107 protein-coding genes, 4 tRNA genes and 1 pseudogene (1 of these 112 running past the window's edge) are annotated in these 114,154 nt (G+C 68.1%); 61 read left to right on the top strand and 51 right to left on the bottom strand.

Annotation, left to right across the window (positions count from 1 at the left end):
* Positions 1-24: 24 nt before the first annotated feature.
* Positions 25-666, bottom strand: coding sequence for a TetR/AcrR family transcriptional regulator (locus tag ACNUDN_RS26370; RefSeq protein WP_431960938.1), 642 nt, complete (start codon positions 664-666; stop codon positions 25-27).
* Positions 667-742: 76 nt separating this feature from the next.
* Here ACNUDN_RS26370 and ACNUDN_RS26365 point away from each other — a divergent pair, with 76 nt between their 5' ends.
* Entirely contained in the window at positions 743-2,218 is a 1,476-nt protein-coding gene (locus tag ACNUDN_RS26365; RefSeq protein ID WP_419124636.1) for a flavin-containing monooxygenase, read from the top strand.
* Here the strand turns inward: ACNUDN_RS26365 and rraA are convergent, their stop codons facing one another.
* From rraA to ACNUDN_RS26330, 7 genes are all read right to left on the bottom strand, one after another.
* A complete protein-coding gene (gene rraA, locus ACNUDN_RS26360) occupies positions 2,219-2,701 on the bottom strand; it encodes a ribonuclease E activity regulator RraA (protein ID WP_419124635.1) in 483 nt (160 codons plus the stop codon).
* A 12-nt stretch (positions 2,702-2,713) separates the two neighbouring features.
* Positions 2,714-3,475 carry a MerR family transcriptional regulator gene (locus ACNUDN_RS26355; protein ID WP_419124634.1) on the bottom strand — a complete coding sequence of 254 codons (762 nt, stop codon included), beginning with the start codon at positions 3,473-3,475 and terminating at the stop codon, positions 2,714-2,716.
* A gap of 47 nt (positions 3,476-3,522) precedes the next feature.
* Positions 3,523-4,029, bottom strand: coding sequence for a hypothetical protein (locus ACNUDN_RS26350; protein ID WP_419124633.1), 507 nt, complete (start codon positions 4,027-4,029; stop codon positions 3,523-3,525).
* Between the two features lie 64 nt (positions 4,030-4,093).
* A complete protein-coding gene (locus tag ACNUDN_RS26345; protein WP_419124632.1) occupies positions 4,094-5,017 on the bottom strand; it encodes a CopD family protein in 924 nt (307 codons plus the stop codon).
* Entirely contained in the window at positions 5,014-5,571 is a 558-nt protein-coding gene (locus tag ACNUDN_RS26340) for a copper resistance CopC family protein (RefSeq protein ID WP_419124631.1), read from the bottom strand. The genes ACNUDN_RS26345 and ACNUDN_RS26340 overlap by 4 nt, the downstream gene beginning before the upstream one ends.
* A gap of 38 nt (positions 5,572-5,609) precedes the next feature.
* Entirely contained in the window at positions 5,610-6,122 is a 513-nt protein-coding gene (locus ACNUDN_RS26335; RefSeq protein ID WP_419124630.1) for a hypothetical protein, read from the bottom strand.
* Positions 6,123-6,126: 4 nt separating this feature from the next.
* Positions 6,127-6,783, bottom strand: a complete 657-nt coding sequence (locus ACNUDN_RS26330; protein WP_419124629.1) for a DUF6474 family protein — start codon at positions 6,781-6,783, stop codon at positions 6,127-6,129.
* Positions 6,784-6,992: 209 nt separating this feature from the next.
* Here ACNUDN_RS26330 and ACNUDN_RS26325 point away from each other — a divergent pair, with 209 nt between their 5' ends.
* The 3 genes from ACNUDN_RS26325 (at position 6,993) to ACNUDN_RS26315 (ending at position 9,726) form a co-directional block, all read left to right on the top strand.
* On the top strand, positions 6,993-7,949 hold the full coding sequence (locus tag ACNUDN_RS26325) for a hypothetical protein (protein WP_419124628.1): 957 nt from the start codon (positions 6,993-6,995) through the stop codon (positions 7,947-7,949).
* Positions 7,950-8,011: 62 nt separating this feature from the next.
* On the top strand, positions 8,012-8,503 hold the full coding sequence (locus tag ACNUDN_RS26320; protein WP_419124627.1) for an ImmA/IrrE family metallo-endopeptidase: 492 nt from the start codon (positions 8,012-8,014) through the stop codon (positions 8,501-8,503).
* On the top strand, positions 8,500-9,726 hold the full coding sequence (locus ACNUDN_RS26315; protein ID WP_419124626.1) for a hypothetical protein: 1,227 nt from the start codon (positions 8,500-8,502) through the stop codon (positions 9,724-9,726). Before ACNUDN_RS26320 ends, ACNUDN_RS26315 begins: the two co-directional genes overlap by 4 nt.
* 33 nt (positions 9,727-9,759) lie before the next feature.
* On the opposite strand, the gene ACNUDN_RS26310 is transcribed toward ACNUDN_RS26315, so the two are convergent.
* From ACNUDN_RS26310 to sodN, 3 genes are all read right to left on the bottom strand, one after another.
* The gene (locus ACNUDN_RS26310; protein WP_419124625.1) at positions 9,760-10,158 is read right to left on the bottom strand and encodes a transcriptional regulator; all 399 of its coding nucleotides are present in this window, start codon (positions 10,156-10,158) and stop codon (positions 9,760-9,762) included.
* Positions 10,159-10,660: 502 nt separating this feature from the next.
* Positions 10,661-11,194, bottom strand: a complete 534-nt coding sequence (locus tag ACNUDN_RS26305; protein ID WP_419124624.1) for a peptidase — start codon at positions 11,192-11,194, stop codon at positions 10,661-10,663.
* 225 nt (positions 11,195-11,419) lie between these two features.
* Positions 11,420-11,854, bottom strand: coding sequence for a superoxide dismutase, Ni (gene sodN, locus ACNUDN_RS26300; RefSeq protein ID WP_419124623.1), 435 nt, complete (start codon positions 11,852-11,854; stop codon positions 11,420-11,422).
* A 22-nt stretch (positions 11,855-11,876) separates the two neighbouring features.
* Between sodN and ACNUDN_RS26295 the strand changes: the two genes are divergently transcribed.
* Entirely contained in the window at positions 11,877-12,263 is a 387-nt protein-coding gene (locus tag ACNUDN_RS26295; protein ID WP_419124622.1) for a S26 family signal peptidase, read from the top strand.
* A 24-nt stretch (positions 12,264-12,287) separates the two neighbouring features.
* Here ACNUDN_RS26295 and ACNUDN_RS26290 read toward each other — a convergent pair whose 3' ends face one another.
* On the bottom strand, positions 12,288-12,446 hold the full coding sequence (locus ACNUDN_RS26290; RefSeq protein ID WP_419124621.1) for a hypothetical protein: 159 nt from the start codon (positions 12,444-12,446) through the stop codon (positions 12,288-12,290).
* 392 nt (positions 12,447-12,838) lie between these two features.
* Here ACNUDN_RS26290 and ACNUDN_RS26285 point away from each other — a divergent pair, with 392 nt between their 5' ends.
* The 3 genes from ACNUDN_RS26285 to ACNUDN_RS26275 are packed head-to-tail and all read left to right on the top strand — an operon-like array spanning position 12,839 to position 15,026.
* Positions 12,839-13,180 (top strand): rhodanese-like domain-containing protein, encoded by a 342-nt coding sequence (locus ACNUDN_RS26285; RefSeq protein ID WP_419124620.1) that lies wholly within the window; start codon positions 12,839-12,841, stop codon positions 13,178-13,180.
* 14 nt (positions 13,181-13,194) lie between these two features.
* On the top strand, positions 13,195-14,199 hold the full coding sequence (locus ACNUDN_RS26280; protein ID WP_419124619.1) for a DUF4328 domain-containing protein: 1,005 nt from the start codon (positions 13,195-13,197) through the stop codon (positions 14,197-14,199).
* 5 nt (positions 14,200-14,204) lie between these two features.
* Positions 14,205-15,026, top strand: coding sequence for a glycerophosphodiester phosphodiesterase (locus tag ACNUDN_RS26275; protein WP_419124618.1), 822 nt, complete (start codon positions 14,205-14,207; stop codon positions 15,024-15,026).
* A 22-nt stretch (positions 15,027-15,048) separates the two neighbouring features.
* Here ACNUDN_RS26275 and ACNUDN_RS26270 read toward each other — a convergent pair whose 3' ends face one another.
* The 4 genes from ACNUDN_RS26270 to ACNUDN_RS26255 all read right to left on the bottom strand — a co-directional run bounded on the left by ACNUDN_RS26270 (position 15,049) and on the right by ACNUDN_RS26255 (position 18,730).
* Entirely contained in the window at positions 15,049-15,603 is a 555-nt protein-coding gene (locus ACNUDN_RS26270) for a ferritin (RefSeq protein WP_419124617.1), read from the bottom strand.
* A gap of 127 nt (positions 15,604-15,730) precedes the next feature.
* Positions 15,731-17,062: an LCP family protein gene (locus ACNUDN_RS26265; protein ID WP_419124616.1), complete on the bottom strand. Its 1,332-nt coding sequence runs from the start codon at positions 17,060-17,062 to the stop codon at positions 15,731-15,733.
* A gap of 45 nt (positions 17,063-17,107) precedes the next feature.
* Positions 17,108-17,875: a CPBP family intramembrane glutamic endopeptidase gene (locus ACNUDN_RS26260; protein WP_419124615.1), complete on the bottom strand. Its 768-nt coding sequence runs from the start codon at positions 17,873-17,875 to the stop codon at positions 17,108-17,110.
* Between the two features lie 33 nt (positions 17,876-17,908).
* Positions 17,909-18,730 (bottom strand): DUF2470 domain-containing protein, encoded by an 822-nt coding sequence (locus ACNUDN_RS26255; RefSeq protein ID WP_419124614.1) that lies wholly within the window; start codon positions 18,728-18,730, stop codon positions 17,909-17,911.
* Positions 18,731-18,840: 110 nt separating this feature from the next.
* Between ACNUDN_RS26255 and pheA the strand changes: the two genes are divergently transcribed.
* Together pheA and ACNUDN_RS26245 are read left to right on the top strand one after the other, a co-directional pair.
* The gene (gene pheA / locus ACNUDN_RS26250; protein WP_419124613.1) at positions 18,841-19,779 is read left to right on the top strand and encodes a prephenate dehydratase; all 939 of its coding nucleotides are present in this window, start codon (positions 18,841-18,843) and stop codon (positions 19,777-19,779) included.
* The gene (locus tag ACNUDN_RS26245; RefSeq protein WP_431960928.1) at positions 19,776-20,477 is read left to right on the top strand and encodes a histidine phosphatase family protein; all 702 of its coding nucleotides are present in this window, start codon (positions 19,776-19,778) and stop codon (positions 20,475-20,477) included. The genes pheA and ACNUDN_RS26245 overlap by 4 nt, the downstream gene beginning before the upstream one ends.
* On the opposite strand, the gene ACNUDN_RS26240 is transcribed toward ACNUDN_RS26245, so the two are convergent.
* From ACNUDN_RS26240 to ACNUDN_RS26230, 3 genes are all read right to left on the bottom strand, one after another.
* Complete coding sequence (locus ACNUDN_RS26240) at positions 20,457-20,657, bottom strand: hypothetical protein (protein WP_419124611.1); 201 nt, start codon at positions 20,655-20,657, stop codon at positions 20,457-20,459. The two genes, ACNUDN_RS26245 and ACNUDN_RS26240, sit on opposite strands and share 21 nt — an antisense overlap.
* Positions 20,658-20,721: 64 nt before the next feature.
* Entirely contained in the window at positions 20,722-21,072 is a 351-nt protein-coding gene (locus ACNUDN_RS26235) for a metallopeptidase family protein (RefSeq protein WP_419124610.1), read from the bottom strand.
* Between the two features lie 4 nt (positions 21,073-21,076).
* Positions 21,077-22,477, bottom strand: coding sequence for a septum formation family protein (locus ACNUDN_RS26230; protein WP_419124609.1), 1,401 nt, complete (start codon positions 22,475-22,477; stop codon positions 21,077-21,079).
* Positions 22,478-22,601: 124 nt separating this feature from the next.
* On the opposite strand from ACNUDN_RS26230, the gene serS reads away from it, so the two are divergent.
* Positions 22,602-23,861, top strand: coding sequence for a serine--tRNA ligase (gene serS, locus ACNUDN_RS26225; RefSeq protein WP_419124608.1), 1,260 nt, complete (start codon positions 22,602-22,604; stop codon positions 23,859-23,861).
* On the opposite strand, the gene ACNUDN_RS26220 is transcribed toward serS, so the two are convergent.
* Entirely contained in the window at positions 23,858-24,196 is a 339-nt protein-coding gene (locus ACNUDN_RS26220) for a hypothetical protein (protein WP_419125323.1), read from the bottom strand. The two genes, serS and ACNUDN_RS26220, sit on opposite strands and share 4 nt — an antisense overlap.
* A gap of 5 nt (positions 24,197-24,201) precedes the next feature.
* Positions 24,202-25,764 carry a Rieske 2Fe-2S domain-containing protein gene (locus ACNUDN_RS26215; protein WP_419124607.1) on the bottom strand — a complete coding sequence of 521 codons (1,563 nt, stop codon included), beginning with the start codon at positions 25,762-25,764 and terminating at the stop codon, positions 24,202-24,204.
* 126 nt (positions 25,765-25,890) lie between these two features.
* Between ACNUDN_RS26215 and ACNUDN_RS26210 the strand changes: the two genes are divergently transcribed.
* From ACNUDN_RS26210 to ACNUDN_RS26195, 4 genes are all read left to right on the top strand, one after another.
* Positions 25,891-26,679, top strand: coding sequence for a lysophospholipid acyltransferase family protein (locus ACNUDN_RS26210; protein WP_419124606.1), 789 nt, complete (start codon positions 25,891-25,893; stop codon positions 26,677-26,679).
* 5 nt (positions 26,680-26,684) lie between these two features.
* A complete protein-coding gene (locus ACNUDN_RS26205; protein WP_419124605.1) occupies positions 26,685-27,431 on the top strand; it encodes a lysophospholipid acyltransferase family protein in 747 nt (248 codons plus the stop codon).
* The gene (locus ACNUDN_RS26200) at positions 27,428-28,240 is read left to right on the top strand and encodes an HAD family hydrolase (RefSeq protein ID WP_419124604.1); all 813 of its coding nucleotides are present in this window, start codon (positions 27,428-27,430) and stop codon (positions 28,238-28,240) included. The genes ACNUDN_RS26205 and ACNUDN_RS26200 overlap by 4 nt, the downstream gene beginning before the upstream one ends.
* A gap of 75 nt (positions 28,241-28,315) precedes the next feature.
* Positions 28,316-31,036, top strand: coding sequence for a helix-turn-helix transcriptional regulator (locus ACNUDN_RS26195; RefSeq protein WP_498450169.1), 2,721 nt, complete (start codon positions 28,316-28,318; stop codon positions 31,034-31,036).
* Here the strand turns inward: ACNUDN_RS26195 and ACNUDN_RS26190 are convergent.
* Positions 31,033-32,652, bottom strand: a complete 1,620-nt coding sequence (locus ACNUDN_RS26190; RefSeq protein WP_419124603.1) for an N-acetylmuramoyl-L-alanine amidase — start codon at positions 32,650-32,652, stop codon at positions 31,033-31,035. The two genes, ACNUDN_RS26195 and ACNUDN_RS26190, sit on opposite strands and share 4 nt — an antisense overlap.
* A 127-nt stretch (positions 32,653-32,779) precedes the next feature.
* On the bottom strand, positions 32,780-33,742 hold the full coding sequence (locus tag ACNUDN_RS26185) for a hypothetical protein (protein ID WP_419124602.1): 963 nt from the start codon (positions 33,740-33,742) through the stop codon (positions 32,780-32,782).
* A 162-nt stretch (positions 33,743-33,904) separates the two neighbouring features.
* On the opposite strand from ACNUDN_RS26185, the gene glf reads away from it, so the two are divergent.
* From glf to ACNUDN_RS26110, 15 genes are all read left to right on the top strand, one after another.
* Entirely contained in the window at positions 33,905-35,146 is a 1,242-nt protein-coding gene (gene glf / locus ACNUDN_RS26180; protein WP_419124601.1) for a UDP-galactopyranose mutase, read from the top strand.
* A gap of 12 nt (positions 35,147-35,158) precedes the next feature.
* Positions 35,159-37,096, top strand: coding sequence for a glycosyltransferase (locus ACNUDN_RS26175; protein ID WP_419124600.1), 1,938 nt, complete (start codon positions 35,159-35,161; stop codon positions 37,094-37,096).
* A complete protein-coding gene (locus ACNUDN_RS26170; RefSeq protein ID WP_419124599.1) occupies positions 37,089-37,628 on the top strand; it encodes a phosphatase PAP2 family protein in 540 nt (179 codons plus the stop codon). The genes ACNUDN_RS26175 and ACNUDN_RS26170 overlap by 8 nt, the downstream gene beginning before the upstream one ends.
* Positions 37,625-38,572 (top strand): decaprenyl-phosphate phosphoribosyltransferase, encoded by a 948-nt coding sequence (locus ACNUDN_RS26165; protein WP_419124598.1) that lies wholly within the window; start codon positions 37,625-37,627, stop codon positions 38,570-38,572. The genes ACNUDN_RS26170 and ACNUDN_RS26165 overlap by 4 nt, the downstream gene beginning before the upstream one ends.
* On the top strand, positions 38,550-40,520 hold the full coding sequence (gene aftB / locus ACNUDN_RS26160) for a terminal beta-(1->2)-arabinofuranosyltransferase (protein ID WP_419124597.1): 1,971 nt from the start codon (positions 38,550-38,552) through the stop codon (positions 40,518-40,520). Before ACNUDN_RS26165 ends, aftB begins: the two co-directional genes overlap by 23 nt.
* A gap of 243 nt (positions 40,521-40,763) precedes the next feature.
* Positions 40,764-41,825, top strand: a complete 1,062-nt coding sequence (locus ACNUDN_RS26155; protein WP_419124596.1) for an esterase family protein — start codon at positions 40,764-40,766, stop codon at positions 41,823-41,825.
* 156 nt (positions 41,826-41,981) lie between these two features.
* Positions 41,982-42,887 carry an esterase family protein gene (locus tag ACNUDN_RS26150; protein ID WP_419124595.1) on the top strand — a complete coding sequence of 302 codons (906 nt, stop codon included), beginning with the start codon at positions 41,982-41,984 and terminating at the stop codon, positions 42,885-42,887.
* Between the two features lie 68 nt (positions 42,888-42,955).
* Positions 42,956-43,411: a DUF732 domain-containing protein gene (locus ACNUDN_RS26145; protein ID WP_431961197.1), complete on the top strand. Its 456-nt coding sequence runs from the start codon at positions 42,956-42,958 to the stop codon at positions 43,409-43,411.
* A 64-nt stretch (positions 43,412-43,475) separates the two neighbouring features.
* Entirely contained in the window at positions 43,476-44,483 is a 1,008-nt protein-coding gene (gene culp6 / locus ACNUDN_RS26140; RefSeq protein WP_419124593.1) for a carboxylesterase Culp6, read from the top strand.
* A gap of 175 nt (positions 44,484-44,658) precedes the next feature.
* Complete coding sequence (gene fadD32, locus ACNUDN_RS26135) at positions 44,659-46,548, top strand: long-chain-fatty-acid--AMP ligase FadD32 (protein WP_419124592.1); 1,890 nt, start codon at positions 44,659-44,661, stop codon at positions 46,546-46,548.
* A 55-nt stretch (positions 46,549-46,603) separates the two neighbouring features.
* Positions 46,604-52,249: a polyketide synthase Pks13 gene (pks13, locus tag ACNUDN_RS26130; protein WP_431960920.1), complete on the top strand. Its 5,646-nt coding sequence runs from the start codon at positions 46,604-46,606 to the stop codon at positions 52,247-52,249.
* Complete coding sequence (locus tag ACNUDN_RS26125) at positions 52,246-53,796, top strand: acyl-CoA carboxylase subunit beta (RefSeq protein ID WP_419124590.1); 1,551 nt, start codon at positions 52,246-52,248, stop codon at positions 53,794-53,796. The genes pks13 and ACNUDN_RS26125 overlap by 4 nt, the downstream gene beginning before the upstream one ends.
* Positions 53,797-53,839: 43 nt before the next feature.
* The gene (locus ACNUDN_RS26120; RefSeq protein ID WP_419125321.1) at positions 53,840-54,742 is read left to right on the top strand and encodes a DUF4331 family protein; all 903 of its coding nucleotides are present in this window, start codon (positions 53,840-53,842) and stop codon (positions 54,740-54,742) included.
* The gene (locus ACNUDN_RS26115; RefSeq protein WP_419124589.1) at positions 54,726-55,109 is read left to right on the top strand and encodes a hypothetical protein; all 384 of its coding nucleotides are present in this window, start codon (positions 54,726-54,728) and stop codon (positions 55,107-55,109) included. Before ACNUDN_RS26120 ends, ACNUDN_RS26115 begins: the two co-directional genes overlap by 17 nt.
* A gap of 33 nt (positions 55,110-55,142) precedes the next feature.
* The gene (locus ACNUDN_RS26110; RefSeq protein WP_419124588.1) at positions 55,143-56,561 is read left to right on the top strand and encodes a serine/threonine-protein kinase; all 1,419 of its coding nucleotides are present in this window, start codon (positions 55,143-55,145) and stop codon (positions 56,559-56,561) included.
* A 3-nt stretch (positions 56,562-56,564) separates the two neighbouring features.
* On the opposite strand, the gene ACNUDN_RS26105 is transcribed toward ACNUDN_RS26110, so the two are convergent.
* From ACNUDN_RS26105 to ACNUDN_RS26060, 10 genes are all read right to left on the bottom strand, one after another.
* A complete protein-coding gene (locus ACNUDN_RS26105) occupies positions 56,565-57,692 on the bottom strand; it encodes a transporter substrate-binding domain-containing protein (protein ID WP_419124587.1) in 1,128 nt (375 codons plus the stop codon).
* An 83-nt stretch (positions 57,693-57,775) separates the two neighbouring features.
* Positions 57,776-58,687, bottom strand: coding sequence for an MBL fold metallo-hydrolase (locus ACNUDN_RS26100; protein ID WP_419124586.1), 912 nt, complete (start codon positions 58,685-58,687; stop codon positions 57,776-57,778).
* Entirely contained in the window at positions 58,684-61,914 is a 3,231-nt protein-coding gene (locus tag ACNUDN_RS26095; protein WP_431960917.1) for an arabinosyltransferase domain-containing protein, read from the bottom strand. The genes ACNUDN_RS26100 and ACNUDN_RS26095 overlap by 4 nt, the downstream gene beginning before the upstream one ends.
* A gap of 92 nt (positions 61,915-62,006) precedes the next feature.
* On the bottom strand, positions 62,007-65,204 hold the full coding sequence (locus ACNUDN_RS26090; protein WP_419125319.1) for an arabinosyltransferase domain-containing protein: 3,198 nt from the start codon (positions 65,202-65,204) through the stop codon (positions 62,007-62,009).
* Between the two features lie 116 nt (positions 65,205-65,320).
* Complete coding sequence (locus ACNUDN_RS26085; RefSeq protein WP_419124585.1) at positions 65,321-68,560, bottom strand: arabinosyltransferase domain-containing protein; 3,240 nt, start codon at positions 68,558-68,560, stop codon at positions 65,321-65,323.
* Between the two features lie 4 nt (positions 68,561-68,564).
* Complete coding sequence (locus tag ACNUDN_RS26080) at positions 68,565-70,421, bottom strand: galactan 5-O-arabinofuranosyltransferase (RefSeq protein WP_419125318.1); 1,857 nt, start codon at positions 70,419-70,421, stop codon at positions 68,565-68,567.
* Positions 70,422-70,503: 82 nt separating this feature from the next.
* Entirely contained in the window at positions 70,504-71,298 is a 795-nt protein-coding gene (dprE2, locus tag ACNUDN_RS26075; protein ID WP_419124584.1) for a decaprenylphospho-beta-D-erythro-pentofuranosid-2-ulose 2-reductase, read from the bottom strand.
* The gene (gene dprE1 / locus ACNUDN_RS26070; protein WP_419124583.1) at positions 71,299-72,681 is read right to left on the bottom strand and encodes a decaprenylphosphoryl-beta-D-ribose oxidase; all 1,383 of its coding nucleotides are present in this window, start codon (positions 72,679-72,681) and stop codon (positions 71,299-71,301) included. It lies immediately after the preceding gene.
* Positions 72,682-72,742: 61 nt separating this feature from the next.
* On the bottom strand, positions 72,743-73,144 hold the full coding sequence (locus tag ACNUDN_RS26065; protein WP_419125317.1) for a GtrA family protein: 402 nt from the start codon (positions 73,142-73,144) through the stop codon (positions 72,743-72,745).
* A 177-nt stretch (positions 73,145-73,321) separates the two neighbouring features.
* Positions 73,322-73,612: a CDGP domain-containing protein gene (locus tag ACNUDN_RS26060; protein ID WP_419124582.1), complete on the bottom strand. Its 291-nt coding sequence runs from the start codon at positions 73,610-73,612 to the stop codon at positions 73,322-73,324.
* 428 nt (positions 73,613-74,040) lie between these two features.
* On the opposite strand from ACNUDN_RS26060, the gene ACNUDN_RS26055 reads away from it, so the two are divergent.
* Entirely contained in the window at positions 74,041-74,352 is a 312-nt protein-coding gene (locus ACNUDN_RS26055) for a hypothetical protein (protein WP_419121673.1), read from the top strand.
* A gap of 117 nt (positions 74,353-74,469) precedes the next feature.
* On the opposite strand, the gene pdxR is transcribed toward ACNUDN_RS26055, so the two are convergent.
* Complete coding sequence (gene pdxR / locus ACNUDN_RS26050; protein ID WP_419124581.1) at positions 74,470-75,894, bottom strand: MocR-like pyridoxine biosynthesis transcription factor PdxR; 1,425 nt, start codon at positions 75,892-75,894, stop codon at positions 74,470-74,472.
* A 49-nt stretch (positions 75,895-75,943) separates the two neighbouring features.
* On the opposite strand from pdxR, the gene ACNUDN_RS26045 reads away from it, so the two are divergent.
* Complete coding sequence (locus ACNUDN_RS26045) at positions 75,944-76,405, top strand: carboxymuconolactone decarboxylase family protein (RefSeq protein ID WP_419124580.1); 462 nt, start codon at positions 75,944-75,946, stop codon at positions 76,403-76,405.
* A 76-nt stretch (positions 76,406-76,481) separates the two neighbouring features.
* On the top strand, positions 76,482-76,928 hold the full coding sequence (locus tag ACNUDN_RS26040) for a pyridoxamine 5'-phosphate oxidase family protein (protein ID WP_419124579.1): 447 nt from the start codon (positions 76,482-76,484) through the stop codon (positions 76,926-76,928).
* A gap of 6 nt (positions 76,929-76,934) precedes the next feature.
* On the opposite strand, the gene wzm is transcribed toward ACNUDN_RS26040, so the two are convergent.
* The 4 genes from wzm to ACNUDN_RS26020 are packed head-to-tail and all read right to left on the bottom strand — an operon-like array spanning position 76,935 to position 80,059.
* Entirely contained in the window at positions 76,935-77,765 is an 831-nt protein-coding gene (gene wzm / locus ACNUDN_RS26035; protein WP_419124578.1) for a galactan export ABC transporter permease subunit Wzm/RfbD, read from the bottom strand.
* A complete protein-coding gene (gene glfT1, locus ACNUDN_RS26030; RefSeq protein ID WP_419124577.1) occupies positions 77,762-78,703 on the bottom strand; it encodes a galactofuranosyltransferase GlfT1 in 942 nt (313 codons plus the stop codon). The genes wzm and glfT1 overlap by 4 nt, the downstream gene beginning before the upstream one ends.
* Positions 78,700-79,524 carry a galactan export ABC transporter ATP-binding subunit Wzt/RfbE gene (gene wzt / locus ACNUDN_RS26025; protein WP_419124576.1) on the bottom strand — a complete coding sequence of 275 codons (825 nt, stop codon included), beginning with the start codon at positions 79,522-79,524 and terminating at the stop codon, positions 78,700-78,702. Before wzt ends, glfT1 begins: the two co-directional genes overlap by 4 nt.
* Positions 79,525-79,531: 7 nt before the next feature.
* Positions 79,532-80,059 (bottom strand): bacterial proteasome activator family protein, encoded by a 528-nt coding sequence (locus ACNUDN_RS26020; RefSeq protein ID WP_419124575.1) that lies wholly within the window; start codon positions 80,057-80,059, stop codon positions 79,532-79,534.
* A 379-nt stretch (positions 80,060-80,438) separates the two neighbouring features.
* Here ACNUDN_RS26020 and ACNUDN_RS26015 point away from each other — a divergent pair, with 379 nt between their 5' ends.
* On the top strand, positions 80,439-81,635 hold the full coding sequence (locus ACNUDN_RS26015; protein ID WP_419124574.1) for a cysteine desulfurase-like protein: 1,197 nt from the start codon (positions 80,439-80,441) through the stop codon (positions 81,633-81,635).
* Positions 81,636-81,641: 6 nt separating this feature from the next.
* Here ACNUDN_RS26015 and ACNUDN_RS26010 read toward each other — a convergent pair whose 3' ends face one another.
* Positions 81,642-82,616, bottom strand: a complete 975-nt coding sequence (locus ACNUDN_RS26010; RefSeq protein WP_419124573.1) for an NAD(P)H-quinone oxidoreductase — start codon at positions 82,614-82,616, stop codon at positions 81,642-81,644.
* Positions 82,617-82,693: 77 nt separating this feature from the next.
* On the opposite strand from ACNUDN_RS26010, the gene ACNUDN_RS26005 reads away from it, so the two are divergent.
* From ACNUDN_RS26005 to ACNUDN_RS25995, 3 genes and pseudogenes are all read left to right on the top strand, one after another.
* Positions 82,694-83,206, top strand: coding sequence for a MarR family winged helix-turn-helix transcriptional regulator (locus ACNUDN_RS26005; protein ID WP_419124572.1), 513 nt, complete (start codon positions 82,694-82,696; stop codon positions 83,204-83,206).
* A 10-nt stretch (positions 83,207-83,216) separates the two neighbouring features.
* A tRNA-Ser gene (locus ACNUDN_RS26000) sits at positions 83,217-83,306 on the top strand.
* Positions 83,307-83,405: 99 nt separating this feature from the next.
* Positions 83,406-84,704, top strand: a pseudogene (locus ACNUDN_RS25995) (MFS transporter).
* Here ACNUDN_RS25995 and ACNUDN_RS25990 read toward each other — a convergent pair.
* The 4 genes from ACNUDN_RS25990 to hisC are packed head-to-tail and all read right to left on the bottom strand — an operon-like array spanning position 84,691 to position 87,541.
* The gene (locus tag ACNUDN_RS25990) at positions 84,691-85,539 is read right to left on the bottom strand and encodes a crotonase/enoyl-CoA hydratase family protein (protein WP_419124571.1); all 849 of its coding nucleotides are present in this window, start codon (positions 85,537-85,539) and stop codon (positions 84,691-84,693) included. The pseudogene ACNUDN_RS25995 and the gene ACNUDN_RS25990 sit on opposite strands and share 14 nt — an antisense overlap.
* Positions 85,540-85,550: 11 nt before the next feature.
* Positions 85,551-85,997 (bottom strand): hypothetical protein, encoded by a 447-nt coding sequence (locus tag ACNUDN_RS25985; protein ID WP_419124570.1) that lies wholly within the window; start codon positions 85,995-85,997, stop codon positions 85,551-85,553.
* A gap of 18 nt (positions 85,998-86,015) precedes the next feature.
* Positions 86,016-86,489, bottom strand: a complete 474-nt coding sequence (locus ACNUDN_RS25980; RefSeq protein ID WP_419124569.1) for a DUF4334 domain-containing protein — start codon at positions 86,487-86,489, stop codon at positions 86,016-86,018.
* Complete coding sequence (hisC, locus tag ACNUDN_RS25975; protein WP_419124568.1) at positions 86,486-87,541, bottom strand: histidinol-phosphate transaminase; 1,056 nt, start codon at positions 87,539-87,541, stop codon at positions 86,486-86,488. Before hisC ends, ACNUDN_RS25980 begins: the two co-directional genes overlap by 4 nt.
* Positions 87,542-87,625: 84 nt before the next feature.
* Here hisC and ACNUDN_RS25970 point away from each other — a divergent pair.
* The 7 genes from ACNUDN_RS25970 to ACNUDN_RS25940 all read left to right on the top strand — a co-directional run bounded on the left by ACNUDN_RS25970 (position 87,626) and on the right by ACNUDN_RS25940 (position 92,921).
* Positions 87,626-87,714, top strand: a tRNA-Ser gene (locus ACNUDN_RS25970).
* Between the two features lie 47 nt (positions 87,715-87,761).
* Positions 87,762-87,834, top strand: a tRNA-Arg gene (locus ACNUDN_RS25965).
* A 76-nt stretch (positions 87,835-87,910) separates the two neighbouring features.
* Positions 87,911-89,653: an aa3-type cytochrome oxidase subunit I gene (gene ctaD / locus ACNUDN_RS25960; protein WP_419124567.1), complete on the top strand. Its 1,743-nt coding sequence runs from the start codon at positions 87,911-87,913 to the stop codon at positions 89,651-89,653.
* 341 nt (positions 89,654-89,994) lie between these two features.
* Positions 89,995-90,321 (top strand): WXG100 family type VII secretion target, encoded by a 327-nt coding sequence (locus ACNUDN_RS25955; protein WP_419124566.1) that lies wholly within the window; start codon positions 89,995-89,997, stop codon positions 90,319-90,321.
* 7 nt (positions 90,322-90,328) lie between these two features.
* The gene (locus ACNUDN_RS25950) at positions 90,329-90,619 is read left to right on the top strand and encodes a WXG100 family type VII secretion target (RefSeq protein ID WP_419124565.1); all 291 of its coding nucleotides are present in this window, start codon (positions 90,329-90,331) and stop codon (positions 90,617-90,619) included.
* 23 nt (positions 90,620-90,642) lie between these two features.
* The gene (locus ACNUDN_RS25945) at positions 90,643-92,394 is read left to right on the top strand and encodes a helical membrane plugin domain-containing protein (RefSeq protein ID WP_419124564.1); all 1,752 of its coding nucleotides are present in this window, start codon (positions 90,643-90,645) and stop codon (positions 92,392-92,394) included.
* A gap of 23 nt (positions 92,395-92,417) precedes the next feature.
* Positions 92,418-92,921: a metallophosphoesterase family protein gene (locus ACNUDN_RS25940; RefSeq protein WP_419124563.1), complete on the top strand. Its 504-nt coding sequence runs from the start codon at positions 92,418-92,420 to the stop codon at positions 92,919-92,921.
* Between the two features lie 35 nt (positions 92,922-92,956).
* Here the strand turns inward: ACNUDN_RS25940 and ACNUDN_RS25935 are convergent, their stop codons facing one another.
* On the bottom strand, positions 92,957-93,295 hold the full coding sequence (locus ACNUDN_RS25935) for a winged helix-turn-helix transcriptional regulator (protein ID WP_419124562.1): 339 nt from the start codon (positions 93,293-93,295) through the stop codon (positions 92,957-92,959).
* Positions 93,296-93,397: 102 nt separating this feature from the next.
* Between ACNUDN_RS25935 and ACNUDN_RS25930 the strand changes: the two genes are divergently transcribed.
* Complete coding sequence (locus tag ACNUDN_RS25930) at positions 93,398-94,279, top strand: NAD(P)-dependent oxidoreductase (RefSeq protein ID WP_419124561.1); 882 nt, start codon at positions 93,398-93,400, stop codon at positions 94,277-94,279.
* Positions 94,276-95,133: an NAD(P)-dependent oxidoreductase gene (locus tag ACNUDN_RS25925; protein WP_419124560.1), complete on the top strand. Its 858-nt coding sequence runs from the start codon at positions 94,276-94,278 to the stop codon at positions 95,131-95,133. Before ACNUDN_RS25930 ends, ACNUDN_RS25925 begins: the two co-directional genes overlap by 4 nt.
* Here the strand turns inward: ACNUDN_RS25925 and ACNUDN_RS25920 are convergent.
* Positions 95,102-95,668 (bottom strand): cupin domain-containing protein, encoded by a 567-nt coding sequence (locus tag ACNUDN_RS25920; RefSeq protein WP_419124559.1) that lies wholly within the window; start codon positions 95,666-95,668, stop codon positions 95,102-95,104. The genes ACNUDN_RS25925 and ACNUDN_RS25920 overlap by 32 nt on opposite strands.
* Before the next feature lie 50 nt (positions 95,669-95,718).
* Between ACNUDN_RS25920 and ACNUDN_RS25915 the strand changes: the two genes are divergently transcribed.
* Entirely contained in the window at positions 95,719-97,626 is a 1,908-nt protein-coding gene (locus tag ACNUDN_RS25915; RefSeq protein WP_419124558.1) for an alkyl/aryl-sulfatase, read from the top strand.
* 26 nt (positions 97,627-97,652) lie between these two features.
* On the opposite strand, the gene ACNUDN_RS25910 is transcribed toward ACNUDN_RS25915, so the two are convergent.
* Complete coding sequence (locus ACNUDN_RS25910) at positions 97,653-98,471, bottom strand: SDR family NAD(P)-dependent oxidoreductase (RefSeq protein WP_419124557.1); 819 nt, start codon at positions 98,469-98,471, stop codon at positions 97,653-97,655.
* Between ACNUDN_RS25910 and ACNUDN_RS25905 the strand changes: the two genes are divergently transcribed.
* The 3 genes from ACNUDN_RS25905 (at position 98,448) to ACNUDN_RS25895 (ending at position 101,007) form a co-directional block, all read left to right on the top strand.
* Positions 98,448-99,056, top strand: coding sequence for a histidine phosphatase family protein (locus ACNUDN_RS25905; protein WP_419124556.1), 609 nt, complete (start codon positions 98,448-98,450; stop codon positions 99,054-99,056). The two genes, ACNUDN_RS25910 and ACNUDN_RS25905, sit on opposite strands and share 24 nt — an antisense overlap.
* An 18-nt stretch (positions 99,057-99,074) precedes the next feature.
* Positions 99,075-100,094, top strand: coding sequence for a phosphotransferase family protein (locus ACNUDN_RS25900; RefSeq protein ID WP_419124555.1), 1,020 nt, complete (start codon positions 99,075-99,077; stop codon positions 100,092-100,094).
* A 97-nt stretch (positions 100,095-100,191) separates the two neighbouring features.
* Positions 100,192-101,007: a transglutaminase-like domain-containing protein gene (locus tag ACNUDN_RS25895; protein WP_419125316.1), complete on the top strand. Its 816-nt coding sequence runs from the start codon at positions 100,192-100,194 to the stop codon at positions 101,005-101,007.
* Positions 101,008-101,011: 4 nt separating this feature from the next.
* Here the strand turns inward: ACNUDN_RS25895 and ACNUDN_RS25890 are convergent, their stop codons facing one another.
* A complete protein-coding gene (locus ACNUDN_RS25890) occupies positions 101,012-101,362 on the bottom strand; it encodes a LapA family protein (protein ID WP_419124554.1) in 351 nt (116 codons plus the stop codon).
* 138 nt (positions 101,363-101,500) lie between these two features.
* On the opposite strand from ACNUDN_RS25890, the gene ACNUDN_RS25885 reads away from it, so the two are divergent.
* From ACNUDN_RS25885 to ACNUDN_RS25865, 5 genes are read left to right on the top strand one after another with little or no spacing between them, the layout of a single operon-like run.
* A complete protein-coding gene (locus ACNUDN_RS25885) occupies positions 101,501-102,421 on the top strand; it encodes an ABC transporter substrate-binding protein (RefSeq protein WP_419125315.1) in 921 nt (306 codons plus the stop codon).
* A 7-nt stretch (positions 102,422-102,428) separates the two neighbouring features.
* The gene (locus ACNUDN_RS25880) at positions 102,429-103,541 is read left to right on the top strand and encodes an ABC transporter ATP-binding protein (protein ID WP_419124553.1); all 1,113 of its coding nucleotides are present in this window, start codon (positions 102,429-102,431) and stop codon (positions 103,539-103,541) included.
* Positions 103,542-103,545: 4 nt separating this feature from the next.
* Positions 103,546-104,226 carry an ABC transporter permease gene (locus tag ACNUDN_RS25875; RefSeq protein WP_419124552.1) on the top strand — a complete coding sequence of 227 codons (681 nt, stop codon included), beginning with the start codon at positions 103,546-103,548 and terminating at the stop codon, positions 104,224-104,226.
* Positions 104,223-105,017 carry an ABC transporter permease gene (locus tag ACNUDN_RS25870; protein ID WP_419124551.1) on the top strand — a complete coding sequence of 265 codons (795 nt, stop codon included), beginning with the start codon at positions 104,223-104,225 and terminating at the stop codon, positions 105,015-105,017. Before ACNUDN_RS25875 ends, ACNUDN_RS25870 begins: the two co-directional genes overlap by 4 nt.
* Positions 105,014-105,637, top strand: coding sequence for a putative glycolipid-binding domain-containing protein (locus tag ACNUDN_RS25865; RefSeq protein ID WP_419124550.1), 624 nt, complete (start codon positions 105,014-105,016; stop codon positions 105,635-105,637). Before ACNUDN_RS25870 ends, ACNUDN_RS25865 begins: the two co-directional genes overlap by 4 nt.
* Here the strand turns inward: ACNUDN_RS25865 and ACNUDN_RS25860 are convergent.
* Complete coding sequence (locus ACNUDN_RS25860; protein WP_419125314.1) at positions 105,600-106,544, bottom strand: prephenate dehydrogenase; 945 nt, start codon at positions 106,542-106,544, stop codon at positions 105,600-105,602. The genes ACNUDN_RS25865 and ACNUDN_RS25860 overlap by 38 nt on opposite strands.
* Positions 106,545-106,664: 120 nt before the next feature.
* Here ACNUDN_RS25860 and ACNUDN_RS25855 point away from each other — a divergent pair, with 120 nt between their 5' ends.
* From ACNUDN_RS25855 to ACNUDN_RS25845, 3 genes are all read left to right on the top strand, one after another.
* Positions 106,665-107,189 (top strand): tRNA adenosine deaminase-associated protein, encoded by a 525-nt coding sequence (locus ACNUDN_RS25855; RefSeq protein ID WP_419124549.1) that lies wholly within the window; start codon positions 106,665-106,667, stop codon positions 107,187-107,189.
* The gene (locus ACNUDN_RS25850) at positions 107,186-107,635 is read left to right on the top strand and encodes a nucleoside deaminase (protein WP_419124548.1); all 450 of its coding nucleotides are present in this window, start codon (positions 107,186-107,188) and stop codon (positions 107,633-107,635) included. Before ACNUDN_RS25855 ends, ACNUDN_RS25850 begins: the two co-directional genes overlap by 4 nt.
* Positions 107,636-107,762: 127 nt before the next feature.
* Positions 107,763-107,853: transfer RNA gene (locus tag ACNUDN_RS25845), tRNA-Ser, on the top strand.
* 56 nt (positions 107,854-107,909) lie between these two features.
* Here ACNUDN_RS25845 and ACNUDN_RS25840 read toward each other — a convergent pair.
* Positions 107,910-108,083 (bottom strand): CsbD family protein, encoded by a 174-nt coding sequence (locus tag ACNUDN_RS25840; RefSeq protein WP_419124547.1) that lies wholly within the window; start codon positions 108,081-108,083, stop codon positions 107,910-107,912.
* Positions 108,084-108,283: 200 nt separating this feature from the next.
* Between ACNUDN_RS25840 and ACNUDN_RS25835 the strand changes: the two genes are divergently transcribed.
* A complete protein-coding gene (locus ACNUDN_RS25835; protein WP_431960900.1) occupies positions 108,284-109,594 on the top strand; it encodes an acetyl-CoA hydrolase/transferase family protein in 1,311 nt (436 codons plus the stop codon).
* 6 nt (positions 109,595-109,600) lie between these two features.
* Here ACNUDN_RS25835 and ACNUDN_RS25830 read toward each other — a convergent pair whose 3' ends face one another.
* A complete protein-coding gene (locus tag ACNUDN_RS25830) occupies positions 109,601-110,686 on the bottom strand; it encodes a zinc-dependent dehydrogenase (protein WP_419124545.1) in 1,086 nt (361 codons plus the stop codon).
* A 198-nt stretch (positions 110,687-110,884) separates the two neighbouring features.
* Here ACNUDN_RS25830 and ACNUDN_RS25825 point away from each other — a divergent pair, with 198 nt between their 5' ends.
* Both ACNUDN_RS25825 and ACNUDN_RS25820 read left to right on the top strand, forming a co-directional pair.
* The gene (locus ACNUDN_RS25825; RefSeq protein WP_419124544.1) at positions 110,885-112,852 is read left to right on the top strand and encodes a PTS mannitol transporter subunit IICBA; all 1,968 of its coding nucleotides are present in this window, start codon (positions 110,885-110,887) and stop codon (positions 112,850-112,852) included.
* A 27-nt stretch (positions 112,853-112,879) separates the two neighbouring features.
* On the top strand, positions 112,880-113,638 hold the full coding sequence (locus ACNUDN_RS25820) for a DeoR/GlpR family DNA-binding transcription regulator (RefSeq protein WP_419124543.1): 759 nt from the start codon (positions 112,880-112,882) through the stop codon (positions 113,636-113,638).
* Here the strand turns inward: ACNUDN_RS25820 and ACNUDN_RS25815 are convergent.
* A protein-coding gene (locus ACNUDN_RS25815; RefSeq protein ID WP_419124542.1) for an SGNH/GDSL hydrolase family protein crosses the window boundary here: on the bottom strand, positions 113,625-114,154 show its 3' portion. It continues 124 nt past the right edge of the window; the window shows 530 of its 654 coding nt (coding positions 125-654); its start codon lies beyond the right edge, outside the window — the gene reads right to left on this strand; its stop codon occupies positions 113,625-113,627. The two genes, ACNUDN_RS25820 and ACNUDN_RS25815, sit on opposite strands and share 14 nt — an antisense overlap.

Here is a 114,154-nt window from a genome sequence, read left to right as displayed (position 1 = left end):
ATGTTCGCATCACCGACCGACAGGTCAGTCGATCGTGCCGTAGATGCTGGTCGTCCAGATGTGGACGAGGTTGTCGAGGACGCGATGGTCGGGAATGGAGGGCTGGTGGCCGGCGAACGCTGCCGTCATCACCGACTCGTTCATCAGGTTCAGTGCCGTCGACAACTCGATCGCGGGAACCGTCACCGGCGCCGAACCGTCGGCGCGCTCGGCCTCGATCACCGCGGCGATGTGGTCGATCCAGCGCTGCATCGACCGCGCCCACAGTTCGCGGGCTTCCGAATCGGTGTTCTTCACACCGACGGTGGCCGCGCAGACCGCCCGGTGGGCGCCGAAAGTCCGGACGAAGACGTCGATCCCGCGCCGCCAGATGGCGCGACGGTCCGCCGGGCGGTTGGCGATCAGATCCTCCAGCGCCGCATCGGCCTCGGCGATCACCCGCTCGAGCAGCGTGAGCAGCACCGCATCCTTCGACGCGAAGTAGAAGTAGAACGTCGGCCGGGAGATCCCTGCCCCCTTGGCCAGATCGTCGACCGAGATCTCGGCCAGAGCCCGGGTCTCGAGGAGCCGCTCCGCGGTCTCCAGGATCGCCAGCTCGCGATCGTCACCGGAGGGGCGGGCGGCGCGCCTGCCCCGGGGAGGGCGGGCTTGGCTGACGGCGGTCACGCCCCAGACCTTACACCCTGTCGAGAAGATCGACAGGGTGTTGACTCACTCGACATGACGTTGATAACTTGACGCCATGACCGAATTTGTCGACGTCGTGATCGTCGGAGCCGGGATCTCCGGCATCAGCGCCGCGTGGCACCTGCAGGATCGTTGCCCGGGCAAGAGCTATGTGATCCTGGAGCGTCGGGACAACCTCGGCGGGACCTGGGACCTCTTCAAGTACCCGGGCATCCGGTCGGACTCCGACATGTTCACCCTGGGCTTCAGATTCAAGCCGTGGACCTCGGAGAAGGCGATCGCCGACGGGCCCGACATCATGAGCTATCTCAAGGAGACCGTCGCCGAATACGGCATCGACAAGCACATCCGCTACGGGCAGAACGTGTTGTCCGCGGACTGGTCTGACGCCGACGGCCGCTGGACTGTCCGCGTCGACCGCGGCGGCGAACAGATCGAGATCTCGACCCGCTACCTGATGGCCTGCAGCGGCTACTACAACTACGACGAGGGCTACTCACCGGAGTTTCCCGGCGCAGGCAACTTCGCCGGCACCGTCATCCATCCGCAGCACTGGCCAGAGGACCTCGACTACGCCGGCAAGCGCATCGTCGTCATCGGAAGCGGCGCCACCGCTGTGACTCTCATTCCCGCGCTTGCCAATTCGGGCGCGGCGCACGTGACCATGCTGCAGCGCTCACCGACCTTCATCGCCGCGCTGCCGGACGTGGACCCGTTCACCGTGGCCACCAACAAGCGACTGCCGGCCAAGGCCGCCTATGTGCTCAACCGGTGGAAGAGCATCCTGGCGCAGTCGGCCCAGTACCAGGTCGCGCGCAAGTTCCCCGACCTGTTCCGTAAACAACTACTGACGATGGCCAAGCACCGACTGCCCGAGGGTTACGACGTGCACCGGCATTTCAATCCGCGCTACAACCCCTGGGATGAACGAGTGTGTTTGGCGCCCAACGGAGATCTGTTCAAGACGATCCGCGCCGGAAAGGCCGACGTCGTCACCGACACCATCGACACGTTCACCGAGACCGGCATCCAGCTCGCTTCCGGTGCGCACCTCGATGCCGACATCATCGTCACCGCGACGGGTTTGAACCTCCAATTGTTCGGCGGTGCAACGATCTCACGGAATGGTGAGGCCATCGAACTCAACGACACGATGGCCTACAAGGGCATGATGCTGACCAACATGCCGAACATGGCGTTCACCATCGGCTACACCAACGCCTCGTGGACGCTCAAGGCCGACCTGGTGTCCGAGTTCTTCTGTCGCGTCATCAATTACATGGACGCCCATTCCTACGACCGGGTCGAACCGCGGCACCCGGGCCGCAGCGTCGACGAGCGGCCGCTGATGGACTTCACGCCGGGGTACGTGTTGCGTGCGCTGGACTATCTGCCCAAGGCGGGCTCGCGCGCGCCGTGGCGGCTCAAGCAGAACTATCTGCTCGACCTGCAGTTGATCCGGCGCGGCAAGGTCGACGACGAGGCGCTCGCCTTCTCCAAGCACCCCGCCCCGGTGACGGCCTCGGCCTGATCAGCTCGCGGCGATGACGACGATGCCGTCGTCATCGCTGTAGGCGATCTCGCCCGGACTGAACACCACACCGCCGAACTCGACCGCTTCGTCGCGGATGCCTTCGCCGGTCTTGGTGCTCTTGCGCGGGTTGGTGCCCAAGGCCTTGATGCCGATGTCGAGCGTGCGCAGCGTCGAGGCGTCCCGCACCGCGCCGTTGACGATCAATCCGGACCATCCGTTGGACCGGCCCAACTCGGCGATCACATCGCCCACCAGGGCGGTGTGCACCGAGCCGTCGCCGTCGACGACCAGCACACCGCCGCCGCCGGGTTCCGAGAGCACCGACTTGAGCAGGGCGTTGTCCTCGAAGCAGCGCACCGTCGTGATCGGTCCGGCGAATTGGGTCCGGCCGCCGTACTGGCGGAACTGCAGATCGCAGCTGCGGACGTCAGGGCCGATCTCGTCGACCAGGTCAGCGGTGGGACGCGGCGTCACTGTCACCGGCGCATTATCTCAGCCTGCCTTCGTGCCGGCCATGATGACGTCGTGGACGAACCCGGCCAGGCCGGGTTCGGCGTCGTCGTAATAGCGGGCGAAGCGCTCGTCGTCGATGTACATCTGTGCAAGACACCGTTGCATCGCGTCGTCGCAGTCGTAGAACCGCCTGATCGAGTCCTGGTGCCGCACACGCAGTTCCTCGGCGCGGGCCGAACCCGGCGCCACACCGGCACGCTTGGCGTCGGCGAACGCGGCCAGCAGCGCATCGCCCTCGGCTTTGATCTCGATCCAATCCTGCTTGGTCAGCTCGGCGCTGCGCTGCTGAGACTGTCGCCACGCCTCGGTGCCGCCCCAACGCTGTTCGGACTCCCTGGCGTACTCTCCCGGGGCCAGAACCGATCCGAAGACCTCGATCTGTTCCTCGGCGGTCAGCTGGATACCGCCGCGATGTGCGTTCATCAGTTCCTCCACTGCTGTGATTGTGTGCCTGAGTCGGTCGGCCTGCCGGCGCAGCAGCGTGTGCTGCCGCCGCAGCTGCTCCACCACATCGACGGTGTCGTCGTCGAGCAGGACGCGGATTTCGTCGAGAGGCAGCCCCGCAGCGCGGTAGACGAGAACGACGTGCAGCCGTTCGATGTCGGCGTCGGTGTACCCGCGATAGCCGGCGGCGGTCCGGACACTGGGCACCACCAGGCCGATGTGGTCGTAGTGATGCAGCGTGCGCACCGACACCCCGGTGAGGTCGGCTACGGTGCCGACAGATCGGGTGGTGGTCATGGCACCACTATCAACCCTCACGCGACGTGAGAGTCAACCGGTTTCGGTCAGGCGCCGGTATTGCGCCGCGTGGCGAGCAAGACGACCACCAGGGCCACGACGGCGGTGATTGCGGCAACCGTGATCGGCAGCCGCGACGAGTCCGGCCTGTCCGGTGGGGCCGGGGCGGGGCCGGAGACGGCGTTGCTGGCCGTGGCGACCGCTGATTTCGCTTGGGCCGCAGTCGCTTCGGCGGCGGCCGCAAGATCGGTCTTGACGGGAGGCGCCTGGGTGACCGGACCGGCCGGCTGCGCCGGTGCGGGCTTGTCGGCGGGGGCGGCCTCGTTGACAGGGGATTCCTTGGCCGGTGCTCTCTTCGCCGGTGCCTTTTTGGCCGGGGCCTTCCTCGCCGGGGTCTTCTTGGCCGGGGTTTTGCTCGCCGGGGTCTTCTTGGCCGGAGCACCCTTCTTCGCCGGCGCGGCCTTCTTGGCGGCGGCCTTCTTCACCGGCGCCGGTTTCGGCTCCGGGGTTGCGGCGTCGGGACTTTCGTCTGGCCGCTCCGGCTGGTCTGCCATCTCGCTGCTCCTTTGAGTGTGACCCGGCAGTGGTCCCCATCATGCCAGCAGGCCTGGGGCGGCCTCAGCCGGTCACCGACAGGGTCGCGGCGGCGGCGAGTGCGGCCGCCATCAGTGCGAGCTCGGTGTACGCCCGCGTGCGGGACACCGCGGCGGTGCTGCGGTGGGAACGGGCGGCGGGTAACCAGAACGCGCGGTTGCGCCACCCCAGCGCGATGAGCAGCACCGTCACGGCGATCTTGGCCGAGAGCACCCGGCCGTAACCGGTGTCGTAGAGCGCTGCCGGCGCGTCCAGCACGGTTGCCCCGGCCGCGATGCCGCCGACGAGCAGCACTGACACACAGACAGTCGAAAGCGCGGAGAAGCGCGGCAGAACCCGGGCCCACTGTCCACGGTGATCGACCGTCAGGACCAGCGCGGCCAGGACTCCGCACCACACCGCCGCCGCGACGGTGTGTGCTGCGACGGCCACACCACCGACCGGGCTGCCGGCCAGGTGTCCGGTGAGCGGATGCCCCACCACACCGATGCACGCCGAACCGGCCGAGACGACGAGGGCAACGTCTGAACGCCGTGCCGTTGCCGCGACCGCGCAGACCACCGCTGCCGCGCCGACGGTGAGCAGACCGGCCCGTCCCGGCGCGGTGTCCGAAAGGAACGGCCAGAACTGGTGCAGTTCGAGGCCGGTGACGGTGCTACCTGCGGTTTCGGCGGCGGCAAGGATCAGTCGCGCCAGTTCGGCCACCACCCAGGTCGCCGACGCCACGACTAACGGTCCGGCTGCCCGGCGGACGAGTGCAGCGCGGTACCGCGGACCGTCGAGCGCGGGAACGACGGCGAGGCCGAGCGTGACGACCGCGGCGCCGTCGGCGAGTGCGCGCGCCGCCGCGACCGCGAGCGCGGCGGCGGGATACGCCAGCGCCCAGGCCACGACGCAGGCCGCCACCGTGACGAGCGCACCGCCCGCCGCGGCGCGCCACCGCGTCACGACTGGCGCCGCACCGCCCACAACGCTCCGGCCGCCACCAGGACCGTGGCTCCGGCGACGAACGGCCACACCGGCACGCCGTCGTCGGATGCCTGCGCCTGCGCCGGTGGGGCCCCGTTCTCGGCGGTGGTAGGTGCCGGCGGGCTGGTGGGAGCGGTGGCTGCGCCGACGGTGACACGATAGGACCACGAGCCGGTCACCACATGGCCGTCGGCCGAGGTGGCGCGGTAGTTGACCGTGTAATTGCCCGCCGGGCCGCCGGGCCGGACCGCCACGCTGATCACCGCGCCGTCGACGGTCGGGTCACCGTCGGACCATTGGGTGCCGTCGGGACCGATCACGGTCATCGCCGCGAACTGGGGTTGCATCGCTTCGTTGAACGTCGCGCTCACCGCGGCCGGCGGCTGCTGCAGTTCGGCATTGTCGCTGGGATCGCTGGCGATCAGAGCGGCGTGGGCTCCCGCAGTGGCGGCGAGCCCGAGTGCGCCACCGATGAGGCCGAGCGTCGTCGCCACCAGGAAGAGCGCGCGTTGGGCGCGCTGTACTGCTGTCATGCGGTTCTTTGCTTTCTCAAGAGGTCGGGAGGTTTGGGTCAGCGGTGCGCGCCGGCCGGTGGTCCTCGGTGCGACATCGAGCCGGCGAGGGAAAGTGTCCACCGCATCGGATGGTCGACCGCGGTGATTCTGACGCGTAGGGGCGCGCGGGGCGGCCCGATCCGGTGTCGTCGCACGACGCCGAGCACCCCGGACACCGCGCGGCACAACCGGGTTCCGACGCAGATGAGCACCGCCCCGGTGAAGACCGCGACGGAGTGCGCGGCACCCATGGCCCATCCCGGACCGCCGCCATGGGCGTGCCCCTGCGCCGCCAACACGACATGGCCGCCCAGCTGGCCGGCGCCCAACAGACACGCCATGACGGGGGCCTGGCCGGACCGGGGCGTCGAAACAGCCACCGCGGCCACGATCGTGGCCACCAACGCCAACCCGGCCGCGGCCGCCCCGGCCGGGACCGTGCCGCCGGCGGTACCGTGCGCGGCGACAGCGAGCGCGGCGGTCAGCAGACCGGCCGCAGCGCCGCGCAGTCGCGCCGGTGCTTCGGACAACGGGTCAGACCACGCCCAGGCGGGCCATCAGATCGGCGTCGACGCCGTCGAGTTGCTCGGCGATCGCGGCGTGGGCGGCGCGCCGTCGCGCCGACGGCATGTTCTCGGCGGCGGCGACCGCGGCGCTCAGGTCGCTCAGTCGTTCGGTGATGGCGTTGACGAACTGCTTGGTCTCGGCGTCCTTGGGCTTCTTCTCGGTCAGCAGCCGCAGCGAATGCTCCGCTCCGGCTATGCGGGCCGAAAGCGCAGCGCCGTGACCGGAGAACTGGCCGAGTTGACTCAGGGGGACACCCAGTTTGTCGGCGCGACGCTCGTCGATCAGACCGCGTGCCGAGATCGACGCGCGGTACACCACCGGGATCACCACCGGGGCCAGCAAACGGGACACCGTGAGGGCCCGACGAACCCGGGTGGGAGAGAACAGCTTGCCCTCCCGCGCCGCCTTGAGCTGTGTCTCGGCAACCCTGAGCGCTGCGCGGTCACTGTCGCGCTGCGCCTTCAACTGTGCGCTGAGCGCCCGTGCCTGCGCCTTCTGCTCGGCCTTGAACCTGCGGACCTCGTTCTTGGCCGAGAGCCTGGCTTCGAGCTTGGCCTTGGCCTTGATGGCCTTGGCTTCCGCCTTCCGGGTAGCGCGGGATTTGCGTCGCTTGAACAGACTCATCCCTGCGGCCTCCCGGTCCACTCATCGGCACACCCCGCCGCGCGGGCGGCGGGGACGGTGACCAACACTATCGCCCGCGACCGGCGATGGTCTCCCCGCGCCCCGCATACCGATCCGGGACAACTTCTCAGCAAACCGCGAAGCCCGGTTGTGCGAGAATCGACGCACTCGGGGTCCGACGGAGCCAGTCCGTTGAAGGGTGGTGAGACGTGGGTTCGCGTGCGCGTGTCGCAACGGCAACCTGTCTGATCGCCTGCGGCCTGCTCCTCGGATCGGGCGGCACCGCAACCGCGTGGGCCGACTCCGGATCCGCCGCCAGCGGCGACGGCCGCGATGAACGGGCTCACACGGACAGTGGCAAGTCGGGCCCGGTGGCTTCCGGAGAAGACCCGCAGCGGGACGTCGGCCGACTGCCGTCACCCGACCCGGCAGATGACGAAGAGACCGGGACCGAGGCAGACGACGACGAGGACACCGGGACCGACCCGGCAGACGACACCGACCCGGCAGACGGCGAGGAAGCCGGGACCGAGACAGACGACGAGCAGGAAGCCGAGAAACCCCGCCTACCGTGCTGCTCCCGCGATGACGAGGACTGTGAACCCGGCTGGCCGTGGCCGGAGGACATCGATGACCGGCCCGGATCGGACGACGGTTACGGCGAAGGCCGGCCCGAGGTGGTGCCGCGTCCGATGCCCGGCGGAGTCTTCCGACCGGGTGTCGAGCCGCCGCTGGGCGAGCCCGAGGTCCCGGACGTCCTGGACACCGTGCCCGGCGTGGGCATCTCCGGGGGTGGTGCCGGCGCTCCGATCAGCGTGCCCGTCGTCGTCACCGCCCCGGCGATCGGTGTCGCGCCGGCGCCCCGGTCCGCGACGGCCGGTGCCGGTGCCGGATCGCCCGGTGGGCCCCGTCCGGCCGGTACACCGCCACCGCGTCGGACCGCCCCGACCGGCGCGGCCGCCGAGTTCGCCGCTCCCGCATCGGTCCAGCGCATCGGTTACGGCGATTATCTGCGCGCTGCCGGGTTACCTCAGATTGCGGCGCTGGCGCTACCGGGGCTGGCCGGACTTCTGGTATTGACCGGAGCGGGGGGATTCGTCGGTTACCGCCAGGCCAAAGCGGGACAAGGAATCCGAACGAGCGGGATCGGGCGATTCATGAACTAGGGAGATCGGTCCATCCCGACGCGCGGAGCAGCGCATAGTGGAGTGCATCGAAAGGAGGGCGCATGCCTGCGAGCCGCAGTGTCACCCGGGCGGTCAGTGACGTGCTCGACCTGGCCCCGCGGCGGGGCGAGATCTCATTGCCCCGGCTGGTCGAAGCCGTCAGCGAGAGTCGCGGCCGGCCCATCGAACTCGCGACGGCCGAACTGCCGCCGGGTGTGTGCGGCCAGTGGCGGCAGTACGCCGACCGGGACGTCTTCCTGATCCAGCAGGGTCTGCCGGCCTGGGATCGCACCGTCGCCCACGAGCTCGGGCACCTCGTCCTCGGACACGAAGGCATACCTGTCGCCCAGGCGGCGCTCGAAAGCACCGAGCTGGCAAGCTCGGATCTGATCGGTTACATGCTCAACCAGCGCACCGGCTGTATGGGTCCCAGCGGTGAGGATGCCGAGCAGGAAGCCGAGGATTTCGCCGCGCTGCTGATCTATCGGCTCGGACGGCTCCCGTCCGACCGTTCCTCGATCGTCCAGGTTCGGCTCGGAGAGGCGTTTGGTTGATCGTCTGGGTGATCGCCGGTCTCCTCGGATTGGCCACCGGCCTGCGCATCGGGTGGGCCCTGGTCAACAAGCAGTCGCTGGTGAGCACAGCGATGATCCTCGCCCTGGGCAGCCTCGGGGTGGTCGCGGCGCTGAACTGGCAGCCGCTGACGCTGCTCATCGACACGCTGCTGCGCTGGCCCAACATCGCTATGGGGCTCAGCCAGGTGGCGCTGGTCGCGTGCGCGGCCGGCAGCTGCGTGATGATCACCACGGTCTCCTCGAGCAGAGCGCCCGCCACGGCCAAACGGATCGCCCTCGCTCAGTACGGGGTGGCAGCCGTGATCGCCGCCGTCAGCCTTGGCGTCTTCCTGGCCGCAGAACCACAGCCGGAGATGTCGCCGGATGAGTACCTGAGACGCAATCTGGCATCAGACGGCAACGCCCTACCCTGGCTGCTGCCGATCCTGTATGTGCTGCTGGCGCTCAGCCTGGTGGTCTGGGCCGGTCTGCGTCACTCCAATCGCACCCGACGGGGCCGCGCGCTGTTCGTCTTCACCATCGGCATCGTGCTGATCGTGTTGGCGCTGGCGTTCTTCCTGCTGCGCGCGGTGGGCACGACCGAGCTCATCGGTGTCGGCGCGGCCGCGACACTGCTCGGTTGTGCCATGCTCATCGTGGCCGCCGGCTCGCTGCTGCCCAGTCTCGAAGACTGGTTCGGGGCGCGTCGGGAACTGCACATCATCTCCCCTCTGCTGGAGGAGCTGGGCCGTCGCCACCCCGACGTCGGCATCGGCGTCCGGCCGCGAGGCCCGCTGGTTTTCCGGGTCGCCGAACGGATGTCGTTGATCTCCGATGCGCTCTACCTGGAGGCCACTGCGGCCGTCGGCGCGGCGCGACCGATCGACAGCAGCGGTACCGGGCGCACCGACCGAGACGACCCTGCCGAACCGGACCAGGCCGAACCGGATCAGGCCGAACCAAACGAATTGGAGGAACTGGAGGCTCCCGATGTTCCTCCCGCAGATCAGGCGGCCGCGGTCGCGGCGTGGATCTATCGAGGGCGCGACGGCGGAGCCGGCCACGGGAAAGAGACGTTTCCCGGTCTGGCCTGGTTGCGCCAACCGTCCACCTACTCGGACCGCGAGTGGATCCTGGAGATTGCCCGCCAGTACCGTGCGTTGACCACCGCCACCGCTCACGCCGTCCCGGAACTCGCGGGCCACGGCGCCGTTCCCGACTGAGTTGCCGACTGAGAGGCCGATTCCCGGCTGTGGCTAAACGTCGAGGTTTTCGCGACGGCGCAGTTCGTCGACTTTCTGGACGATGTCCTGCTTGGCCTCGGCAGACAACCCGACGGTCCGGGCCGCAATCCGGCGAACCCCTTCGTCCCGCATGCCGGCGAGCAGGGTGAGCTCCTTGTCGAGCTTCTCGTAGTACTCGTCGTCGGTGAAGTAAGCCGGCTTGATCCGGAAGAAGTTGGCAAGCGCCGCCATCGTCGCCACCGACGGGTTGGTTCGGTTGCCGGAGCGCAACTGTGACAGGTATGGCGCCGACATGGTGACGCCCTCCGCCTTGAGGGCCGCGATCACCTCCGCCGACGTGTGCGGGCCACGTCCGGGCGGGTAAACGGTGTCGAACAGGCGATTGAGGCGAGCGGCAAACGTATTGCTCATCGGGTTGACCTCCACATACAGGCGAGCGGGTTCGCGGGGCGGCGTATTTGCTGATTATCGTAGCGACAGTTAAGGCCACAACCAAGTGCAAACCAGTTAAAAGTCATCCCGGTCCACATCGTGGCCCGCCGCTGCTGGTGTGAACGGCGTCGATGTTCGCATCTCGTACTGCCATAGTACGGTGCGGTTAAGCAAATACTAACGGCTCCGTAGCCAGCATACTCGCGTCTCTTTGGCAGCTGTGGTCACACCAGTTGCAGTGTCCGCCCCCGGCAACGGACATGTGTTTGCATCCGCAAGGCTTCCCGCGTTTGCTGAACGCCCTGCCGTTTCGGGCCCCTGGCGGGGGTTCAGACCGGCTTCTCGCCATGTGGCGCGGCAAACACGGGTAATCGCCGAGGGGATGGCGGGTGGTGAAACTGTCAGTAGCCAATGGCAAACCGAGAATCGTCCGCTGAAAGAATGCTGTGAGTTTGGGGCCGGAGATGCGGTGCGAACAGGTCTAGGCGGCGAGCAGCATCGCCAGAATGGCTGTATCGGGATGACTGATCGGATCCACCCCGACGCGACTCACCATCGAGGTGACGGTGCCGTCGGACTCTGCCTCCACCCAGGCCGCACGATGCTCCAGTCCCAGGTGCGGGAGGCCGGGCAGCAGCACGCATCCCGACGCCGCGCCGGAGCATTCGGGCAGGGACGGAGTCGTCTCCGACGGAGGATGCAGCATCATCAGCGCCGGAGGTTGTCGATCGGCGAAATGACCGGGCGGCACGGCGGCCTCACCGACGACCGTGCCCTCGGCGAGTACCAACCCGACGGTCCCCGGCTCGGGCTCATCGGGCAGTTCCTCGCGGACACCGAAGATGGTTGTGGTGGACAACAGCCCGGGCATGGAAGCGACACGGACCGCGACCATGAGCAGTTGCGCCCACTCCTTGGTGGAATCGGGCCACCGGCCCGACACAACGAACCCCTTGAGAGCACCGCGCGAATGAAACGGGGCGATCTCGATCGCCCGCCCGGATCCGAAATCCACACCGCCTCCTGGCATCAGACCTTTGCCCGACACACCCGTGGGTCGATCCGCCCAGAATGCGGGACACACCCGTTGGCACGCAAGTGGACACGACTGCCAGTTGCGAAAGTCCCACGGGAACTTCGGAGATGGCCAGCGGGAAGGAGACCGTGCCCGTGCCGGCAGAACAACAAAAGCCCGGCTCGGTCCGAGACCGAGCCGGGCGGCGTAGCGGGTAAGTGACCGTCAGGCGGGTGGGTAGACGCCCATCTGCTTGCCCTTGTCGGTCTGCCAGAAGATGTCCGAGATCTCGTCGATGGTCTTGAGCAGCTTCTCGGCCACGGCTGCGTCCAGCGACTTCTTCACGTCGCCGGCACCGTGCACGCCGTCCCAGAACAGCTGATGCAGGTTCGGGAACTGCTCGAAGTGGTCCTTGGTGAAGAAGTCGGCCCACAACACCATCAGGTGATGCTTGACTTCCTCGGCCTGACGCTCCTTGATGATGATCGCGCGGGCCTTGAAATGCTCGTCGTCGGTGTCGTGGTACTTCTGGATCGTCTTGAGGCACGACAACGCCTCGATCTTGGCCTGCGCCGGGTCGTAGACACCGCAGTACAAATCGCAGTGGGCGTGCGCCGGGGTGGCATGGGAAAACACGGAATCGAAAAGTCGATGCAGCATGGCCCTAACTTACCCTTAGGCGATGCCGCGTAACCAGCCGCGTAACCGGGCGCCGCGGGCCGCCCCGTTTCGGTGGCCGCTGCGCCGTTTCGTCGTCGTCGAGGACTCGATGCGACCCACTCTGCAGCCCGGGGACGGACTCGTCGCGGTGCGTGGCGGCACGCCGAAAACGGGTCAGCTGAGGGTCTTTCCCGATCCCACGCGCCGCTCACGGTATCTGGTGAAACGCGTCGGCAGAGTCCGTGATGACGGGGCCGGCGTGCAGTTCGAGGCACTGTCGGACAACGCCGCCGCGGCCGGGGTGACCGACTCGCGGACGTTCGGCTTTGTGCCCGCCGCGGATTCGTACCGCGTGGTGTGCACGGTCCGCGACGACTCTCGACGACCGCACCCCGACACCGCGCCGTGACGGTCGGGTGCGCCGCGAACGACGCTAGTAGAGCACGATCAGGGCGAGGATCCCCAGCAGCACGAGGGCGATCAGCCCGGCCCGCAGGCACGCCATCAGCTGGCTGCGGGTGTAGATGCGCGCGGAGGTCTGCCACTCAGACGGCGGGAAGGCCGACCCCGAGCCCATCGAAGACGACGCCATCAGATGCTCCTCACCTGCACGCTGAATACCTCCCCCAGCTCACTGTTCCGTGAGATCAGTCACACGTTTCGTGATGTGACGGCGATCATAACGCTAGCCCCGCGGCTGGCAAAAATCGACGCCGATGCGCCGGGCTGGCGCACCGATCTACTTAGGGCAGCGAGCTATTTCGCTCAGAGCGATCGAATCCTGTTGATCACCGCACACCGCGGCCGGCGGGTTATCCACAGCCGTAGCGCCTGATCATGGCGATGTGCGCGCCCACGGTGGTCGGTCGGCGCACCGGGCCTGTGGATGAACCTGTGGAAACTGTGGATAGCGCCGCGGGACGGTCCGTATTGCTGTCGGCCCCGACGTGGCCTGCCCGCCACCGGCCGTGTCAGCATGTGGTCATGGATGACACCGACGTGCCCCAGGCGCCGATCGGCGACGTTCCGGTCGACTTCGACGAGACCGTGGTCCTGCTCGACGTCCGCGAGGACGACGAGTGGCAGCGGGGACATGCTCCGGGTGCGCAGCACATCCCGATGGGAGACGTACCGGCCCGGATGGCCGAGATCGACACCGAGGCCCGACTGTTCGTGGTGTGCCATGCCGGAGGCCGGTCGCAGCGGGTCGCGCAATACCTGGCACGTAACGGGTACGAACCGATCAATGTCAGCGGCGGCATGCTGGCCTGGGTCGGAGCCGGACGCCCGGTGGTCACCGACGGCGGATCAGCCGGCACGGTCTGACCTACTCTGGTCCGATGATCCAAGTGTGTTCCCAGTGCGGGACGCGGTGGAACGTGCGCGACCGTCAGCGGGTGTGGTGCCCACGGTGCCGCGGCACGCTGCTCGCACCGTCGGGCCACGCTGCCGGCCAGGGATGGGACGCACGGCAGGAAGCGACGCGCGGGCAGCGGCCGCCGTCGGGCTACCGGTGGGTGGCGGTGCGTCCGGGGGCACCGCCCCATCCGCGCCGGCAGCGCCGGGAACTGGGCCCCACACCGCGGTATCCCACCGTCCCCCGCTGGGGTCTGGTGGAACATTTCGAGGCCCCGGCCGAGCCCGCGGTTCAGCGCAGGGGTCCCTCGCCGGAAGTGGTGCGCCTGACCCTGCTTGCCACCGTGGCGGTACTGGGCGCCGCGGCGTTCGTCCACCTGGTGCGCTACGTGTTGCTGATCATCAACCGCTCGGTACTGCTGAACCCGTGGGTCGCCGCCGCGGCCACCTGGGGCGGAATCGCGGTGAGTGTCGTCGCGGTGTTCATGACCGTCGCGGCCGTCGTGGTGCTGATGAACTGGCTGATCGCACGCCGGGCCGCCGCGTTCACCCATCGGGGCCAGCAGGAGCCGCGGTCGGGGTTGTCCTTGCGGCTCGGCTGCCTGACCCCGTTCGTGAATCTGCTGCTCGCGCCGGTCTACGTCATCGAACTCGCCGATACCGAGGACCGGCTGCGGTGGTTGCACCGACCGATCGTGGTGTGGTGGTTGTTGTGGGCGGCGAGCACCGCGGTGTCGGTGTTCGCTTTCGCGACGAGTTTCACCGTCGACGCGCAAGGCATTGCCGACAACACGGTGACCACCATCGTCGCCTACCTGTTCGCGGCCGGCGCATTGGTGTCTGCACTGCGGGTTTTCCTGGGTTTCGAGCGCCAACCGGTGGAGCAGCCGTCGCGGCGCTGGGTGACGGTCGAGGTAGCTACCCACCAATCCGATACTGGCGAACCTGCGCGTGCAGTTGAGAGCAGCGGGGAGAACCCGGCAGCATAGGCGATATGAGCTCCGGCGCGACGTTGGGCGGCCACCCGTTCGTGGTGGCCCACCGCGGTGCCTCGGCAGATCGACCGGAGCACACGTTGGCGGCCTACGATCTGGCGCTGCGCGAGGGCGCCGACGCTGTCGAGTGCGACGTCCGTCTCACCCGGGACGGACATCTCGTCTGCGTGCACGACCGCCGACTCGACCGTACGTCGACCGGAAGCGGACTGGTCAGCGAAATGACACTGGCGCAGCTGCGCGACCTCGATTTCGGTTCTTGGCATCCGAGCTGGCGGGCGGACGGCAGCCACGGGCACACCGGCCTGCTCACGCTGGACGACCTGGTCACACTGGTTCTGGACTGGAATCGGCCGGTGAAGATGTTCATCGAGACGAAGCACCCGGTCCGTTACGGAGCGTTGGTGGAGAGCAAGCTGCTCGCCCTGCTGCACCGCTACGGCATCGCGGCGCCCGCGTCGGCGGATCTGTCGCGCGCCGTCGTGATGTCGTTCTCGGCGGCGGCGGTGTGGCGTATCCGGCGTGCGGCGCCGCTGCTGCCGACGGTGTTGCTCGGCGAGACCTCCCGCTTCCTCGGCGGCAGTGCGGCCACCACGGTGGGGGCCACCGCGGTGGGACCGTCGATCGCGACCCTGCGCGAACATCCGGAATTGGTCGACCGGGCTGCTGCGCAGGGCCGCGCACTGTACTGCTGGACCGTCGACCACTACGAGGACGTCCAGTACTGCCGAGACGTGGGCGTGGCCTGGATCGCCACGAACCACCCCGGCCGCACCAAGGGCTGGCTGCAGAACGGGCTGACCGGGGCCGAGCGCGACTGAGTTCCGGAGCTGGGTTCCGGAGCTAGAGAGCGCCGCCGGCCACCTTGGGTGCCGTCGGATCGGCCGATGAGGCGGTGACCTCCCGGGCGACGTAGTCCTCCAGGTGGAACAGGTCCGCACCGGCGCGGTCGGCGATGCGTACCAGGGTGGTCATCAGCGCCACCTCCTCGACCTGTTCCTTGAGGAACCACTGGATGAACTGCTCGCCCAGGTAGTCGCCCTCGTCGCGCGCGGTGCCGGCCAGCCGGCTGATCTGCTCGGTGACGGAACGCTCCAGATCCAGGGCCAGCGCGAGGGCGTCGCGGGGAGTCTCGAACGCGTTTTGGACCGGGTCGACCGCCGGGATCTCGGTGGGAACGTCGCGGTCCATCAGGTACTGCACGAGCATCAGGGCATGATTGCGCTCCTCCACCGACTGGCGATAGAAGAGCTTGGCCAGTTGCGGTAGATCCGAGGTGTCGAAGTACACCGCGATGGCCAAGTACTGCTGCGCTGCTCCGAGTTCGCTGCGCACCTGGTCGTTGAGCAGGTTGTGGAACTTGGTGTCGAGTGCGTCGAAGGCGCCGGTGGTTGTCATGCGACGATAATATCGCAGTTCAGAGTGCCTTTTCAGCGAAGGTGAACCTTACCGGTGAACTGTACCAAGGTCAGGATTTCCTAACTAAGGGTAGGTAGTGTGACGCGCTACACAATATTTGCTGCTATTACGGTTGACCGGCCTCGAGGACGTCCTGCGGTACCGGTGTGTCCGACGCCAGGGCGGTGAACAGCCGTTGTGCGGCTTGGCTGTCCCACACCACGATGGAACCGGCTCCGTTCTCGGTGAACTCACCGATCGGCACCGTCACGTTGGTGAGTCCGCCGCGCACCGCCCACGCCAGGCGGATCAGGTCCCAGATGTGGTCGCCGTCGTCGACCGTCACGGTGTCTGCTGCCGCTCGCGCCATCGGCACCCAGCGCAGCGGGTTGAGCAGGACCCCGGGGCTGGTGGCACGGTCGACCAGGGCGGTCATGAACTGCCGCTGGTTGACCATGCGGTCCAAATCGGCGCGCGGCGTCGCGCGGGTCCGGACATATCCCAGCGCCGAGCGTCCGTCGACGCGCTGGCAGCCGGCGGGTAGATCGATGCCCGCCAGCGGGTCGCTGATCGCCGCTTCGGGACAGATCGTCACGCCACCGACCGCATCGACCAGGCCGGCGAACCCTCCGAAGCCGATCTCGGCATAGTGGTCGATCCGCAGACCGGTGGCCAGCTCGACCGTGCGGACGAGCAGCTGCGGACCTCCCACCGAGAACGCCGCGTTGATCTTGTCGCTGCCGTACTCGGGGATCGAGACATAGGAGTCGCGGGGCAGGGACACCATGGTGGCAGGTGTGCTCGAACCGAGACCGGGCAGATGCACGACGAGGATCGTGTCGGTGCGGCTGGCTCCTAGGTCACCGCCGGTGGTGAGTTCGGCCTGCTGTTCCGGTGTCAGGGTGTCGCGGCCGTCGGAGCCGACCAGCAGCCAGTTCGTACCGCTGCCCGGGCCCGGGCGGTCGGGATAGTTCGACAGGGCCGGGATGCGGGTCAACGCCGAATCGATCCACACCCCGGCCGCGACGGTACTCACCGCGAGCAGCATGGCGATCACCAGTACGACCCGGGTGACACGGCGGACCCGCCCGGGTCTGGTCCGCCGGGCCGCCGGCGGTGGGGGCGGTGCCGGCACCGGTCGGCGTGGCCGGGTGGAGGGCTGCCGGGGCGGGGGCGTGGGAGTTCTCGGAACCGGGCGCCCGGGCGCGGCGGCCCTCGGTGCAGGGTGCGGGGGAGGGCCCGCGGCCGGCGGTCGCCGCGGCGGCGGTGGCGGGGGCGCAGGGCGGCCGGCCGCCGGCGGCGCCGGTCTGCGCGCCGGGGTGGGCGGATTGGGTGGCCACGCGGGACGGTAGTTCGGGTCGCGGCGGATCACCTGCGCCGGCTCACGGCGCCCGGGCTCGCCTCGCGGAGGAGGCGGCGGAACCGGCCCCGGGAAAGGCGGCCGCTTGTCGGTCACCACAAGAATGTACGCGTCAGTGGGGGCGATGACGGTGAGGCCGCGCGCTCACAGCAGCCAGTCCAGACGGTCGAAAAGCAGCGAATACCCCACGAACGCGAAAACGTCGATCAAGCCGTGGGCGATGATCAACGGCCAGAGCCGGCCGGTGCGCTGCCACGCGTAGCCGAACACCACCCCCATCGCGATGTTGCCGAGGCCCGCGCCGAATCCCTGATAGAGGTGGTATGTGCCGCGGAGCAGGCTTGAGATCGCCAGGGCGAGCCATGGATTGACCCTGAGCTGACGCAGCCGGGTGAGTAGGAACCCGACGACGATCACCTCCTCGGCCCATCCGTTGCCGAAGGCCAACAACACCAACAGGGGGATGCGCCACCAGGTGTCGTTCAATTCGGCGGGCTCGACGACAGCATTGAGGCCGAGCAGCCGGGCGATCTGGTACAGGGCCAGCCCCGGCACACCGATGAGGAGGGCCAGGCCGATACCCCCGAGGAGGTCTCGGCGCCAACGGATCCTGCCCAGGCCGATCCGTGCCGGTCCGTCCCCGCCGCGCCACAGCAGGTACAACGCCAGTGCGCCCCACGCCGACAACTGGAACAGCCTGGCCAGGTTGAAGCCGAGGTCGATCAGGTCGAACGGCGAACGGATGGGGTTGAGCGCGACGATCTGGCCGGCCAGACCGAGGAGGACGCTCTCGATCAGGCTCAGTACCGCCGTGTAGGCGCTGAGCCCGAACGTGACCGCCAGCACGACCCCGATCTCGATGCGCAGGGCGCGCCGCTGCGCATCGGTGGGTTCGTCCTCGGTCGCGGTCACCGCAGCCACGGTAGCGGCCCGGGGCCGCGACGGTCAGGCGCGGCGGGCGCGCAGTCCGTTGAGAAACGGGCAACCCATCAGTACCCGGATCGCTTGACTGAGACCGGTCACATCGTCGACGGGGCGCGGGAAGGGCAGCCGTACGTCGTGGTCGCCGTCTGCGGCCTCCACCCGCAGCTGAACGCCGTATCGGTCCAGCCCGAGGGGCCGCACCCGCCCCCGGCGAAGTGCGGCGGGCAGTCGGGCGGCGAGGCGATCGACGACGTCGCGGTGAGCTGATTCCATGTGCAGCAACCAGCACGACTCCATGGCGCAGAACGGATCCGGCCGGGCATCGAGAAGGGCGCTCAATGCCACGGATTCGGCACCGGTCGCGTCCGCCACCACTACCGACTCAATGTCCAACCGCAGCAACGCAAACCGGGTTTCGCTGCCGGGCACACCTTCCGGTTGCCCGGAGTTGACCTGCAGCAGAGCAGGATTGGGATCGGATGCGGCGATCAGGTCCAGCAGTGCGGGCACCGCGTCGATCGGAACGTCACCTAGCCTGCCCTGAATCCAGACCAGGGAGCGGACCGGTTCCCGCAATGGCAGCGGGGCGTAGTCCGTCATCTCCAACACCGCCTGGACACCTGCAGTCCCCGCGGACGCCACCGCCGCGGTCAGCGGGCCGTCGACGGGCACCGTGATGGCGACCGACCCGTCGTCGAGGAGGTGGTGCACTGGAGTGGGGGCGGGGTCCAGGCCTTCCACGGCGAGCATCGCGCCGTCGGCCCGCACGCACGCGCTACGGATCCGCTCCGCCGTGGTGGGGGCCGAAGTGGGTGCTGAACTCGGTGCCGGTGCTGACGTCACGCCGCCTCCTCGTAATTAGGTGAGCCTAACTTAACTAAAGAGGGCGCGGTGACGCAAGGACTCTGCTCGGCACGGGCGGGTGGAGTCGGCGCGACCGATAGGGTGGACCGGTGCCCGTCATCGCCTACCTCGGACCCGAAGGGACCTTCACCGAGGCGGCGCTGCGCGCCATCGAAGCCAACGGTTTGGTCCCGGTCGCAGCGACGGCGGATGCGGCCCCCGAACCCGTCACCCCGTTACCGGCCGACAGCACCTACGCCGCGCTCGCAGCGGTGCGGGCCGGCGACGCGCACTTCGCATGCGTGCCGATCGAGAACTCGATCGACGGTTCGGTGATACCGACGCTGGACAGCCTCGCCGACGGCACCCCGCTGCAGATCTTCGCCGAGTTGACCCTCGACGTCGCATTCACCATCGCCGTGCGCACGGACACCGCCATCGCGGATGTGCGCACCGTCGCGGCCTATCCGGTCGCGGCCGCGCAGGTCAGGCGGTGGTTGGCCGAGCATCTGCCCGACGCCGAACTGGTTCCGGCACATTCGAATGCGGCCGCGGCGCAGGACGTGGCCGCCGGGCGTGCCGACGCCGCGGTCAGCACCGCGCTCGCGACGCGGCGCTACGAGCTCACCGCCATGGCGGGTGACATCGTCGACGAACCCAACGCCCGCACCCGTTTCGTCCTGGTCGGGCGTCCCGGGCGGCCCCCGGCCTGCACGGGTGCCGACCGGACCTCGGTGGTGCTGCGGCTGTCCAACGTGCCGGGAGCCCTGGTCTCCGCAATGACCGAACTCGCGGTCCGCGACATCGATCTGACCCGCATCGAGTCCAGGCCGACCCGCACCGAGCTGGGCACCTACAAGTTCTTCCTCGATTTCGTCGGGCACATCGAAGACGCCTCGGTCGCCGAGGCGCTGCGCGCCCTGCACCGCCGTTGCGAGGATGTGCGGTATCTGGGCTCGTGGCCGACCGGGGACGTGATCGGCGCGTCGCCCCCGCCGATGGACGAGGCCACGGAATGGCTGGAGCGGTTGCGCGAGGGCCGGCCGTGAGCGGCCGGCTGGTGCTGGTGCGCCACGGCCAGACGCACGGCAACGTGGCGCGTCGCCTCGACACCAGGCCCCCCGGCGCCGAATTGACCGACCTGGGCCGGGAACAGGCCCGCACGTTCGCCCGCGCGCTGGTGCGCCCGCCGGCGCTGCTGGCACACTCGATCGCCACCCGGGCCGTGCAGACCGCAGCCCACATCGCCACCGAGATCGGTGGCGTCCCGGCCGTGCCGCACGGATTACACGAGTTCGAGGGCCTGCACGAGGTTCAGGTCGGCGAGCTGGAGGACCGCTCGGACGAGGCGGCGCACGACGAGTTCAACACGATCTACCGTCGTTGGCACCGAGGCGAACTCGACCTGGCGCTGCCCGGCGGTGAGACCGCTCGACAGGTGCTCGAGCGCTACGTACCCGTGCTCGATCAGCTGCGCAGGCAGTATCTCGAGGATGCGGCCTGGCGCGGCGACATCGTCGTGGTCAGCCACGGTGCGGCGATCAGGTTGGTCGCTGCGGCGCTGGCGGGCGTGGACGGCGGCTTCGCCATCGACCACCACCTGGCCAACACCGAGTCGGTGGTGCTGGCCCCGGTCACCGACGGCCGTTGGAGCTGCGTGCAGTGGGGCAAGCTGACCCCCCCGTTCGGCTCCGAGACGCCCGTGGTCACCACGGAGACGGCGCGCTCAGCCGATCCGATGGGCTGAGACCATCGCGGTCTCGTCGCAGACACACCCGACCGCTCCGCAGTCGATGTGCAGTTCGTGGACACTGTCGGCGACGATGCAGTCGTCCTCGGTGCATTCGGCACGGCGGAAGGCGTGATGGATGAGCGCCCCGTGGCAGTGCTCCAGCCCCAGACGGCAGGCGCGGCACTGATTGGTCATGTGCCGTTCTTAGCACCCGGCACCGACGGATCCGTGGTGCCGCGCGGGGTGTTCGCGATCGGGGTCAGCCCCAGCCGAGTTCGTGTAAGCGGTCGTCGTCGATACCGAAGTGGTGAGCGATCTCATGGATCACCGTGATGGCCACCTCGTCGACCACCTCCTCGTCACTGCCGCACACGTCCAGCAGCGCGTCCCGGTAGATCGTGATGGTGTCCGGCAGGGCCCCCGCATACCAGGAATCCCGTTCCGTCAACGCGATGCCCTCGTACAGCCCGAGCAGATCGGGCTCCTCGGGATTGCGATCGGCCACCAGGATCACGACGTTGTCGATCGCGGCAGCGAGCGGGGCGGGAATGAGATCCAGCGCGTCGCCGACCAGCTCGTCGAACCGTTGCGGGCTCATCCGCACGGCCACCCGGCTACACCCCCGGCGGTGGCGGCGGTACCACCGGCGGGGCCGGAGCCGCAGGCGGCGGCGGGAGCAGTGGATCCGGCGCAGGGGCCGGCGGCGGGGGCAGCTGGTCCACCGGTGGCGCCGGCGGTGGCGGCGGAGGCCCGTTGAGGAAGGTGTTGCCGCCGCCCTGCGGCGGGGGAGCCTGTTCGGTCGGGGACGATCCGGTCTGGGTCTGACCGGCCTGGGTCGGCTCGGTCTGGGTCGGCGCCTGCGGACCGTGCACGGTCGGCTGCGGGCTCTCCGAGGTCGAGCCGGACGTTCCCGTCGAGCCGGACGAACTCGACGGCCCCGCCGAACCAGACGAGGTGCCGCCGACGGGGGACTCCGGCATCGGGATCGGGGGCAGGTTCAGTCGCTCCTCCGGGATGTCCGGTGGCCGCACCGGCGGCTGCCCGTTGATCATCAGCGGGCCCTTGGCGCTATTGAGCAGTGTCGACCACCCGCCGTTGCCCAGAGTCGCGCCGACACTGCACGAGACCTGGCGACTGCCCGCCGCCCAACTGGGCAGCGACACCGTGCTGTAGACCAGCGTCAGCGTGGTCTCCCGCAATTTGATCGGTTCGAGATACGCGTCGGTCAGCTTGGTGCACTCGTCCTTGATGAAGGTGTCCTGTTCCGGTTCGCCGGGCAGCGCGTCGGGGAATTGCGCGGCCAGGTTGACCGCCCCAGTCACCTCCATGGCATGCGGCGCGGCGCAGTCGACCGGGATGTCGGTGGGTTGGTTGGTGGCCGGGTCGATGCCCAGGCAGGTGCCCGCGGGCCAGACCTTGGACTGATCGATCTCGGCGACCTTGCCCCGGAACGCGAGCTGTTGGTTGTTGGGGCCGGGCAGCTGCAGGCCGCACAGCATCCTGCGCTCCCCGGACTGGCGCCATGCCTTGTCGCCGGACCACAACATGCTGACGGTGAACCGGCTGTTCGGGTCGAAGCGCGCACCCAGGTAGCGCTTCACCGCCGCCGAACACTGTTCCTGGCTGATCTGCTGGATCCTGGCCGCCGAGGGCGGGGCGGCGTCCGGGCCGTATTCGCTGCCCGGGAACGTCTGCATGTCGACCGATGCGGCGACTTCGAACCGGTGGTCACCGGCGCAGTCGACGATCTCGGCGGCGTCGGGGGTACGGTCCGGCCAGTCGAGGCAGTCACCGGCTTTGGCGTGGTCGAACGTGTCGTTGCCGCGGGGACCGAGTGAGATCGAGTTGGCGGTCAGACCGCCGGTCGGGTCGGCCGCGGGCAGCGCGGTGATCACGCCCGCGATCAACAGACCACCGAGGGCGGTGAGCAGCAGGGCGCGCCGGGTCGACGCCGCCTGTAGGCTTCGCCACCAGGGGCCGGGTGTCGGTCCGGGAATCTCTGACATCCGCTCCATTGTGACAGGCGTGTCAGGTGCTGTGACAAGTGATGCAGCTGTAACGTTATGTGGCTGGAGCCGCCCCGGTGGCGACCTCGCTCGGTGATGCCGGGCCGCCGGGAGACCCCGTAGGGTTGCGGCCGTGATCGACCTCAAGGTGCTGCGAGACAACCCTGACGCCGTACGCGCATCACAGCGGGCCAGGGGTGAGGACCCCGGCCTCGTCGATGCCCTCGCCGAAGCCGACGCCGCGCGGCGGGCCGCGATCTCGGTCGCCGACAATCTTCGCGCCGAGCAGAAGTCGGCCAGCCGACTGGTCGGTAAGGCCACCGCCGAGGAACGCGCGGCCCTGCTCGCGGCGGCCAAGGAACTCGCCGAGAAGGTGAAAACGGCCGAAACCGCGCAGGCAGAGGCGGAACGGGCCTACACCGCGGCGCACATGGCCATCTCCAACGTCATCATCGACGGCGTTCCGGCCGGGGGCGAGGACGACTTCGTCGTGCTCGACACCGTCGGCTCTCCGCCTGCCATTGACAAACCGAAAGACCACCTTGAGCTCGGTGAGTCCCTCGGGCTGATCGACATGGAACGCGGTGCGAAGGTGTCGGGCTCGCGCTTCTACTTCCTCACCGGCGTCGGGGCGCTGCTACAGCTGGGTCTGTTCCAGCTCGCCGTGCGCACCGCCACCGAGAACGGCTTCACGTTGATGGTGCCACCGGTGCTGGTACGGCCGGAGATCATGGCGGGTACCGGCTTCCTGGGCGCGCACGCCGAGGAGGTGTACCGAGTGGAGGCCGACGATCTGTACCTGGTGGGGACCTCGGAGGTGCCGTTGGCCGGCTACCACTCCGGCGAGATCCTGGACCTGTCGGCCGGCCCGCTCCGTTATGCCGGTTGGTCGTCGTGCTTCCGCCGGGAGGCAGGCAGTTACGGCAAAGACACCCGCGGCATCATCCGGGTGCACCAGTTCGACAAGGTCGAAGGCTTCGTCTACTGCCGACCGGAGGACGCCGAGGCCGAGCATCGGCGGTTGCTCGACTGGCAACGGCAGATGCTGTCTTTCATCGACGTCCCCTACCGGGTGATCGACATCGCCGCCGGCGACCTCGGCTCCTCGGCCGCACGCAAGTTCGACTGTGAGGCGTGGGTGCCGACCCAGCAGACCTACCGCGAGCTCACCTCGACGTCGAACTGCACCACCTTCCAGGCCCGCCGACTTGCGGTGCGCTACCGCGACGGGAACGGCAAACCGCAGACGGCGGCCACCCTCAACGGGACATTGGCCACCACCCGGTGGCTGGTGGCCATCCTGGAGAACCACCAGCAGCCCGACGGCTCTGTCCGGGTGCCCGAGGCGCTGGTGCCCTACGTCGGCACCGAGGTGCTCACCCCGAAACGCTAACGGGAATCCAGGAGTTCGTCGAGGACGGCGCGAAACTCCTTGGGTCTGACCGGGGTGCAAGCCGGACTGAGCCCGGCGTCGGCGACGTCGAGGGTGACCAGGGTGGACCGCAGCGGCCGCTGGATGTCCATCGGCAGCCAACGGCGGAAATCCGAACTACCCCAGAGCCGGAAGCGTTGCAGCACAGCGCCCAGCGGCTCCATCCGATAGCCGCGGATGTCGCGCAACGGGATGATCTTCGACGTCCCCGACGGAAAGTGGTAGCGGCGCAGTGTGAGTGCCTCACGGTCGAGCTGGATGAGGCCGTCGTCGTAGAATCGGCCGGCGACGTTCATCGCGGTCACGCCTTGCTCGTACGCAGCTCGTGGCCCTTGGTGGTGAGGCAGCGGCCGTTGGTGAGGTTCCACTGCCAACCGTGCAGGTTGCACGTGAGCGTAGTGCCTTCGACCACGCCGAACTTGGACAGGTCGGCTTTGAGATGCGGGCAGCGTCGCTGAATCTCCCAGCCGTCCAAGGTGATCGAGGCACTGTCGTCATGCGCTTCGGCGAACCAGCCGTCGGCGTAGGCGATCCGCTCGTCGGTGAGGCACTTGAAGAACGTGTACAGGTACTCGTTGTACCCACCCACCCGCCAGGCCGAGAACCGGGTGGACAGGAAGATGGTGTTGACCCAGTCCGGCTCGCGGTCACGCAGCACCGTGCGCACCAGTTCCGGGGCGATGGCGAATCCGTAGCGGAACTTCTCGTCGGGAACCGCTTCGCGCACCGCCCGTTTCGGGAAGTCGATGACGATCGTCTCATCATGGCCTGGGGAACGTAGCCGCAATTCGACGGGATAGCCGATACCGTCGCAGATCTGATCGGACTGCAACATGATCGGCTCGAACAGTTCGCGCAGCGGCTCCAGCAGCGACTCTCCGGCGGCCGGTGCCCAACCCGCCTTCTCGGCGGCCAGCACGGGAGCCATCCGGTCGGCGTAGTCGGCGATGTAATCGGCCTTGCCCGTGGTGAAGATGCTCTCGACATCGGCATCGGGCACGGGATGGGTCCACGAGGTCAACTGCGAGCCGGCGAAGTCGGCGGCCGATCCGGGAATCATCAGCAGCCCACCGTCGTGGCCATGGGCGCGCATCTGTTCCAGGAACACCATCTGGTCGGGGAAGATGTTGGCCGGGTCGCCGTGGTCGTCGTTGAGCTCACGCAGCTCCGGGTCCAGGAAACACGGAGGTCCCGCCGACGGGATGACCCAGGTGGCGCCGACCTGCGCGATGTATTGCCGGCACCGGTCCATCTGCCGCTGGCGCTTCTGGGTGCCGAATGCCGCTTTGGCACGGGCAGGCATGTCGTAGACCATCGGGTACCAGATGGCCCCCGAATACTGCAGCATGTGGACGTCGATCTGACCGAAGTCGGTGTGCAACACCTCCAGGTCGACCGGGCGGGCGTCGTTCATGTTGAACACCGTGGTCTCACCGTCGTCGACGACCAGCCCCGAGTCCCCGATGGGTCCGTCGGCAGGGGCGCGCAGCGCGATGATCATCACGTCCAGATCGCCTTTGGGGCCGCTGACCCGGTGCTTGACCGAGTCGGAGGTCTCGAAGAACCGGTGAAAGCCCAGCTTCTCCAGTTCGCGGCGCAGATCGGGCACCGGAAAGTCCGGCAGCAACACCACCGCGTCCTTGTTGACGTGCTCGCGCAGGTTCTGCGGGTCGAAATGATCCTTGTGCAGATGCGAGACGTAGAGGTAGTCCACATCGCCCAGCGCCGCCCAGTCCAGGCCGCTGTTGTCCGGGAACGGGAACCACGATGCGAAGTACGCCGGGTTCAGCCACGGATCACACAGGATGCTCCCGGCCTTGGTGTCGATTCGGAAGCCGGCGTGCCCGACACTGGTGACCTGCACAAATACCCCTCCTGCACCGGTGGCCGGTGCTGCTTGTCCGCGGTGCCAGTTTAGCCGGGGTCCAGCGGTGGGGACCGGTTCGTCCCTGTCTGTGTCCGTCATGGGCGGGCGCACTACGCTGGCCCTGTGGAACCGGTATACGGCACAGTCATCCAGCTTGCCCGGCTGGTCTGGCGGGTCCAGGGCCTGAAGTTCACCGTCACCGGGGTCGAGAACCTGCCGAGGACCGGCGGCGCGGTGATCGCGATCAACCACACCAGCTACTTCGACTTCACCTTCGCCGGTCTGCCCACCTATCAACAACACCTCGGGCGCAAAGTCCGGTTCATGGCGAAAAGGGAAGTCTTCGATCACAAGGTGACCGGCCCGATCATGCGCAGCCTGCGCCACATCGAGGTGGACCGCGACAACGGCGCCGCGTCGTTCGACGAAGCGTGTCGGATGCTGCGGGCGGGCGAGTTCGTCGGTGTCTACCCGGAGGCGACGATCAGTCGCAGCTTCGAGATCAAGGACTTCAAGTCCGGCGCCGCACGGATGGCGATCGCGGCCGAGGTGCCGATCGTGCCGCACGTCGTCTGGGGCGCCCAGCGGATCTGGACCAAGGGCCACCCGAAAAAGATGTGGCGTCCCAAGGTGCCCATTTCGATCGCGGTGGGAAAACCCATCGAGCCGACCCTGCCCGCCGCCGAACTGACACAGGTGTTGCATTCGCGGATGCAACACCTGCTTGAACAGGTGCAGGACGCTTACGGTCCACATCCGCCAGGGGAGTTCTGGGTTCCGCACCGTCTGGGCGGGGGAGCGCCGTCGCTGGCCGAGGCCAACCGGATGGACGCCGAGGAAGCGGCCGCCAAGGCCGCCCGACGGGGCGGGACGCCCGGGGTGGACACCGGGCCTGCCGGGGCGCCGGGGTAGGTCGGATGGAACCGGTCTTCCGGGCGCTGGAGATCACGGCTCACCTGGCGGTCAGGGCGACCGGGACCCGAATCACCTTTCGGGGTCTGGAAAACCTGCCCGCCGACGGCGGGGCCGTCATCGCGATCAACCACACCGGGTACCTGGACTGGCTTCCCGCTGCTCTGGCCGCCACCCACCGCGGGCGCCGGATGCGTTTCATGATCAAAGCGGAGATGCAGGAGGTTCGGGTCGTCGACTGGCTCATCCGGCACACGAAGACGATCCCGGTGGACCGGCACGCCGGGGCGGGTGCCTACGCCGCGGCGGTGGCGGCGTTGCGCCGCGGTGAGATCGTCGGGGTGTACCCGGAGGCGACCATCAGTCGCAGCTTCGAGCTCAAGGCGTTCAAGTCCGGCGCGGTGCGCATGGCGAAGGAGGCGCGGGTCCCGATCGTGCCGTTGGTCGTCTGGGGCGCTCACCGGCTGTGGACGAAGGACCACCCGAAGGCGCTGGGACGCAACAAGTTTCCGGTTGCAGTCGCGGTGGGGCCGGCGCTGGCGGCGGACGGCGAGATCGCCGAGATCGACACGGCGTTACGAGAGCGGATGACGCGGTTGCTGCACGACGCCCAGCGGGACTATCCCCGTCCCCCGGGCGCGTTCTGGGTGCCCCGTCGCCTGGGTGGCGGGGCACCGACACCGGCGGAAGCGATGAAGTTGGAGGAGGCCGAGATGGCAGAGCGGCAACGCAGACGGAACGGACACCGGTGAAGCCACTGCTGATCGCCACCGATGTGGACGGCACGCTGCTCGACGACGACGAGAACGTGAGCCCCCGCACGCGTTCGGTGGTGCGCGCGCTCGTCGACGGTGGAGCGCAGTTCGTGCTCGCGACCGGCCGTCCCCCACGCTGGGTGCGACCTGTCGTCGACCAGTTGGGTGTTGCGCCGATCGCGGTGTGCGCCAACGGCGCAGTGATCTACGATCCCGCCACCGACCGGATCGTCACGGCGCGCACGCTGTCCGCCGATGTGCTGGCCCGGCTGGCCGAGATCGCCACCCGCGTCATCCCGGGTGCCGGACTTGCCGTGGAGCGGGTCGGGCACAGCGCCCACGATGCGGCCACGCCGCAGTTCGTCAGTTCGCCCGGCTACGAACACGCCTGGTTGAACCCGGACAACACCGAGGTCTCGGTCGAAGATCTGTTGAGCGCGCCTGCGGTGAAGATGCTGATCCGCAAGGCCGGTGCGCGCAGCGCTGACATGGCTGCGGCGCTGGCACCGCACATCGGCGCCGAGGGGGACATCACCTACTCGACCAACAACGGGCTGATCGAGGTCATGCCACTCGGGGTCAGCAAGGCCACCGGTCTGGAGGAGGTGGCGCGCCCCTTGGGCGTCGAGGCCGCGGATGTGGTCACCTTCGGCGACATGCCCAACGACGTACCGATGCTGGGCTGGGCCGGGCTCGGGGTCGCGATGGGCAATGCGCACCCGGACGCGGTCGCCGCCGCCGACGAGGTGACCGCCACCAACGCCGAAGACGGTGTGGCGCGTGTGCTCGAACGCTGGTGGTTGTAGCGCACCGCGCGTGTCGTATGCACTGCTGGCATGATGTCGCGGGTGGGGGGTGGTTTGGGTCCCACGGCGGCGCCGATGGCCGCCGTGGACGACTTCCTCGCAGCGGCCCGCCGCGGCCCGGCCGGGATGCTGATCGAGGGTGAGGCGGGTATCGGCAAGACGACGCTGTGGGGCGGCGCGGTGGAACGTGCCGTCCGGACCGGGTTCGTGGTCCTGACCGCGCGTACCGGTCCACCGGAGTCCGGCTTGGCCCACGCGGCGGTGGCCGACCTGCTGTCCGCCGTCGATCCGGAGGTTCTCGCGGCGCTGCCCCAGATGCAGCGGCTCGCGGCCGACCGCGTCCTGCTGCGCGCTCCGGAGTCGGCCCGCCCGACCGATGAAAGAGCCATCGGCGCAGCGTTGTTGAGCGCCGTCGAGATGTCGGCTCGGCGGGGGCCGGTACTGATCGGGGTCGACGACGTGCACTGGCTGGATTCGTCGAGCCGCGCGGTGCTGGCCTTCGTGGCGCGCCGGCTGACCGGTCCGGTCGGTGTGGTGGTGACCGAGCGGACCGGCCCGGACGTCGACGAGCGTGCGACGTCCTGGTTGCAGGTCGGCCACAGCGGGCTGACTCGGGTGCAGGTGGGCCCGATGAGTCTGGGTGCGCTGCACGGGATGCTGACCGCCCGGCTCGGCCGACGGTTCTCCCGGCCGGCGATCGTGCGAATCGCCGAGGTGTCCGGCGGAAACCCTTTCTACGCATTGGAATTGGCGAGGGTGACGGATACTGCGCCGTTACGGCCCGGTGCCCGGCTGCCGTCGACCCTCACCGACTTGGTCCGATTGCGGGTGGAAGGTCTCGACGACGACGTCCGCTCCGTGCTGCTGGCCGCCGCGGCAGAGGCCGCACCCACTGTCGATCAGTTGGCCAGGGCCGTGGGCGGGGAGCTCGGGCAGGTCACTGTTCTGCTGGAGGCGGCCGAGGTCGAAGGCGTGGTCGCCATCGAGGGCAACCGGGTGCGCTTCACCCATCCGCTGCTGGCCAGTGGCATCTACGACAGCGCCCCGCCCGCCCAGCGCCGCGAGATGCATCGACGCTGGGCGGAGGTCGCCGCCGAACCTGAACTGCGCGCGCGGCACCTGGCCATGTCGGCGACGGTCGCCGACGACGCCACGCTGGCCACGCTGGACGCCGCGGCGGATTCGGCACGCGCGCGGGGGGCTCCCGCGGTCGCCGCCGAACTGGTGGAGCTGGCGATTCGGCTCGGTGGCGACTCGGTGTCCCGGCGGCTCCGTGCCGCCGAAAACCATTATGTCGCAGGTGATCTGGTCCGCGCTGCGGCATTGCTGGACGCCATGACCGGCGACCTGCGGCCCGGCGTGATGCGCGCCATCGCACTCAACATCTCGGCCGGTATCCGGATCTTCGACGACGACTACACCGCGGCGGTGGATCTGCTGGTACGCGCCCGTGTGGACGCGGCCGGCAATGACGCCGTACGGGTGCCCGCGCTGCTGTCGCTGGCTTTTGCCCAAGGCATGATCGGTGCGTTCGACGACCAGATCGCCTCGGTGCGTGAGGCTGTCGAGACCGCCGAACGCGCGGCCGTGCCCGCGTTGATCAGTCAGGCACTGGCCATGTCGGTGTATGTGAATTGGCAGGCCGGGCTCGGTGTCGACGAGGCCGCCCTGCAGCGGGCCGTGGAGTTGGAGGACGTCGACGGCGACGTTCCGATCCCGTTCCGCGCCAGCGCGACCCGTGGTATCACCCTGGCCGCCACCGGCCGGTTGGACGATGCCGACCGCCAGCTCACCGACGTCGCGCAGCGGTGTCTGCAGCGTGGCGCCGAACACGATCTGGTGTCGGTCACCGGATATCGCACGCTGGTGGCGATCTGGCGCGGTCGATTCGCCGACGCCGACCGACACGCCGAGGTGTTGCTGGAGCGGGCCAGGCAACTCGGGGGCTCGCTGGTCATCGCGACGAGCATCTGCGCGGCGGCGTCGGCCTATCTGGGGCGCGAGGTCCAGGCCCGGGAGTTCGCCGAGAACGCACTGGCCGCCGGCGGCGACCATGCACCGCTGACGGTGTGGGCACGGGCGACGTTGGTCTTTCTCGATGTCTCGCTCGGAAACCACCGGCGCGCGGCGGAGTCCGCAGAACCGCTGCTGGCTCTGTACCGCCCGTACCGCGGAACCGAGTTGATGAACAGCGCTTTCATGCCCGATGCGGTGGAGGCGTTGATTTCGTGCGGTCGAGCAGATGAGGCGGTCCCGCTGATCGACGCCCTGGAACGCAACGGGGTGGCGCTGGACCGACCGTGGATGCTCGCCGTCGGGAGCCGCTGCCGGGCAATGCTGTGGGCAGCGCACGGTGACCTGGAGGCAGCATTGCGGGCTGCGCGGCGGGCGATGGCTGAACACGATCGGCTGCCGATGCCGTTCGAGCGGGCCCGCACCGCGCTGACGCTGGGCGACGTGCACCATCGGCTGCGCCACCGGGACGTCGCCACCGAGACGGTCGAGGCGGCGCTGCGTCAGTTCGAGAGGTTCGGCACCCCGCTGTGGGTGGATCGGGCCCGACGGGACCTGGCTCGGATCAACGGTGACAACGGCTCGGGCGCTTCCGAACTCACCGATGCCGAGCGGCGGGTAGCCGAACTGGTCGCGTCCGGAATGAGCAACCGGGAAGCGGCCGACACCCTGTTCGTGAGCGTCAAGACGATCGAGACGAATCTGACGCGGGTGTACCGCAAACTGGGTATCCGGTCGAGAGCCCAGCTCGGTTCGCGGCTGGACCGCCGCCGCGAACGCTAGACGGGGTTGATCGGCGGGCTGAACCGCTCCAGCTGGACCGGAGAAGAATCCGCATCCGCGGGCGGCAGTTCGACGGGAACACCGTCGATCACCCGGGTGACGGTGCCCTTCTCCCGGTCGAAATTGAGGGTGCCGTGCTGGAAGTTCTGCACGATCCATTGCGGTTCGTTGATCTCGGCGCTGGTCGGCAATCCCAGCGCTCCGCGCTCGAATCCCAATGCGCCCCATGCCCGGTACAGCTCGCCGGTGATCGGCTCGGCGCCGCTTTCCGGTGACCAGTACATGGCCCCGCGCTCGAACGTCACATATCGTGCCGAACCCTCGCCGGCGGCCTCGGGCGAGGTGGGCTTGCCGAGGTAGCTGTTCATTCCGCCGAGTGACTCCCACTTGGTGAAGATCGCGCCACCGCGCAGCGACTCGGCGAGTTGCTCCGGGCCGGGCGGGTCGTTGAAGCGGGCCGCGATATCGCGGATCTGGCCCATCAGAGCGTATGCGGCGTTACCCGGACACTCGGTGTTGCCCACGTCGCGGTGGGTGAAGATGGTCGGCAGTGTCGTCGCCGCCCCGAACGGGAACTTGGTGAACGATCCGCCTTCCGACGGCAGCACCACGCTGCTGAGTGGGTCGACGCCTGCTTGACCGAGTACCCAGCCGAGCAGCCGCGCGGTGGTGCGTAGCTGAATGGGTGTTGGAGGGACGACGTCGAAGTTTCCGAGCATCGCCACCCCCCAGGTGTTGTGGTTGAAACCACCGGTATGGGCGCCCTCGACGGGCCGGGTCATCCCGCCGGCCCGGCCTTCGAACACCTGGCCGTACTTGTCCACCATCGCGTTGTAGGCAATGTCGCACCAGCCCAGCGTTCTGGTGTGGTACTCGTAGATGGATCTGACGATGCCCGCGGAGTCTGCCGGGGTGTAGTCGTTACTGCCCGCCGTGTGGTGCACCACTCCGGCGCGGATCCGGGTGTCGTAGCGCGGTTCGCCACAGCGCATACCCTCGTCGGCGCCCCACTCCGCCCGGTTGATGATGCGCGGTGGCTGGCCGGCGGGGGTGGCGGCGTTGGGCAGCGGTACCAGATCCGGTGGTGCCTCCGGTGGACTGATCAGCACGGCCGTGATGTTCTGTCCGAAGGGTTGTTCGACGTTCACGGGGACATATCCGAGCGCGGGGCGATCGGGTTGGGCTGCGGGCGCGGCGGTTGCGCCGGCAGGTGCGTCCGGTGGCCGGGTCACCGCGATCTGCACGGTGTTGGTCCGCCCGACGAAGACCGGTTCGGTGCCCCGGGGGCCCGGCAGGTCCGCGCCGACTCCACCGAGCTGTTCGGCCTCGTACCAGGGGCCCCAGGAACCGTCGTTCTTCTTGGCCCGCACCCGCGCCGCGGCCCCGCCGAAGTCTTCGGCGGTCAGCGCCACCATCGAGAACGGGGTGTCCTGGTGTAGCTCGCGGATGGTCTCACCGCCACCGAGATCGGTCAGCGGTTGCTGGGCGACCTGTGGTGCGGACGGCGGTGGGGACGGGTCGCTGTCGGGAACACCGGAGACCGCCCAGGGCAACAACACCACTGTCGCCGCGAGCGCGGTGAACAGTATCGACGGTGCGGGACGGCGATACAGCACGGACTGATGTTACGTATGCGGCGAATGATGCTTGTGTTGCGACACGCAGTGGTTCGGCACGCGCAACGGCACCGCAGAGCGCGGGGCGCTTCTGCGGTGCCGTTCCGTGGCGGGACTGGGGTGCGGGTCAGGCTCCCGGCTCGATCGCCGCTTCGGCGGCGCCGAGTGCGGCTTCAGCCGGGGCGACTGCGGCTTCGGCAGCCACCGGAGCGGCCGCGGCCGGCGGCTTGACCGCAGACATGATGGCCGGCATCAGGACCCCCTTGAGCAGGTCGATGGCCTCGCCGGCGCCCAGCGAGTTCGCCGCACTGGTGAGATCGCCGAGCAGGCCGCCGCTGGAGGACGCGACCGGCTGGGTCATGGCCAGCGACGGGTCGCCGAGGATCGGATAGGTCCCGAGGGCGGGATCGAGTCCGATCGGCGCCGAGATCGGCACCTCGCCCACCGCCGGCAGACCCGCGGTGGAGATCGGTGCCACCCCGAGTGCGGGATCGGTCAACGCGGGCGGGGTGGACAGGCCAGGTGTGGTCAGACCGGAGGCTCCCAGCGCCGGATCGGTCAGCGAGGGCAGCGAGGGTGTGGTCAGGCCGGGGGAGGCCAGGGCCGGATCGGTCAACGACGGTGTGGTCAGGCCGGGCGAGGCCAGGGCCGGATCGGTCAGGCTGGGTGCCACTCCGGTCGGACTGGTCAGACCGGGGCTGGTCAGCGCCGGATTTGCCAGGCCGGGATCGGTCAGCGACGGCACGGTCAGCCCGGGCGTCGCCAGACCCGGTGAAGCCAGGCTCGGCACTCCGAGCCCCGGTGACAGCACGGTGGGGGTCGCGGCCCCGGTGCCGGTGAGCAGCCCGGTCGGCAGCGGGGGCAGGTTGATGCCGAACTGGGAAAGACCCTGCGAGAGGGCGGACATCAACTCACCGGGAAGGTCGGTGATCAACGCGGCCTGGACGAATTCGCGATGTTCGGGCCCGCCATCGGGGGCGGTGTTCGCGGACAACTCTGAAACGGCAAGAACTGCAACTGGACTCGCGACTGCCAGAGCCGCGACTGTGCTCAAGGCTGTCGAGAGCCTGCGTCGGCGTCGGTTCGGCACGGAAAGTCTCCTCAATACATGGATTAGTACTGACGTACGTGACTGATGGTACTGACGTGACAGCTGTGTCTAGAGTGACGAGACAGAATCGTGAGCGAATTGCGACCTGCGTCGCTGCGCCACCTCCGGTGAGCCCGGGGCGGTCGGATACCCTTGCTGCCGATGAACTCCCCTGATCCCCGGGTCGCAACGGACCCGCAGGCCGACGGATTCGACCTGTTCGTCGTCGGCTCCGGGTTCTTCGGCCTCACCATCGCCGAGCGGGCGGCCACCCAGCTGGGCAAGCGTGTGCTCGTGGTGGAACGCCGTGCGCACATCGGCGGCAACGCGTACTCCGAGGCCGAACCACAGACCGGTATCGAGATCCACAAGTACGGTGCACACCTTTTCCACACCAGCAACAAGCGGGTCTGGGACTACGTCCGGCAATTCACCGAGTTCACCGGTTACCAACACCGGGTCTTCGCGCTGCACAACGGCCAGGCCTACCAGTTCCCGATGGGCCTGGGCCTGGTCAGCCAGTTCTTCGGGCGCTATTTCACCCCCGACGAAGCCCGCGCTCTCATCAAGGAGCAGTCAAGCGAAATCTCGGCGATCGAGGCCGCGAACTTCGAAGAGAAGGCCATCTCACTGATCGGCCGCCCGCTCTACGAGGCGTTCGTCAAGCACTACACCGCCAAACAGTGGCAGACCGATCCCACCCAGCTGCCGGCGAGCAACATCACCCGCCTGCCGGTGCGGTACACCTTCGACAACCGCTACTTCAACGACACCTACGAAGGGCTGCCGGTCGACGGATACACCCGGTGGTTGGAGAACATGGCCGCCGACGACCGCATCGAGGTGCGGCTGGACACCGACTGGTTCGACGTCGGTGCGCAGCTGCGCGCGGCCAACCCGGCCGCACCGGTGGTCTACACCGGCCCGCTGGACCGCTACTTCGACTACGCCGAAGGCCGGCTGGGCTGGCGCACGCTGGACTTCGAGCTCGAAGTCCTGCCGACCGGCGACTTCCAGGGCACGCCCGTGATGAACTACAACGACGCCGACGTGCCGTACACCCGGATTCACGAATTCCGGCACTTTCACCCCGAACGGGCCTACCCGACGGACAAGACGGTGATCATGCGCGAATACTCGCGGTTCGCCGAGAACGACGACGAGCCCTACTATCCGATCAACACCGATGCCGACCGCACGGTGCTCGCCGCCTACCGGGAGCGGGCCAGGGCGGAGACGGCGTCATCGAAGGTGCTGTTCGGTGGCCGGCTCGGCACCTATCAGTATCTGGACATGCACATGGCGATCGCCAGCGCGCTGAACATGTACGACAACACCCTCGCGCCGCATCTCCGCGACGGTGCGCCGCTGGCCGAGCCCGACACAGAAAGCAACACCCGATGAAAAGAGACACCGTTGAGTGACATCCCGTCCGGCGCCCTGGAGGCCGGGCCGTCACGGGCGGTGAGCCCCCTGGCCCGCATCATCCTGCCCCGACCCGGGGAGCCGCTCGACGTCCGCAAGCTCTATATAGAGGAATCGAGCACCAACTCCCGCCGTGCGCACGCTCCGTCGCGCACCACGCTGGAGATCGGTGCGGAGTCCGAGGTGTCCTTCGCCACCTACTTCAACGCGTTCCCGGCCAGCTACTGGCGGCGCTGGTCGATCCTGGAGTCGGTGGTCCTGCGGGTCGAGCTCACCGGTAGCGCGCGGGTCGACGTCTACCGCTCCAAGGCCACCGGCGCCCGGATCACCGTCGGCGGCGCCCCGGTGGCCGGTGGCGAGGACGGCACACCGGCGATCGCCGAGTTCGAGATCGACCTGTCCCCGTTCGAGGACGGTGGCTGGATCTGGTTCGACATCACCACCGACGCGACGTCGACTCTGCACCACGCGGGCTGGTACGCGCCGATCCCGGCGCCCGGCCGGGCCAATGTCGCGGTCGGAATCCCGACCTTCAACCGGCCCGCCGACTGCGTCAACGCGCTGACCGCGCTGACCTCGGATCCGCTCGTCGACGAGGTCATCAGCGCGGTGATCGTGTCCGACCAGGGCACCAGCAAGGCCAGGGACCATCCGGGCTTCACCGCGGCGGCCGCCGCGCTGGGCAATCGGCTCTCGGTGCACAACCAGCCCAACCTCGGCGGTTCGGGCGGCTACAGCCGGGTGATGTACGAGGCGCTCAAGAACACCGACTGCGAACAGATCCTGTTCATGGACGACGACATCCGAGTCGAGCCCGACTCGATTCTGCGCGCGTTGGCGATGAACCGGTTCGCCAAGGTTCCCACGCTCGTCGGTGGGCAGATGCTCAACCTGCAGGAGCCCAGCCATCTGCACGTCATGGGCGAGATGGTGGACCGCGGGAACTTCATGTGGACCAACGCCGTCAACACCGAGTACGACCACAACTTCGCCCGGTATCCGCTCAACGACGAGGACGAGTTCCGCAGCAGGCTGCTGCACCGCCGCATCGACGTCGACTACAACGGCTGGTGGATGTGCATGATCCCGCGGCAGGTCGCCGAGGAGCTCGGCCAGCCGCTGCCGCTGTTCATCAAGTGGGACGACGCCGACTACGGATTACGCGCCGGCGAGCACGGCTATCCGACCGTCACACTGCCCGGCGCGGCGATCTGGCACATGGCGTGGAGCGACAAGGACGACGCGATCGACTGGCAGGCCTACTTCCACCTGCGCAACCGCTTGGTGGTCGCGGCGCTGCACTGGGACGGCGACGTCCGCGGCCTGCTCAAGAGCCATCTCAAGGCTACGCTCAAGCATCTTCTCTGCCTTGAATATTCGACCGTCGCGATCCAGAACAAGGCGATGGACGACTTCCTGGCCGGGCCGGAGCACCTGTTCTCGATACTGGAGTCGGCGCTTCCCGAGGTGCGCAGAATGCGCCAGGATTTCCCGGACGCGGTGGTGTTGCCCAGTGCGACCACGCTGCCGGCACCGTCGGACATGAAATGGCGCAAGAAGGTGGAGATCCCGACCAACACGGTCGCGATCGCGCTGCGCCTCAGCCGCGGCGTCGCCCACCAGCTCACCCGGCACGATCCCGAGCACCATCGCCGGCCCCAGGTCAACGTCGCGACGCAGGACGCCCGCTGGTTCTCGCTGTGCCGGGTCGACGGCGTCACCGTGACCACCGCCGACGGACGCGGGGTGGTCTACCGGCAGCGTGACCGCGACAAGATGTTCGAGCTGCTGCGCGAGTCGCTGAAACGGCAAGCCGTGCTGGCCCGGAAATTCAACCGCATGCGCAAGATCTACCGCGCCGCTCTGCCGATGCTGACCAGCACGCAGAAATGGGAGTCGGTCCTGCTCGATGAGCCGGGTGATGGCTGACGCGCCGCGCGGCGAGGACGCCGTGCTGGTGGCCGTCCAGCATGCACTGGCGCAGCGCCCCGGAGTGCTGCCCGCGGCGCGCGGCCTCTCGCATTTCGGCGAGCACAGCCTCGGCTGGCTCGCAGCCGCCGGGGTCGGGGCGCTGCTGGATTCCCGTCGGCGCCGCGAGTACGTGGCGGCGGGTGTCGGTGCCTTCGCCGCCCACGCCGCCGCCGTCGTCATCAAGCGGGTGGTACGCCGACAACGGCCCCATCATCGGGCCATCGCGGTCAATGTGGGCACCCCGAGCCGGCTGAGTTTCCCGTCCGCGCATGCGACATCGACCACGGCTGCGGCCGTCCTGCTGGCGCGGCCCACCGGTCTGCCGCTGCCGCTGCTGCTGGTTCCGCCGATGGCGTTGTCGCGTCTGGTTCTGGGCGTGCACTATCCCAGTGACGTCCTCGCCGGCGTGGCGGTCGGGGCGGTCGTCGGGAAAACCGTCGCCGCGCTGGAGGCCGGGATCGGCGACCGGGACAGGAGGGCACCGCGATGAGCACGTCCGAGGTGGGACAGCAGACAGGTTCGGCCGCGGGTCCGCCGCGGAACTTCGCCGCGGGTGTGGTCAAGGCGCTGCGCCCCCGTCAGTGGGTGAAGAACGTCCTGGTGTTCGCGGCACCGGTGGCCGCGCTGGCCGATGCCAGCTTCGTCGCGCGTCTGCGCGAAGACTACGTGTCGCTGCTGGTGCACGTGGTGCTGGCCTTCGTGGTGTTCAGCCTGGCCGCGTCGTCGGTGTACCTGGTCAACGACGCCCGCGATGTCGAAGCCGACCGCGCCCACCCCACCAAGCGGTTCCGTCCCATCGCCGCCGGGGTGGTGCCCCAGACCTTCGCCTATGTGCTGGCCACGGTTCTCGGCGCGGTGTCGTTGGCGGTTTCGTGGCTGGTCACCCCGAATCTCGCGCTGGTCATGGCGGTCTACATCACCGTGCAGCTGGCCTACTGCTTCGGCCTCAAACATCAGCCGGTCATCGACATCTGCATCGTTTCGTCGGGCTTCCTGATCCGGGCCATCGCCGGTGGCGTGGCCGCGGATGTGCCGCTGTCGCAGTGGTTCCTGTTGACGATGGCGTTCGGGTCGCTGTTCATGGCCGCCGGTAAGCGCTATGCCGAACTGCAGTTGGCCGAGCGGACCGGCGCCAAGATCCGCAAATCGCTGGAGAGCTACACCAGCTCGTATCTGCGTTTCGTCTGGACGCTGTCGGCCACCGCGCTCGTCCTGTGTTACGGGCTGTGGGCGTTCGAACGCGACGCGACGGGCGGCACCTCCTGGTTCGTGGTCTCGATGATTCCGTTCACGGTCGCCATCCTGCGCTACGCCGTCGACGTCGACGGCGGCCTGGCCGGTGAGCCCGAGGAGATCGCATTGAAGGACCGGGTGCTCCAGCTGCTGGCGCTGGCGTGGATGGGAACCGTCGGTGCCGCAGTCATCCTCAGCTGACCGGTCATCCGGTCGGGGTGCGGGCCGTCGCACGGCCGGCTGGCCGGCCTTCCCGTATGACGCCTCGGCGCGCCTGAGCCTGTGGTTCGGGGTCACCTTGGTGGCCGTGCTCTTCGGTTGGGGTGCCTGGCAGCGCCGGTGGATCGCCGACGACGGCTTGATCGTGCTGCGCACCGTGCGCAACCTGTTGGCGGGCAACGGGCCGGTCTTCAACGCCGGTGAGCGGGTGGAGGCGAACACGTCCACGGTGTGGTCGTACCTGACCTATCTGGGCGGAGTCGTCGCCGGTCCCGCACGGCTGGAGTACGTGGCCCTGACCTTGGCCCTGGCGCTCAGTGTGCTCGGTGTCGTCCTGGTGATGCTCGGTACCGCACGGCTGTACGCGCCTACCCTCACAGGGCGCCGGGCGGTGCTGCTGCCGACCGGCGCGTTGGTCTACATCGCGGTGCCCCCGGCGCGGGACTTCGCCACCTCCGGGCTCGAAAACGGTTTGGTGCTGGCCTATCTCGGCCTGCTGTGGTGGATGATGGTGGCGTGGTCGCAACGCCGCAACGCGACGTCACGCGGCTTTGACCTGACACTGGCCTTCGTCGCCGGGCTGTCGGTGCTGGTGCGCCCCGAGCTGGCCCTGATCGGTGGCCTGGCGCTGGTGATGATGCTGTTCGCGGCGAAGACCTGGCGCGCGCGGGCGTTGATCGTCGTCGCGGGCGGGCTGCTTCCGATCGCGTACCAGATCTTCCGGATGGGCTATTACGGGCTTCTGGTGCCCGGCACCGCGCTGGCCAAGGATGCCTCGGGGGCCAAGTGGCAGCAAGGGTTCATCTATCTGGCGAACTTCAATCAGCCCTATCTGCTGTGGGCGCCCGCAGTGTTGCTGATCGGGTTGGCGGTCATGGTGATGCTGCTGCGCGGCCGGCCGGCGCGAGTCGAGCGCCGCGCGGTCGCGGATCCGGCCCGGTTGCGACGGTTGATCCAAAGCCCTTCTGCAGTAGTGCTTTTCATGCTTGTCAGCGGCGTTCTGCAGGCGGTGTACTGGGTCCGGCAGGGTGGTGACTTCATGCATGGCCGGGTGCTGCTGACGCCGTTGTTCTGTCTGCTGGCACCGGTCTCGGTGATCCCGTTGATGCTGCCCGACGCGCGCCGGATGGCCCGTGGCGCAGGGTATCTGTACGCCGGCGCCACCAGCCTGCTGTGGCTGGCGGTGGCGGGTTGGGCGTTATGGGCAGCCAATTCGCCGGGTATGGGCGCCGATGCCACGCGTGTGACGTACACCGGAATCGTCGACGAGCGGCGCTTCTATGCCCAGGCGACCGGGCACGCCCACCCGCTGACCGCGGCCGACTACCTCGACTATCCGAGGATGCGCGCGGTGCTCACCGCGATCGAGAACACCCCCGACGGGGCGCTGCTGTTGCCGTCGGGCAACTACGACATGTGGGATGTGGTGCCGGCCTACCCGCCGCCACCGGACGCACCGCCGGACTACCGCGGGCCCCATACGGTGTTTTTCACCAACCTCGGGATGTTGGGCATGAACGTCGGTCTCGACGTCCGGGTGATCGACCAGATCGGGTTGGCCAACCCGTTGGCGGCGCACACCGCCCGGCTGGAGGACGGCCGGATCGGCCACGACAAGAATCTCTTCCCGGACTGGGCGGTGGCTGAAGGGCCGTTCCTCAAGGAGCCGCCCTACATCCCGACCTATCTGGACGAGGACTGGATCCGGCAGGCGGGGGCGGCGCTGAGGTGTCCCGCGACCGAGCGGGTGCTCGAGGCGATCCGGGCACCGATGGGGCCGCGGCGCTTCCTGTCGAATCTCCGGCACGCGGCGGAGTTCACCCGCTACCGCATGGACCGGGTGCCGCTCTACGAGCTGCACCGGTGCGGTTTGCCGGTGCCCGAGCCGGTCAAGCCGGCCTACACCGGGCTGCCCCCGACCGGGCCGTGACAGTCAGCCGATTTGTCGGACGGAAGGGTTTTCTGCTTACGTAACGCTGCAGCCATGTCGGTCAGATAAGGCATGTGACGGGGTCCCGCGCGGGCCCCACACGTCCGCAGCGCCCGCGCTCGCGGAAAGAGAGATCACCACAAAGGTGTGGTTGACTACACGGGCAAGTGGCCGGTTTCGGGGACCGTCCGTTGATCACGGGCGGCCCGCTGCTGCTTTACGACAGATGGGAAATACACAAGCATGAAGCTCGTTGGGGCCTTCCCCAGAGTGGTAAGTAAGTTGGGTCGCCGTTTCGCGGCGGCCGCGCTCGCGGCGGTCATGCTGCCGGGGCTGGTCAGTGCAGTGGGCGGCTCGGCGACTGCCGGTGCGTTCTCACGTCCGGGTCTGCCGGTGGAGTACCTGATGGTGCCGTCGGCCGGGATGGGCCGCGACATCAAGGTTCAGTTCCAGAGCGGGGGCCCGAACGCGCCCGGCCTGTACCTGCTCGACGGTCTGCGCGCGCAGGACGACTTCAACGGCTGGGACATCAACACCGCGGCCTTCGAGTGGTACCTGGACTCCGGCCTCGCGGTGATCATGCCCGTCGGCGGACAGTCCAGCTTCTACAGCGACTGGTACAGCCCGGCCTGCGGTAAGGCCGGCTGCCAGACCTACAAGTGGGAGACGTTCCTGACCCAGGAGCTGCCGGCCTACCTGGCCGCCAACAAGGGTGTGGACCCGAACCGCAACGCGGCCGTCGGTCTGTCGATGGCCGGCTCGGCCGCGCTGACGCTGGCGATCTACCACCCGCAGCAGTTCCAGTATGCGGCGTCGCTGTCGGGCTACCTGAACCCGTCCGAGGGGTGGTGGCCGTTCCTGATCAACATCTCGATGGGTGACGCGGGCGGCTACAAGGCCAACGACATGTGGGGTCGCACCGAGGACGAGAGCAGCGCCTGGAAGCGCAACGACCCGATGGTCAACATCGGCAAGTTGGTCGCCAACAACACCCGCATCTGGGTCTACGCGGGCAACGGCAAGCCGGCCGAGGTCAACGGCAACGTCGCGGGCGACAACTTGCCGGCGAAGTTCCTGGAGAGCCTCACGCTGCGCACCAACAGGACCTTCCAGGACGAGTACATCGCGGCGGGTGGCAAGAATGGCGTGTTCAACTTCCCGGCGGGCGGCACCCACGACTGGCCCTACTGGGGACAGCAGCTGCAGCAGATGAAGCCGGACATCCAGCGGGTGCTCGGTGCGGTTCCGCAGCCGTCGGCACCGGCGGTGCCCGCCGAAGCAGTGGCCGCCGACGCGGCTGGCTAGCAATTTCGGCAAGCCTGAAAATTGACGGCGGTGATCCTCTGTGGGGATCACCGCCGTCGATCGTTTTAGCGCCCAACCCGTTGTGGTGATGTGATTCACTACTGCGGGGGTAGGCCGGACACAGGGTGCGGGCTCGCGCGAAAGATGAGGTGGCAGATGCACGCGTTGTTTCGAGCGATCACGGCCGCGGCGGTCGCCGTAGCGGCGATGTTCGGCGGGGTGGCGGCGTTCGGCGGGGTGACCGCACCGGTCGCCAACGCCCAGGGCGTGGAGATGCTGATGGTTCCCTCGGCGGCGATGGGCAGGTCGATCCCGGTTGCGTTCCAGGGGGGCGGACCGCACGCCGTTGTCCTGCTCGACGCCTTCAACGCCGCTCCCGACGTCAGTAACTGGGTCACCGCGGGCAACGCCATGAACACCCTGTCCGGGCTGGGCATCTCGGTCGCCGCGCCCGCCGGGGGTGCCTGGAGTCTGTACACCAACTGGGAGCAGGACGGCAGCAAGCAGTGGGAGACCTTCCTGGCCGACGAGTTGCCGAACTGGCTGGCCGCCAACAAGGGTCTGGCACCGAACGGTCACGCGATCGTCGGCGCTTCGCAGGGCGGCACCGGCGCGCTGACGATGGCCACCTTCCACCCGGACCGTTACCGGTTCGCCGGGTCGCTGTCAGGCTTCCTGACCCCGTCGGCGACGGCACTCAACGGCGCGATCACCGCCGGGATGGCCCGATTCGGCAACGCCGACACCCTGAACATGTGGGGTCCGCCACAGTTCGGCCGGTGGAAATGGCACGACCCCGACGTGCACGCCCAGCTGCTGGTCGACAACAACACCCGGCTGTGGATCTACAGTCCGGCCACCACCACGTGCACGGACGTGCCCGCGATGATCGGCTATTGCGACCAGGCCCAGGGCAGCAACCGCACCTTCTACCAGCACTACCGGGCCATCGGCGGGGGGAACGGCCACTTCGACTTCCCCACCTCGGGTAACCACGACTGGGGTTCCTGGAGCGGCCAGCTCGCCGCGATGACCGGCGAACTCGTCGCGACGATTCGCTAACCGGAAGTCGTTCGCCCGCCCGGTACCTTGGAGTCGTGCAATACGGCTCACGCTCGGCGCTGGCGGGAATGGCGGGGATCTCGGCGCTGGTCGCCCTCCCGGCCACCTGGCTGACCGGCTGCTCAGCGGGCGGCGACATCATCGCGGGCATGGGCTCGGAGATGGAGACCGCGTCACCGCACGGCCGGTCGACCGCCGAATCGCCCGGTCCCGGCAACTCCCCGGCGGGTTCCGACGCCCTCGTCGTCACGCCCCGTCAGCAGGATTACCTGGACGCGTTGCACGGTGCCGGTGTCACACCGGCAAGCGACCTCTCGGCGCTGAGCATCGGCTCCTACGTCTGCCAAGCCCGCGCGGCCAGGCACGACGAGCAGGCGGTATGGGATTTCGTCGCCCCGCTCGTGCGCGACGATGTCAAAGACGCCGACGGTCGCGACGGAGCGATGGCGGAGTCACCGCCGGCAGGTGAGGTCGCCACGGTCACCGCCGACTACATTCGGATCGCGTCCGAGCGACTCTGCTGAGGGCGATCACCGTCCCCGCACCCTTGTCGAGACCCGCACACAGTGAGCACAGGAGTACCTGAGCATGGCCAAGACCAACCGGCGGAAACGCCACCGCCTGCTGGCGCTGTTCGCCGCCGGCGCGGTGGGACTAGTCGTGGTGCTCGTCGTGGCGATCGTCGTCGTGGTGCTGCGCAGGCCCGACGCACCGCCGACCGCGGTGCCCCCGTCCGCGGTGCCGCCGACCGCGGTGCCGCCGACGTCGAAGCCGCGGCCGGAGTTCCAGGACGCCAGCTGCCCGGATGTTCAGCTGATCTCGATCCCGGGCACCTGGGAGTCCTCGGTGCACCTGGATCCGTTCAACCCGGTGCAGTTCCCGGCGGCGCTGCTGCTCAACGTCACCAACCCGCTCCGCGCCCAGTTCGGCGCGGACCGGCTCGAGGTGTTCACCGTTCCCTACACCGCGCAGTTCCACAATCCGCTCTCGGCGGACCGGCAGATGTCCTACAACGACAGCCGGGCCGAGGGCACCCGCGCCGCGGTGCAGGCGATGACGGACATGAACGATCGCTGCCCGCTGACCAGCTACGTGCTGGTCGGGTTCTCCCAGGGTGCGGTCATCGCCGGGGACATCGCCTCCGACATCGGCAACGGCCGCGGCCCGGTGGACCAGGATCTGGTGCTCGGGGCGACGTTGATCGCCGACGGCCGCAGGCAACCCGGGGTGGGTCAGGACATCGGCCCGAACCCTCCCGGACAGGGTGCGGAGATCACGCTGCACGAGGTCCCGACGTTGTCGGCGCTGGGGCTGACGATGTCCGGGCCGCGGCCGGGCGGGTTCGGCGCGCTCAACGATCGGACCTACGAGATCTGTGCCCGCGGTGACCTGATCTGCGCGGCGCCGGAGTCGGCGTTCAACATCACGGCGCTGCCCAAAACGCTGGAGGTGCTCGCCGGCGGAGCGGGCCAGCCGGTGCACGCGATGTACGCCACCCCGGATTTCTGGACCCTCGACGGGTTGCCGGCGACGGGGTGGACACTGAATTGGGCGCAGGGTCTGGTGGACAACGCGCCGCAGCCCAAACATGGCTGACCTGTGACCGGATCGATTCTGCGCTGATTTGTCCAGGGCCGCGCAGGTCGCCTAGCATAAGGTGAGTTTAAGGAAAATCTAAGAGTGGATGCTGGTGGCTGACGGGCGGGCAGCCATTTTCCCGATAAGATGCCCGGGGTTTCGGGACAGTGATCCCGCTCGATTGGAGTGACGAATGGCCTTCCACAACCCGTTCATCAAGGACGGACTGATCAAATTCCCCGACAACGGGAGCCTGGTCAAGCACGTCGAGCGATGGGCGAAGGTGCGTGGGGACAAGCTGGCCTACCGCTTCATCGACTTCTCCACCGAACGCGACGGGGTGGCCCGCGATCTGAACTGGGCGCATTTCGGCGCCCGCAACCGCGCGGTCGGGGCCCGGCTGCAGCAGGTGACCGCGCCGGGTGACCGGGTCGCGATCCTGTGCCCGCAGAACCTGGAATACCTGGTGGCGTTCTTCGGCACCCTGTACTCCGGGCGCATCGCCGTGCCGCTGTTCGACCCCAACGAGCCCGGTCACGTCGGCCGCTTGCACGCCGTGTTGGACGACTGCAGCCCGTCGGCGATCCTGACCACGACCGCGGCCGCCGAGGGGGTGCGCAAGTTCTTCCGGACCCGCCCGGCCAACCAGCGTCCGCGGGTGATCGCCGTCGACGCGGTGCCCGACGAGGTCGGCGCCACCTGGGAGCAGGTCGACGTGCAGCACGACACCATCGCCTACCTGCAGTACACCTCGGGTTCGACGCGCATCCCGACCGGCGTGCAGATCACCCACCTCAATCTGGCCACCAACGTCGTGCAGGTGATCGAGGCGCTCGACGGCCAGGAGGGTGACCGCGGCGTCTCGTGGTTGCCGTTCTTCCATGACATGGGCCTGATCACGGTGCTGCTGTCGCCGATGCTCGGCCACTACATCACCTTCATGACCCCGGCGGCGTTCGTGCGCCGGCCCGGACGGTGGATCCGCGAGATGGCGCGCAAGGAGGGCGACACCGGCGGCACCATCTCGGTGGCGCCGAACTTCGCGTTCGACCATGCCGCAGCGCGCGGTGTACCCAAAGAGGACGAAGCGGCGATCGATCTCTCCAACATCAAGTGCATCCTCAACGGCAGCGAGCCGATCTCGGCGGCGACCGTGCACCGATTCAACGAGGCGTTCGGCCCCTTCGGGTTCAAACCGCAGGCGATCAAACCGTCCTACGGTCTGGCCGAGGCGACGCTGTTCGTGTCGACCACACCGATGGACGCCGAGCCGCGAATCGTGCACGTCGACCGCGACGAGCTCAACCGGCACCGTTTCGTCGTGGTGCCCGAGGATTCGCCCAAGGCGGTCGCCCAGGCGGGCGCCGGCAAGATCGGTGTGGCCGAATGGGCTGTGATCGTCGATGCCGAGACGGCCTCCGAGCTGCCCGACGGGCAGATCGGCGAGGTGTGGATCAGCGGCCAGAACATGGGTACCGGTTACTGGAACAAATCCGACGAGACCCGTGAGACGTTCCACAACACGCTCAAGTCGCGCACCACACCGTCGCATGCTCAGGGTGCGACCGACGAAGCGACCTGGGTGCGCACCGGCGATCTCGGCGCGTACTACGACGGTGAGCTCTTCATCACCGGCCGCACCAAGGATCTGGTGATCATCGACGGCCGCAACCATTACCCGCAGGACCTGGAGTACTCGGCGCAGGAGGCGACCAAGGCGCTTCGAACCGGCTTCGTCGCCGCGTTCTCGGTACCGGCCAACCAGCTGCCCGACGAGGTGTTCGCCGACACGCATTCCGGTCTCAAGCGCGACCCCGACGACACCTCCGAGCAGTTGGTGATCGTCGGGGAGCGGGCTCCCGGCGCGCACAAGCTGGACATGGCGCCGATCGCCGACGACATCCGGGCCGCGATCGCGGTCCGCCACGGTGTGACGGTTCGTGACGTGCTGCTCACCCCGGCCGGTGCGATCCCGCGGACCTCCAGCGGCAAGATCGGCCGCCGGGCCTGCCGCTCGGCCTACCTCGACGGCAGCCTGCGCAGCGGCAAGGTGGCCAATGCGTTCCCGGACGAAACGGACTGACGCCCAAAATTCCGCGGCCACGCCGGTCGCCACGCGATCGTGAGGTTATGTGAACATGGCGCAAGCACAAGACGATTCGAGCCGGCCCGGTCCGGACATGACCGTTGCCGAGATGCGTGAATGGCTGCGCAACTGGGTCGGCAACGCCACCGGCCAGGCACCGGACTCGGTCAATGAGTCGGCCCCGTTGGTGGAGCTCGGGCTGTCCTCGCGCGACGCCGTCGCCATGGCCAGCGACATCGAGGACCTGACCGGGGTGACGCTCACCGCCACGGTGGCCTTCCGGCACCCCACCATCGAGTCGCTGGCGACGGTGATCATCGAGGGCGAACCCGAAGAGGACACCGAGGCGCTCGACGCCGAGGATTGGTCCCGCGAGGTCGACGAGGGTGTCACCAACATCGCGATCGTCGGTGTCGGAACCCGGTTCCCCGGCGATATGAACACCCCCGCCGAGATGTGGCAGGCGCTGCTGGAGGGCCGCGACGCCATCACCGACCTGCCCGAGGGGCGGTGGTCGGAGTTCCTCAGCGAGCCGCGCATCGCCGAGCGGGTCGCCAAGGCGCGCACCCGCGGTGGCTATCTGTCCGACATCAAAGGTTTCGACGCCGAGTTCTTCGCGCTGTCGAAGATGGAAGCCGACAACATCGACCCGCAACAGCGGATGGCGCTCGAACTCACCTGGGAAGCCCTGGAACACGCCAGAATTCCGGCGTCCAGCCTGCGGGGTGAGAGTGTCGGTGTCTTCATCGGCAGCTCGGTCAACGACTACATGTTCATGTCGGTGGCCGACCCGGCCGTGGCGCACCCCTATGCGATCACCGGTAACTCCAGTGCGGTCATCGCCAACCGGGTGTCCTACTTCTACGATTTCCGTGGCCCGTCGATGGCGATCGACACGGCGTGTTCGTCGTCGCTGGTCGCCGTCCACGAGGGGATCAAGGCGCTGCGCGCCGGGGACGCCGACGTGGTGGTGGCCGGTGGTGTCAACGCGCTGATCACTCCGCTGGTGACGCTCGGCTTCGACGAGGTCGGCGGGGTACTCGCACCGGACGGCCGGATCAAGTCGTTCTCCAAGGACGCCGACGGTTACGCGCGCTCCGAAGGCGGGGGCATGATCGTGCTCAAGCGGCTCGAGGACGCCCGCCGCGACGGTGATCAGATCATGGCGGTCATCGCCGGTGGCGCGGTCAACCACGACGGTCGGTCCAACGGGATGCTCGCACCCAACCCCGACGCGCAGGAAGCGGTGCTGCGCAAGGCATACAAGGACGCCGGTATCAACCCGCGCGCGGTGGACTATGTGGAGGCGCACGGCACCGGCACCATCCTCGGCGACCCGATCGAAGCCGACGCGCTGGGCCGGGTCATCGGCCGCGGCCGCCCCGCCGACCGGCCGGCGTTGCTCGGGGCGGTGAAATCCAACATCGGCCACCTGGAGTCGGCCGCGGGTGCGGCCAGCCTGGCCAAGGTGGCGTTGGCCCTGCACCACGGCAAGATTCCGCCGTCGATCAACTACACCGGACCCAACCCGTACATCGATTTCGAGAAGGAACACATCCAGGTCGCCGACACGGTCACCGACTGGCCCCGCTACAGCGGGCATGCCGTCGCGGGGGTGTCCGGCTTCGGATTCGGCGGCGCGAACGCGCATCTGGTGGTGCGCGAGGTGTTGCCCACCGATCTGGTCGAGCCGGCACCCGAGCCCGAGGTTGCGGTGGTCACCCCGGCCAACGACGACGCCAAGGCGGTGTATGTCGGTGGCGTCCGGATGGACGAGTACGGCGAGTTCGTCGAGGACGACGACGATGCCCGGGACGACAACGATGCCCGGGGCGACGACGAGTTCTACGGCAGGGTGGGCGAGGACGAGCCGGAACTGCCCGGTCTGACCGACGAGGCGTTGCGGCTGCTGGAACTCGCCCGCGAGGAGCTGGCCGCCGCCGCGGACGATCCAGCCGCCGAGCCGCACAAACCTGTTGTACCACTAGCGGTTTCAGGATTCCTGACCTCCCGCAAGCGGGCCACGGCCGCCGAGCTGGCGGACTGGATCGACAGTCCCGAAGGCCGGGCAGCCTCGCTGGAGTCGATCGGTCGCTCATTGTCGCGTCGCAATCACGGTCGGTCCCGCGCGGTGGTGCTGGCCCATGACCACGACGAGGCGGTCAAAGGGTTGCGCTCGATCGCCGAGGGCAAGCCGAACCCGATCGTGATCAGCGCCGACGGTCCGGTCACCAACGGTCCGGTCTGGGTGCTGGCCGGTTTCGGTGCGCAGCACCGCAAGATGGCCAAGAGTCTGTACCTGCGCGACGCCACGTTCGCCGAGTGGATCGACAGGGTCGACAGCCTCATCCAGGACGAGCGCGGACACTCGATCGTCGAGCTCATCCTCGATGACGCCGTCGACTACACCGACGAGACCACCGAGCTCCCGATCGAGAAGGTGCAGCTGGTCATCTTCGCGATCCAGGTCGCGCTCGGCGAGCTGCTCAAGGCGCACGGCGCGAAACCCGGTGCGGTGGTAGGACAGTCGCTCGGAGAGGCCGCCGCGGCGTACTTCGCCGGCGGGCTGTCGCTGGAGGATGCCACCCGCACCATCTGCTCGCGCTCCCACCTGATGGGTGAGGGTGAGGCGATGCTGTTCGGCGAGTACATCCGGCTGATGGCGCTGGTGGAGTACTCGGCCGAGGAGATCGTATCGGTCTTCGGGCAGGATGAAGCCTTCAACAACCTTGAGGTGTGCGTCTACGCCGCACCGAGCCAGACGGTGATCGGCGGCCCGCCCGACCAGGTGGACGCGATCATCGCCCGTGCCGAATCGGAGGGCAAGTTCGCCCGCAAGTTCCAGACCAAGGGCGCCAGCCACACCTCGCAGATGGATCCGCTGCTCGGTGAGCTCGCCGCGGAACTGCAAGGCATCCAGGCCCATCCGCTGCAAGTGCCCTACTACTCGACGGTGCACGAGGGCAAGCTGATCCGCGCCGGCTCGGACCCGATCCACGACGTCGACTACTGGAAGAAGGGATTGCGGCACAGCGTGTACTTCACGCACGGCATCCGCAACGCCGTCGACAACGGACACACCACCTTCCTGGAGCTGGCGCCCAACCCGGTGGCGCTGATGCAGGTCGGGCTGACCACCGCTGTGGCGGGACTGCATGACGCACAACTGATCCCGACGCTGGCTCGCAAGCAGGACGAGGTCGACTCGATGACCACGGCGATGGCGAGCCTGTTCGTGCACGGCCACGACCTGGATTTTCGGACGCTGTTCCCGCTGCCGTCGGACCGGCCGGTGGACCCGGCGACCGACTACGCCGACATCCCGCCCACCCGGTTCAAGCGCAAGCCGCACTGGCTGGCGGTCAACTTCACCGGTGACAGTTCGACGGTCATGCCGGGCAATCACGTCGCCACCCCCGACGGCCGGCACGTGTGGGAGTACCGCGCCCGCGGCGCGGTGGATGCCCGCGCTCTGGCCGCGCTGGTCAAAGCGGCTGCAGCCGTAGTGCTTCCGGACGCCAAGATCACCGCATCCGAACAGCGCGCGGTGCCGGCCGACGGGTCGCGACTGGTGACCACCCTGACGCGGCACCCGGGCGGTGCCGGCGTGCAGGTGCACGCCCGCTCCGACGACGGGGCCGAGTCGTTCACCCTCGTCTACGACGCCATCGTCACCCGGGGCGGACAAAAGTCCGCACTGCCGACCGTCGTCGGCACCGGCGCGGTGGTCGAGATCGCCTCGCCCGCAACCCCTGAGCCGCTGGACGAGCCTGAAGAGGACGCGGCGATCCTGCAGGACAACCTCACCGCCGGCGCCGGTCTGGCCGCGGGTTTCGCGAAGTGGTCGCCGGATACCGGGGAGACCATCGGCCAGCGCCTCGGCACGATCGTCGGCGCGGCGATGGGCTACGAGCCCGAGGACCTGCCATGGGAGGTGCCGCTGATCGAACTCGGACTGGACTCCCTGATGGCGGTGCGCATCAAGAACCGGGTGGAGTACGACTTCGACCTGCCGCCGATTCAACTGACCGCGGTCCGCGACGCCAACCTGTACGCCGTGGAGAAGCTGATCGCCTACGCAGTCGAGCATCGCGACGAGGTCGACCAGCTCGCGGAGACACAGAAGGGCAAGACGGCCGAGGAGATCGCCGCCGAGCAGGCCGAACTGATGGGCGGTGCCAGCACGGTCGCCGAGCTGGAGGCAAAGCTGGCCGAGGCCGGGCACCCGATCGCCGACGCGCAGACCGCCGATGTTCAGGCTCTGGCCACCGACGCGGTCGAGGCCCAACAGGTCCCCGGCGCGGATATCCCCGCCCCGCCGAGTGATCCGTCGGGTCCCAGCGGTGCGATCCCCGCGCCGCCGAGCGATCCGTCGGGTCCCAGCGGCGAGCGCTCGTCAGGGTCTGATGGTTCCTCGCGCGAGCGCTCGTCAGGGTCTGATGGTTCCTCGCGCGAGCGCTCGTCAGGGTCTGATGGTTCCTCGCGCGAGCGCTCGTCAGGGTCTGATGGTTCCTCGCGCGAGCGCTCGTCAGCGGCCGGCCTGGCCGCGAAGGTGCTCACCCAGGAAGCGGTCACCGAGGCGCTGGGCGCCGACGTACCGCCGCGGGACGCCGCGGAGCGGGTGACCTTCGCCACCTGGGCGATCGTCACCGGCAAGTCACCGGGGGGCGTCTTCAACGAATTGCCCTCGATCACCGACGACGTGGCCGACAAGATCGCCGGCCGGCTCTCCGAACGCGCCGACGGCGTCATCACGGTCGATCAGGTCAGGTCCGCCCGCACCGTCCAGGACCTGGCGACAGCGGTCCGAGACGTGATGGACGCCGGCGAGCTCGACGGGTTCGTCCGCACCCTCCGGCCCCGGCCGGAGGGATCCACCCGGATCCCGGTGTTCGTGTTCCATCCGGCCGGAGGCAGCACCGTCGTCTACGAGCCGCTGCTCAAGCGGCTGCCGGCCGACACCCCGATGTACGGCTTCGAGCGGGTCGAGGGGTCGGTCGAGGAACGGGCCGCCGAGTACCTGCCGAAGCTGATGGAGATCCAGGGCAAGGGTCCGTACATCCTGGTCGGCTGGTCGCTGGGCGGGGCGTTGGCCTACGCCTGCGCGATCGGGCTCAAGCGTGCCGGTGCCGACGTCAGGTTCGTCGGCTTGATCGACATGGTGCGCCCCGGCGAGGAGGTGCCGCAGACCAAGGAGGAGACCCGGGCGCGCTGGGACCGCTACGCGCTGTTCGCCCAGCGCACATTCAACGTGGAGATCCCGGCCATCCCCTACGAAGAGCTCGAAGGGCTCGACGACGAGGGTCAGGTCCGGTTCGTCCTCGACGCGGTCAAGCAGAGCGGGGTCGACATCCCCGGCGGCATCATCGAGCACCAACGCACGTCCTACCTGGACAACCGGCTGCTGGAGACCGCCCAGATCCAGCCCTACGACGGGCACGTGACCCTCTACATGGCCGATCGCTACCACGACGACGCGATCTTCTTCGAACCCCGCTATGCCATCCGTCAACCCGACGGCGGCTGGGGCGAATTCGTCGAGGATCTGGAAGTCGTGCCGATCGGGGGCGAACACATCCAGGCGATCGACGAGCCGTACATTGCAAAAGTCGGGGCCCATCTGAGCGCGGCGATCAACGCCATCGAAGCGGCGGACGCGACGAGCACCGTGGGCACAGCTGAGAGCGAGGGCAAGTGACCGAGAGAACCACCGCCGAACTGTTGGCCGAGCTTCGCGAGAAGCTGGAACTGGCCAAGGAACCCGGCGGTGAGAAGGCGGTCGCCAAGCGGGAGAAGAAGGGCATCCCGAGCGCGCGGGCCCGGATCCATGCGCTGCTGGACCCGGGCAGCTTCCTGGAGATCGGTGCGCTGGCCAAGACGCCCGGTGATCCCGACGCGCTCTACGGAGACGGGGTGGTCACCGGCCACGGCACCATCAACGGCCGTCCCGTCGGGGTGTTCAGCCACGACCAGACGGTGTTCCAGGGTTCGGTCGGCGAGATGTTCGGCCGCAAGGTCGCCCGTCTAATGGAGTGGGTCGCGATGGTCGGCTGCCCGATCATCGGCATCAACGACTCCGCGGGTGCCCGCATCCAGGACACCGCGACCTCGCTGGCCTGGTACGCCGAACTGGGTCGCCGCCACGAGCTGCTGCGTGGCCTGGTGCCCGAGATCTCGCTGATCTTCGGCAAGTGCGCCGGCGGCGCGGTGTACTCCCCGATCCAGACCGATCTCGTGATCGCGGTGCGCGACCAGGGCTACATGTTCGTCACCGGCCCCGATGTGATCAAGGATGTCACCGGCGAGGACGTCACCCTCGACGAACTGGGCGGCGCCGAAGCCCAGGCCCGCTACGGCAACATCCACCAGGTCGTCGAATCCGAGGCCGCGGCGTTCCAGTACGTGCGCGACTACCTGAGCTTTCTGCCCGGCAACACGTTCGACGATCCGCCGATCGTCAACCCCGGTCTGGAACCCGAGGTCACCCCGCACGACCTCGAGCTCGACGCGATCGTCCCGGACTCGGACAACCAGGCCTACGACATGATGGAGATCCTGCTGCGGATCTTCGACGACGGCGACGTCTTCCAGGTCGGCGAGCAGTCCGGTCCGGCGATCATCACCGCTTTCGCCCGCGTCGACGGCCGCCCGGTCGGCGTGATTGCCAACCAGCCCATGTACATGTCGGGTGCGATCGACAACGAAGCCTCCGACAAGGCCGCCCGGTTCGTCCGGTTCTGCGACTCGTTCAACACCCCGCTGGTCTTCGTCGTCGACACCCCGGGCTTCATGCCGGGTGTGCAGCAGGAGAAGGGCGGCATCATCAAGCGCGGTGGCCGCTTCCTCAATGCGGTCGTCGAGGCCGACATCCCGAAGGTCACCATCACGATCCGCAAGTCCTACGGCGGTGCGTACGCGGTGATGGGCTCCAAACAGCTGACCGCGGACTTCAACTTCGCTTGGCCGACCGCCCGTATCGCGGTGATCGGCGCCGAAGGTGCAGCCCAATTGTTGGTCAAACGGTTCCCGGATCCGACCGCGCCCGAGGTGCAGAAGATCCGCGCCGACTTCATCGAGGGCTACAACACCAATCTGGCCACCCCGTGGATCGCCGCCGAGCGCGGGTTCATCGACGGTGTGATCGAGCCCCACGAGACCAGGCTGTTGCTGCGCAAGTGCATGCATCTGCTGCGCGACAAGCAGATCAACCGCGTGCAGCGCAAACACGGCCTGACCCCGATCTAGGTCGGCGGGCGGGGTCGGATGGAGGTGCGGTTGGATGGACACCGTGGCGACTGACTTCACCGGACTGAGAAGGGGCGCACCGCTGGGCGATCCCCGGCTGGACCTGTGCGATCTGTATGTGTTCCCGACGCCGAAAGATCCCACCCGCACCGCGCTCATCCTCACCGCGAACCCGGACGCCGACCCGCTCTATCCCGGCGCCGTCTACCGGATCGCGATCGACAACGACGGCGACCTGCGCAACGACATCGCGTTCAACTTCGTGTTCTCGGAGCCCTCGCACGGTCGTCAACGGGTGGATCTGCGCCTGGCGCTGCAGTCCGAGGCGCGCGTGAACGCCGCGGCGGGGTCGGAGATCTTCGGTGACGTCGATGTGTCCTTCGACGATCAGCCCCATGTCTGGCGTTCCCGGGGCGGCGCGTTCGTGTTCTTCGCCGGCGCCCGTCGCGATCCGTCCTTCACCGACTCCAACGTCATCGCGATGGCCGTCGAGCTGCCCACCAGCTACCTCGGGGCGGCCCCCGATGTCCGGATCTGGGCGCGGTGCAGCCTGATCCGCGACGGCCAGTGGGTGCACGCCGACCGCGTCGCGCACCCGTGGATCAGCGGGTTCTTCACCACCGACGACGAGCTCGCGGAGTTCAGCGCAGGCGAACCCAATCGCGACCGCGCCCACTGGATGGGCCACCTGATCGACCTGATGGCCGACACCGGCGGTTACAGCCGGGAGGAGGCGATCGCCGCGATCGAGGCCGAGGGCACGCTGCCGGACGTTCTGACGTTCAACCCGTCCAAACCGGCCGCGTATCCGAACGGGAGGACGCTGACCGACGATGTCGCCGACTACCGGTCGAGATTCCTGACCAACGGCCGCAAGGGTGTCTGCGGTTTGAGCACACCCACCGACCTGCTCCCCGAGTTCCCGTACCTTGGCCCGCCCCGCTGACGACGGGGACGCGCCGGCGTCCCTGCTGCTTGGCGCCTACCGGGCCTGCGAGACGCTGCCCGTGGTCGGTGGGCTGTTCACCCGGGGGCGGCAGGAGGTACAGGCCGTGCTGTCGCTGGTCGTCGCCGCGGTGATCGCCGAACTCGACCTCGACGAGATGGTGCGGGAGCGGATCTCCGCCGAGACCGTCGACGCGGTGATCGCGCGGCTGGATCTGGTGGCGCTGGCCAACACCGTGATCGACGGGGTGGACCTGCGCGCGATCATCCGGGAGTCGACGAGCGCGGTCACCGTGGACCCGGAGGCGGTGGCCGGTTTCGTGGACCGGATGCGCGGTCGCAGACAGCGGTTCCGTGATCGTTCCTGACGCCGCCGCCGTATTCGGCATAGGATCTCGCGCATGCCGCTGAGCGACGGCGAGGTGATCTCCGGGTACACGATCTCGCGGCGGCTGGGCTCCGGCGGGATGGGCGAGGTCTACCTGGCCAGACATCCCAGGCTGCCGCGCTATGACGCCCTCAAGGTGCTCTCGGCCTCGGTGTGCGCCGACAGCGAGTACCGGGAGCGGTTCAACCGCGAAGCCGACATCGCGGCGACGCTGTGGCATCCGCACATCGTGCAGGTGCACGACCGCGGTGAGTACGAGGGCCGGTTGTGGATCTCGATGGAACATGTCGAGGGCACCGACGCGGCCAAACTGCTCGCCGAGCGATACCCGAACGGGATGCCGCCGGGTCTGGTGATCCGGATCGTCACGGCGGTCGGGGAAGCGCTCGATTACGCGCATCAACGCGGGCTGCTGCACCGCGATGTGAAACCGGCGAACATCCTGATCGCCGATCCCGAGACCGACAACGAGCGGATCATGCTCGCCGACTTCGGTATCGCACGCCGGGTGGGTGAGGTGAGTAACCTGACCGGGACGAACATGACGGTGGGGACGGTGGCCTACTCGGCGCCCGAGCAGCTGACCGCCGATGAGTTCATCGACGGCCGGGCAGATCAATACGCGTTGGCGGCCACCGCGTTTCAACTTCTCACCGGGTCGCCGCCGTTTCAGCATTCCAACCCGGCGATCGTCATCAGCCAGCACCTGACCGCGCGGCCGCCCTCGATCTCGGTGCGACGCCCTGAGTTGTCCTCGCTGGGAATGGCTTTCGAGAAGGCGCTGTCGAAGTCACCCGCGGACCGTTTCGACCGCTGCGTCGATTTCGCCCGAGCGCTGGCCAACCGCAACGCCGCAGTGCTGCCCGGTGTGGCCCTCGACCCCGACGCCACCATGTACGCCGCCGCGCAGACCGGGCCCCGTCACGCGAAGCCCGTCGCCGGACCGAGTTCGCGGCGGCGCGGTGTGCTGGTCGGCGCGGGCATCGTGCTGGTGCTGCTCGCGGTGACCGCGGTGGTGCTGCTCGCGCAGTTCGAACGCCGCGAAGGCCGCAACGAGGCGCAGGCGACCAGCTCCGCGACGGCACCGCCGACCACGGCGTCAGCCGGTGTCGTGCTGCCGGTCGTGGTGGTGGGAGCCGACTGTGCCACGTTGGGCGCGGCAGGGGTCACCGAGGGCGGCGCGCCGGCGTACTGCGCGCGGCTGGTGTCCACTGGGGCGCCGTTGTGGTCGCTGTATCCGGGGGAGATCCCGCATCCCAGCGGGGCGCCCGAGCCGGGCTCCGACACCGGCGGGCCGGACACCCCGGTGCTGGTGTGCATGCAGCAGACCGGGCAGAGCCAGGTCGACTGCCACGACGACATCCTGCAGGAGAACACCGATCCGGGCGCCAACGACAACCAGGCATCCGCCGATACCCAGTCCCCGAACTGAGCCTCAGGTGGCTCCGGCGGTGGTGGCGACATCGTCGCCGAACCACTTCTCCTTGATCAGGTTGTAGGTCCCGTCCTCACGCATCCGGAACAGGGCCTGATTGATCGGCTTGCGCAGCGGGCTGCCGATGTTGAACACGAACCCCTGGGCCTCCTCCTGGAACACCGGACCGGCCATCACCGCCACCCCTTCCCCGCGATGAGCCACGTAGTACCGCAGCACCGGGGAATCGAACACCACCGCGTCGTAACCCTCCTCGCGCAGTAGGTGGTAGGAGCCGTCGATGGTCTCGGTCTCGGTCGCGTGGATACCCATGTCGCGCAGGTAGTCGGCGGCGGTGGTGCCGCCCACGGTCGCCACCGATTTCTCGTAGAGGTCGGCCGGGCCGGTGATCTTGGCGTCCAGCTTGGCCACGGTCAGCGTGGCGCTGAGGTTGGCGGAGTAGAACGAGATGAACACGATGCCGGCGAAGCCCCACAGGATGGCCAGCGACCGGGTGATGGTTTTGGTGGCAGCCGTGCTGTTCTTTCCGACGAGTGATCCGATGCCCCAGCTGAAGGACTCGAAGATGCCGGGAAAGTAGGACCGGGACACCACCGGCTTGGCTCCGCGACGCTCGATGAGCCAGTACACGTGCGCCGGGATGACGCTGACCACCACCGCTGCGCTCAGCCAGATCAGCATGGTGCGGGAGAACAGCAGGTCGAGATAGCCGCCGAGACCGGGCACCGCGGGCCGGGTGTCGTGGACCGGGACGATGATGGCCAGCCCGCCCTCCAGGGTGGGCTGGGAAAAGTCGAAACGTTCTTCCCGGTCGGCGGTCAGCGAGATCGCACCGATCGCGATGTCGGCGCGTCCGTCGGCCACAGCGGCCAACTGGCCGGCGACGTTGTCGGTGGTGACGAACTCGGTGTCCCAGTCCAGCCGGTTGGCGATCTCGTTCCAGAGGTCGATGCTGAACCCGGTCAGGTTGCCGGTGGTGGTCTCCATGACGAACGGTTCCAGGGTGTGGATCGCCACCGAGACCGGCTCCGACTGCTGATCCGCCGCGGGCTGGGCGGCCGCGGGAGGGGCCAGCAGCAACATCCCGAACAGCATGGTCACGGCCAGGACATAGCGGCGCGAACCCACGAAAAGACCACTCCTTCGGTTTTCGGGCGGTCCCGCTACCCTAGCGACCCGTGTCGTGGCGGTCGCGCGAGATGTCCCGACGGCTAGATGATCGGGAGGCCCAGCCAGTGGTCGACCATGAAGTGGTCGCCTCGCGCCACGACGGTGGCGCCGCCGTGGCCGGGGTAGTGGGCCGGGATCACCATGGCACGACGGCGCGCGGCCTCGGTGAGGATCCGCTTGCGGGTCACCGCAGCCGCGGCGGGGTCCACGTCGAACGCGCACGCATCGTCAGGGCGCGGCAGCTGGATCGGGCTGTGGGTGAGGTCGCCGACGAACACCGCCGGCGCGCCCGCGTCCAGCCAGAGCGCCGAGGAGCCCGGGGTGTGCCCGGGAGCGGGCCGCAACCAGAGCGATTCGCTGATGCGGTGGTCACCGGAGAACAGCTGCATCTGCGGTTCGACCGGCGTGACGCTGTCGACGAACACCGTGCGCATGTGCTCGGCGACCTCGGGGTTGTCCGGGGAGAAATGCCGGTAGTCGGGCTCGGGGATCAGGTAGCGCGCGTTGGGGAACGTCGGTACCCAGCGATCCGCTGCGGTATCGGCGCCGCCCGCGGCGTCAGAGTCGCGCAGCCGGGTGTTCCAGCCGACGTGGTCGGTGTGCAGGTGGGTGTTGACCACGACGTCGACGTCCTGCGGCTGCACGCCGGCGGCGGCCAGCGCAGCCAGGAAGTCGGTGTCGAGCTGGTGCAGCGGCGGCATGTGCGGACGGTCGCGGTGGTTACCGGCCCCGGTATCCACCAGCACGGTCAGCCCGTCGACGCGGATCACCCAGCTCTGGATGACGATCCTCCACTCGTCGGCGGTGCGGTCCCAGAACGCCGGTTCGAGCAGGCCGGAGTGTGCGGGCCAGGCCTCTGCGGGGGTCTGGGCGAACAGCGACGTGCGCATCTGCACCCGCACCTCGACCACCCGTGACAGCGCGGCCCGGCCCAGGCCGATGCGCCCGGTCACGGTTGGAACCGCATCGGCCCCGGTGACCACAGCCCCGAGTGGGTGGTGGACCCGAGCTCGATCTCGGCGGGCTCGGCGTCGACGATGGTGTCGAAGCGGCGCAGCGAACCCCAGTCCTGACCCCAGTCGTTGGACAGGTAGGTCGACATCACCGAGGCGCGCAGCAGCAGGTCGGTGATGCCCAGCAGGCCGCCGTTGATGCCGTCCTGCCAGGTGTCGGTGCTCTGCAGTTTGGCGAAGTAGTCCGGTGAGATCCGGAATCTGGGAATCTCGGTGACACCGTTGGCGTGCAGCATCGGCTGTTGGCACGGGAACGCCAGCCCGACCGCCCAGTCCATCAGCACCGGCTGCTGGGAGCCGACGTACTCCTGCACGGAGCGGACCTCGGGGACCCGTGGCGGCGTCACCGCCACCCAGTCACCTTGACCCAGCGACAGATCCTCGGCGATCACCCGCACCGCGACCGCGTCGTCGGCGATCTGGGCACGCGGGAAACGCAGGTTGCGCCAGGACGGGGTGGGGCCGATGTCGTACGGACTGACCCGGCCGGCCAGTACCGGGGCGCCGTCCGGGCCTGCGGTGGCGTACTCCAACTCGACGGTCTGACCCGAGGTGAACGCGTTGGCAACACTGGTGCCCGCGATCGTCCCGGCGGCGGTGATCACCACGAGCGGGTGCGCGTCATCGGCGGCCGGAAGCGCATACCACGCCGATGTCAGGCGGCTCTCCTGTTGCGGCCCGGTCGAATACGTCCCGGCGACCGGGACCCGGGCCGGGTCCAGACCGTAGGGCAGCGGCACCGTGGAACCGTTGACACCTGGCCGGGACAACGCGATTGGACGGTTCCAGTCGTAATCGGTGCCGGGTTGCGGATTGTTGAGCCGGATCGCTTCGGCGATGATCCGGTCCGGTACCCCGTTGGGGGAGAAGCCGGTCGCGTCGACGCCGCCGAGCGGCCCCAGCGGTCCCCAGAAGGGTTGACCTGGTGCTGGCGGAATCGGTTGCAGGAAACCATCATTGGAGTTCGGTTCGACCAGCACGTCGTCGGCGAGGCCGCACCCGCCGGCGAACGCGCGGATGTTCGACCAGCCGTTGGAGTAGGTGGGGTACTGACGCACCACCCCGATCGCGAGCGAAGCCATCATGAACACCACCATCAGGCCGGCGGCGAGCGGGATCGGGGCCGCGGTCAGCGTGTGGACCAGCCGAGACTCTTGCTTGTTGCCCACGTGCAGCAGGAACGCCCACAGCGCCGCGATGCCGAACAACGCGAAGAACACCGCGCTGACGGTCACCCCGCCCAGCTGAGGCACCGAAGTGTTGTATGGCACACCGAAATTCGAGACATACCACCAGCCGTTGGTTGACGCGAAGCTCAGCGCCAGAACAAACAGCACCGCGGCCAGGAAGGTCATGCGGTTGCGCGCCGAGCGCAGCACCACCGGTGACACCAACACCGTCGCCAGCGCAGCCATCGCACCACCGGCGGCCGCGAACAAGCCGAAGTGGTGGACCCACTTGGTGGGGGTGAACATCAGGAAGAAGATGGTGGCGAAGATGACGCCCATCAGCCGCCACGCCGGGCCGCGGGCCACGCCGGGAACCCGCTTGCGCCGCAACATGATGAACAGCGACGAGAACAGACACAGCGCGGTGAACAGGAACGCCACCCGTCGTGCGATGGCACCGTCGGTGGTCGGCAAAATCAGGTAGTAGTAGCGCAGATTCTCGGTGTACCACTCCTGACTGGGCCCGATCGCGGTGCGGATCTTGGTGGCCTCCAACACCGTCGCCAAAGTCTGGTCGGCGAACACCACCGCCAGGATCACCGTGCCCGCAGCCAGCAGCGGTGCCAACAGCGGCCACAATCCGACCGTCTGGCGGCGGCGCATCAGGATCCGCAGGATGGGGCGTCCGCCGGCGACCAGCGCCGCGACCGCGATCAGACCGGTCGGCTGGATACCCAGGGTGAACGCCGCCGTCGTGACGGCCAGCGCGGCCGGCGTCAGCCGGCCCGAGGTCACCGCACGCTCGATCAGGACATAGGTGATCAGCGCGCCGGTGGCGATCTGCCCTTCGGGCCGCAGCCCGTTGTTGAACGGCATCCACGCCGCCAGCAGCACCAGTCCGGCCGCCCAGAGCGCGGCCCGGCTGCCCGACACCGCGGGACCCAGGCGGGGCAACACCTCGCGCGACAGCAGCAGCCAGCACACCAGGGCACAGATCAGATCCGGCAGCCGGATCCAGATGCTGGCGGTGCTGATTTGGGTCATCAGCGCCAGCACGTTGTAGTACCAGCCGAACGGATCCTCGGGACTGCCGAACCAGCGGAAGTAGTTCGACATGTACCCGGCGTGTTCGGCGACCCGCGCCATCTGCAGGATGTAGCCGTCGTCGGAGGAGTTCGCGCCGATCACGTACCAGATGGCGAATCCGCTGATCACCACGCCGTCGACGGCGGTCACGGTGCGCCAGCGGGTCGGGATCAGGCGGTGCATCCGGCGCCCGTCGAGCCGGTCCAGGCGCCACAGCGCCAGCAGCGCGATGACCGTGCAGACGATCGCCAGCACGATCGCGGCCAACTTCAGCGCCGTCGGCTCCGTGGTGAAGCGGGTGTCGATATCGGCCGAGAACGACATCCCCGGCGGCGCCGGGCCGGTCAGGTCGGTGAACACCCCCACGATCGCCGGCCGCAGGTTGGGGTCGGCATACCCGCTGCGCAGCGGGGCGCCGTCGTCGTCGGTGAGGCCGACGAACTCGGCGAACGTGCCGTCCAGCGACGACGTGATCTCGATCCGCTCGCAACCGGTGCCGGTCACCCGGTCCCGCTCCACGCTGGCGACCACGACGTTGCGCACGATCACGTCGACCCGGCCGCCACCGGTTTCGGTGCGCTGGGTACCGCCGCCGGTCACGTTGACCAGCATCGCGTTGAGCGCGGCGTCGCGGCCCTCCGCCGGTGCGGTGCCCAGAACCAGACCGCCGTCGGCCGGCATGCCGGCGATCACCTCGCACGGCACGGTCGCGGTCAGATTCACCGGCGCTTGCGAGATCAGCGGGGCCGTCACGTTCGCGAGCTCGCCCTGCTGCGGCCAGTTCAATGTCGCCGTGGTCTGGGTGACGGGCAGCAGCGGTACCGCCACCGCCATCACGAAGCCCAGCAGACCGGCGATGGTGGCGACCCACCGCGCGATCCGCACATCGTCGCGGACCGATGTGCCGTTCACGGCTTTATCTGATGTGCCGTTCACGGCGTTGTCTGACGTGCCGTTCACGGCATCACCCGATGTGCCGCTCACGGCATCACCCGATGTGCCGCTCACGGCAGTGCCCTGATCGGTCCGCCTCGGTTCCAGCCGAACACACGCGTCGACCCTTCCTCGATCACGGCGTCGGGCGCCTCGTCTTCGGGCACCACCCGCAGATAGCGCTCCAACGAACCCCAGTCCCGGTACCAATCCCCGCGCAGATATGTCGGGATCGACTCGGTACGCAGCAGCGCCTGGATGAACAGGAACGGCCCGCCGTCCTGGGCGGCTTGCCACTGGTTCGACGACACCACGATCTGCTTGAAGTTCGGCATGATCCGGTACTCGGGGAGCTCGGCTATCCCCAGGCGCTCGGCGAACGGCCGCTGGCAAGGGAAGTTCGCCGCAGTGGCGATGTCCATCAGCACCGGGGTGTCGCGGCCCAGATAGTCCTGAGCGCTCTGCAGCACCGGCACCCGTGGCGGGGTGAACGCGAACCACTGGTCCTCGGACAGGTTCGGGTCGTCGGCCACGATGCGCGCCACATTGGCCTCCGGCGGTGCCCACGCCAGCGGGAAGCGCAGGTTGCGCCACGCCTTCTGGACGAAGATGTCGATCGGCTGCACCTCCCCGAGTTCCTCATAGGACCCGTCCGGCCGATGCACACCCCACTGCAGCTTCAGGGACTGGCCGTAGTTGAAGGAGCCGTCCTCGTTGTAGTACCAGATCGCCCCCGCCGCGGCGACAGACACCAACGGGCGGTCCGGGGTGCGGTCCGGCAGCTGGTACCACGCCGAAGTGGCCTTCGCCGCGACGGTGTTCTCGCCGAAACTGCCCATCACCGGCGTGGTGCCGGGGTCGAGCCCGAACGGCAGGAACACCCGTGAGCCGTTGACCCCTTCGGGCCCGTAGCCCCCACCGGTGCCTGCCGCGTAGCCGACACCGATATTCGGCTTGTCGACCGGGCCGTCGGAGTTGACCGTGCCCGGGTTGGCGGCCACCGGCTCGGCCGGCTCCAAGGTGTCGCTGACTCCGTTGGGGGTGAAACCCACCGGGTTCTCGCCGCCGAGCGGACCGTACTCGCCGAAACGCTGCCCGGGCACCGGGGTCAGCATGCCGGCGTTGGTGTCGGCCTCGACCAGGACGTCGTCGGCCATCGCACACGAGGTGCCGTCGAGCCCGGAGCGCAGCGCCGCGATGTTGGCTGCGCCGGTGGTGTAGACGGGGTACCGGCCCACCGTCGCCTTCACCATCGACCCCAGCTGCAGCACCACCATGATGACCGCCACCACCAGCAGCGGTGTGGACGCCAGCGCCCGGTTGCGCCCGGTGTTGGCGACCTCGGTGTGCCCGGCGTAGTCCATCCGGAAGTGCAGCCAGCCCGCGAGCAGGCCCCCTACGATGGCCAGCACCAGGAAGATGGTGGTGACCGGGTAGCCGACGATCACCGGCTGCTTGTCGAACCACGGCACCCCGTAATTTCCGGTGTAGAACCAGCCGTTGATCCCCGAGGTCGCCCACGCCAGCACGAAAAGCAGCGCGGTCACGTAGAGGGCCAGGTTGCGGCGGCTGTGCAGGCCGACCCGGGCGAACGCGAACGCCGTGACCGCACCCAGGGCGCCGGCCAGGCCCGCGAACACGCCGAACTGCACCGCCCACTTGGTGGGGGTGAAGGTCAACAACAACAGTCCGATCGCTGTGGTGCCGGCCAGCCGCCACACCGGTCCGTTCACCGCGCCCGGCAGGCTGCCGCGGCGCAGCAGCACGGCCAGCAGGCCGAACAGGCACAGCAGCAGGATCAGCACCGAGAAGCGCCGGGTCAGCGATCCGTCGACGCTTTCCTCGACGGTGAGGAAGTAGTAGCGCAGGAACTCCTGATACCAGGGGATGGTCGGCCCGACGACGTACTTGATGCGGACCGACTCCGCGACGGTGGCCAGCGTCTGGTCGCGGAACACCACCACGAACACCAGCGACGCCGCGGCCGCCAGCGGCGCCAACTGCGCCGGCAGTCCGGCGGCGGGACGACGCGCCGCCACGATCCGTGTCACACCGCGCGCACCCACCAGCAGCGGGGCGACCGCGACCAGTCCCTGCGGGGCCAACGTCACCGAGAACACCGCGACCACGATGGCCGCGGCGTAAGGCCACAACCGGCGCGTCCCCAACGCGTTCTCGACCAGCATCCACGCTGCGACCACACCGAACGCGATCAGCGGTTCGGGCCGGAGTCCGTTGTTGAACGGCAACCACGCGGCCAGGAACACCGCGCCGGCGGTCAGCACGGCGACCCGGTTGGCCGCGACCCGCCTGCCGAGCCGGGGCAGCACGCAGCGGCTGATGATCAGCCAGGTGCCGATCGCGGCAGCCGTGGCCGGCAACCGGAGCCACACGCTGGCGGTGCTGACCGACGCCAGCTGGGCCAGCACGCTCTGGTACCAATCGAACGGCGCCTCCGACGCGCCGAAATAGCGGTAGTAGTTGGTGATGTAGCCGGCTTCGCCGGAGACCCGGGCGATGGTGGTGTTGTAGCCGTCGTCCGAGGACAACGCCCCGACCAGGTGCCAGATCAACAGCCCGCCGATGACGGCGGCGTCGGTCAGCCAGGTCCACAGACCGGCGCGGTGCCGGCGGGCGCCGCGCGGGAGGCGCCGGCCCCAGGCACGGTCCAGCATCGCCAGCGCGACGACCGCGGCCAGCACGCACAGCACACCGAGCACCATGACGGCGAGCTTGAGCGTCGTCGGCGCCGTGATGAACCGGGTGTCGACGTCGATGCGGGCGCGCACCCCGGAATCGGGGGTCGCCTCCAGTTCGGTGAAGACACCGGCGACCTGGGGCCGCTTGTCCGCAGCGAGCGTGCCCGCGGCGCCTGGGATACCGACGAAGTCGGCGCCGACCGCACCGACGTCGGCCCAGATCCGCAGCTCGCTGCAGGCACCCGACTCCACGTCCGCGCGGGGAGCGACCGCGGCCACGGTGTCGCGGAACGCGACGTAGACGACGTCGGCGTTGGCGCGGACGAACAGCCCGTTGCGGCCGGCGTCGATACCGCCGGCCGGGATGGTGGAGAACACCACCCCGTCGTCGTCGGGCAACGTGGCGACCGCCGCGCACGGGATGGTGACCTCCAGCGCGCGCGGCGCGCCGGAAACCAGCGGGGCGGTGATGTCGCCGACGAACCCGTCCTCATCGGCGGCCTGGGGCCAGACGATGGTGGCGGTGGACTGAGTCACCGGAAGCAGCGGAGCCAGCCCGCACAGGACCATTCCGAGCAGCCCCGCGATGACGGCGACGAGACGGGCGGACGGGGCAGGCACGAGGCTCGATGGTATGCGACGTTTCTTTGTGCCGACCTCCGGCGTGCCGGGGCGCGGCCGAGCGGTCAACTCAACCGCAGCGGCGCCGGGCTCCACAGCCCGCTGCGTTGCTCGGTGCCCAGATCCAGCCGGGCCGGCTCGGCGTCGGGATAGAACGGCACCAGCCGTTGCAGTGCGCCCCAGTCGCGGAACCAGTCGTCCTTGAGGTAGGTCGGCACCGTCATGGCGCGGAACAACAGCTCGGTGATCCCGAGCGGCCCACCGCCGAGGTAGTCCATCACCGGCGAGTTGGCCTCGGCGCCGAACCGGTCGGGCAGGATCCGCCACTGCGGCACCTCGATCACACCGTTGCGGTGTCCGAACGGGCGTTGGCACGGGAAGGCCAGGCCGACGAGCCAGTCCAGCAGTACCGGATCGCTGGAACCGACGACGTCCTGCAGGGTGCGCAGTTCGGGGATGCGCGGTGGGGTGACCGCGATCCAGTGCTCGGGGCTCAGATCGTCGTCGCTGGCGACCAGCCGGATCCGGGTGGCCTCGGCCGGGATGGCCGACAGCGGTGCCCGGAGGTTGCGCCACGCCGGGGCGGCACCGACATCGCCGAACTCGATGCTGCCCGCCGGTTCACCGTCGGGGCCGGCCCATTGCACGACGACCTCGCTGGCATCGAATCGTCCGGCGGCCGAGATCACCAACAGTGACTCCGAGCGGTCCTGTGCATTCCAGCCGGGCGGGAGCTGATACCAGGCCGAGCGCAGGAACGCCGGTTGCTGGGTGCCGCTGCGCCAGCTGCCCAGCACCGGGGTGGTGGCCGGGTCCAGTCCGTACGGCAGGCGGGCACGGGAGCCGTTGACCCCCGCGGCGGCGGTGGTGCCGCCTTCGGTGCCGGCTTCGTTGCCGGTCTCGCCGCTGCCGTCGGAATCGGCGAAGTTGTCCGAGCCGGGCTGTTCCATGACCGGATCGGCCGAGACGTCCGACGGAATACCGTTGGGACGGAAGCCGTCAGAGGTCACCTCACCGAGCGCGTCGCCGATCGCGACCCCGATCGGGGTGAGCATGCCCGCGTTGGCGTCCGGTTCGACCAGGACGTCCTCGGCCATGCCGCATGTCTTACCGGTGAGAGCCTGCAGGTTGGACCGGCCCACGGTCCACGCCGGGTACTGCCCCAGCATCGCGACGGTCAGCGAGAACACCTGGAAAATGACCAGCGCCCAGGTCACGATCGCCAACGGCGCCTGAGTGATTCGCTTCCACCGCGGCGGCGCCACATCCGACGGCACATCGCGTCCGGAGAAATGCAGCCACGCCGCGACCAGCAACGCCACCAGGGACAGCCCCAGCAGCATGGTGGTGAACCCGAACTTCCATTCCGGGAACGCGTTGGACCATGGCACCCCGAAGTTGGAGACGTACCACCAGCCGTTCACCGTCGCGAACGACAGTGCGGTCAGGAACAGCACCGCGGCGGTGAACATCGCCCGGTTGCGGGGGGAGCGCATCGCGGCGGCCGAGATCGCGACCGCGGCCAACGCCCCGAGCGAACCGGCCAGCCCGGCGAACACCCCGAAGTGGTGCGTCCACTTGGTCGGGGTGAACATCATCGCGAGGAACGAGATCACGCTGATGCCGATGATGCGCAGGGTCGGGCCCGTTGCGGTCCCCGGAATCCTGCCCTTACGCAACGTCATCGCCACCGCCACCGCCAGTGCCAGCAGCAGGGTGAGGACGGCGAACCGGCGCGCCACCGAGCCGTCGGGGCTGGTGGTGAACAGCCGCGAATAGCGGATGTGTTCGTCGAACCAGGCCAGGCTCGGGCCGACCGCGGACTTGAAGCTGGAGGCCTGCAGTTCCGAGGCCAGGGTCTGGTCGCGGAAGATCAGGAAGATCGTGACCGTGCCCGCGGCGGCGATCGGCGCCAGCAGCGCGAGATAGCCGAAACGTGAGACATGGGCGGCGACAATGGTTTTCAGCGGTCCGATGGCGACGAGCAGAGCGCCGATCGCGGCGATGCCGGTGGGGCCGGAGAACAGGGTGAGCGCGCCGATGATGATCGCGACGGCCACCGGAAGCAGCCGGCTGGTCGCGACACCGCGCTCCACCGAGCACCAGGTGAGCAGGATGCCCAGCGCGATGATCGGTTCGGGGCGCAGGCCGTTGTTCAACGGCAACCAGAACGCCAGGAACAGGCCGGCGGCCGTCCACGCTGCGGCCTGACTGTGCTTGACCGCCGTGCCCAGCCGGGGGAGCACCTCGCGGCTGATCACCCACCAGCAGGCCAGACCCATCAACAGGGTCGGCAACCGCATCCACACACTGGTGGTGGACACGTTGGCCCACAGCGCGAGCAGATCGTAGTACCAGCCGAACGGCGCCTCCGGAGTGCCGAACCACCGGTAGTAGTTCGCCATGTATCCGGCGCCCTCGGAGACCCGGGCCATGGTCAGGATGTAGCCGTCGTCGGCGGTGTTGGCGCCGACGAAGTGCCACCACACCAGCACCGCGGCGACCAGTCCGTCCAGCGGGGTCAGCGACCACCAGCGTGGCGGCAGGAAGCGTTTGTGTCGTCGGCCGTCGGCCCGGTCGAGCACGTGCAGTGCGCCCAGCGCGATGACCGTCATCGCGACGCCGACGATCATCGCGAGCAGTTTGAGCAGCGTCGGGGAGGTGGAATAGCGGGTGTCGATGGTCGCCGAGAACTCCAGTCCGGGCGGCGCCGGACCGGACAGGTCGGTGAAGACCCCGACGATCTGCGGCCGGAAGTCGTAGCCGCTGCGCTCGCCGCGCAGCGGTTCGGCGGACGGCTCCTGGCCGGCGCCCTCGGGTTCGGTCTGCAGACCCACGAACTCGCCGGTGACGCGGTCGGCGTGTGCGGTGAACCGCAGTTGGTCACATGCCGGGCTGAGTACCTGGTCCAGCGGCGCGCTGACCACCGGGGTGTTGCGGACGATGACGAGCAGGTCGTCGTTGACCCGTTCGATGAGCAGGCCGCGGTCCACGGCGTTGGGTGCCTGTTTGGGCACCGTCGACAGCAGCACCGTGCGCCCGGGGCGGTCCAGACCCGCCGCGGCGCTGCACGGGACGGTGATCTCGAGATCGGTCGCGACATAACCGATCAGCGGGGCGTCGACGCTGCCCAGCACGCCCTCCTGCGGCCAGTTCAGCTCTGCGGTGGTCTGGTTGACCGGCAGGAACGGCGTCGCCACGGCCAGCATCGTGCCGAGCAGTCCCGCGACGATCGCGATCAACCGCACGGTGCGGTGGTTGGCGACCGCCCGTGTCGGTTCGACCGACGCCGCCTGCTGGACCACGGGGCTAGATGGTAGATGGCTTGCGGATGGCCAGCACGAACGGCCCGACGCTGGACACGTCGAACCGCGGGTCGTCGAACAGCGCGTCGTCGAGGGCGACGTGGTAGCGCCGCACGTTCGGCTGGTTGGGGTAGACGTCCTCAGCCAGGCGCAGCGTGTAGGTGTCATTGGCGCCGCGGCGCATCAGGAACACCGAGGGTGACTGCCACGGCATACCGTCGAGCGCCTCGACGAACTGGTCGGCGTCGGTCAGCAACGCCCAGCTTTCGATGGCTCGGGCGCGCTGGTCGAACTGCGCGAGCGGGTTGGCGTAATGCGAGGTCAATCCCTGGAACCCGTAGTAGGGGTAGTACGACAGGAAGCTGTAGTCGGCGGTGAGCACGACGGTCTCGTTACGGGGCCTACCCGTGACCTCCTGGATCCGGGCGTCGACCTCGCGGTAGTACTGCTCGGCTCCGGGCGGGCGCCGGTCGGCGCGCTGGCCGTAGCCGTCGGTGTCGGTGTAGGCGACGACGATGTCGGAGCGCAGCACATCGGGGATGTCCTGGCTGAAGGTCACCGCACCCAGCGTCCCGACCGCGGTGGCCACCGCCACCACCCGGTGTGCGTTGGCGGGTTTGACCCGGCGGGCAAGGGCCTTCGTCGCCTCGATGAACCCGAAGGCACCCGCGGCGGCCAACAGTATGGTCAGGGTCGGCTGCAGACGGAACGACAGCAGTGTGGTGCCGGCCAGGGTGGCCAGCATCGACAGCAGCGACCAGGCGTAGACACCCAACACCGCGACCGCCAGCGCCCCCGCCCGCGCAGAACTACGGGCGTAGATCACCAGCCACACCGTGCCGAGCAGGCACAGCGCCCCGAGCAGGGTGAACTGCAGCATCGGGAACGACAATTCGGCGCCGTCCTTGGGCAGATAATGCTGTGCGGTGCCGCTCTCGGCCGGAGCGCCGCGGGCGGCGGCCAGCAGATACGGGCCCCAGCCGATCAGCGCGACCAGACCGGAGATCACCGCGATGGTCAGCAGGCGCAGCAGGGGTTCCCAGTGGCGGCGGGTGATGGCCAGCAGTCCGGCCATCAGGGTCAGGGTGAACGCGGCATAGCCGAGCAGCAGGGTGTAGAACAGCCCGGTGACGCCGAGGAAGAGCCCGGTGCCGACGATCGCCGCCCAGCCGCCGTGGCGTCCGGTCCCCGGCTCGACGGGGCGGGCGCCGGCTCGCAGGCCGGACCAGGCGAGCACGAACACCGGGGGGAGCAGCACCGCGACGATGGCCGCGTAGGGCTCGGCGGGGGAGTAGGCCAGCGCCGCGGCGGCGGTGGCGGTGGCGACGACGAGCGCGTACTCGAAGCGGATCAGGGCGACCCACAGCACGAGGGCAAGCACGATCGCGACGGTGATCGAGACGATCGACCACGGTTTGAACATCTCCCAGCCGGGAGTGCCGGTCAACGCCGCGAGGCGGCCGCCGATCCAGAACCAGCCGGGCGGATAGAACGGCGGCAACCCGATGTAGGTCATGTCGTTGAGGGCGGGCTGGTCGGCGAACCGGGTCAGGTACTCGGTGCGGAACTGCTGGTCGACGGAGATGCCGAACAGATAGAGCCTGGTGGCGCCCAGCGGCATCGCGAGCGTGACGACGGAGAACGCCGACAGCATTACCGGGGCTCCGACTCGGGCCAGGGTCCGCCGGCCGCTGCGCCACAGCAGGCCGCAGCCGAGAAGTCCGATCAGGCAGGCGACCTGTCCGACGGTGGTGAGCGCGTGCAGTTGATTCGACGAGTTGTAGGCCGGCCACTCGACACGGGCGATGGCGAACAGACTGACCGCGGCGACGGCGACCGCGATCACGGTCGCGGCGATCATCTCGGCGGCCGTCCTCACCGCGGGCGCGGCCGCGGAGCGGGCAGCGTGCACAGTCGGGGTCGCTTCGCTGCTACCCACCGGATCAGATGGGCAGCTTGCGGAAGATGGGGCGCGGGATATGGCGCAGCACCATCATGACGTAGCGGAACAGGCCCGGAGCCCAGATCAGGTCCTTGCCCTTGTTCGATGCGGCGACCGCCAACTCGGCGACGTCTTCTTTGTCGACGGTGAAGGGCGCCTCCTTGGCCCCGGTGGCCTTCCAGTGCTCGATCGTCGTCGTCGTGCGCACCTGGCCGGGCCGGATGACCAGGACGTGAACACCGAACTCGCGCAGCGCTTCTCCGAGTCCCAGATAGAATCCGTCGAGACCGGCCTTGGTGGACCCGTAGACGAAGTTGGATCTCCGCACCCGCTCGCCGGCCGCGGAGCTCATCGCGATGATGCGCCCCGAACCCTGTGCGCGCATCTTCTCGCCGAGCAGGACTCCCACCGAAACAGCTGCGGTGTAGTTGATTCCGGCGATCTGCACGGCCTTGCGCTGGTTCTGCCAGAGCTCCTCGGCGTCGCCGAGCAATCCGAAGGCCACGACCGCCACGTCGACGTCGTGGGGGGCGCCGTCGGCGCGAAACGCCGCGTCGATCACCTCAGGGTGTTTCTCGGTGTCCAACGCGTCGAAATCGAGCCACTCGACAGCCCTGGCACCGGCGGCCCGCATCTGTTCGATCGCGGCATCTTTGCGGGGGTGGCCGGGCAGGTCGGCCAGCACGATCCGGGCGTGGGCATTGCGCAGATAGCGCTGCGCGATCGCCAGGGCGATCTCCGAGGTCCCACCCAGGAGCAGAATCGTCTGCGGATTGCCGGTCGCATCGAACACCATCTAGAGCAGCTCCAGTCGTCGGGCCATGTCGGAGGCGAAGACACCGTCGGGATCAACCTTGCGGCGCAGCGCGATCCATTCGTCGATGCGCGGATACATGGCGTGGAAGGTCTCGGCGGTGGTGCGGGAGTCCTTGGCGGTATAGAGCCTTCCGCCGAACTCCAGTACGCGCTTGTCGAGTCCGTTGAGAAACTCGTTGAGGCCGGGCGTGATCGGGAAGTCTACGCAGACGTTCCACCCGGGGATCGGAAAGCTCAGCGGTGCTTGGTTTCCCGGCCCGAACAACTTGAACACGTTGAGGAACGAGTAGAACCCGGACCGCTGGATGTCGACGATGATGGCCTTGAACTCGTCGACTGCGCTGGTGGGGACCACGAACTGATACTGCGCGAAACCCGCTGATCCGTAGGCTCGGTTCCATTCCCCGAACATGTCGAGCGGGTGGTAGAACTGCGTCAGGTTCTGCACCTTGCCCCGATATGTGCCCGACTTGCGGTACCAGAGCTCACCGATGGGACCGAACGTGTACTTGTTGGCCAAACCGTTGGGGAACACGTCCGGGAACGTGAGCAGTTGCGGCGCATCGAATTTCAAGGGATTCTTCTGCAGCTTCGCGGGGAGCTGATCGAGAGTGGCCAGTGAGCCGCGGGAGATCGCGGCGCGGCCGAGTTTGGGCGGCGGGCTGATGGCGTCGAACCAGGCGCTGGAGTAGGTGTAGTTGTCCTCGGTGCCGTCGCTGTGGAAGGCGATGGTCTCCTCGAGCGAGGCGGTGACGTCGCCGTCGGCGATGAAGTAGGCCGTCTCGGTGGGCGTCATCTCGATGGTGGCCCGCAGGATGATGCCGGTCAGTCCGTTGCCGCCGACGGTGGCCCAGAACAGGTCGGAGTCGGCTCCGTCCGGGGTCACGGTCTGGACCTCGCCGTTGGCGGTCAGCAACTGCATGGATCGGACATGGTTTCCGAAGCTGCCGGCGCTGTGGTGGTTCTTGCCGTGGATGTCGCAGGCGATGGCACCGCCGATGGTGACCTGGCGGGTGCCCGGCAGTACCGGGACCCACAGTCCGAGCGGGAGCGCGGCGCGCATCAACTGGTCGAGGTTGACCCCACCGTCGACGTCGACCAAGTGGCTGTCGGCGTCCATGGAGTGGATGCGGTTCAGCGCGTTCATGTCGATGACGAGGCCGCCGCCGTTCTGGGCGTTGTCGCCGTAGGAGCGGCCCAACCCGCGTGCCAGAACGCCTCGGCCCGGGGACTCCGCAGCCCGGGTGACCGCGGTGACGATGACCTCGGGGTCCGGCGTCGACAGCACCTCGGCCACCGACGGGGCGGTACGTCCCCAGCCGGTCAGCTGCCTGGTGGTGGTCGCGAATTCGGTGCTCGACATCGTCACAGAGGGTACCGCCTGAGTCGCGACGCTCAGCGCACCGCGATTGATTGCGCGGCGGCTACGCTCCGGCCAACCGGAAGATCACCGCGCGCTGCACGATGAAGTTGATCACCGTTGCAGTGCCCTGGGCGATGACGAAGGCGACCGGGACCCGCCACGGCTGATTCTCGAATTCCATGTAGAAGACGTAGTTGATGCCCACCTGCACGGTGTAGGTGACGGCGTAGAGGACCACCACGGCGACGAAGCGCGCCTTGGACGGCGGCGCCTGGAACGTCCAGCGCCGGTTGATCAGGTACGCGGTGGTGGTACCGGCGACGAAGCTGAGTGTTTTGGCGACGTTGACGTGCAGCCCCGCCGCCAGCAGCGCGACGTACAGACCGAAGTCCACGACCGCGGACAGTCCGCCCGTGACCAGGAAGCGCCAGATCTGCGTCTTCAGGCTCAGCTGCGGTGACATCGGGGGCTCGGCCACCCGCGCAGCTTACGGCCACCCGCGCGGTCGCCGGCCCACGGCCACCGGCTGCCCGCCGACCGTCTCGGCCGCTGAGTACGCCGAGATTGGGCTCAGGGCCGTCAATCCGGAGCTGTCACCGCCCGGAACGCAATCTCGACGATCGGCCCACGCGTCAGCCGCTCAGTCGGCGAGGTGTACCGGCGGGTCGGCGATGGCGGGATCCGCGACGTGCTGTCCGGGGCCCATCAGATTGCAGATTCGTTCGGGCACCTGGTGGGAGCTGAATCCGCTCGCGACACCGCGGGGGACGCCCACGCACCGCAGCCAGGTGCCATCCGGTTGAACGGGCCCGTCGCACTTGCTGATGAACCCTCCGCCGAGCACACACCCGGCGCCCGCCGGTGGCGCCGACGTGATCAGCTGGGTGGCCAGCAGCAGTGCCGCCGATACCCCGACGATGCCGCGTTTCATGGTCGTCTCCCGTCACCACGCTGTTGGGGAAGCTTGCCGGCGAAGCTGTCGGTGAGTTGCCGATTGCACGAGATGGCAAACCGCCGGCGGCCCCGTCACCGACCTCCGACGCTACCGGCTGTCCCAGCCGTTTTCCGGTCTTTGTGTCGGCCGCTGCCGAGTGTGACGCCGCGCCGGGGCGGCTCGTCATCGATCGGACCGCCCGGTCGCCGACGGCGCGTGCGGTGCGCTGTGGCGATATCCGGGGCGGGGGTGCGGGGGTGGATTCCGGCCATCGGCCGTGCAATTCCTGCCACCGGAATTATCTGCCTGACCTGCTGGTTTAACCGGTCAGATCGGAAAGATCGAACACCGCCAATCACCACCACCGAGTCGAAACCGCGCGACACGCTCCACGGCTGCGACCCCGACACAGGGAAGAGCACACCATGAAAAACCTCACCATTGCCGCCACCACCGCCATCGCCGCCGGCCTGTCGGCCGCAGTAGTCGGCCTGGCTGCCCCCGCCGCGGCGGCACCCACCGCCGGCAACGCCGATGCCACCATCGCCCAGCTGGAGGCCCAGGGCCACCGGGTCGTGGTCAACCGCCTCTCGGGTGCCCCGCTGTCGGAGGCCTCGGTGGTCGGCGTCCACAAGGGCGGCGACATCCGCTCCACGGTCCGCGACAACCGCTACGACCGCCGCATCTACCAGAACAGCAAAACCGGCGCCAGCGTCTACTACGTCGACGTCAAATAACACCCGGCACCGAGATGCCGAACCCACCGAACCCGCCGAGATTGCCCTCAGGGCGGTGAATCCAAGCCGAGATTCACCGCCCGCAAGGCAATCTCGGCCACACTTTGTCGGCCCGGACTAAAGCCCACTGGCCCGCAACACCTCGCACAACGCGTCCGTCGCGGCGGGAAAGGCATGTTCGGCCGGCGCCGCGAATCCGATGATCAGCCCGTCGCGGTCGGCGACCTGCCGACCGGCTCTCGGGTGACGCATGATGGCAAGTCCGGACAGCGCGACACCGGCCTCGCCGGCGCGGCGCAGGACACCTGCCTCGGCACCGTCGGGCAGGGTCACCACCATGTTCACCCCGGCGGCCAGTCCGCTGATCCCGACATCGAATGTCTCAAGCGCCGATGCCAACAGGTCTCGGCGCCGCCGGTAGCGCATCCGCATGCGTCTGATGTGCCGGTCGTAGTACCCGCCGGCGATGAAGTCGGCGAGAGTGAGTTGGCTGATCGCGTCGACGTGGAACTGCTGACCGCCCGCCACCGCAACCACGGCGTCGGCAAGGCTGTCCGGCAACACCATCCATCCCAGCCGCAGCACCTGGGACAGGCTTTTGCTCGTCGACCCGAGGTAGGCCACCCGATCCGGGCGCAGCGCCTGAAGGGCTCCGACGGGTTGCCGGTCGTAGCGGAACTCCCCGTCGTAGTCGTCGTCGAGGACGAATCCTCCTGTGCGCTCGGCCCATTCGATGACGGCGGCGCGCCGAGAGGGATGCAGGGCCATGCCCAGCGGGTTGTGGTGCGCCGGAGTGAGCAGTGCTGCCGAGACGTCGAGGCCGTCCAGCTCGGTGACGACGGCGCCGTCCGCGTCGACGTCGACCGGCGCGGTCGAGACCCCGGCGGCCTCGATCGCGTCCCGAAAAGTGAACAGGCCGTAGGCTTCGACCGCGATCGTGCCCCCCAGCGCACGCGCGAGTAGCTCCACGGCGTGGCGGACCCCTGCACAGATCACGATCGATTCCGGTGTGGTGCTCACTCCCCGCGCTCGCGCCAGGTATTCGGCCAGGGCCGAACGCAATTCGGGCCGGCCGCGTGGGTCTCCCATCCGCAGCGCGGCGGTGGGGGCGTTGATCAACGCCCGCCGCATGCTGGCCGCCCACTGGGTCCGGGGGAACTCCGCGACGTCCGGTGATCCGGGCATCAGGTTGTGGGTGGGGACGACGCGCGCGCCGGACGGGCGGGGTGGTGCAGGTGGGCGCCGGACATCCCGCGGCACGGTGTTCTCGGCGACCCACGTCCCGGCGCCCTGCCGCGACGCCAGCCACCCTTCGGCGACGAGTTCGGCATAGGCGTCGGCGACGGTGTTGCGGGCCAGACCCAGGTCACCGGCCAGCGTGCGCGACGGCGGCAGCAGGGTGCCGGGAGCCAACCGTGCGGTCCGCACCGCGTCGCGCAGCGCGCCGACCAGCGCGTCCCGGGTTCCTCGGGCGCCCGGCGTCAAGCTCGCACGCAAGTCCAGGTGCAGGTCGCGACTACCCGAATTGGCCCATGAACTCATCCCGAGATTGAACCACTTTGGTGATCCTTTCCCGGGTTAGCGTCGATCCATGACTCAGACTCTCAGCACCCAGGACCGGCTCAAGATCTACAAGACCTCGCCCGAGCTGTACGACGCGATGATGACGTTGTCCACCGCGGCTGCCCGCGACGTCGACCCCGAACTCGGCGAGCTCATCAAAATCCGCGCCTCGCAGCTCAACCGCTGCGCCTTCTGTCTCGACATGCACACCCGTGACGCCCGCAAGCACGGGGTCAGCGAGCAGAAGCTGGACCTGCTGGCCGCGTGGACCGAGGCGGGAGACCTGTTCGACGAGCGGGAGCGTGCCGCGCTGGCGCTCACCGAAGCCGTCACCGAACTCGGTCGCCACGGAGTTTCCGACGCCGTCTACGAGCACGCCGCCCGGGTGTTCTCCGATCGGGAACTCGGACAGGTCATCGCCATGGTGGTGACCATCAATGCCTGGAACCGCATCAATGTCACCGTGCGCATGGCCGTTGCGCGGCACTGACACCGCCGGGGAGCGGGAACGCCGGAAGTGCCATTGGACTCTAGGACGGTCACCCCAGCGCAGCCACGATGAAGCCATGGATGCGACCACCTCCCCTGAAGCGCCGGTCACAGAGCTCACCGAGACCGAGAGCTGGCAGCTGCTCGGCAGCGTGGCCCTGGGGCGACTCGTGACGACCGTCAACGGCTGGACCGAGATCTTCCCCATCAACTTCGTGGTGCAGAACAAGACGGTGCTCTTCCGCACCGCAGAGGGCACGAAGCTGCTGACCGCGGCCCTCAACGAGTACGTCGTGTTCGAGGCCGACGACCACACCGTGGCCGAAGGCTGGAGTGTGATCGTCCGGGGCAAGGCGCGTCTGCTGGCGACATCCAACGAGATCGCCGAAGCCCGCCGCGCCGGACTCTATCCGTGGATCGCCACCCAGAAGGAGCGGTTCGTGCGGATCACGCCGCAGTCGCTGACGGGTCGCCGCTTCGTGTTCGGGCCCGAACCCGAGGACGGCAGCGAGCTGGCCAGCTGACCGGCGTCACACCCAGTAGGGGACTCGCGCGCGGTACTGGCGCATCGCCAACGCCGCGAAACTCCAGCCCACCACGGTGAGGACCAGGACCACCAACCAGTGTCGCAGCTCCTGTTCGGCGCCCAGTAGCGGCGCGCGCACGATGTCCAGGTAGTGCAGCAGCGGATTGAGTTCCACGATCTTGGCCCAGCCGCCGGCGCCCTGCGCCTGCAGGGTGGCCTCGTTCCAGATGATGGGGGTCATGAAGAACAGCAGCTGGACCAGGCTGGCCAGCAGCGGGCTGATGTCGCGGTAGCGGGTGGCCAGGATGCCGAAACACAGGGCGACCCAGACGCAGTTCAGCGCGATCAGCGCCAGCGCGGGAATGAAGGTCAAGTCGGCCCAGCTCCACGGCTTGGGGTACACGATGGCGATGATGACGAAGATGACGATGTTGTGCGCGAACAGGATCATCTGCCGCCAGACCAGCCGGTAGACGTGCACCGACAGCGGGGTCGGGAGCTGTTTGATCAAGCCCTCGTTGGCGACGAACACGTCGGCGCCCTCCAGGATCGAGGCATTGATCAGGTTCCAGACGATCAGGCCCAGCGTGACGTACGGAAGATGTTCGGAGAGCTCCAATTTGAACAGCATCGAGTACAGCCCACCCATGGCGACCGCCGTCGTGCCGGTGGCGATCGTGATCCAGAACGGTCCGAGCACCGACCGTCGGTAGCGCTGTTTGATGTCCTGCCAGCCCAGATGGAGCCACAACTCCCGCTTGCCGAACCCGGCGACCAGATCGCCCCACGCCCGGGCGAATGTCCTGGACTGCGCAGCGGCATCCGTGAACGTCATCGTTGCGTGAACCTTCCGTTGCCCGGCACCCCGGCCCCCGCACCGCGGACGAACCTCTCGCGGCGCCCCAAGCGACGCAAGCGCATCCACTCGCGGAAACCGGCCACATCCCGTCGCGAGACCACGAAGTACCACCCGAATCGCAGCCACTCCTGTGGCACCAGCTTGCGCATCCCGGGCTGGGACTGCAGGTAGCCGCGGTTGCGGTAGGTGAAGTAACGCTTGTCCGGGTTGTCCGGATACTGCGCGTGCATCCGGCCACCGAGGATCGGCTTGAACTCATCGCCACCCTGCGGGTGCAGATAGATCGCCTCCAGGCAGGTACCGAACGGCAGTCCGGTGCGCTGCAGCCGCCGGTGCACCTCGGTCTCGTCGCCGCGGAAGAACAGCCGTAGATCGGGCACCCCGGTCGCCTCCAGGGTCGAGGCGCGGAATAACGCCCCGTTGAACAGGTGCGCGATGCCGGGCATCAGGTCGGGAAGGCGCGAATCCGTGCGCAGTTCGCTGACCCGGCGGCGCCATACCAGGCCGCGGCGCAGCGGGAACGCCAGCCGTTCCGGGTCGTCGAGGTCGCAGATCATCGGCGACACCTCTGCCAACCGGTGCCGCTGGGCGCACGCCAGCAGCGTGGCAAGTACCTCACCGTTCTGCGGACGTCCGTCGTCGTCGGCCAGCCAGACCCAATCCGCGCCGAGGCTCAGCGCGTACAACATGCCGAGCGCGAACCCGCCCGCGCCGCCGAGGTTGCGTTGCGAACCCAGGTAGGTGGTCGGAACCGGTTGTCCGGCAACGAGCTCCCGCACCCTGGGATCGTCGTCGTTGTCGACGACGATCAGCCGATCGGGCGCTCTGCTCTGCGACGACAGCGCTGCCAGAGATCGGGCCAGTTCTTCGGGGCGTCGATGGGTGACCACGACCGCGATGACCGTCTCGGTCACGCCGACCGGTTCCCGCGTGCGTCTTCGTCGAGCACCTCGCGCACGTGCCGGGCCGCGTCCTCGCCCTCGTAGGCGCGCACCACGTCTTCGATACCTCCGGACATCTTGATGGTGCCGTGGTCGATCCACATCGCGGTGTTGCACAGCCGCGCCAGGAACTCGTTGGAGTGGCTTGCGAAGACCAAGATGCCCGAGCGCGAGACGAGATCGGCCAGCCGGGTCTGCGCCTTTTTTAGGAATTCTGCGTCGACCGCGCCGATACCTTCGTCGAGCAGCAGGATCTCGGGGTCGATGCTGGTGACGACGCCCATGGCCAGCCGGACCCGCATGCCGGTGGAGTAGGTGCGCAGCGGCATCGACAGGTAGTCGCCCAGTTCGGTGAACTCCGCGATCTCGTCGACCTTGCTGAGCATCTGTTTGCGCGTCTGCCCGAGGAAGAGCCCCCGGATGAGGATGTTCTCGAAGCCGGAGATCTCGGGGTCCATGCCGACGCCGAGATCGAAGACCGGGGCCACCCGGCCTCGCACCGTCGCCACCCCGCGGGTCGGCTCGTAGATGCCCGACAGCAGCCGCAGCAGTGTCGACTTACCCGCCCCGTTGTGCCCGACCAGTCCCACCCGGTCGCCCATCTTCAGTGACAGCGTGATGTCCCGCAGTGCTTCGATGACCACGACGTTGGAGTCGTTGCGCCCGATCGCCCCGCCGGCCTTGCCGAGGAAGGCCTTCTTCAGCGAGCGCGTCTTGGCGTCGAAGATGGGGAACTCGACCCACGCGTCGCGGGTCTCGATGTACGGCTGCGATGCCCCGGACGAAGTCGTCACGCAGCTCTCACAGATATTGGCCGGTGCCGTGCCCGGGTCCACGCTGGCCCGGGACGACCACGCCGGGGGGCAGAGCGCCCTGGCGCATCTGTTCGAGCTGTTGCCGCGCCGCCATCTGTTGGGCGAACAGCGCGGTCTGGATCCCGTGGAAGAGGCCCTCCAGCCAGCCGACCAGTTGCGCCTGGGCGATGCGCAGCTCGGCGTCCGACGGAACGGCTTCCTCGGTGAACGGCAGGGTCAGCCGCTCCAGCTCGTCGCGCAGCTCCGGCGCCAGCCCGTCCTCCAGCTCGCGGATGCTGGTGCGGTGCACGTCACGCAGCCGTTCCCTGCTGGCCTCGTCCAAAGGTGCCGCCCGCACCTCCTCCAGCAGCTGCTTGATCATCGTGCCGATGCGCATCACCTTCGCGGGCTGCTCGACCAGGTCGGTCAGCGACTTCCCGTCGGGTGCACGCTCGACGTCCATCTCGCCGTCACCGATGATCTCGATGTTGTCGTCGTCGGAATTGGTAGCCATGTCCCTAGAGTGCCCCAGCATTTCTCACCTATCGCGGCCGGGCTCCGCGTCACCGGTGGACGCGGGCCTCGCTTGTTGTCGTAGATCTTCTCCCACCCGCGGGATTTGTCCAGCGAGGTGGTCGGCCTGCCGCGCCGGTCTGCCGGTCCGGCGAGGGCGAGCGCGCCCGGATGCGGCCGGGCCAGCGAACCGGCTCAGGTGCATAGCGGATTGCTTGAGCGTCGGCTGGCAACGTCGGAGCCGGTGGCCCTCGGCGTCGTCGGCCACCTCGACTAGTATGGCTGCGCAGATGGCCCGCGCCGGTCCAGGTGCGGGCGGCAACAGCGAGGTCGGGCAGCCACCGAGACGCCTTCTTTCGGGCGGAACGGTGGGGTTCCAAGGCGCACTAAGGTGGTCTGGCATGGCATACGACGTCGCCCGGGTGCGCGGATTGCACCCCTCATTGGGCGATGGCTGGGTGCATATGGACGCCCAGAACGGCATGCTGCTGCCCGATTCCGTGGGTCGGGCGGTGTCGACCGCTTTCCGCGGCTCCATGCCGACCACATCGAGTCCGCACCCCGCAGCCCGGCGCAGCGCCGCGGTGCTGGCCGCCGCCCGGCAGGCGGTGGCGGACCTGGTCAACGGCCATCCCGCCGGGGTGGTGTTCGGCGCCGACCGGGCGGTGCTGTTGACCTCGCTGGCCGACGCCGCGTCGGGCCGAGTGGGCCTGGGCTACGAACTGGTGGTCAGCCGGCTCGACGACGAGGCCAATATCGCCCCGTGGCTGCGTGCCGCGAATCGATTCGGCGCCAAGGTCAAGTGGGCCGAGGTGGACATCGAGACCGGCGAATTGCCGACGTGGCAGTGGGAGGGCCTGGTGACCAGGCCGACCAGACTGGTCGCAATCACCTCCGCCTCATCGACTTTGGGCACCGTGACCGAGCTGCGCGAGGTGACCAAGCTGGTGCACGAGGTGGGCGGGCTGGTGGTCGTCGACCATTCGGCGGCCGCACCGTACCGACTGTTCGACTTCGACGAGACCGAGGCCGATGTGGTGGCGGTCAACGCGCTGGCGTGGGGCGGCCCCCCGATCGGGGCCCTGGTGTTCCGCGACCCGACGATCATCGACGCGTTCGGGTCGGTGTCGCTGAATCCTGCGGCGACCGGCGCTGCGCGCCTGGAGCTGGGCTCACACCAGTTCGGGATGCTCGCCGGTGTGGTTGCCAGCGTCGAATATCTTGCCTCACTTGATGATTCAGCTCAAGGCACCCGTCGTGAGCGGCTGGCGGTGTCCATGCGGTCGGCGTCGGCGCATATGAACGCGCTGTTCGAATACCTGGTGGCGTCGTTGCGGTCGCTGCCCACGGTCACCGTGATCGGGAGCCCCGAGGTGCGAATCCCGGTGCTCAGTTTCGTGATCCACAACGTGCCCGCGGAGCGCGTCGTACAGCGGCTCGCCGACAACGGCATCCTGGCCATCGCCAACGCGAGTTCGCGGGTGCTCGACCTGATCGGGGTCGACGACATCGGCGGCGCCGTGACCGTCGGCCTGGCGCACTACAGCACCTCGGCCGAGGTCGATCAGCTGGTCCGGGCGCTGGCCTCGCTGGGCTGAGGACAGTTAGCGGTCAACGCGCAGAAGCACTTTGCCGGAGACATCGCCGGATTCGAGGAGCTCGTGGGCGGCTTGGGCCTCGGCGATGGGGAACTCCGCCCCGATGACCGGGCGGACCAGCCCCTCGCTGACCATCGGCCACAGCTCGGCGGCGACCCGTGTGATGATGTCGGTCTTGCCGCCGCGGCCGTCCACCGGCCTGGACCGCAGCGCGGTCGCGATGACGCTGCCGCGCTTGCCTAGCAGCTTGCCGATGTTGAGCTCGGCCTTGGCCCCACCCTGCATGCCGATGATCACCAGCCGGCCGCCGTCGGCAAGCGCGTCGATGTTGCGGTCCAGGTAGGACGCGCCCATGATGTCGAGGATGACGTCGGCGCCGCCCGCGTCGCGCACGATGTCGACGAAATCGTCGTTGTGGTAGTCGATGGTGATATCGGCACCCAGCTCGGCGCACAGATCGAGCTTGTTGCGCGACCCCGCCGTCACTGCCACGCGGCAGTTCAACGCCTTCGCCACCTGAATGGCGTGCGTGCCGATGCCGCTGGCACCGCCGTGGATCAGCAGTAACTCCGGCGCCGACAGGCCCCCGGCCATCACCACATTCGACCAGACCGTGCAGGCCACCTCCGGTAGACCGGCGGCGTGCGGCAGCGGGACGCCGTCGGGAACGGGCAGGATCTGGCCCGTGGGCACGGCGACGAACTCGGCGTACCCGCCGCCTGCCAGCAAAGCGCAGACAGATTGCCCCGTGAGCCATTGCGTCACGCCGTCACCGACCGCGGCCACCGTGCCGGCCACCTCCAGGCCGATGATGTCGCTGGCGCCCGGCGGCGGCGGGTATTTCCCCGCGGCCTGCAGCAGGTCCGCGCGATTGACGCCCGCCGCGACGACCTCGATGAGAACCTCGCCCGGCGCAGGCACCACGTCTGGCACGGACTGCCAGGTCAGGACGCCAGACGGATCCGCCACGATCGCATGCATTCATCCGAGGCTACTACGCTGGGGAAACTCCCCGACATTTCGCCACCGGCAACGACGGTGAGTCCTAGTATGTGCCCATGGAGGGGATCATCGGGGGGCGCACGGCGAGTGACACGCCTGGCCTTGACATTGCTGAGCAAAGAGCGTGGCAGAACTTTTTGGATGCCGCGCTCAGGTTGTACGCGACCATCAACCGGTCGTTGTCCGACGAGCACGGTCTGACGTTGAACGACGTCCGGCTGCTCGACCTGTTGGTGAAATCGCCGACCGGGGCGGCCCGGATGGGTGACGTCGCCGAGTCGTTGATGTCGCTGCCGAGTCGGGTGACACGGCAGATTCATCGTCTGGAAGTGCAGGGTCTGGTGATTCGAGGCGCCAGCCCCGACGACGGGCGCGGTGTGCTCGCGAGCATCACCCCGGAGGGCAGAACGGCGTTGGCCACCGCGATGCAGTCCTACGGGGCGGCGGTGCGGGCGCACTTCCTGGACCGGCTGAGCCGGCCCCAGATCACCGCGATGGGGGAGAACTGCCGCCGGATCAGCGCGGGCCTGAAGGCCGGCACACCGTCGGCGAAGATCGGCCGCGTCTAGACTGTCCCGCGGTGGCGTGGCAGAGCGGCCTAATGCACTCGCCTTGAAAGCGAGAGACGGCTAACACCGTCCGGGGGTTCAAATCCCTCCGCCACCGCCAACGCAGGTGCTGTACTCCGATCGGGGGACACCGCTTTCCTCCGGTGGTTCCTCCGACCATCGGATGCGCCGCAGCAGCCCCAACCGCGAATATTGACGCATGGCAACAGTGGCCGCCGCCCGTGGCGAGACGCAGAATCTCCGGCAGATCGCGATGGCGAGCTATGTCGGTTCGGCAATCGAGTTCTACGACTTCTTCATCTACGGCACCGCGGCGGCGCTGGTGTTCCCGACGGTGTTCTTCCCCGAGCTGGGGCACGTGATGGCCACCACCGCGTAGCTGGGTGCGTTCGCGGCCGCGTTCCTGGCCCGTCCCTTGGGCGCCGCGGTCTTCGGACACTTCGGAGATCGCATCAGCCGCAAGCAGACCCTGGTGGTGACCTTGCTGCTGATGGGTGCCGCCACCGTCGGCGTCGGACTGATCCCGAGCACCGCCAGCATCGGTCTCGCCGCGCCTCTACTGCTGGTCACGCTGCGCCTGGTGCAGGGCTTCGCGGTCGGTGGCGAGTGGGCGGGCGCGGTGTTGATGACCGCCGAACATGCTCCCGAGGACCGGCGCGGCTTCTACGGGATGTTCACCCAGCTCGGGCTCGGCACCGCGCTGGTGCTGTCCAATCTGGTGTTCCTCGTGGTGTATCTCGGCTTCGGGGAGACGAATCCGGCGTTCCTGCAATGGGGTTGGCGCATCCCGTTCCTGCTCAGCGCCGTGTTGATCGGCACCGCACTGTTCATCCGGCTGCGCGTGACGGAGTCGCCGGTCTCGGCCGACCCAGAGCCGCGCCACGGTGCGCCGCTCGCGGAACTGATCCGCGGGCAGGGGCGTCAGGTGCTGCTGGCCGGCGGCGCGGCGATCTGCGCACCGATGCTGGTGTTCCAGGCCGGGACGTTCTTCACCCACTACGCGGCCGACCATCTCGACTACTCGACCAATCTGGTGTTGCTGGTGAACGTGGTCGGCGGGTTGTGCGCGGTCGGTTTCGCGGCCGTCTCGGCGATGCTGTCCGACGCCTACGGTCGGCGGCGGGTGACCGCATGGGGTTATGCGCTGGCCGTGCCGTGGGCGTTCGCCGTCTTCCCGCTGATCGAAGCGCACGACCGGGTGGTCTTCGGCGTCGCGATCGTCGCGACCTACGCGCTCATCGGCGTGTGCATGGGCCCCCTGGCGGCCTTCCTGCCTGAGATCTTCGCCGCCCGCTACCGCTACACCGGTGCGGCGATCTCGCACACGCTCGGCGGCGTCCTCGGGGGCGCACTGCCGCCGGTGGTCTCCCCGGTCCTGATGGCGTCTTACGGCGGCGGAGCCATCGCGCTGCTGATGGGCGGGCTGGCGCTGGTCAGCTTCAGCTGTGTGCTCGCGCTTCCGGAGACCACCGGCCGCCGGTCGGCTACTCGCCGGTGAAGTGCGGCGGCCGCTTCTCGAACATCGCCGTGATGCCCTCGGTGAGATCTTTCGACGGCAGGAACGCCGAGTTCCACGCCGCGACGTAGCGCAGGCTGGCCGCGACCTGGGCGGTGCGTTGCTCGTCGAGGACATCTTTGATGCCGTGCACGGTGTGCGGCGGATTGGCCGCGATCTCGGCCGCGGTGGCCCGCGCGGCGGTCAGCGAGGCCTCCGGATCGGGGTAGACGTCGTTGACCAGGCCGATCTTCTCGGCCCGCGCGGCGTCGATGTCCTTGCCGGTCAGCGCCAGCTCGCGCAGATGCCCGTCGGACAGGATCAGCGGCAGCCGCGCCAGCGAGCCGACGTCGGCGACGATCGCCAGTTTGACCTCGCGCACCGAGAACTTCGCGTCACTGCTGGCATAACGGATGTCGACCGCCGAGATCAGGTCAACACCGCCACCGATACACCAGCCGTGCACCGAGGCGATCGTCGGAGTGCGGCAGTCGGCGACCGCGGTGATCGCGTACTGCATCGTCTTGAGCTGGGAATGGAACTCCGCCCGCGGTTTGGACGACGACGCATCGGACATCATCGACCCCAACGTCCCGCCCATCGCGGCCAGATCGAGGCCGTAGCTGAAGTTGCGGCCGGACCCGGTGAGCACGATCGCCCGCACCTCGGGATCGGCGTCGAGTTCCTGGAACACCACCGGGAGCTCGGCCCAGAACGCCGGACCCATCGCGTTGCCCTTACCGGGCCCGATCAACGTCACCTGCGCGATGTGATCGGCGATGTCGACGGTCAAGGATTCCCGGCTCGCCGTCGTCTCCGATTGGCTGGATTCACCCATGGAGGTAGAGGTTAGCCCCCGCCCAGCAGAATGTCGGCGACTACCGCACTGGGCAGGAACTGGCAGGCCGCGTCGGCGAGGATCTGGCCGACGAACTCACCGTCGGGTCCGAGCGGATTGCCCTCCTGGGACAGGATCTCGCGCACCACCGCGACCCGGGTGGGTTCGTCGAGGTCGCTGAACTCCTCGCACGTCATCGTCATTGCGTTCGCCGGTGCGGGCACCTGCGGGACGTCGGTGTTGCGGGTGGGCAGCGGAAGGTTCGGGATCTGGATGTCGGGGATGCCGGGGATCCCGGGGGCGCGGCCGGTGGTGGTCGGGGCCGAGGTCAGCGGCGGGCCGGGCTGCGTGGTCTGCGCGACGGTTCCTTCGGTGGTGCGCTGGCAGGCCGTGCCCAATCCAACCACGATCGCAAGACCTGCCATCGTCGCGGCCGTGAACCGCACGCGCGTCATCATCCTGGCCACGATATGCGGCTAGCCGCGTTCGAGGTAGAAGTACAGGTGGCGTGGGGTGCCTGAACTGGTGTCGAGCGCGCCTTTGCCGTTCATGATCCCGATCACGGCGTTGTCGTCGACGACCTTGAAGTGGTCGTGCACGGGCCGGCCGTCGTAGACCATCGACGCCACGACCTCACCTCGGAACTCCTCCATCCACAGGCTGGCTTCGCCGTTCATCGCCTCGGTGTTGGAGAACGTGTTGCCGTCGGCATCCAGGCAGATCAGCGGTTTGGCGTCGGCCGCCGAGTGGAAGGTCTTGCCGAACCAGTTCAGCTTCTTCATGAAGCCGTTGGCGCGGTGGCCGGTGTCGAACTCACCGCCTCTCCACGCGCCGATCATGAAGTCGATGGTGGCCGGCGCCAGGGTGGCCCAGAACGCGTCGAGTTCGGCGTCGGCGATGCGGTCCGTGCGCTGCTTCAATGTGGTGAACGTCGTGCGGGCGTCGCTCATTGCAGTCCTGTCCAGTTGCGGGCGAAGTCGAGGAATGCGTCGTTCTCGTCGGTGGCGGCGACGGTGACCCGGACCCCGTCCTCGCCGTACGGGCGCACGATGATGCGGCTGTTGGCGGCGTCGGAGGCGAATCGTTGGGCTCGGCCGGGCAGGGGCAGCCACACGAAGTTCGCCTGCGAGGACGGCAGGTCGTAGCCGGCGTCGCGCAGTGCCGCGCTGACCCTGGTGCGTTCGGCGACGACGGCGTCGGTGCGCTCGAGCAGTTCGTCGGCGGCGTCCAGGCACGCGATGGCGGCGGCCTGCGAAACGCTGGTGGCGGTGAACGGGACATAGACCTTCGACAGCGCGGCGATGATGTCCGGGTCGGCAACCGCGTAGCCGATGCGCAGTCCGGCCAGCCCGTAGGCCTTGGAAAAGGTGCGTAGGACAACGACATTGCTGTGCGCGTGGACCAGCCCGAGGCTGTCGGGAGCCAGGCCGTCGCGGATGTACTCGACGTAGGCCTCGTCGAGGACCACCAGGATGTGCGGCGGCACCGCCTCGACGAACCGGGCCAGTCGGTCCGGGTCGACGACGGTGCTGGTCGGGTTGTTCGGGTTGCACACGAAGATGAGCCGGGTTCGGTCGGTGATCGCGGCGAGCATCGCGTCGAGGTCGAAGGTGTGGTGGGTCAGCGGCACTTGGACCGGGGTGGCGCCGGCGGTGCGGACCTGCAACGGGTAGATCTCGAAGCTGCGCCAGCCGAAGAGCACCTCGTCGCCGACGGTCGAGGTGATCTGAATCAGCTGCTGGCACAGGCTGACCGACCCGCACCCCACCGAGATGTGTTCGGGGGCGAAGTTCACATGCTTGGCCAGTCGCTCCTTGAGCGCGATGTAGCCGTTGTCGGGGTAGCGGTTGATCCCGTCGACCGCCTTGTGGATCGCCGCCCGCACGCTGGGCAGCGGGCCGTGCACGGTTTCATTGCTGGCGATCTTGATGGCGCCGGGCACCGTCCTACCCGGCGTGTAGGCGGGCAGATCGGCGAGTTCGGGGCGCAGACGGGCTGTCACCTGAGTCAGTTTATGGCCCGCTCGGATCTGCTTTGCTTCCCGCCGTGGCCCCTGTGTACTCTGTCGCAGCGGCGGTAAACGTCGGGAGGCGTGCCAGAGCGGCCGAATGGGACTCACTGCTAATGAGTTGTCCCCCTTACCGGGGACCGGAGGTTCAAATCCTCTCGCCTCCGCGCACCGAGGCCGGCTCGCCGGCGACAACTGAACACGCGGTACCCAAGCGCCCGTAGCTCAACGGATAGAGCATCTGACTACGGATCAGAAGGTTAGGGGTTCGAATCCCTTCGGGCGCGCTTCTCCGCCGGTCAGGGCGGAATTGGCGACTTTCGGCCCTATTTCCGGACGCCGTGAGCGGGATTGACTTCCGGCGTGGCAACCGTCGAGAAGACCGAGATCCTGGCACCGCGGCGCCCCTTTCCCGCGCGGCTTGGCCCCAAGGGCAATCTGATCTACAAACTGATCACCACCACCGATCACAAGCTGATCGGCGTCATGTACGTGGTCGCCTGCTTCATCTTCTTCATGATCGGCGGCCTGATGGCGCTGTTCATCCGCACCGAGCTGACCGCACCGGGGCTGCAGTTCCTGTCGAATGAGCAGTACAACCAGCTGTTCACCATGCACGGCACCGCGATGCTGCTGTTCTATGCGACCCCGATCGTGTTCGGGTTCGCCAACCTGGTGCTGCCGCTGCAGATCGGCGCTCCGGATGTGGCCTTCCCCCGGTTGAACGCGTTCTCGTTCTGGCTGTTCCTGTTCGGCGCGTTGATCGCGCTGGCCGGGTTCATCACCCCGGGCGGTGCCGCGGACTTCGGCTGGACCGCGTACGCGCCGCTCTCGGATGCCACCCACACCCCCGGCGTCGGCGCGGACCTGTGGATCTTCGGTCTGGGCGTCGGTGGTCTGGGCACCATCCTGGGTGCGGTCAACATGGTCACGACGGTGGTGTGCATGCGTGCACCCGGGATGACGATGTTCCGGATGCCGATCTTCACCTGGAACATCCTGGTGACCTCGATCCTGGTGTTGCTCATCTTCCCGCTGCTGACCGCCGCGCTGTTCGCTCTGGCCGCCGACCGCCACCTGGGTGCTCACGTCTACGACCCGGCCAATGGCGGCGTCATTCTCTGGCAGCACCTGTTCTGGTACTTCGGCCATCCCGAGGTGTATGTGATCGCGCTGCCGTTCTTCGGGATCATCAGCGAAGTGATCCCGGTCTTCTCCCGCAAGCCGATCTTCGGTTACACCACCCTGGTGTACGCCACCTTCAGCATTGCGGCGCTGTCGATGGCGGTGTGGGCGCACCACATGTTCGCCACCGGTGCCGTGCTCCTTCCGTTCTTCTCGTTCATGACCTTCCTGATCGCGGTGCCCACCGGGATCAAGTTCTTCAACTGGATCGGCACGATGTGGAAGGGCCAGTTGACGTTCGAATCCCCGATGCTGTTCGCGGTGGGGTTCATCGCGACGTTCCTGCTCGGTGGGCTCTCGGGTGTGCTGCTGGCCAGCCCGCCGCTGGACTTCCACGTCACCGACAGCTATTTCGTGGTGGCGCACTTCCACTATGTGCTGTTCGGGACCATCGTGTTCGCGACCTATGCGGGCATCTACTTCTGGTTCCCCAAGATGACCGGCCGGCTGCTTGACGAGCGGCTGGGCAAGGTGCACTTCTGGTTGACGTTCATCGGCTTCCACACCACGTTCCTGGTGCAGCACTGGCTCGGCGACGAGGGCATGCCGCGTCGCTACGCCGACTACCTGCCCGGCGACGGCTTCACCACCCTCAACGTGGTGTCGACCATCGGCGCGTTCGTCCTCGGCGCCTCGATGCTGCCGTTCGTCTGGAATGTGTTCAAGAGCTGGCGCTACGGCGAGGTCGTCACCGTCGACGATCCGTGGGGTTATGGCAACTCGCTGGAGTGGGCCACCAGTTGCCCGCCGCCGCGACACAACTTCACCGAGCTGCCCCGGATCCGTTCCGAGCGACCGGCGTTCGAGCTGCACTATCCACACATGAGGGAGCGGATGCGCGCCGAGGCGCACGTGGGCCGGGCGCACGGACCCGAGGACGGCGACGTGACCCGACTCCAGGAGGCCGACGTTCGCACCTGACGCCGGCTGGTGCGTCCGTGGCAGTTGTCGAGTGGCACTTGTCGAGTGGCACTTGTCGAGTGGCACTTGTCGAGTGGCGGTAGTCGAGTGGCGGTAGTCGAGTGGCACCTGTCGAGTTGCGACGTCCGTGGCAGTTGTCGAGTGTGAAGATATCGCCACACTCGCCGGCGAACGTGAAGGCTTCCGCACATCTGGCCTCGTTGCGGCCCCACGTCGCCGCTTCCGTGGACGAGGGCGTCTGTTGAGGTTGGTAGGCACACCCCCGGGGTGTGGCCGCGCCTGCGCCGACGGCTCAGAATTGGCGCACAGACCCCCCACCGCGAGCCAATAGTCTGCTTCAAGTGGAGCATTCGGTCGAAGTGGTGGTGGCAGATCTACGGACGGCAGCAGATCGCCTTCGCGATGCCGGACAGCGGTTGCAGGACGGCCTGGCCGGAGTGGACCTGCAGACCCGACAACTGCTGGCGGCGGGCTGGAAAGGGCAGGCGTCATCGGCTTTCGGGCCGGCGTGGGACCGGTGGCACGACGGTGCGGGCCAGGTGGTCCGCGGCGTGCAGATGATGGCCGACCTGCTCAGCCTCGCCGCGACGGAGTACGTCAGGACCGATCAGCAATCCGGTGCGGCGCTCGATTCGACGATGCAGGTCCCCGCCGCGCGGGGCGACTGAAAGGACGATGGCGGTGTTGGTGGTGGATTTCGGTCAGCTGCGCACGGCCGTCAGCCAGATGGAGGATTTCGGATACGCGATGACCGAATGCCTTGCCGATATCGAGCAGACGATGGCCGCGCTGCGCCGGTCGTGGCAGGGCGCCGGGTCGGATGTCCAGCAACAGGCGCAACAGCGGTGGGACGACGGTGCCGAGCAGATGCGGGAGGCGCTATCGGTGTTGCGAGAGGTCGTGGACACCGCTTACGCGAACTACACCTGCGCGGTTGGTACGAACGGCCGGATGTGGCAGGCATGACCGGCGGGTCGCGGAGGTGACCGATGCGCATCGCGGTTGATCCCGAAGCGCTGATCGCCGCGGGGCGGCAGACCGGTGCGCTGGGGTCGCTGTTGGGCACGCTGTCCGGGGTGCTGGGTCCCTCACTGGCGGGCGGTATCGCCTCCGGGATCGATCCGGCCGGAATGAACTTCGGGATGAAGTACGGCCGCGAGTCGACGTACTTCGCCGCGGCGGTCGCCGACGCCGCGAACGCGTTCACCGGGGTGGGGCAACTCCTGCAGGCGACCGGGTTCAACTACCGCAACGCCGATGCCGCCGCCACCATCGGCGGACCGGGCCCGGCCGGCGGCGTCAGCGGCGATGCCGCACGATTCATGCCCGCCCCTGTGCCGCCCGGACCCAACGGCATCACCATCCCGGCACCGGCTATGTGGTATCTGGTGCAGCCACTGCTGCAATTCATCCCCGGTGCGGGACTGTTCGCAGGCACAGCGATGACCTGGCCGTCGGGTAACGCGTCGATGATGTACCTGACAGCCGCTCAATGGCGCAATTTCGCGAACGCGCTGGCAATGGTCGAACCGCAACTGACCGCCATCAAGGCCGCTGTCACCGATCAATTGATTCCCGAGCGTGCGGCCATCATGACAGCCCTGGCCGGCGTCGGTAACGCGACAGCGCTGCTCGCTAAGGCTGCTTCGACTGTCGCACAGTTGGTTTCGGACTTCGCCCGAATTGTCGACGACGCTCAGAGCGCGATCCGCAGACTGCTGGACAGGCTCTCATTCGAGGGACTGTGGGACACCGTGACCGGCTGGCTCACCGGCGATGGTGACGACATCCTGCGCGAGGTCGCCCGCGACGTGAACACCGTCATCGACAACTGTCAACGGCAGGTGCAGGGCATCGTCGGACTGCTCGACGAACTGAACTTGCTGATCGGCGACGCCGCCACCGCCCTGCAGAAATCGATCCGCCCCGTCCTGGTCGAGCAGTTCGGCACCGGGGCGGGCAACGCGTTGGCCAACGAGTTCACCTTTTACACCGACGTCCAGGTCGGTGCGGTGACCGGCCTGCTCGGCTCCCTTTCCGACACGGTGGCGATGGCCGATCCCGACACCTGGATAGGCATGGCCGCGCTGACGCTGTCGGTGGCCAGGGACCCGTCGCGCCTGCCCGGCGTCGTCGTCGCTGAGTTGAAGGATTTCTCGTCCTGGGACACGTGGTTTGGTGACCACCCCGGCCGCGCCGCCGGCGAGGTCGCGGTCAACGTGGGGTCGCTGTTTGTGCCCGGCGGCGCCCTGTCAAAGGCGGGCGGGGTAGCCAGAAGCGTGAACCTGAGCCGTCGCGTGCTGGACGAAGGACGACTGCCCCGTATCGGCGAGCTGGGAAGCTGGGCCCGCGGCGGGGCCGGTCAGACACACACGCCGGGTGTCTCGGAGTTCACCCCGGCGCCACCGGTAGCACCGCCGTTGCGGCCGGAGAAGATTCCGCCTACCAACCCTGGTGCGCCGACGGGTGCGGGTGGGCCGTCCGCTCCGGGCCCGGCACGCACGGGGGAGCCGCCCACTCCCACTGCGCGACCGCCCGCGGCGGGGGCTGAAGGCGGCTCGGGCCCGCGGGCACCTGTGGAACAGCCGGGCCGGGGCGAAGCGGGCGCGAGCGCTCCTTCTTCCGAACCGGCTGCCTCACCTGGCAACGGGCCCGACTTCACATCTGTTGAGCGTAGCCGTATTTCACCTGTAGAGGCCAGCTCGACCGATCGCGCCGCCGCCGCCGGTCCGCCGCCCTGATCAGTTCCCGTTAGGCTTGGGACGTGCGCCTTCTGTTGATCGCCGACACCCATCTCCCGAAACGCGCCAAGGATCTACCGCCTGCGGTGTGGAAAGCCGTCGACGACGTCGACGTGGTGATCCACGCCGGGGACTGGGTCGAGCCGGACCTACTCGACGCCTTGGAGGCCCGATCACGACGGCTGGTGGCGTGTTGGGGCAACAACGACGGCGCCGAGTTACGGCGCCGCCTTCCTGAGCGCGCCGACGTCGAGTTGGGCGGTCTGCGTTTCACCGTCGTCCACGAGACCGGCGCCGCAACCGGCCGAGAGGCGAGGATGGCCCGCGACTACCCGAACACCGACGTGCTGGTGTTCGGCCATTCGCACATCCCGTGGGATACGACCGCGAAAACCGGCCTGCGCCTTCTCAATCCGGGTTCTCCTACCGATCGCCGACGTCAACCACACTGCACCTATATGACGGCAACCGTGCGGGCCGGCGCGCTGCGCGATGTCGAGCTGCACCGGCTGGAACGGCGGGAGTGATCCCCGGCGACCGCGGACGACCAGGATCGTCGACCTCAGCCCGCGTCGACAGCGCAGATGGCGTCGATGTACTTCTCGGCCCAATCAGCCATCGGCTCAAGGGCTTCCAGGAGCTCGTGCCCTGCCGGGGTCATCGAGTACTCCACCCGCGGAGGCACCTCGTGGTAACTCTCACGGTGCACGACTCCATAGCATTGGAGATCCTTGAGGTGGTGGGTCAGCATCTTCTGCGAGATCCCCACCAGGTTGCGGTGCAGGGTGTTGAACCGCACCGGCCCTTCCTTGAGTTCCCACAGGATCAGTGGGACCCATTTGCCTGCGACCACGGCCATCGCCGCGTCCAACCCGCAGGTGTACTTGCCGAGCGTCGTCATGGCGGCTTCCTCGCAGCTAGATGCCAATAGTTTCACATCAGTAAGTACCGCACTTTCTAGTGGGTACTTGTCGAAATGTGGGTGCCTGTCCACGATGGTGCCATGAACAAAGTGACTTTCCTAGGCGCAGGCGCGATGGGGACTGCTCTCGCCGGGTCCACGCCGGTGACCGGCTACCGGGCCACCGTGTGGAACCGCACCCCTGAACGCGCAGAACGTCTGCGCGGCAACGGGATCGCGGTGGCTACGACCGCCGCAGCTGCCGTCGCGGACGCCGATCTGATCGTCGTGTGCCTGCTCGATCACGCGTCGGTGCACGAGGTGCTGCACCCGATCGCAGACCTCCTCAGCGGCCGTCAGCTGATCAACGTGACCACGACGAGCCCGGACGGCGCGCGCGAACTCGCGCGATGGTCCGCGGCGGCCGGTGTCGAGTTTCTCGACGGCGGCATCATGGCGACCCCCGAGATGATCGGTACCCCGGCGTCCACGGCGCTCTTCAGCGGCGTCAAGGATGTCTTCGATACTCACCGCGGGCTGCTCGAGGCGTGGGGCACCGCGGACTTCGTCGGGGCCGACGCGGGTCTGGCATCACTCTATGACCTGGCGCTGCTGGCCGGGATGTACACGATGTTCGCCGGTTTCTTCCAGGGCGCTGCGATGGTCGCACCGGCCGGAGTGGGTGCGGCTGAGTTCGCTGCACGTGCGGCACCGTGGCTGCAGGCCATGGCGCCCGGGATCGCCGAGTACGCCGAGGTGATCGACGCCGGGGATTACGCCCGTCCCGGCCAGCAGAGCCTGGCCTTCAGTGAGCTGACCGACATCATCGACGCCGGCCGCACGCAAGGTGTCGGCACCGAGATCCTCGACGTGGTACAGCGTCTGATCCACCGCCAGATCGCCTCCGGATACGGCTCACAGGGCTTCGCCCGGGTCATCGAGAGCATCAGGAAGCCCGCGGCGCCACCGCAGGAGGCAGCATGAGCGCCGTCACCGTGGTCGGTCTCGGGCCGATGGGACAGGCACTCGCCGGCGTGTTGCTGGATGCCGGGCACTCCGTCTCGGTGTGGAATCGCACCCACTCCAAGGCCGCCGCCCTGCTGTCGCGTGGCGCGCGGTGGTTGCCGAGCCCGGCCGACGCAGTCGCTGCCGGCGATCTGACGCTGGTCAACGTCGTCGACCACGACGCCGTCGATGAGGTCGTCCACGCCGCAGGCGACGCCGTGGCCGGACGGATCCTGGTGGGTCTGAGCTCTGACACCCCGCAGCGAGCCCGCGGCACGGCGAAGCTCGTCGCAGACGCCGGCGGCCACTATCTCGACGGTGCGATCATGAGCCCCACCGACATCATCGGGACGCCGGATGCCGAGGTGCTCTACGCCGGACCGCGACACCTGTTCGACTCGCACCGTGAGCTGTTCGAGGTGCTGGGGCGGGCGGTGTGGCTCGGGCCGGACATCGGTCGTGCGGCGTCCTTCGACATGGCGCTGCTCGACGTGTTCTGGACAGCCACCGGCGGATTCCTGCACGCACTGGAGGTCGCTCGTGCCCACGGCATTACGGCGGCGGATCTGCTGCCGCACGCCCTCGGTATCGCTGCGATCCTGCCACCGGTCTTCGCCGAGATCGCCGAACGCGTCGACGCTGAAAGGCATGACGACGCGAGCGCATCGGTGTCCTCGGCGGCGGCGTCGCTCGGGCACCTGATCGACACCGCGGAGGGCAGCGGTCTGGATGCCGGTGCCCTCAAGGCGGTGCGGCGCTACGCCGAGGTCGCGATGGCCGCCGGCTACGGGGACGCTGAGATCAGTCGCCTCGGGGCGGCGATGCGCGGTTGACCTCGGCGTGGTGGGCACCGCACACGAACAGGGCCAGCCGTGCCGGGGTGTCGCCCGGGTTGCGCCACCGGTGCCGGGTTCCGTTCTGCACGACGGTGTCACCCGGATGCAGCGTCACTTCGGCGCCGTCGTCGAGCTCAAGGATCACCGTCCCCTCCAGCACCACCTCGAAGTCGATGGTGTCGGTGGTGTGCATACCGGGATCGTCGAGCTCCATATAGCCGAGCAGGCCTGGCAGCTTCTGCTCCCCGTCGGCGATTGCCTCCTCCGTGCTGAGGTCGTCGGTCCGGGCCTCGGCGGTACCGGGGGGCAGGGTGAACATCGAGAACCGGAAACCGCCGACGGGCGGGAAGTAGGTGTGCCAGTTCGGCATCGACCCGTCGTCGGGGAATTGCGGCGTTTCGTCACCACCCCAGAGCAGGGTGAACTCCGAGCCGGGAAGCAGCACCGGTCTGCGCGGCGCCACCTTCTCGTCGCTGACGAATACCGACTTGCCGGAGGCATCGTGTCCGGTGACGACGCGGCGTATGTCCATTCCGTCAGTCAAGCACCGGTGGGGGCGGCCGCGTGGCACTCTCTGGAGATATGGACAGCAAGCCGCCCACTCAGACGATCGAGGCCGCCCATCGCGACCACCGGTCGGCCCTTCCTTTCGACGACACCCGGGATTTCGTCGACGCGGATCGCGGATTCATCGCCAGGCAAAGTCCTTGCGTCGTCAAGGCCGCCGACGGGCGCGTCGTGTGGGACAACGACGCCTACGACTTCCTTACCGGGGATGCTCCGACGACGGTGCACCCCAGCCTGTGGCGGCAGTCGACGCTGGTCGCCAAACAGGGTCTCTACGAGGTGGTCACGGCGGGCGGGGCGACGGGAGAAGATGCCAAAGGCATCTATCAGGTGCGCGGCTTCGACCTGTCCAACATCACCTTCGTCGAGGGCGACACCGGCATCATCGTGATCGACCCGTTGGTGTCCACCGAGGTCGCTGCCGCGGCGTTGGCGCTCTACCGCGAACATCGAGGCAACCGCGAGGTCCGCGCGGTGATCTACACCCACAGCCACGTCGACCACTTCGGCGGCGTGCTCGGGGTGACCTCGCAATCCGACGTCGATGAGGGCAGGGTGGCGGTGCTCGCGCCGGAAGGGTTCACCGCGCACGCCGTGCAGGAGAACGTCTACGCCGGAACGGCGATGACCCGGCGGGCCGCCTACATGTACGGCACGGTGCTGGCCCGCGGCCCGCGGGGCCAGGTCGGATGTGGTCTCGGTCAGACCCCGTCGACGGGGGAGGTCGCGATCATCGTCCCGACGGTCGACATCACCGAGACGGGGGAGACGCACACCATCGACGGTGTCGAGATGGAATTCCAGATGGCTCCGGGCACCGAGGCCCCCGCCGAGATGCACTTCTACTTCCCGCGTTACCGCGCGCTGTGCATGGCCGAGAACGCGACCCACAACCTGCACAACCTGCTGACCCTGCGCGGGGCGCTGGTGCGTGACCCGCACGGGTGGGCCGGATACCTCACCGAGGCCATCGACACCTTTGCCGATCGCGCCGATGTCGTCTTCGCCTCACACCACTGGCCCACCTGGGGCCGGGACAACATCGTCGAATTCCTGTCGCTGCAACGGGATCTGTACGCCTACCTGCACGACCAGACACTGCGGCAGCTCAATCAGGGGTTCACCGGCATCGAGATCGCGGAGAGTTTCACCATGCCGCCGGCACTCGAGCGAGCCTGGCATGCACGGGGTTATTACGGTTCGGTCAGCCACAACGTCAAGGCGGTCTACCAGCGCTACATGGGGTGGTTCGACGGCAACCCGGCCAGGCTGTGGCCGCATCCGCCGGAGGCGATCGGTCCGCGCTATGTCGCGGCGATGGGCGGGCTCGACCGGGTCGTCGAACTCGCCCAGCAGGCCTTCGATACTGGTGATTATCGTTGGGCAGCAACACTTCTCGATCACGCCATGTTCACCGATGACAGCCATGCCGGTGCTCGGGCGCTGTACGGTGACACCCTGGAGCAGCTGGCCTACGGCGCCGAGACCGCGACGTGGCGCAACTTCTTCCTGGCCGGCGCAACCGAATTGCGGGACGGCAACTTCGGCACCCCGGTGCAGACGACGTCGACGTCGATGGTGGCCCAACTGTCCCCCGAGCAGATGTTCGATGTGCTGGCGATCAGCGTGAACGGACCCCGCGCCTGGGACTTCGACCTCGCCATCGACGTGACGTTCCTGGAATCCGGCACCAACTACCGGTTGACGCTGCGCAATGGAGTGCTGGTCTACCGCAAGGTCGCCGCCGACGCAGCAACAGCCCAGGTCACCATGCGGTTGGACAGCAAGCTGCGGCTGCTCAGCCTCGCGGCGGGGGACAGCACCTCACCGGGTCTGGAGATCGCCGGGGACGCGGAGGTCCTCACCACCCTGGTGTCGGTACTGGACAAACCCGACCCGAAGTTCAACATCGTCACCCCCTGAACCCCGCGTACCGGAAGGAGGTCAGGTCAGGGGATACCGCCGTCGGCGCGCACGATCGACCCGGATGTGAAACTCGACGCGTCCGACATCAGGAACAAGGCGGCCCCGATGATCTCGGCCGGTCGGCCGGCCCGCTGCAAGGCGCTGCGCCCGAAAGGATTCGGGCCACCTTCGGTGAGATCCCACGCTTTGCTCACTTCGGTGAGGAACGGTCCGGGCATCAAGGTGTTGACCCGCACCTTCGGTCCGTACGCCAACGCCAGCGCTTCGGTCATCGTGTTCAGCCCCGCCTTGGCCGCCGCATACGGAATAAACGACGGGTGCGGGCGCAGTGCGCCGTGGGTGCTGACGTTGACGATCGACCCACCTCCGGCTGCGGCCATGCGCTCCCCGATCAGCACCGACAACCGGAACGGACCTTTGAGGTTCAGGTTCACCACCGCGTCGAACAGCTGCTCGGTCACCGACGGCAGGGATTCGTAGAGGGGCGACATGCCGGCGTTGTTGACCAGCACGTCGACCCGGCCGAACCGGTCGTAGACCGCCTCGACCAACCCGTCGAGCTCATCCCACCGACCGACGTGCACGGCATACGGCAGCGCCGCCCGGCCGGTCTCGGCGGTGACCTCCTGCGCGACGGCCACGCACGCGTCGTATTTACGGCTGGCGATGACGACGTCGGCTCCGCACCGCGCGGCCGCCAAGGCCATCTCCCGTCCCAGTCCGCGACTGCCGCCGGTGATCAGCGCGACCCGACCGGAAAGGTCGAAAAGCGCATCGGCGAATCCACCGGGTCCACTCACGCGCCATATGGTGTCACGGTGCAACTGCTTCTGGTCCGACATGCGCTGCCGCTGCGAAGTGAACCCGGGCAGGGCTCCGATCCGCACCTGTCCGAGGACGGTCACGAACAAGCTAAACGGCTACCCGACGCGCTGGCCCGGTTCCCGATCACCCGGCTGGTGAGCAGTCCGCAGATCCGCGCGATCGAGACCGGCCGGCCGGTGGCCGACGCGCTGGGCCTACCCATCGAGGTCGACGACCGCCTCGCCGAGTATGACCGCGACCTGCCGCACTACATCCCGATCGAACAGATCGCCGCGGAGAACCCGCAGGAGCTCCAGCGGCTTGTCGACGGCCACCTTCCCAGCGCCGTCGACGAGCGCGAGTTCCTGGCCCGTGTCGCTGCTGCCGTCGACGACCTGACCGCCGAGGGCGATCATGACGACACCGTCGCGGTGTTCAGCCACGGCGGGGTGATCAACGTGCTGCTGCATCAGGTCTTGCGCACCGAGCGGCTGCTGTCGTTTCACGTCGACTACGCGTCGGTCACGCGGCTGTTGTCCTCGCGCAGCGGCCGGCTGTCGGTGGCCGCGGTCAACGGCACCGAACACGTCTGGGACTTACTCCCCCGAAACCAGCGCTGGTAGGAGTGGTAAACAGATCGCGTGACCGACCTCGAAGGCCTCGACCTTGCCGCCCTGGACCGACATCTGCGTGAGATCGGGGTGCCTCGCAGCGGCGAATTGCGTGCCGAGCTCATCTCCGGCGGCCGATCCAACCTGACGTTCCTGGTGGCCGACGACGCTTCCAGCTGGGTGCTGCGCCGCCCTCCTCTGCACGGACTTACCCCGTCCGCGCACGACATGGCCCGTGAGTACCGGGTCGTCGCCGCCCTGGCCGGCACCTCGGTGCCGGTGGCCAGGGCTGTCACGATGCGCGACGACGACTCGGTGCTGGGCGCGCCGTTCCAGATGGTCGAGTACGTGGCCGGCCGCGTGGTGCGCTACACCGATCAGCTGAAGGCCCTCGGCGACCGGGCGACGATCGAATCCTGCGTCGACGCGCTGATCACAGTGCTCGCCGATCTGCACGCCGTCGACCCCGCCGATGTCGGGCTGTCCGATTTCGGCAAGCCCACCGGCTACCTGGAACGTCAGGTGCGGCGCTGGGGTTCGCAATGGGATCTGGTCAAGCGGCCCGACGATCCCTGCGACCGCGACGTCCGCACTCTGCACCAGCGTCTGACCGAGGCGCTCCCGCCGCAGAGCAGGTCCTCGATCGTGCACGGTGACTACCGCATCGACAACACCATTCTCGACGCCGTGGACCCCACCAAGGTCGTCGCGGTGCTGGACTGGGAAATGTCGACGCTCGGCGATCCGCTCAGCGACGCCGCCCTGATGTGTGTATACCGCCATCCCACCTTCCACCTGGTGCATGCCGACGCCGCCTGGGCCAGCGAACTGATTCCCGACGCCGACGCGCTGGCCGAGAAGTACTCCACAGCGACGGGTCAGCCGTTGGACGACTGGCGGTTTTACATGGCGCTGGCCTACTTCAAACTCGCCATCATCGGGGCGGGTATCGCCTACCGCGCGCGGGAAGCGGGAATGGTGGACGATAACGACAAGGTGGGCGAGGCGGTGGCCCCGCTGATCGCGGCGGGACTGTCCCAGCTCAGCTGAACATCGAGGTTTCGCCGCAGGTCACCGCGGGGTAGAGAGACCCGTGCCCCAAACGCTCCCCTCGAAACTGCTCTCCCGGCTCGGAAAGAGGTCCGCGGTGTTCAAACGTGACGTCGGTGCCGACCTCGATGTCGAGATCACCGACCCGACGACCCTGGAGTTCCAGATCGCGTTGGCCCCGCAACCCGGCGCCGAGGTGACCGAGTCGCTGTCGTTCGTCCTGGACGGCAAGCAGATTCCGCTCGGCGAGATCCAGGAGATCACCGGCGATCACGGCAACCGCATCCACAAGTTCGATGCACCGGTCGGCAACCTCAAGGTCCGCTACCGGGCCACCGTTGTGGGCCAGGCCGATCCGGCTCCGCTGCGCGAGCTCGATCTGTCGACCTACCTGCGGCCGAGCCGGTACGCCGAGGCCGACAAATTCTTCGGTTTCGCCGCGACCGAATTCGGTGCTGTCGCCGACTCGGTGGCGCTGCTGGAGAAGGTGTCGTCCTGGGTGGGCGCCCGATTGAGTTATGTTCCGGGGTCCAGCGACCCGATCGACGGTGCGGCCGACACCCTCCTGGCCGGGTCCGGGGTCTGCCGCGACTACGCCCACCTGGTCATCGCACTGCTGCGCGCGGTCAACGTCCCCGCCCGGCTGGTGTCGGTGTACGCACCGGGTTGTCAGCCGATGGATTTCCACGCCGTCGCCGAAGCGTTCGTCGACGGTCACTGGCGGGTGGTGGACGCCACGTGCCTGGCGCCGCGCCAGTCGCTGGTGCGCATCGCGACCGGTCGCGACGCGGCCGACACCGCCTGGCTCGACAACCACAAGGGCGCGATCACGGTCAACAACATGGAGGTGACGGCGACGGTCGACGGCGAGCTGCCGCGGGATTCGATCGAGCAACTCGTCTCGATCCGGTGAGCGGTTACTGCCGCAACCGGAGATTTTTCTTGGCGGCCCGCCGCAGCTGGAAGATGCGGACTGCGCCCACCGCAACCGTGAGCAGACCGCCGGCCACCGCCGCGAACAGGATTGCCACGCCCAACGGCAGCGACCAGTGCCAGCCGAGGAAAGCGAATTCCGCGGACTCGGTGTTCTGCGCGATGAAGATCAGCAGCACGATCAGGATCAGGAACCCGAGGGCCAACGACAACCACATCGCGGCGGCCTTGGTGAAATGCACGGCCGACTCCGGTGGTGCCGGCGCCCCGGTGGGTGGGGTGCTCGGCGCGTCGAATGCCGGCTGGTCGCCTGCTGCGAACGGATCGCTGGACATGGCTCCATCTTTGCCCTTTCGCGCTTCGAATGAAACCTCCGCGCAGATCGCGTTAGGGTCACGAAAGGTTCGCCACCGCCCGCGAGCCCGAAAGGACGTTGTTGCGTGATGCGCTCCCGAAAGGCCCGTCGATACCCGATGCGCGCCGTTGCCGTCCTCGTGCTGGCGTTGCTGATGACAGCGTGCGGGAGTTCGAACCCGCTCGGCGGCGGTGAGATATCCGGCGATCTGAAATCCATCAAGGTGGGGTCGGCGGACTTCACCGAGTCGAAGATCCTCGCCGAGATCTACGCCCAGGTGTTGGAGGTCAACGGGTTCACCATCTCCCGGCAGTTCGGCATCGGTAGCCGGGAGACCTACATCCCGGCCGTGCAGGACCACTCGATCGACCTGATCCCGGAGTACACCGGGAATCTGTTGCAGTACTTCGACCCTCAAAGCGACGCGACCACCCCGGACTCCGTGCTGCTGGGTCTGCTCAAGGCGCTACCCGGTGATCTGTCCATCCTCTACCCGTCCCCCGCCGAGGACAAGGACACCCTCGCGGTGTCCGAGGAGACCGCGCAGCGGTGGAATCTCACCACCATCGCCGATCTCGCGGCATACTCGCCCGAGGTGAAAGTCGGTGCGCCCTCGGAGTTTCAAACCCGCCAAACTGGTCTGGTGGGACTCAAGGAGAAGTACGGTCTGGATATCGCGCCGGCCAACTTCATCGCGATCAGCGACGGCGGCGGTCCCGCGACGGTCAAGGCGCTGACCGACGGGACCGTCACCGCCGCCAACATCTTCAGTACGTCTCCGGCCATCGAGCAGAGCAATCTGGTGGTCCTGGAGGATCCGGAGAATGCCTTCCTGGCGGCGAATGTGGTGCCGCTGGTCGCCTCTCAGAAGATGTCCGACGAACTCAAGACCGTGCTCGACGCCGTCAGTGCGAAGCTCACCACCGAGGCACTCATCGAGTTGAACACCTCCGTCGAGGGCAATCAGGGCGTCGACCCGGACGAGGCGGCGGCGACGTGGATATCCGACAACGGCTTCGACCAGCCCGTGCAGAAATAGGCCACCCTTGATCACATTCGAGCACGTCACCAAGAAATATCCGGACGGGACCGTCGCGGTCGACGATCTGACACTGGAGGTGCCCGACGGCACACTCACGGTGTTCGTGGGACCGTCGGGCTGTGGGAAAACCACCTCGATGCGGATGATCAACCGGATGATCAATCCGACCTCGGGCACGCTGACCGTCGACGGCAAGGACGTCACCAAGGTCGACGCGGTGAAGCTGCGGCTCGGAATCGGCTATGTGATCCAGAGCGCGGGCCTGATGCCGCATCTGCGGGTCATCGACAATGTGGCCACCGTGCCCGTGCTGCGCGGCGAATCACGGCGCAGCGCACGCAAATCGGCGCTCGCGGTGATGGAGCGGGTCGGTCTGGCCCCGCAGCTGGCCGACCGCTACCCGGCGCAGCTGTCCGGAGGTCAGCAGCAGCGGGTAGGTGTGGCCCGCGCGCTGGCCGCGGATCCGCCGATTCTGTTGATGGACGAACCGTTCAGCGCGGTCGATCCGGTGGTCCGTGAGGATCTGCAGACCGAGATACTGCGGCTGCAAAGCGAATTGCACAAGACGATCGTGTTCGTCACCCATGACATCGACGAGGCCATCAAGCTGGGCGACAAGGTCGCGGTCTTCGGCCGGGGCGGTGTCCTGCAGCAGTACGACGCCCCGGCGCGGTTGCTGTCCAACCCGGCCAACGACGCGGTGGCGGGTTTCGTCGGTGCCGATCGCGGATACCGCGGACTGCAGTTCTTCCACGCGACCGGTCTACCGCTGCACGACATCCGCCATGTGGGTGAACCCGAGATCGATGCGCTGTCCCTGAGCCCGGGGGACTGGGTGCTGGTGACCCGGCCCGACGGCGCACCCTACGCCTGGATCAACGCCGACGGCGTCGAGCTGCACCGCGCGGGAAGCTCGTTGTACGACAGCACAATCGCGGGGGGCTCGCTGTTCCGCCCGGACGGCACACTGCGATTGGCGCTGGACGCGGCGTTGTCCTCGCCGGCCGGCCTCGGAGTCGCCGTCGACGACGACGGGCAGGTCATCGGCGGGGTGCGGGCCGAGGACGTGCTCGACGCCCTGGATCAGCAGCGGGCCGCCAGGCAGGCGGAGGGGTAACCCGGTGCGCTATCTGGTCACCCACCTCGACACCCTGTGGACGCTGACGCTGATCCATCTGCGACTGTCGCTGATCCCGATCGTGCTGGGCCTGCTGATCGCGGTGCCGCTCGGAGCGTTGGTGCAGCGGACCACCGTGCTGCGCCGGATGACCACGGTGACCGCCAGCATCGTGTTCACCATCCCGTCACTGGCGTTGTTCGTCGTGTTGCCGCTGGTCATCCCCACCCGCATCCTCGACGAAGCCAATGTCATCGTCGCGCTGACCCTCTACACAGTTGCACTGCTGGTCCGCGCGGTACCCGAGGCGCTGGACGCGGTATCGCCTGCAGTGCTTGACGCCGCCACCGCGGTCGGCTACCGGCCGCTCACGCGGATGGTGAGAATCGAACTGCCGCTGGCACTTCCGGTGCTCATCGCGAGCCTGCGGGTGGTGGCCGTGACCAACATCTCGATGGTCGCCGTCGGGTCGGTCATCGGCATCGGTGGGCTGGGCACCTGGTTCACCGAGGGCTACCAGGCCAACAAGAGCGACCAGATCGTCGCCGGGATCATCGCGATCTTCATGCTCGCCGTCGTCATCGACACCCTGATCATGCTCCTCGGCAAGCTGCTGACCCCGTGGACACGGGCGAACACAGCCGCCAAGGCCGACGCCGGCGCGCAGGCGGGGGCTGCGGCGTGAACTTCCTGCACGAGGCATTGACCTTCATCTTCACCGCCGCCAACTGGGGCGGGCCGGCCGGTCTGGCCGCGCGCATCCTGGAACATCTGCAGTACACCGCGATCGCGGTGTTCTTCTCGGCGGTGATCGCGGTTCCGCTGGGGATGGTGATCGGGCACACCGGCCGCGGCACCTTCCTCGTCGTCACCGGTGTGAACGCACTGCGAGCCCTGCCCACCCTCGGGGTGTTGTTGCTGGGCGTGCTGTTGTGGGGGCTGGGTTTGATCCCGCCGACGGTGGCGCTCATGCTGCTCGGCATTCCGCCGCTGCTGGCCGGCACGTATTCGGGGATCGCCAACGTGGATCGGTCCGTCGTCGACGCCGCCCGGTCGATGGGGATGACCGAGACGCGGATCCTGCTGCGGGTGGAGACCCCGAACGCGCTGCCACTGATCGTGGGCGGGTTGCGCACCGCGACGCTGCAGATCGTGGCCACCGCCACCGTCGCGGCCTACGCCAGCCTGGGCGGATTGGGCCGCTATCTGATCGACGGCATCAAGGTGCGGGAGTTCTATCTCGCGTTGGTGGGGGCGTTGATGGTCACCGCACTGGCACTGCTGCTCGACGCGCTACTGGCGTTCGCGGTGTGGGCGTCGGTGCCGGGCACCGGCAGACTCCGTCGCTCCGGCTCGATCCCGCAACCGTTCCTCGGCGACGAGGTTGCGTTGGAATCACGGTCACGCCCCGGTTCGAGGCCCGATTCGGAAGCCCGCCACGAACGCGGCAACCCGTCGCATACGGTAGAGGCATGAGTGAAGCCGATCGCTCGGATGTGATTGCCCAAGCGCCGCAGGTGCCGAGTCTCTCGTGGCCCGCCGTGCTGACCTGGCGTGCCCACGATGTGCCCCGCATGGAGTCAGCCCGCGTGCAGCTCTCCGGTGACCGGGTCAAGGCCTACGGCCGTATCGTGGCGGCCGCCACATCCGAGCATCCGGCCTTCAGCGCGTCCTACGACCTCGTCACCGACGAGACCGGTGCGACCAAGCGGCTCTCACTGACCGTCACGCTGGCCGAACGGGAGCGGCAGCTCTCCATCGCGCGCGACGAGGAGAACATGTGGCTGGTGCAGGAGCACTCCGGGCAGACCAGCCGGTCGGCCTATGACGGAGCCCTCGACGTCGATGTCATCTTCAGTCCGTTCTTCAACGCGTTGCCCATCCGCCGGACCCGCGTCTACCAGGGCAGCGGCGGGTCGGTGACGGTTCCGGTGGTCTATGTGCGGGTTCCGGACCTGAGCGTGGATGTCGCGACGATCAGCTACGCGGCGGGCGCCGACGGGATCGAGCTTCGTTCCCCGGTCGCCGAGACCACCGTCACCGTCGACGCCGACGGGTTCATCCTCGACTATCCCGGCTTGGCAGAGCGGATCTGATCACCCCGCCGGCCCGCCCGGCCGCGGCGAGCTCGTCGCGCCATCCGTCGGCGCCGATGACGGTGGTGACGATCTGGGGTCGGCTGAAGCTGTCGTAGCGGATCCGCGCGGCATGACCCCCCTCGACCAGTTCGCTCACCGGCTGATGCTGGGCCAGCTGGTTTCGGGCATCGATGAGCAGATGCAGGGTGCGGTCCAGCGCGGGCAGCAGTTGGGCGGAGTTCGCCTCACACATGGCCCGAACCAGATCGGGCGCGGTCCCGGCCACGCGGGTGCCGTCCCGGAAGGAGCCGGCGGCCAGCGCGAACGCCAACGGGACCTCGCCGGCGGTGGTTGCGAGCGCCTCGGCGAGCAGGTGCGGCAGATGGGAGATGGTCGCGGCCGCGGCGTCGTGCTCGTCGGACCGGGCAGGCACCACGAACGACCCACAGTCCAGCGCAAGGTGCATCACCATCGCCCACACGTGCGGGTCGACGTCGTCATCGACGCTGACCACCCAGGGCGCGTCGACGAACAGCCGGGCATCCCCGGCGGTCCAGCCGGAATGGGCGGTGCCGGTCATCGGGTGTCCGCCGACGAAACGATCCAGCAGCCCGGCCCGGTCCACTTCGGCCAGGACGGCGCCCTTGACGCTGGTGACGTCGGTCAACGGGCAGTTCGGGGCGGCGTCGGCGACGTGACGCAGCATCAGCGGCAGCGCGGGCATCGGAACGGCCAGCACGATCAACGCGTCGATCGCGGCCGCACGGTCCAGCGTCCGGTGCAGGTCGGTGGTGGCGTCGAACCCGTCGAACCGGGCGGCCTCGACACCTTCCACCGACCGGTTGTAGCCGAACACCTCGCGGCCGGCGGCGGTCGCAGCGCGCATCAACGAACCGCCGATAAGGCCGAGACCGATCACGCACACCGGTGTCTTCGTCACCTGCCTAGGTTGGCATACCCGTCTGACCGGACGATGTCGGGAGGACGACGCGGGCGCTACGGACCCGCTGGTCAAGCCCCTGACGGGGGACTACCCTCAGGCCTCATGGGAGCGCAGAGTGCACAGAAGCAGGAGCGGGTGACCGACGTTCCGGACGGCTTCGGCGTGGCCGTCGTCCGAGAGGACGGCAAGTGGCGTTGCACCCCGATGCGGCCCGCCGCACTGACCAGCCTGACCGCCGCGGAAACCGAACTGCGTGAGTTGCGCAGCGCAGGAGCGGTTTTCGGTCTGCTCGACATCGACGACGAATTCTTCGTCATCGTGCGTCCCGCGCCGTCGGGCACCCGGCTGCTGCTCTCGGATGCCACCGCGGCGCTGGACTACGACATCGCAGCGGAGATCCTGGAGAAGCTCGACGCCGACTTCGACGAGGAAGAACTCGAACGATGCGATCCGTTCGAGGAGGGTGATCTCGGCGTGCTGTCCGACATCGGTCTGCCCGAGGCGGTGCTCGGGGTGATCCTCGACGAGAGCGACGACCTCTACGCCGACGAGCAGGTCGGCCGTATCGCCAGGGAGATGGGATTCGCCGACGAGTTGTCGGCGGTGCTGGACCGTTTGGACCGGTGACCGATGAGGAGTTGATCCGCGCTGCCCTGGCCGCGGCGCGGGCAGCCGGGCCGCGGGACGTGCCGATCGGAGCGGTCGTCGTCGCCGCCGACGGCACCGAACTTGCCGGGGCTGCCAATGCGCGCGAAGCCCTCGGCGACCCGACGGCGCATGCGGAGATCCTGGCTCTGCGCGCCGCGGCCCGGGCGCTCGGAGATGGGTGGCGACTGGAGGGTGCGACGCTCGCGGTCACCGTGGAGCCGTGCACGATGTGCGCGGGTGCGCTGGTCATGGCGCGGGTGGCGCGGGTGGTGTTCGGGGCGTGGGAACCCAAGACCGGCGCGGTCGGCTCGCTGTGGGATGTGGTGCGCGATCGTCGGCTGACGCACCGGCCGCAGGTCCGCGGCGGCGTGCTGGAGGCCGAGTGCGCCGCACCCTTGGCGGAGTTCTTCGCCGACCAACGCTGACGATCCTGGGCCTCGGCAGATTCCCGCGCGCACACCTGCGGCGGCAGTGGGTCGCCGCGCTGCAGCGTGCATCGGCAGCGGTCGGCGCGTTTTGGACAGCGGCGCCTGCATCGGTAAGCTGCCACACGGTGGCGTGTCCGAGCGGCCTAAGGAGCACGCCTCGAAAGCGTGTGACGGGTAACCCCCGTCCGAGGGTTCAAATCCCTCCGCCACCGCCAGAACCGCGTTCAGCCTGCCACTCCGTTGAGTGACAGGCTGATTGCGTCTGGGGTTCCTAGCTCTTGAAGGCGTCTTTGACCTTCTCGCCGGCGTCCTTCAGGCTGGACTTGGCCTGATCGACCTTGCCCTCGTTCTCGGTGCTCTCGTCGCCGGTCAGCTTGCCAAAGCCCTCCTTGGCCTTACCGCCGAGGTCTTCCATCTTGTTGTTTGCCTTGTCGTCGGCACCCATGTGTGTCCCTTCCGCAATACATCGCGGCCCGGAGTTCGAGCCATGCGGGCTGTATACCTTCACTTGCCACACCTGAAACACGCCGGAACGGCGCGCCTCAGACGTCGGGTGCCGGTGCCGGATGGTGGAGCGGCGGACGTGCCCGGTGATCACCGACGGTCCGGCGGTGGGTCGGCTGCGGCCATGGCATGGTGGCGGCCATGCCAGAAGAGCTGACCGCCGAAGACGCCGCCGCCCGGCTCACGCCCGCCGACAGTCTCGGTCTTCCGCTGGGACCCGGCCAGCCCCCGGCGTTCCTCCGCGCCCTGGGCGCCCGCACAGACTGGACCGACCTGTGGGTCTACGGCGCCCTGCTGGCCGTCGGTACCGAGTTGTTCGGCCGGCCCGGGGTGCACTATCTGTCGGGTTTCTATGGCCCGCTGGAACGCGCGCTGCGCGACGGCGGCGCCGACATCGACTTCACCCCCGCGGACTTCCGCCGCTTCGGGCCGCTGATGGAACATCAGTCGCCGCGGGTGATGACCACGGTCGCGGCGCCGCCCGACGCCGACGGTTGGTGCTCGCTGTCGTTACACGCCGGGGGCACCATCACCGAGTTGGGGCGCGCGGGCGCCGACCCGGACCGGCTGCTCATCGTCGAGGTCTCCGACGCCTACCCGACGACCTTCGGCCACGGCGTGCACCGACACGCGCTGCACGTCGATGACATCGACATCCTGGTGCGTTCGACCGAGGCCCCGCTCGCACTGCCCGCACCGCCTCCCACCGAGACGGATTCCGCGATCGCCCGGCACGCCGTCGCTTTCATCCCGTCCGGTGCGACGCTGCAGACCGGAATCGGTTCCATCCCAAGCCAGATCGCGGCGCTGCTGGCCCAGGGTGACGGTGGCGGGTACGGACTGCACAGTGAGATGTTCACCGACGGGTGTATGCAACTGCACCGGGCGGGCAAGGTGACCAACGATGGCAAGGGACGGTTCGACGGGGTGAGCGTCACAACGTTCGCATTCGGGTCGGCGGATCTCTATGCCTGGCTGGACGGCAACCATGACGTCGCATTCCTGCCGGTCGAGATCGTCAACTCACCGGAGGTCATCGGCGCCAACCACAGCATGATCTCGATCAACGGCGCACTGGCCGTGGACATGCATGGCCAGGTGGCGGCGGACGCCATCGGCGGGGACCAGTTCAGCGGTATCGGCGGCGCCGAGGACTTCGTCGCCGGTGCCGGCCTGGAGCTCACCGACCGCTCGTTGATCTGTCTGCCGTCGACGTTCGAGAAAAACGGCCGGTTGCAGTCGCGGATCGTGCCGCAGTTCGACGCGGGCGCGATCATCACCACACCGCGCCATCACGTCGACATCATCGTCACCGAGTACGGCGCCGCCGAACTGGAGGGGAAGACAGTGCAGCAGCGTGGACACGCGCTGGCGGCGATCGCCCATCCGCTGTTCCGGGACGAGCTGCTGGCGGCAGCCGATGGCGCCGGTCCGCGCCGCGCCCGGGCTTAGACGCGCCTAGACCCCGGCCGGGACCTCGGCGGGCGCCGGTTCGACGGTCACCTTGATCGCCTCACCGTTCTTGACGATCTGGAACGCATCGAGCACGTCATCGAGTGGGATGTGGCGGGTGATGAGGTCCTTGACCGGCACCTGCCCGGTCGAGATGTACTGCAGCGCCCGCTTGTTGTGCTCGGGTGCGGAGCCGTTGGCGCCGTGGATGTGCAGCTGACGGTAGTGCACGACGTTGGAATCGCAGGTGATGGTCGGATCGGTTTTGGGCAGTCCGCCGAAGAACGAGATGCGGCCGTTGCGGGCGGCCATCGCGATGGCCTGCTCCTGGGCGATGTTCGCGGCCGTCGCGGTGATCACCACATCGGCGCCGCGGCCACCGGTCAGCTCCATGACCTTCTCGACCACGTCGACCTCGGCGGCGTTGATCACACCGTCGGGATGGACGGCATCGGCCGACATCTGGAGCCGGGCGTCGTTGACGTCCACCAGATAGATCGGCCCGCAGTTGTGCACGCCGCGGGCGATGCGGATGTGCATGCAGCCGATCGGGCCCGCCCCGAACACCACAACAGTGTCGCCCTCCTCGATGCCGAGGAGCTCCTGGGCGTTGATCGCGCACGCGAACGGCTCGGCGGCCGAGGCTTCGTCGAAGCCGACATTGTCCGGGATCCGGTTGAGCCCATCGACTTTGAGTACCTGGCGGGGCACGATCATGTACTCGGCGAAACCCCCGTCGTACTGGTAGCCCATCGAGGTCTGGTTCTGGCAGACCGCCAACCAGCCCTTGCGGCATTCGTGGCACTCCCCGCACGGGACCGCGGCGATGACCTGCACCCGGTCGCCGATCTCCCAGCTGCTGCCGTAGGTGGGGTTGACGTCCGCGCCGACCTCGACGATCTCGCCGGCGATCTCATGCCCGATGGTGCGCGGCGGCGTCAGGTTCTGGTGGCCGTTGTAGAAGATCTTGACGTCGGTGCCACAGGTGGAGCAGTTGCGGACGCGGATCTTCACCTCGTCCGGGGCGCAGATCGGCTCCGAGACCTCTTCGAGGCGGACGTCCTCGGGGGCGTAGAAACGCAGGGCTTTCATGCGCGGACCTTTCGGGGTTGCGACCACTTCCAACGGGCTCCTGCCGAGGACTCTAGCCGCAATCCGGTCATAAAACCACAGAATCGACTGCCCATTTTCGCCCGAATCGCTTGATTTTCTGCCCGAGTATGCGTATTACTAGAGATGCATGTGACCGGCGTCACCCAAGCGGCCGGCCCGGAAACCGGAGGTCAACCGATGTCCACAGTCGAAGCGTCTGCCGCCCCGCGCACCGGTGTACGGGTGCACGTGCAGAAGTTGGGCACCGCGCTGTCGAACATGGTGATGCCCAACATCGCGGCGTTCATCGCCTGGGGTCTGATCACCGCGCTGTTCATCCAGCAGGGGTGGCTGCAGGGCATCTTCTCCGGGTTGAGAGACCCCGACGGCTGGGTGGCCCAGATCGGCGGCTGGGGCTCCTATGAGGGCGCGGGCATCGTCAGCCCGATGATCACCTACCTGCTACCGGTCCTCATCGGATACACCGGCGGGCGGATGATCCACGGCAACCGCGGCGCCGTGGTCGGTGCCATCGCCACGATCGGAGTGGTGACCGGGGCCGACGTACCGATGTTCCTCGGCGCGATGATCATGGGCCCGCTCGGCGGCTGGTGCATGAAGAAACTCGACGCACTGTGGGAGGGCAAGATCCGGCCCGGCTTCGAGATGCTGGTCGACAACTTCTCGGCAGGCATTCTCGGGATGATCCTGGCTATCTTCGGCTTCTTCGGGATCGGGCCGATCGTCTCGGCGTTCACCCGCGCCGCGGGCAACGCGGTGGATTTCCTGGTCGAGAACAACATGCTGCCGCTGACGTCGATCCTGATCGAACCGGCCAAGGTGCTGTTCCTCAACAATGCGATCAACCACGGTGTGCTGACCCCGCTGGGTACCACCCAGGCGCTGGAAACCGGAAAATCGATCCTGTTCCTGCTGGAGGCCAACCCCGGGCCGGGCCTGGGTCTGCTGCTGGCTTACATGGCCTTCGGCAAGGGTGTGGCCCGCGCCTCGGCCCCCGGCGCGGCGATCATCCAGTTCTTCGGCGGCATCCACGAGATCTACTTCCCGTACGTGCTGATGAAGCCCAAGCTGATCATCGCCACCATCCTCGGCGGCATGACGGGCGTGTTCATCAACGTGCTGTTCGGCTCGGGCCTGCGTGCCCCCGCCGCGCCGGGATCGATCATCGCGGTCTACGCCCAGACCGCCAGCGGCAGCTTCCTGGGTGTCACATTGTCGGTGTTCGGCGCCGCGGCAGTGTCTTTCGTGGTGGCAGCGCTGCTGCTCAAGACCGACCGCGCCACCGACGACCCGGATCTGGCCGCGGCGACCGCCGAGATGGAATCGATGAAGGGTAAGAAGTCCAGCGTGGCCGGCACCCTGGTCGCCACCGCAGCCGGGCCGATCCGCAGCATCGTGTTCGCCTGCGACGCCGGCATGGGATCGTCGGCAATGGGAGCATCGGTGCTACGCAAGAAGATTCAGCAGGCCGGTTTCGGAGACGTCAAGGTCACCAACTCTGCCATCTCGAACCTCACCGACACCTACGACCTGGTGGTCTCGCACCGTGACCTGACCGCCCGCGCCCGGCAGCGAACCGGTTCGGCCATCCATGTGTCGGTCGAGGACTTCATGGGCAGCCCCCGCTATGACGAGATCGTCGAACAGCTCAAGCAGACCAACGGCGGGGCCGGTGCGGCGGCTCCGGTACCTGCGGAGCACGACACGGCGGCCCCGGACTCCGACGTGCTGCCGTTGTCGTCGATCGTGTTGAACGGATCGGCGCGCACCGCCGGTGACGCCATCGACGAAGCCGGTGAGCTGCTGGTCGCCGCGGGCGCGGTGGAGCGGGCCTACATCGCCGCCATGCACGAGCGGGAATCCTCGGTGTCGACCTATATGGGCAACGGGCTGGCCATCCCGCACGGCACCAACGAGGCCAAGGACACCATCAGGCAGACCGGGCTGTCGTTCGTGCGCTACCCGGAACCGGTCGACTGGAACGGCAAGCCGGCCGAGTTCGTCGTCGGGATCGCCGGTGCGGGCAAGGACCACATGGCGCTGCTGACCAAGATCGCCCAGGTGTTCCTCAAGTCCGACGAGGTGGACAGGTTGCGTCAGGCCACCACCGCCGAGGAGGTCAAGGCGATCCTGATGGCCTCCTGACGGCTGCCGACAAGTAGCGTGGCCCAGGTGGATTCCGAGACCCGCCAGAGCCGGATCGTCGAATTCGCCCGTACCCGCGGGCGGGTCGACGTCGTCTCGCTCGCGACCGAACTCGACGTCGCGAGCGAGACGATCCGTCGCGATCTGAAGGTTCTGGCGGGTCGTCGCCTGCTCAAGAGGGTGCACGGGGGAGCGGTGCCGCTGGAGACGGCCTCCTTCGAATCGGGTGTCGAGTACCGCAGTCAGGTCGACCTGGCGCAGAAGCACCGCATCGCGGCGGCGGCGGCCGGCCTGCTGCACGGGGCCGAAACCGTCTATCTGGACGAGGGTTTCACGCCGCGGCTGATCGCCGAGCGGATCGCCGAGGAGGAGTTGACGGTGGTGACCTCGTCACTGCTGGCAGCTGAGGCACTCGCGCACAGCCGCACCGTGACCGTGCTACTGCTCGGCGGCAGGATGCGCGGCAGGACGCTGGCCACCGTCGACCACTGGGCTGTCGACATGCTCAGCAGTCTGGTCATCGATGTGGCTTACCTTGGCACCAACGGGATCTCGCTCGAACACGGGTTGACCACACCCGATCCCGCGGTGGCCGCGGTGAAGGGCACCGCGGTACGGGTTGCCCGACGACCGGTACTGGTGGCGGCCCATTCGAAGTTCGGCGAGAGCAGCTTCTGCCGGTTCGCGCAGATCGGCGACTTCGAGACCATCGTCACCGGATCGGAACTCGGCGCCGACGAGGCGCGGCGCTACGAGCTGTTGGGCCCGACGGTCATACGAGCCTGAGAACCTGCTCGTGCAGCGCCTCGCCGAGGGTGAGGTTGTTCTGCTCGGTGAAGTGGATGCCGTCCTGCCCTTCGGTCGCGATGACCGAACCGGCGTCGAAGAACGGAACTTTGACGAACGATGCCATCGCGTCGTACACCTCGGCCAGCTGCGCCGATTTCTCCTGGCTGCCTTCGAAGATCAGCCGGAACCACGGGTGTGGCATCGGCGCCAGCGGGGGAGGGGCGACCACGAGGACCTTCGGTGCGGGATAGCCTGTTCCGACCCCGCCCGCACTGGTCAGTACCTGCGTCACCAGCACCGACATTCCCATGGCGATGTCGAGCGGGGTGCGGCGGAAGTAGGCCTTGGTGTCGTTGGTGCCCAGCATCAGGATCACCAGATCCAGCGGTAGGTGGCTGGCCAGGCACGACGGCAGATAGGCCGCACCGTTGAGGCGCGGGTCGGTCGGGTCGTCGGCGTTGGTCGTGCGTGCCGAGAGGCCCTCCTCGACGACGGTGTAGCCGTCGCCGAGTC

This window comes from Mycobacterium sp. smrl_JER01 (assembly GCF_048513595.2).
In the GTDB taxonomy this organism is placed as follows: Bacteria; Actinomycetota; Actinomycetes; order Mycobacteriales; family Mycobacteriaceae; genus Mycobacterium.
Note: the sequence above shows the minus strand (reverse complement) of the source record. Positions and strands in the feature narration are given on the sequence as shown.

Bases quoted from the DNA above. Each gene is read 5' to 3' on its own strand.
- ACNUDN_RS26365 (WP_419124636.1), top strand. From the start codon at position 743: ATGACCGAATTTGTCGACGTCGTGATCGTCGGAGCCGGGATCTCCGGC.
- ACNUDN_RS26355 (WP_419124634.1), bottom strand. From the start codon at position 3,475: ATGACCACCACCCGATCTGTCGGCACCGTAGCCGACCTCACCGGGGTG.
- ACNUDN_RS26350 (WP_419124633.1), bottom strand. From the start codon at position 4,029: ATGGCAGACCAGCCGGAGCGGCCAGACGAAAGTCCCGACGCCGCAACC.
- ACNUDN_RS26340 (WP_419124631.1), bottom strand. From the start codon at position 5,571: ATGACAGCAGTACAGCGCGCCCAACGCGCGCTCTTCCTGGTGGCGACG.
- ACNUDN_RS26330 (WP_419124629.1), bottom strand. From the start codon at position 6,783: ATGAGTCTGTTCAAGCGACGCAAATCCCGCGCTACCCGGAAGGCGGAA.
- ACNUDN_RS26320 (WP_419124627.1), top strand. From the start codon at position 8,012: ATGCCTGCGAGCCGCAGTGTCACCCGGGCGGTCAGTGACGTGCTCGAC.
- ACNUDN_RS26310 (WP_419124625.1), bottom strand. From the start codon at position 10,158: ATGAGCAATACGTTTGCCGCTCGCCTCAATCGCCTGTTCGACACCGTT.
- sodN (WP_419124623.1), bottom strand. From the start codon at position 11,854: ATGCTGCATCGACTTTTCGATTCCGTGTTTTCCCATGCCACCCCGGCG.
- ACNUDN_RS26295 (WP_419124622.1), top strand. From the start codon at position 11,877: ATGCCGCGTAACCAGCCGCGTAACCGGGCGCCGCGGGCCGCCCCGTTT.
- ACNUDN_RS26290 (WP_419124621.1), bottom strand. From the start codon at position 12,446: ATGGCGTCGTCTTCGATGGGCTCGGGGTCGGCCTTCCCGCCGTCTGAG.
- ACNUDN_RS26285 (WP_419124620.1), top strand. From the start codon at position 12,839: ATGGATGACACCGACGTGCCCCAGGCGCCGATCGGCGACGTTCCGGTC.
- ACNUDN_RS26280 (WP_419124619.1), top strand. From the start codon at position 13,195: ATGATCCAAGTGTGTTCCCAGTGCGGGACGCGGTGGAACGTGCGCGAC.
- ACNUDN_RS26275 (WP_419124618.1), top strand. From the start codon at position 14,205: ATGAGCTCCGGCGCGACGTTGGGCGGCCACCCGTTCGTGGTGGCCCAC.
- ACNUDN_RS26270 (WP_419124617.1), bottom strand. From the start codon at position 15,603: ATGACAACCACCGGCGCCTTCGACGCACTCGACACCAAGTTCCACAAC.
- ACNUDN_RS26240 (WP_419124611.1), bottom strand. From the start codon at position 20,657: ATGACCAATCAGTGCCGCGCCTGCCGTCTGGGGCTGGAGCACTGCCAC.
- ACNUDN_RS26230 (WP_419124609.1), bottom strand. From the start codon at position 22,477: ATGGAGCGGATGTCAGAGATTCCCGGACCGACACCCGGCCCCTGGTGG.
- ACNUDN_RS26220 (WP_419125323.1), bottom strand. From the start codon at position 24,196: ATGAACGTCGCCGGCCGATTCTACGACGACGGCCTCATCCAGCTCGAC.
- ACNUDN_RS26205 (WP_419124605.1), top strand. From the start codon at position 26,685: ATGGAACCGGTCTTCCGGGCGCTGGAGATCACGGCTCACCTGGCGGTC.
- ACNUDN_RS26195 (WP_498450169.1), top strand. From the start codon at position 28,316: ATGGCCGCCGTGGACGACTTCCTCGCAGCGGCCCGCCGCGGCCCGGCC.
- glf (WP_419124601.1), top strand. From the start codon at position 33,905: ATGAACTCCCCTGATCCCCGGGTCGCAACGGACCCGCAGGCCGACGGA.
- ACNUDN_RS26170 (WP_419124599.1), top strand. From the start codon at position 37,089: ATGGCTGACGCGCCGCGCGGCGAGGACGCCGTGCTGGTGGCCGTCCAG.
- ACNUDN_RS26165 (WP_419124598.1), top strand. From the start codon at position 37,625: ATGAGCACGTCCGAGGTGGGACAGCAGACAGGTTCGGCCGCGGGTCCG.
- ACNUDN_RS26155 (WP_419124596.1), top strand. From the start codon at position 40,764: ATGAAGCTCGTTGGGGCCTTCCCCAGAGTGGTAAGTAAGTTGGGTCGC.
- ACNUDN_RS26150 (WP_419124595.1), top strand. From the start codon at position 41,982: ATGCACGCGTTGTTTCGAGCGATCACGGCCGCGGCGGTCGCCGTAGCG.
- ACNUDN_RS26145 (WP_431961197.1), top strand. From the start codon at position 42,956: ATGGCGGGGATCTCGGCGCTGGTCGCCCTCCCGGCCACCTGGCTGACC.
- culp6 (WP_419124593.1), top strand. From the start codon at position 43,476: ATGGCCAAGACCAACCGGCGGAAACGCCACCGCCTGCTGGCGCTGTTC.
- fadD32 (WP_419124592.1), top strand. From the start codon at position 44,659: ATGGCCTTCCACAACCCGTTCATCAAGGACGGACTGATCAAATTCCCC.
- pks13 (WP_431960920.1), top strand. From the start codon at position 46,604: ATGGCGCAAGCACAAGACGATTCGAGCCGGCCCGGTCCGGACATGACC.
- ACNUDN_RS26110 (WP_419124588.1), top strand. From the start codon at position 55,143: ATGCCGCTGAGCGACGGCGAGGTGATCTCCGGGTACACGATCTCGCGG.
- ACNUDN_RS26090 (WP_419125319.1), bottom strand. From the start codon at position 65,204: ATGGTCCTGTGCGGGCTGGCTCCGCTGCTTCCGGTGACTCAGTCCACC.
- ACNUDN_RS26080 (WP_419125318.1), bottom strand. From the start codon at position 70,421: ATGATCGCCGCGACCGTGATCGCGGTCGCCGTCGCCGCGGTCAGTCTG.
- dprE2 (WP_419124584.1), bottom strand. From the start codon at position 71,298: ATGGTGTTCGATGCGACCGGCAATCCGCAGACGATTCTGCTCCTGGGT.
- dprE1 (WP_419124583.1), bottom strand. From the start codon at position 72,681: ATGTCGAGCACCGAATTCGCGACCACCACCAGGCAGCTGACCGGCTGG.
- ACNUDN_RS26065 (WP_419125317.1), bottom strand. From the start codon at position 73,144: ATGTCACCGCAGCTGAGCCTGAAGACGCAGATCTGGCGCTTCCTGGTC.
- ACNUDN_RS26060 (WP_419124582.1), bottom strand. From the start codon at position 73,612: ATGAAACGCGGCATCGTCGGGGTATCGGCGGCACTGCTGCTGGCCACC.
- ACNUDN_RS26055 (WP_419121673.1), top strand. From the start codon at position 74,041: ATGAAAAACCTCACCATTGCCGCCACCACCGCCATCGCCGCCGGCCTG.
- pdxR (WP_419124581.1), bottom strand. From the start codon at position 75,894: ATGAGTTCATGGGCCAATTCGGGTAGTCGCGACCTGCACCTGGACTTG.
- ACNUDN_RS26045 (WP_419124580.1), top strand. From the start codon at position 75,944: ATGACTCAGACTCTCAGCACCCAGGACCGGCTCAAGATCTACAAGACC.
- ACNUDN_RS26040 (WP_419124579.1), top strand. From the start codon at position 76,482: ATGGATGCGACCACCTCCCCTGAAGCGCCGGTCACAGAGCTCACCGAG.
- wzm (WP_419124578.1), bottom strand. From the start codon at position 77,765: ATGACGTTCACGGATGCCGCTGCGCAGTCCAGGACATTCGCCCGGGCG.
- ACNUDN_RS26020 (WP_419124575.1), bottom strand. From the start codon at position 80,059: ATGCTGGGGCACTCTAGGGACATGGCTACCAATTCCGACGACGACAAC.
- ACNUDN_RS26015 (WP_419124574.1), top strand. From the start codon at position 80,439: ATGGCATACGACGTCGCCCGGGTGCGCGGATTGCACCCCTCATTGGGC.
- ACNUDN_RS26010 (WP_419124573.1), bottom strand. From the start codon at position 82,616: ATGCATGCGATCGTGGCGGATCCGTCTGGCGTCCTGACCTGGCAGTCC.
- ACNUDN_RS26005 (WP_419124572.1), top strand. From the start codon at position 82,694: ATGGAGGGGATCATCGGGGGGCGCACGGCGAGTGACACGCCTGGCCTT.
- ACNUDN_RS25990 (WP_419124571.1), bottom strand. From the start codon at position 85,539: ATGGGTGAATCCAGCCAATCGGAGACGACGGCGAGCCGGGAATCCTTG.
- ACNUDN_RS25985 (WP_419124570.1), bottom strand. From the start codon at position 85,997: ATGATGACGCGCGTGCGGTTCACGGCCGCGACGATGGCAGGTCTTGCG.
- ACNUDN_RS25980 (WP_419124569.1), bottom strand. From the start codon at position 86,489: ATGAGCGACGCCCGCACGACGTTCACCACATTGAAGCAGCGCACGGAC.
- ACNUDN_RS25950 (WP_419124565.1), top strand. From the start codon at position 90,329: ATGGCGGTGTTGGTGGTGGATTTCGGTCAGCTGCGCACGGCCGTCAGC.
- ACNUDN_RS25945 (WP_419124564.1), top strand. From the start codon at position 90,643: ATGCGCATCGCGGTTGATCCCGAAGCGCTGATCGCCGCGGGGCGGCAG.
- ACNUDN_RS25935 (WP_419124562.1), bottom strand. From the start codon at position 93,295: ATGACGACGCTCGGCAAGTACACCTGCGGGTTGGACGCGGCGATGGCC.
- ACNUDN_RS25930 (WP_419124561.1), top strand. From the start codon at position 93,398: ATGAACAAAGTGACTTTCCTAGGCGCAGGCGCGATGGGGACTGCTCTC.
- ACNUDN_RS25925 (WP_419124560.1), top strand. From the start codon at position 94,276: ATGAGCGCCGTCACCGTGGTCGGTCTCGGGCCGATGGGACAGGCACTC.
- ACNUDN_RS25920 (WP_419124559.1), bottom strand. From the start codon at position 95,668: ATGGACATACGCCGCGTCGTCACCGGACACGATGCCTCCGGCAAGTCG.
- ACNUDN_RS25915 (WP_419124558.1), top strand. From the start codon at position 95,719: ATGGACAGCAAGCCGCCCACTCAGACGATCGAGGCCGCCCATCGCGAC.
- ACNUDN_RS25910 (WP_419124557.1), bottom strand. From the start codon at position 98,471: ATGTCGGACCAGAAGCAGTTGCACCGTGACACCATATGGCGCGTGAGT.
- ACNUDN_RS25890 (WP_419124554.1), bottom strand. From the start codon at position 101,362: ATGTCCAGCGATCCGTTCGCAGCAGGCGACCAGCCGGCATTCGACGCG.
- ACNUDN_RS25885 (WP_419125315.1), top strand. From the start codon at position 101,501: ATGCGCGCCGTTGCCGTCCTCGTGCTGGCGTTGCTGATGACAGCGTGC.
- ACNUDN_RS25865 (WP_419124550.1), top strand. From the start codon at position 105,014: ATGAGTGAAGCCGATCGCTCGGATGTGATTGCCCAAGCGCCGCAGGTG.
- ACNUDN_RS25855 (WP_419124549.1), top strand. From the start codon at position 106,665: ATGGGAGCGCAGAGTGCACAGAAGCAGGAGCGGGTGACCGACGTTCCG.
- ACNUDN_RS25840 (WP_419124547.1), bottom strand. From the start codon at position 108,083: ATGGGTGCCGACGACAAGGCAAACAACAAGATGGAAGACCTCGGCGGT.
- ACNUDN_RS25835 (WP_431960900.1), top strand. From the start codon at position 108,284: ATGCCAGAAGAGCTGACCGCCGAAGACGCCGCCGCCCGGCTCACGCCC.
- ACNUDN_RS25830 (WP_419124545.1), bottom strand. From the start codon at position 110,686: ATGAAAGCCCTGCGTTTCTACGCCCCCGAGGACGTCCGCCTCGAAGAG.
- ACNUDN_RS25825 (WP_419124544.1), top strand. From the start codon at position 110,885: ATGTCCACAGTCGAAGCGTCTGCCGCCCCGCGCACCGGTGTACGGGTG.